Origin of the sequence: Dolomitihabitans soli, assembly GCF_022213955.1 — a bacterium.
In the GTDB taxonomy this organism is placed as follows: Bacteria; Actinomycetota; Actinomycetes; order Streptosporangiales; family Streptosporangiaceae; genus Streptosporangium_A; species Streptosporangium_A soli.
In genome coordinates, this window is sequence record NZ_JAKNTW010000027.1 from 56,520 (window position 1) to 167,842 (window position 111,323).

General features: G+C 68.6%; 78 protein-coding genes, 2 pseudogenes and 1 riboswitch (1 of these 81 only partly in view). Of the genes and pseudogenes, 50 read left to right on the forward strand and 30 right to left on the reverse strand.

What is annotated here, in order from left to right:
* The 5 genes in view from MBA17_RS37225 to MBA17_RS37245 are tightly spaced (at most 42 nt apart) and all read left to right on the forward strand, a layout consistent with a single transcriptional unit that may run on beyond the window.
* Nucleotides 1-1,131, forward strand: partial view of an ABC transporter substrate-binding protein gene (locus tag MBA17_RS37225; RefSeq protein WP_238502259.1) — the 3' portion only. The gene continues 123 nt to the left of window position 1, outside the view; only the last 1,131 of its 1,254 coding nucleotides appear in the window; the start codon falls outside the window, past its left edge; its stop codon occupies nt 1,129-1,131.
* A 42-nt stretch (nt 1,132-1,173) separates the two neighbouring features.
* Nucleotides 1,174-2,364, forward strand: a complete 1,191-nt coding sequence (locus MBA17_RS37230; protein ID WP_238502260.1) for a glycoside hydrolase family 15 protein — start codon at nt 1,174-1,176, stop codon at nt 2,362-2,364.
* Entirely contained in the window at nt 2,361-4,565 is a 2,205-nt protein-coding gene (locus MBA17_RS37235) for a glycoside hydrolase family 31 protein (protein WP_238502261.1), read from the forward strand. The genes MBA17_RS37230 and MBA17_RS37235 overlap by 4 nt, the downstream gene beginning before the upstream one ends.
* Before the next feature lie 17 nt (nt 4,566-4,582).
* Nucleotides 4,583-7,834 carry a TIM-barrel domain-containing protein gene (locus MBA17_RS37240; protein ID WP_238502262.1) on the forward strand — a complete coding sequence of 1,084 codons (3,252 nt, stop codon included), beginning with the start codon at nt 4,583-4,585 and terminating at the stop codon, nt 7,832-7,834.
* Nucleotides 7,831-10,656 (forward strand): TIM-barrel domain-containing protein, encoded by a 2,826-nt coding sequence (locus MBA17_RS37245; protein WP_238502263.1) that lies wholly within the window; start codon nt 7,831-7,833, stop codon nt 10,654-10,656. The genes MBA17_RS37240 and MBA17_RS37245 overlap by 4 nt, the downstream gene beginning before the upstream one ends.
* Nucleotides 10,657-10,894: 238 nt before the next feature.
* On the opposite strand, the gene MBA17_RS37250 is transcribed toward MBA17_RS37245, so the two are convergent.
* The 3 genes from MBA17_RS37250 to MBA17_RS37260 all read right to left on the reverse strand — a co-directional run bounded on the left by MBA17_RS37250 (nt 10,895) and on the right by MBA17_RS37260 (nt 15,887).
* Nucleotides 10,895-13,693: an AfsR/SARP family transcriptional regulator gene (locus MBA17_RS37250; RefSeq protein ID WP_238502264.1), complete on the reverse strand. Its 2,799-nt coding sequence runs from the start codon at nt 13,691-13,693 to the stop codon at nt 10,895-10,897.
* Between the two features lie 419 nt (nt 13,694-14,112).
* Nucleotides 14,113-15,228: a sensor histidine kinase gene (locus MBA17_RS37255; RefSeq protein WP_238502265.1), complete on the reverse strand. Its 1,116-nt coding sequence runs from the start codon at nt 15,226-15,228 to the stop codon at nt 14,113-14,115.
* Complete coding sequence (locus MBA17_RS37260) at nt 15,225-15,887, reverse strand: response regulator transcription factor (protein WP_238502267.1); 663 nt, start codon at nt 15,885-15,887, stop codon at nt 15,225-15,227. The genes MBA17_RS37255 and MBA17_RS37260 overlap by 4 nt, the downstream gene beginning before the upstream one ends.
* A gap of 151 nt (nt 15,888-16,038) precedes the next feature.
* On the opposite strand from MBA17_RS37260, the gene MBA17_RS37265 reads away from it, so the two are divergent.
* On the forward strand, nt 16,039-17,595 hold the full coding sequence (locus MBA17_RS37265; protein WP_238502269.1) for a DUF1349 domain-containing protein: 1,557 nt from the start codon (nt 16,039-16,041) through the stop codon (nt 17,593-17,595).
* Nucleotides 17,596-17,617: 22 nt separating this feature from the next.
* Here MBA17_RS37265 and MBA17_RS37270 read toward each other — a convergent pair whose 3' ends face one another.
* The 4 genes from MBA17_RS37270 to MBA17_RS37285 form a co-directional block, all read right to left on the reverse strand.
* Nucleotides 17,618-18,448, reverse strand: a complete 831-nt coding sequence (locus MBA17_RS37270; protein ID WP_238502271.1) for a ferritin-like domain-containing protein — start codon at nt 18,446-18,448, stop codon at nt 17,618-17,620.
* Nucleotides 18,449-18,824: 376 nt separating this feature from the next.
* Nucleotides 18,825-19,676 (reverse strand): phosphate/phosphite/phosphonate ABC transporter substrate-binding protein, encoded by an 852-nt coding sequence (locus MBA17_RS37275; protein ID WP_238502272.1) that lies wholly within the window; start codon nt 19,674-19,676, stop codon nt 18,825-18,827.
* Between the two features lie 13 nt (nt 19,677-19,689).
* Nucleotides 19,690-20,811 carry an acyl-CoA dehydrogenase family protein gene (locus tag MBA17_RS37280; RefSeq protein WP_238502273.1) on the reverse strand — a complete coding sequence of 374 codons (1,122 nt, stop codon included), beginning with the start codon at nt 20,809-20,811 and terminating at the stop codon, nt 19,690-19,692.
* Nucleotides 20,812-21,194: 383 nt separating this feature from the next.
* Nucleotides 21,195-22,034 carry a (2Fe-2S)-binding protein gene (locus tag MBA17_RS37285; RefSeq protein WP_238502274.1) on the reverse strand — a complete coding sequence of 280 codons (840 nt, stop codon included), beginning with the start codon at nt 22,032-22,034 and terminating at the stop codon, nt 21,195-21,197.
* A 167-nt stretch (nt 22,035-22,201) separates the two neighbouring features.
* A riboswitch (cobalamin riboswitch) is annotated at nt 22,202-22,407 on the reverse strand.
* Between the two features lie 1,025 nt (nt 22,408-23,432).
* On the opposite strand from MBA17_RS37285, the gene MBA17_RS37290 reads away from it, so the two are divergent.
* From MBA17_RS37290 to MBA17_RS37305, 4 genes are all read left to right on the forward strand, one after another.
* Complete coding sequence (locus tag MBA17_RS37290) at nt 23,433-23,657, forward strand: hypothetical protein (RefSeq protein ID WP_238502275.1); 225 nt, start codon at nt 23,433-23,435, stop codon at nt 23,655-23,657.
* Nucleotides 23,654-23,884: a hypothetical protein gene (locus MBA17_RS37295; protein WP_238502276.1), complete on the forward strand. Its 231-nt coding sequence runs from the start codon at nt 23,654-23,656 to the stop codon at nt 23,882-23,884. The genes MBA17_RS37290 and MBA17_RS37295 overlap by 4 nt, the downstream gene beginning before the upstream one ends.
* On the forward strand, nt 23,881-25,038 hold the full coding sequence (locus tag MBA17_RS37300) for an MFS transporter (protein ID WP_238502277.1): 1,158 nt from the start codon (nt 23,881-23,883) through the stop codon (nt 25,036-25,038). Before MBA17_RS37295 ends, MBA17_RS37300 begins: the two co-directional genes overlap by 4 nt.
* 123 nt (nt 25,039-25,161) lie before the next feature.
* Nucleotides 25,162-35,907: a non-ribosomal peptide synthetase/type I polyketide synthase gene (locus MBA17_RS37305; RefSeq protein WP_238502278.1), complete on the forward strand. Its 10,746-nt coding sequence runs from the start codon at nt 25,162-25,164 to the stop codon at nt 35,905-35,907.
* 81 nt (nt 35,908-35,988) lie between these two features.
* Here MBA17_RS37305 and MBA17_RS37310 read toward each other — a convergent pair whose 3' ends face one another.
* Complete coding sequence (locus MBA17_RS37310; RefSeq protein WP_238502279.1) at nt 35,989-37,017, reverse strand: AraC family transcriptional regulator; 1,029 nt, start codon at nt 37,015-37,017, stop codon at nt 35,989-35,991.
* 130 nt (nt 37,018-37,147) lie between these two features.
* Between MBA17_RS37310 and MBA17_RS37315 the strand changes: the two genes are divergently transcribed.
* From MBA17_RS37315 to MBA17_RS37345, 7 genes are all read left to right on the forward strand, one after another.
* On the forward strand, nt 37,148-38,902 hold the full coding sequence (locus MBA17_RS37315) for an NAD(P)H-binding protein (protein ID WP_238502280.1): 1,755 nt from the start codon (nt 37,148-37,150) through the stop codon (nt 38,900-38,902).
* 51 nt (nt 38,903-38,953) lie between these two features.
* On the forward strand, nt 38,954-39,511 hold the full coding sequence (locus MBA17_RS37320) for an NADPH-dependent FMN reductase (protein ID WP_238502281.1): 558 nt from the start codon (nt 38,954-38,956) through the stop codon (nt 39,509-39,511).
* A gap of 151 nt (nt 39,512-39,662) precedes the next feature.
* Nucleotides 39,663-40,481 (forward strand): MurR/RpiR family transcriptional regulator, encoded by an 819-nt coding sequence (locus tag MBA17_RS37325; protein WP_238502283.1) that lies wholly within the window; start codon nt 39,663-39,665, stop codon nt 40,479-40,481.
* Between the two features lie 78 nt (nt 40,482-40,559).
* Nucleotides 40,560-41,333: an aldo/keto reductase gene (locus MBA17_RS37330; protein ID WP_238502348.1), complete on the forward strand. Its 774-nt coding sequence runs from the start codon at nt 40,560-40,562 to the stop codon at nt 41,331-41,333.
* 183 nt (nt 41,334-41,516) lie between these two features.
* The gene (locus MBA17_RS37335; RefSeq protein WP_238502285.1) at nt 41,517-42,362 is read left to right on the forward strand and encodes a hypothetical protein; all 846 of its coding nucleotides are present in this window, start codon (nt 41,517-41,519) and stop codon (nt 42,360-42,362) included.
* A 294-nt stretch (nt 42,363-42,656) separates the two neighbouring features.
* Entirely contained in the window at nt 42,657-43,652 is a 996-nt protein-coding gene (locus tag MBA17_RS37340) for an Acg family FMN-binding oxidoreductase (protein ID WP_238502287.1), read from the forward strand.
* A 76-nt stretch (nt 43,653-43,728) separates the two neighbouring features.
* A complete protein-coding gene (locus MBA17_RS37345; RefSeq protein WP_238502289.1) occupies nt 43,729-45,432 on the forward strand; it encodes a sensor histidine kinase in 1,704 nt (567 codons plus the stop codon).
* On the opposite strand, the gene MBA17_RS37350 is transcribed toward MBA17_RS37345, so the two are convergent.
* Both MBA17_RS37350 and MBA17_RS37355 read right to left on the reverse strand, forming a co-directional pair.
* The gene (locus MBA17_RS37350) at nt 45,426-45,833 is read right to left on the reverse strand and encodes a pyridoxamine 5'-phosphate oxidase family protein (protein ID WP_238502290.1); all 408 of its coding nucleotides are present in this window, start codon (nt 45,831-45,833) and stop codon (nt 45,426-45,428) included. The two genes, MBA17_RS37345 and MBA17_RS37350, sit on opposite strands and share 7 nt — an antisense overlap.
* Before the next feature lie 53 nt (nt 45,834-45,886).
* The gene (locus MBA17_RS37355) at nt 45,887-46,528 is read right to left on the reverse strand and encodes a response regulator (RefSeq protein ID WP_238502291.1); all 642 of its coding nucleotides are present in this window, start codon (nt 46,526-46,528) and stop codon (nt 45,887-45,889) included.
* 450 nt (nt 46,529-46,978) lie between these two features.
* Between MBA17_RS37355 and MBA17_RS37360 the strand changes: the two genes are divergently transcribed.
* Nucleotides 46,979-47,572 carry an Rv1733c family protein gene (locus tag MBA17_RS37360; protein WP_238502292.1) on the forward strand — a complete coding sequence of 198 codons (594 nt, stop codon included), beginning with the start codon at nt 46,979-46,981 and terminating at the stop codon, nt 47,570-47,572.
* A 619-nt stretch (nt 47,573-48,191) separates the two neighbouring features.
* Here the strand turns inward: MBA17_RS37360 and MBA17_RS50700 are convergent.
* Nucleotides 48,192-48,767 (reverse strand): annotated as a pseudogene (locus MBA17_RS50700) (site-2 protease family protein); the annotation flags it as partial.
* Between the two features lie 116 nt (nt 48,768-48,883).
* Nucleotides 48,884-49,525, reverse strand: a complete 642-nt coding sequence (locus tag MBA17_RS37365; RefSeq protein WP_238502293.1) for a CBS domain-containing protein — start codon at nt 49,523-49,525, stop codon at nt 48,884-48,886.
* A gap of 294 nt (nt 49,526-49,819) precedes the next feature.
* Here MBA17_RS37365 and MBA17_RS37370 point away from each other — a divergent pair, with 294 nt between their 5' ends.
* Together MBA17_RS37370 and eccB are read left to right on the forward strand one after the other, a co-directional pair.
* Nucleotides 49,820-51,175 carry a phosphoribosyltransferase family protein gene (locus tag MBA17_RS37370; RefSeq protein ID WP_238502294.1) on the forward strand — a complete coding sequence of 452 codons (1,356 nt, stop codon included), beginning with the start codon at nt 49,820-49,822 and terminating at the stop codon, nt 51,173-51,175.
* Nucleotides 51,176-51,466: 291 nt separating this feature from the next.
* On the forward strand, nt 51,467-52,879 hold the full coding sequence (gene eccB / locus MBA17_RS37375; RefSeq protein WP_238502295.1) for a type VII secretion protein EccB: 1,413 nt from the start codon (nt 51,467-51,469) through the stop codon (nt 52,877-52,879).
* Between the two features lie 83 nt (nt 52,880-52,962).
* Here eccB and MBA17_RS37380 read toward each other — a convergent pair whose 3' ends face one another.
* The 8 genes from MBA17_RS37380 to MBA17_RS37415 form a co-directional block, all read right to left on the reverse strand.
* On the reverse strand, nt 52,963-53,115 hold the full coding sequence (locus tag MBA17_RS37380) for a hypothetical protein (RefSeq protein WP_238502296.1): 153 nt from the start codon (nt 53,113-53,115) through the stop codon (nt 52,963-52,965).
* Nucleotides 53,116-53,281: 166 nt separating this feature from the next.
* The gene (locus MBA17_RS37385; RefSeq protein ID WP_238502297.1) at nt 53,282-63,223 is read right to left on the reverse strand and encodes a WXG100-like domain-containing protein; all 9,942 of its coding nucleotides are present in this window, start codon (nt 63,221-63,223) and stop codon (nt 53,282-53,284) included.
* 1 nt (nt 63,224) lies between these two features.
* Nucleotides 63,225-63,575, reverse strand: coding sequence for a hypothetical protein (locus MBA17_RS37390; protein ID WP_238502298.1), 351 nt, complete (start codon nt 63,573-63,575; stop codon nt 63,225-63,227).
* On the reverse strand, nt 63,572-63,973 hold the full coding sequence (locus MBA17_RS37395; RefSeq protein WP_238502299.1) for a YbaB/EbfC family nucleoid-associated protein: 402 nt from the start codon (nt 63,971-63,973) through the stop codon (nt 63,572-63,574). Before MBA17_RS37395 ends, MBA17_RS37390 begins: the two co-directional genes overlap by 4 nt.
* 111 nt (nt 63,974-64,084) lie before the next feature.
* On the reverse strand, nt 64,085-64,468 hold the full coding sequence (locus MBA17_RS37400; RefSeq protein ID WP_238502300.1) for a hypothetical protein: 384 nt from the start codon (nt 64,466-64,468) through the stop codon (nt 64,085-64,087).
* Entirely contained in the window at nt 64,465-65,340 is an 876-nt protein-coding gene (locus MBA17_RS37405; protein WP_238502302.1) for an SseB family protein, read from the reverse strand. Before MBA17_RS37405 ends, MBA17_RS37400 begins: the two co-directional genes overlap by 4 nt.
* Before the next feature lie 8 nt (nt 65,341-65,348).
* Nucleotides 65,349-66,056, reverse strand: a complete 708-nt coding sequence (locus MBA17_RS37410; RefSeq protein WP_238502303.1) for a WXG100 family type VII secretion target — start codon at nt 66,054-66,056, stop codon at nt 65,349-65,351.
* Nucleotides 66,057-66,100: 44 nt separating this feature from the next.
* Nucleotides 66,101-67,132: a hypothetical protein gene (locus tag MBA17_RS37415; RefSeq protein ID WP_238502304.1), complete on the reverse strand. Its 1,032-nt coding sequence runs from the start codon at nt 67,130-67,132 to the stop codon at nt 66,101-66,103.
* Nucleotides 67,133-67,371: 239 nt separating this feature from the next.
* On the opposite strand from MBA17_RS37415, the gene MBA17_RS37420 reads away from it, so the two are divergent.
* The 6 genes from MBA17_RS37420 (at nt 67,372) to MBA17_RS37445 (ending at nt 71,567) form a co-directional block, all read left to right on the forward strand.
* Nucleotides 67,372-67,710, forward strand: a complete 339-nt coding sequence (locus MBA17_RS37420) for a WXG100 family type VII secretion target (RefSeq protein WP_238502305.1) — start codon at nt 67,372-67,374, stop codon at nt 67,708-67,710.
* Nucleotides 67,711-67,765: 55 nt separating this feature from the next.
* Nucleotides 67,766-68,065 carry a WXG100 family type VII secretion target gene (locus tag MBA17_RS37425; protein WP_238502306.1) on the forward strand — a complete coding sequence of 100 codons (300 nt, stop codon included), beginning with the start codon at nt 67,766-67,768 and terminating at the stop codon, nt 68,063-68,065.
* Nucleotides 68,066-68,127: 62 nt separating this feature from the next.
* The gene (locus MBA17_RS37430; RefSeq protein WP_238502307.1) at nt 68,128-68,484 is read left to right on the forward strand and encodes a hypothetical protein; all 357 of its coding nucleotides are present in this window, start codon (nt 68,128-68,130) and stop codon (nt 68,482-68,484) included.
* 30 nt (nt 68,485-68,514) lie between these two features.
* Entirely contained in the window at nt 68,515-69,954 is a 1,440-nt protein-coding gene (locus tag MBA17_RS37435; RefSeq protein ID WP_238502308.1) for a WXG100 family type VII secretion target, read from the forward strand.
* Nucleotides 69,951-70,337, forward strand: coding sequence for a hypothetical protein (locus MBA17_RS37440; protein WP_238502309.1), 387 nt, complete (start codon nt 69,951-69,953; stop codon nt 70,335-70,337). Before MBA17_RS37435 ends, MBA17_RS37440 begins: the two co-directional genes overlap by 4 nt.
* A gap of 21 nt (nt 70,338-70,358) precedes the next feature.
* On the forward strand, nt 70,359-71,567 hold the full coding sequence (locus tag MBA17_RS37445) for a WXG100 family type VII secretion target (protein WP_238502310.1): 1,209 nt from the start codon (nt 70,359-70,361) through the stop codon (nt 71,565-71,567).
* 27 nt (nt 71,568-71,594) lie between these two features.
* Here the strand turns inward: MBA17_RS37445 and MBA17_RS37450 are convergent, their stop codons facing one another.
* A complete protein-coding gene (locus tag MBA17_RS37450; RefSeq protein ID WP_238502311.1) occupies nt 71,595-72,071 on the reverse strand; it encodes a YbaB/EbfC family nucleoid-associated protein in 477 nt (158 codons plus the stop codon).
* A 247-nt stretch (nt 72,072-72,318) separates the two neighbouring features.
* On the opposite strand from MBA17_RS37450, the gene MBA17_RS37455 reads away from it, so the two are divergent.
* Genes MBA17_RS37455 through MBA17_RS37470 form a run of 4 tightly spaced genes read left to right on the forward strand, consistent with a single transcriptional unit; the run spans nt 72,319 to nt 74,339 of the window.
* Nucleotides 72,319-72,672: a hypothetical protein gene (locus MBA17_RS37455; protein WP_238502312.1), complete on the forward strand. Its 354-nt coding sequence runs from the start codon at nt 72,319-72,321 to the stop codon at nt 72,670-72,672.
* A gap of 11 nt (nt 72,673-72,683) precedes the next feature.
* A complete protein-coding gene (locus tag MBA17_RS37460) occupies nt 72,684-73,544 on the forward strand; it encodes a hypothetical protein (protein ID WP_238502313.1) in 861 nt (286 codons plus the stop codon).
* Nucleotides 73,545-73,575: 31 nt separating this feature from the next.
* On the forward strand, nt 73,576-73,965 hold the full coding sequence (locus tag MBA17_RS37465) for a YbaB/EbfC family nucleoid-associated protein (RefSeq protein ID WP_238502315.1): 390 nt from the start codon (nt 73,576-73,578) through the stop codon (nt 73,963-73,965).
* A 2-nt stretch (nt 73,966-73,967) separates the two neighbouring features.
* A complete protein-coding gene (locus MBA17_RS37470; protein WP_238502317.1) occupies nt 73,968-74,339 on the forward strand; it encodes a YbaB/EbfC family nucleoid-associated protein in 372 nt (123 codons plus the stop codon).
* A gap of 10 nt (nt 74,340-74,349) precedes the next feature.
* On the opposite strand, the gene eccD is transcribed toward MBA17_RS37470, so the two are convergent.
* Nucleotides 74,350-75,780 (reverse strand): type VII secretion integral membrane protein EccD, encoded by a 1,431-nt coding sequence (gene eccD / locus MBA17_RS37475; RefSeq protein ID WP_238502319.1) that lies wholly within the window; start codon nt 75,778-75,780, stop codon nt 74,350-74,352.
* A 72-nt stretch (nt 75,781-75,852) separates the two neighbouring features.
* Between eccD and eccCa the strand changes: the two genes are divergently transcribed.
* Together eccCa and MBA17_RS37485 are read left to right on the forward strand one after the other, a co-directional pair.
* On the forward strand, nt 75,853-79,857 hold the full coding sequence (gene eccCa, locus MBA17_RS37480; protein WP_238502321.1) for a type VII secretion protein EccCa: 4,005 nt from the start codon (nt 75,853-75,855) through the stop codon (nt 79,855-79,857).
* Nucleotides 79,858-79,903: 46 nt separating this feature from the next.
* Nucleotides 79,904-80,206: a hypothetical protein gene (locus tag MBA17_RS37485; RefSeq protein WP_238502323.1), complete on the forward strand. Its 303-nt coding sequence runs from the start codon at nt 79,904-79,906 to the stop codon at nt 80,204-80,206.
* Between the two features lie 267 nt (nt 80,207-80,473).
* On the opposite strand, the gene MBA17_RS37490 is transcribed toward MBA17_RS37485, so the two are convergent.
* Nucleotides 80,474-82,594 carry a serine/threonine protein kinase gene (locus MBA17_RS37490; protein WP_455432926.1) on the reverse strand — a complete coding sequence of 707 codons (2,121 nt, stop codon included), beginning with the start codon at nt 82,592-82,594 and terminating at the stop codon, nt 80,474-80,476.
* A 634-nt stretch (nt 82,595-83,228) separates the two neighbouring features.
* On the opposite strand from MBA17_RS37490, the gene MBA17_RS49885 reads away from it, so the two are divergent.
* The 3 genes from MBA17_RS49885 (at nt 83,229) to MBA17_RS37500 (ending at nt 85,715) form a co-directional block, all read left to right on the forward strand.
* The gene (locus tag MBA17_RS49885) at nt 83,229-83,357 is read left to right on the forward strand and encodes a hypothetical protein (RefSeq protein ID WP_274386555.1); all 129 of its coding nucleotides are present in this window, start codon (nt 83,229-83,231) and stop codon (nt 83,355-83,357) included.
* A complete protein-coding gene (locus MBA17_RS37495) occupies nt 83,354-84,454 on the forward strand; it encodes a bifunctional WXG100 family type VII secretion target/C40 family peptidase (RefSeq protein WP_274386556.1) in 1,101 nt (366 codons plus the stop codon). Before MBA17_RS49885 ends, MBA17_RS37495 begins: the two co-directional genes overlap by 4 nt.
* 76 nt (nt 84,455-84,530) lie before the next feature.
* Nucleotides 84,531-85,715, forward strand: a complete 1,185-nt coding sequence (locus MBA17_RS37500; RefSeq protein ID WP_238502326.1) for a S8 family serine peptidase — start codon at nt 84,531-84,533, stop codon at nt 85,713-85,715.
* Nucleotides 85,716-85,751: 36 nt separating this feature from the next.
* Here the strand turns inward: MBA17_RS37500 and MBA17_RS37505 are convergent, their stop codons facing one another.
* Entirely contained in the window at nt 85,752-86,975 is a 1,224-nt protein-coding gene (locus tag MBA17_RS37505; protein WP_238502327.1) for a class I SAM-dependent methyltransferase, read from the reverse strand.
* Between the two features lie 125 nt (nt 86,976-87,100).
* Between MBA17_RS37505 and MBA17_RS37510 the strand changes: the two genes are divergently transcribed.
* The 3 genes from MBA17_RS37510 (at nt 87,101) to MBA17_RS37520 (ending at nt 91,488) form a co-directional block, all read left to right on the forward strand.
* A complete protein-coding gene (locus MBA17_RS37510; protein ID WP_238502328.1) occupies nt 87,101-87,907 on the forward strand; it encodes a class I SAM-dependent methyltransferase in 807 nt (268 codons plus the stop codon).
* Between the two features lie 25 nt (nt 87,908-87,932).
* On the forward strand, nt 87,933-89,081 hold the full coding sequence (locus tag MBA17_RS37515) for a DegT/DnrJ/EryC1/StrS family aminotransferase (RefSeq protein ID WP_238502329.1): 1,149 nt from the start codon (nt 87,933-87,935) through the stop codon (nt 89,079-89,081).
* 862 nt (nt 89,082-89,943) lie between these two features.
* Nucleotides 89,944-91,488: a pectate lyase family protein gene (locus tag MBA17_RS37520; protein ID WP_238502330.1), complete on the forward strand. Its 1,545-nt coding sequence runs from the start codon at nt 89,944-89,946 to the stop codon at nt 91,486-91,488.
* A 249-nt stretch (nt 91,489-91,737) separates the two neighbouring features.
* On the opposite strand, the gene MBA17_RS37525 is transcribed toward MBA17_RS37520, so the two are convergent.
* On the reverse strand, nt 91,738-92,421 hold the full coding sequence (locus MBA17_RS37525) for a TetR/AcrR family transcriptional regulator (protein WP_238502331.1): 684 nt from the start codon (nt 92,419-92,421) through the stop codon (nt 91,738-91,740).
* 87 nt (nt 92,422-92,508) lie between these two features.
* On the opposite strand from MBA17_RS37525, the gene MBA17_RS37530 reads away from it, so the two are divergent.
* Genes MBA17_RS37530 through MBA17_RS37540 form a run of 3 tightly spaced genes read left to right on the forward strand, consistent with a single transcriptional unit; the run spans nt 92,509 to nt 95,701 of the window.
* Nucleotides 92,509-93,492 (forward strand): zinc-binding dehydrogenase, encoded by a 984-nt coding sequence (locus MBA17_RS37530; RefSeq protein WP_238502332.1) that lies wholly within the window; start codon nt 92,509-92,511, stop codon nt 93,490-93,492.
* A 13-nt stretch (nt 93,493-93,505) separates the two neighbouring features.
* A complete protein-coding gene (locus MBA17_RS37535; protein WP_238502333.1) occupies nt 93,506-95,065 on the forward strand; it encodes an MFS transporter in 1,560 nt (519 codons plus the stop codon).
* A gap of 15 nt (nt 95,066-95,080) precedes the next feature.
* Complete coding sequence (locus MBA17_RS37540) at nt 95,081-95,701, forward strand: DsbA family oxidoreductase (RefSeq protein WP_238502334.1); 621 nt, start codon at nt 95,081-95,083, stop codon at nt 95,699-95,701.
* 81 nt (nt 95,702-95,782) lie between these two features.
* Here the strand turns inward: MBA17_RS37540 and MBA17_RS37545 are convergent, their stop codons facing one another.
* On the reverse strand, nt 95,783-96,574 hold the full coding sequence (locus MBA17_RS37545) for an arginase family protein (protein WP_238502335.1): 792 nt from the start codon (nt 96,572-96,574) through the stop codon (nt 95,783-95,785).
* Between MBA17_RS37545 and MBA17_RS37550 the strand changes: the two genes are divergently transcribed.
* The 8 genes from MBA17_RS37550 (at nt 96,573) to MBA17_RS37585 (ending at nt 103,183) form a co-directional block, all read left to right on the forward strand.
* On the forward strand, nt 96,573-96,851 hold the full coding sequence (locus tag MBA17_RS37550; RefSeq protein ID WP_238502337.1) for a hypothetical protein: 279 nt from the start codon (nt 96,573-96,575) through the stop codon (nt 96,849-96,851). The two genes, MBA17_RS37545 and MBA17_RS37550, sit on opposite strands and share 2 nt — an antisense overlap.
* A 238-nt stretch (nt 96,852-97,089) precedes the next feature.
* A complete protein-coding gene (locus tag MBA17_RS37555; RefSeq protein WP_238502338.1) occupies nt 97,090-97,881 on the forward strand; it encodes an FCD domain-containing protein in 792 nt (263 codons plus the stop codon).
* The gene (locus MBA17_RS37560) at nt 97,868-98,602 is read left to right on the forward strand and encodes an amino acid ABC transporter ATP-binding protein (RefSeq protein WP_238502339.1); all 735 of its coding nucleotides are present in this window, start codon (nt 97,868-97,870) and stop codon (nt 98,600-98,602) included. The genes MBA17_RS37555 and MBA17_RS37560 overlap by 14 nt, the downstream gene beginning before the upstream one ends.
* An 84-nt stretch (nt 98,603-98,686) precedes the next feature.
* Complete coding sequence (locus tag MBA17_RS37565; RefSeq protein ID WP_238502340.1) at nt 98,687-99,556, forward strand: transporter substrate-binding domain-containing protein; 870 nt, start codon at nt 98,687-98,689, stop codon at nt 99,554-99,556.
* Between the two features lie 4 nt (nt 99,557-99,560).
* The gene (locus MBA17_RS37570; RefSeq protein WP_238502341.1) at nt 99,561-100,316 is read left to right on the forward strand and encodes an amino acid ABC transporter permease; all 756 of its coding nucleotides are present in this window, start codon (nt 99,561-99,563) and stop codon (nt 100,314-100,316) included.
* 2 nt (nt 100,317-100,318) lie between these two features.
* Complete coding sequence (locus MBA17_RS37575) at nt 100,319-100,960, forward strand: amino acid ABC transporter permease (protein ID WP_238502342.1); 642 nt, start codon at nt 100,319-100,321, stop codon at nt 100,958-100,960.
* Nucleotides 100,961-100,989: 29 nt separating this feature from the next.
* Nucleotides 100,990-101,970: an arginase family protein gene (locus MBA17_RS37580; protein ID WP_238502352.1), complete on the forward strand. Its 981-nt coding sequence runs from the start codon at nt 100,990-100,992 to the stop codon at nt 101,968-101,970.
* Between the two features lie 148 nt (nt 101,971-102,118).
* The gene (locus tag MBA17_RS37585; RefSeq protein WP_238502343.1) at nt 102,119-103,183 is read left to right on the forward strand and encodes a cobalamin-independent methionine synthase II family protein; all 1,065 of its coding nucleotides are present in this window, start codon (nt 102,119-102,121) and stop codon (nt 103,181-103,183) included.
* Between the two features lie 250 nt (nt 103,184-103,433).
* On the opposite strand, the gene MBA17_RS37590 is transcribed toward MBA17_RS37585, so the two are convergent.
* Nucleotides 103,434-106,178 carry an outer membrane protein assembly factor BamB family protein gene (locus tag MBA17_RS37590; RefSeq protein ID WP_238502344.1) on the reverse strand — a complete coding sequence of 915 codons (2,745 nt, stop codon included), beginning with the start codon at nt 106,176-106,178 and terminating at the stop codon, nt 103,434-103,436.
* Nucleotides 106,172-107,035: a hypothetical protein gene (locus MBA17_RS37595; protein WP_238502345.1), complete on the reverse strand. Its 864-nt coding sequence runs from the start codon at nt 107,033-107,035 to the stop codon at nt 106,172-106,174. Before MBA17_RS37595 ends, MBA17_RS37590 begins: the two co-directional genes overlap by 7 nt.
* Before the next feature lie 515 nt (nt 107,036-107,550).
* On the opposite strand from MBA17_RS37595, the gene MBA17_RS37600 reads away from it, so the two are divergent.
* Entirely contained in the window at nt 107,551-109,335 is a 1,785-nt protein-coding gene (locus tag MBA17_RS37600; protein WP_238502346.1) for an ABC transporter ATP-binding protein, read from the forward strand.
* 148 nt (nt 109,336-109,483) lie between these two features.
* On the opposite strand, the gene argG is transcribed toward MBA17_RS37600, so the two are convergent.
* On the reverse strand, nt 109,484-110,926 hold the full coding sequence (argG, locus tag MBA17_RS37605) for an argininosuccinate synthase (protein ID WP_238502347.1): 1,443 nt from the start codon (nt 110,924-110,926) through the stop codon (nt 109,484-109,486).
* Between the two features lie 270 nt (nt 110,927-111,196).
* Nucleotides 111,197-111,323, reverse strand: a pseudogene (locus MBA17_RS37610) (IS630 family transposase); the annotation flags it as partial.

The following is a 111,323-nucleotide window of genomic DNA, read 5'->3' on the forward strand; positions in this document are numbered from 1 at the left end:
TCCGCGGCTCCCGATCACGTGAAGGACCTCGACAAGATCGTCCTGGCGTTCGAGAAGGAGAACCCGACGATCGACGTGGTCGTCGAGACCGCGCCGTACGACCAGTACTTCACCAAGCTGCAGACCAGCATCGCCGGTGGCACCGCGCCCGACACCTTCGAGCTCAACTACGAGAACTTCGTCACCTACGCCAGCGCCGGCTCGCTGCTGGACCTCGGAACGGTCGCCGGTGACACCGCCCCGACCGGGTTCGCCGAGGAGTCGCTCAACGCCTTCAAGCACGACTCCAAGCAGTTCGCGCTGCCCGCCTCGTTCTCGACCGTGGTGCTCTTCTACAACAAGGAGCTGTTCGAGAAGGCCGGCGTCGCGCTGCCCACCGCCGACTGGACCTGGGCCGACGAGCAGGCCGCCGCCGAGAAGCTGACAGACAAGGGCGCCAAGGTTTACGGCGACTTCCAGCCGGTGCAGTTCTTCGAGTTCTACAAGGCGCTCAAGCAGGCCGGCGGCGAGTTCATGTCGCCCGACGGCAAGAAGTCGACCTTCAACAGCGCCGCAGGCGTCAAGGCCGCCACCTGGCTGGTGTCCAAGGTCGGCAAGACCATGCCTACGGAGGCGGAGATCGGCGGCACCGCCGACTACGACACCAACCTGTTCAAGTCGGGCAAGCTCGCCATGTGGCACAACGGCATCTGGCAGTTCGCCGGGCTGAAGGACGTGCCGTTCGAGTGGGACGTGGTCGCCGAGCCCGGTGACGTGACCAAGGCCAGCGCGGTCTTCCACAACTCGGTGGCCGCCTCGCCCGGCACCAAGCACGGCAAGGAGGCGTACGCCTGGGCGAAGTTCCTGTCCTCCTCGAACGTCGCGGCCACCACCCGCATCGAGTCGTCGTGGGAGCTGCCGCCGATCTCCGACCAGGCGGTGCTGGCCGGCTACCTGAAGGACCCCAAGCCGGCCAACCGGCAGGCGGTCTTCGACTCCCTCAAGTCGATCGCGCTGCCGCCCGTGATCAAGCGTCAGCAGGAGATGCAGGACGCGGTGACCCAGGAGCTCGGCAACGCGGCCGCCGGCCGGGTCTCCGTGGAGGAGGCGCTGACCGCGGCCGCGTCCAAAGTCGACGGCCTGCTCGGCTGACCCCCCGTCCACCAGGAGATATCAACCAGGAGAACTGACCCAGTGATCGTAGGAAGCGACCTGGCGCGGGCGCAGCTCGTGTCGCGCAGCATCGATGTGATCAGCATGCATCAGTCGCCGTCGGGGGCCTACCCAGCCAGTCCCACCTTCTCCGCCTACCGCGGCTACGCCTGGCTGCGCGACGGCGCGTTCATCGCCGAGGGCATGAGCCGGGCCGGGCAGGTCGCCGGCGCGAGCGCCTTCCACGCCTGGTGCGCCGAGGTGATCGGCGCCCGGCACGCCCGGGTGGAGGACCTGGTGCGCCGGGCCCGCGCCGGGCTGCCCGTGTCGGCGGCCGAGATGCTGCCCACCAGGTTCACTCTGGAGGGCGGCGACGGCGCCGACGAGTGGTGGGATCACCAGCTCGACGGCTACGGCACGTGGCTGTGGGCGCTGGCCGAGCACACCGCGCGGCACGGCGTGCGGGTGCCGGGAGCGGACGAGGCGGTGCGGGTCGCCGCCCTCTACCTGACGTGGTTCTGGAACCAGCCCTGCTACGACTGGTGGGAGGAGCACGTCGACCAGCGGCACGTCTCGACGCTCGGGGCCGTGCACGCGGGCCTGCGTGCGGCCGTGACCGGCGGCACCCTCCCCGGCGGCGAGGCCGCGGCCGCCTCGGAAGCAGTGGCCGAGATCGCCGCGCTGGTGGCCGAACAGGGCGTCGCCCCCGCGGGTCACCTGCGCAAGTGGCTGCCGAGCGCGCAGGGCGCCATGCCGGCGGAACCGGACGGGCCCGTCGCGCCGCTGCATGATCTGCACGCCGAGGGGCTTGGCGGTGACGCCGTCGACGCCTCCCTGCTGGCCTGCGTGGCGCCCTTCGGGCTCTATCCCGTCGACCACCCGGTGGCGGTGGCGACGGTTGCCGAGGTGGAGCGGCAGCTCGCCCGCGACGGCGGCGTGCACCGCTTCCGGGCCGACACCTTCTACGGCGGCGGCCGCTGGCTGCTGCTGGCGGGCTTCCTCGGCCTCAACCACGCGGCCGCGGGCCGCCGTGCCGAGGCGCTGCGCTACCTGGACTGGATGGCCGCCCAGGCCGACGAGGCGGGCGAACTGCCGGAGCAGGTGTCGGACGTGCTGCTCGCGCCGCGCCGACGCGAGGAGTGGCTGGAGCGGTGGGGGCCGGTGGCGCGTCCCCTGCTGTGGTCGCACGGAATGTATCTGATGCTCGCCGATGCGCTGGAGGTCCGCGCGTGATCACCCACCGCCCGTACGGCTCGGGCCACCCGTACGCCGAGACCCAGGATCAGCGAATCCCCGTCATTCCCATGGACGGTCAGGCGGTCGAGCTGCGGGTGCGCGCCGCCATGTCGGTGACCGAGCTGGCGTGCCAGTGGCGCGTCGACGGGCAGGACGTCGCCGAGCTCACCCTGGCCAGGGCCGGGCTCGCGGCCGCGGAGGCGGGGGAGGGGGAGGGTGACCAGGTCGACGGTGGTCACCTGGCCGCCGCGCAGGCCCGCGCGGCCCGAGCCGCGTCCGGCTCCTGGAGCGTCACCACGCCGTCGCTGCGGGCCGGCCACCACTACTCCTACAGGTTCGTCGCCACCACCGAAGGCGGCGCCCGCCGTACCAGCCGCTGGTTCGACGTCACCGCGGCGAGCTGGCAGGACTCCGGCGGCAAGCTGACTGTGCGCGGGTCCGACCGGACCCGGTCAGGCAGCGTGCGCTGGCTGATCGACGGCGACGGCGCTCTGCGCGGCCGCTTCGAGATCGCGTCGGCGCCGGGCGAGCACGTGGTCGGCTTCGGTGAGCGCTTCGACAGCGTCGACCAGCGCGGCAGGTCGCTTGACGCGGTCGTGTTCGAACAGTACAAGGCGCAGGGCGCGCACGGGCGCACCTACCTGCCGATGCCGTTCGCCATCGTGGTCGGTGGCGGCCGGAGCTGGGGCTTCCACGTGGCGACCTCACGTCGGACCTGGTACGACGTGGGCGACACGCTCGCCGTCGAGGCTGAGGGCGACGACCTGACCGTGACCTTCTACGAGGGCAGCCCGGCCGAGATCCTCGACGCCTTCCTCGGCGACGTGGGCCGGCCGACCGAGCTGCCCGACTGGGTCTTCCGCCTGTGGGCCAGCGGCAACGAGTGGAACACCCGGGCCCGGGTCATGGCCGAGATGGACGCCCACCGCGAGCACGACATCCCGGTCGGCGCGCTCGTCATCGAGGCGTGGAGCGACGAGAGCACCTTCACCGCCTTCCGGGGTGCGCAGTACGAGCCGGGGGAGGAGGCGCACACCCTCGCCGACTACACCTTTCCCGCCGACGGGCCGTGGCCCGACCCCAAGGGCATGGTGGACGAGCTGCACGAGCGCGGCATCAAGGTGCTGCTGTGGCAGATCCCGCTGCAGAAGATGCGCCCCCACCCCGGGCACCAGGCCGCCGTGGACGCGCGCCAGCTCGTCGAGTACGGATACGGCGTCAGGGAGGCCGACGGCCGGCCGTACCGCAACCGGGGCTGGTGGTTCCCGCTGGCGCTCATGCCCGACCTGTCCTCGCAGGAGGTGCGCGACTGGTGGACGGCCAAGCGCGCCTACCTCGTCGGGGAGGTCGGGATCGACGGGTTCAAGACCGACGGCGGCGAGCACGCCTGGGGCCACGACCTGCGCTACGCCGACGGCCGCTGCGGCGCCGACGGCAACGGACTGTTCCCGGTGCACTACGCCCGCGCCTTCGGCGACCTGCTCAGCAGGTACGGCAAGGCGCCGGTGACCTTCAGCCGTGCCGGATTCGCCGGATCCCAGTCACACGGAGCCTTCTGGGCGGGTGACGAGGACTCCACCTGGGAGGCCTTCCGCTCCTCGATCCGGGCGGGCATCACCGCCGGCGCCTGCGGCATCGTCTACTGGGGCTGGGACCTGGCCGGATTCTCCGGTGACGTTCCCGGCGCCGAGCTGTACCTGCGGGCGGCCGGTACGAGCACGTTCATGCCGATCATGCAGTACCACTCGGAGTTCAACCACCACCGCAGGCCGCTGCGCGACCGCACCCCGTGGAACGTCGCCGAGCAGACCGGCGACGAGAGGGTGATCCCGCTCTTCCGTGCCTTCGCCAAGCTGCGCGAGCGGCTGGTTCCCTACCTGGCGGGCGAGGCGGCCAAGGCCGTGCGCGGCGGCCCGCCACTGATGCGTGGCCTGTTCTTCGACCACCCCGGCGACGAGGCCGTCTGGGCGTACCCGCTGCAGTACAAGCTCGGCGACGCCCTGCTCGTCGTCCCCGTCACCGAGCCCGGCGCCGACCGGATCGAGGCCTACCTGCCCGAGGGCGCGTGGGTCGACGTCTGGACCGGCCACACCCACCGCGGCGGTGGCGTCCGCACGCTCGCCGCGCCCCTCGACCGGCCGCCGGTGCTCTGCCTCGCGGAGCGCTGGCCCGAGCTCTCAGCCGTCTTCTCCGTCTGAAGAGGAGCACCCCCCACGTGAAACGGTTACGGTCCGGCGCCGTCGTCGCGATCATCGTCCTGCTCGCCTCTCTCATTCATGCCCCGGCGTACGCGCTGGACGGCATCGCCCACAATCCCACCGGCATCGACGAGCTCTACTCCACCGAGCCCACCGAGCGCTCGCCGCGTGACCCGATGGCCGGCGAGAACGTCCAGATCAAGGCCACCACCTGGCCGATCGAGCCGGGCCAGAGCGTCTGGGTGACCTGGACCAAGAACGGGGTCGGCCAGACCCCGATCGGCGCCGCCTTCGACTACAACAACGGGAACAACTCCTACTGGAAGCTCAACCTGGGCGGCTTCGTCCGCGGCGACAAGATCTCCTACACGGTCAACGCGGACGTGAACGGAGCCGGGCAGCGCAGCACCGGCCCGTTCTCGTTCACCGTGACGTCGTGGAGCACCGTCACCAACGTGACCGGCTACACCGACAACGGCACCTCGGTGGACGTCACCACGGGCGACAGCGCGGGCAGCTTCACGCCGAAGATCCGCTTCGCCTTCCCCGCGCCGGACCGCTTCCGCACCCAGATCGCGCCGAGCGGCAGTGGGCTGAACATCTCCGGCGTGTCCGGCTACACGGTGACCAACTCGACCGGCACGCTGACCATCTCGACCAGCTCGCTGGTGCTGAAGATCCAGAAGACGCCCTACCGCCTGTCGGTCTACAAAGGCGACGGCACCACGCTCATCACCCGCCAGTACGACCCGGCGGTCTTCCGCAACATCGGCTGGGCCAGCGACGGCGCGACCACGATCACCAAGATCGAGGACCACTTCCTGTCGCCCGCGGGGGAGCGGTTCGAGGGCTTCGGCGAGCGCTACGACCGGCTGGACCAGCGCGGCACGGACGTGCACAACTACGTCTACAACCAGTACCGCGACCAGGGCGCCACCCGCAGGACCTACCTGAGCGTGCCGTTCTTCCTGAACTCGGCCGGCTACGGCGTCTATCTCCCCAGCACCCGCTACTCGATCTTCAACCTCAACACCCACCTCAGCGACCTGGCCGGATTCAGCGTCGACACCGGCGGAGCGCTGAACTCCACCCTCGACTACCACTTCTTCGCCGGCAGCCCGGCGGACATCGTCGACGACTACACGGCCGTCACCGGACGCCCGCAACTGCCGCCGAAGTGGGCCTTCGGCGTGTGGATGTCGGCCAACGAGTGGAACACGCAGGCCGAGGTCACCGCCGAGCTCGGCAACACCACCACCCACGACATCCCGCACACCGCCCTGGTACTGGAACAGTGGAGCGACGAGGCCACGTTCTACGTCTGGCACGGCGCGACCTACACCGCCAAACCGGGCAGCGGCAAACTCGCCTACTCCGACCTGACCTTTCCCGCCGGCACGGCCTGGCAGAACCCCCAGGCCATGATCACCGACGCGCACACTAAGGGGATCAAGGTGATCCTCTGGCAGATCCCGGTGCTGAAGGAGAACTTCGACACCAACCCCTCCACCCCGCCGCAGCAGCACCTCAACGACAAGGCCTACGCTCAGGCGCAGAACTACGTCGTGCCCGGCTACCGGATCCCGACCGGGCAGTGGTTCGGCGACTCGCTGGTACCCGACTTCACCGGCACCGCGGCCACCAACTGGTGGATGAGCAAGCGCGACCACCTCTTCGACATCGGCATCGACGGCTTCAAGACCGACGGCAGCGAGGCCATCTTCGGCCGCGGCGTAACCTTCGCCGACGGCCGCAAGGGCGACGAGATGCACAACGCCTACCCCAACAGCTACACCAGCGCCTACAACACCTACGTCAAGAGCAAGAACGCGCAGAACACGATCTTCAGCCGGGCGGGCACCTCGGGCGCGCAGAAGTACTCGATCTTCTGGGCGGGTGACCAGAACTCCAGCTTCTCCGCCTTCCAGGAGGCCGTGCGGGCGCAGCTCAGCGCCGGGCAGTCGGGCGTGCCGTACACCGCCTGGGACCTTGCCGGATTCACCGGCACCTTCCCCAGCGCCGAGCTCTATCTGCGCTCCACCGCGCAGGCGGCGTTCTCGCCGATCATGCAGTACCACTCCGAGAAGGCCAACCCGTCCGTCTCCGAGGCACGCACGCCCTGGAACGTGCAGGCGCGCACCGGCGACACCAGCGTGCTGCCGACCTTCCGCAAGTTCGCCAACGTGCGGATGAACCTGATCCCCTACCTCTACACCGAGGCCAAGGCCTCCTCGGCGACCGGCGTGCCGATGATGCGCGCGATGAGCTTCGCCTTCCCCGGCGACGCCACCGCCGCCCCGCTGGACCAGCAGTACATGTTCGGCTCGCAACTGCTGGTCGCTCCGATCACCGCGCAGGGCGCCACGTCCAAAAGCGTCTACCTGCCCGCGGGGGAGTGGTACGACCTTTGGAACGGCGGGCGCGCCACCGGCCCGGCGACCAAGACCTACCACGCCGGCCTGGACGGCATCCCGGTCTACGCCAAGCCCGGCGCGATCATCCCGCTCAACCTCAACGCCGACTACCAGCTCGGCGCGACGATCGGCAACAGCGTCACCAGTTACACCAACCTCGTCTTCCGCATCTACCCGGCCGGATCCACCTCCTACTCCTACTTCGAGGACTCGGCGGGCGTGAACCGCACCATCAGCTCGGCGGAGAACTGGGCCGCGCACACCGCGACGGTGACCGTACCGGCCCTGACCACGACCAGTACGCTGCAGGTCGCCTCCACCAAGCCGACCGGCGTCACCGGCGCCACCGCCCGCGCCAGCCTGGCCGCGCTCAAGACGGCCGCCGAAGGCTGGTGGTGGGACCCGGTGCAGCAGCTCACCCACGTCAAGCTCGCCTCCTCCGCCGCCAACCGGACGATCACGCTGAACGGCGTCGACAAGGCCGGCTACGAGGCCGAGTTCGCCACCGGCACCGGCACGTCCGTCAACACCGACCATCCCGGCTACACCGGCACCGGCTTCGTCGACGGCTTCAGCGCCTCCGGCGACACGCTCACCTTCCAGGCCAAGGCCGACGCGGGGGGCAGCCACTCGCTGAAGTTCCGCTACGCCAACGGCGTCGCCGCCACCGCCACGGCCACCGTGCAGGTCGACGGCGTCACCGTCGGCACCCTGTCCATGCCGTCGACCGGCAACTGGGACACCTGGGGCACCGCCACCATTCCGGTGACCCTGACCGCGGGCGCCCGCTCAGTCAAGATCCAGTACGGCAGCGGCGGCGTCAATCTCGACCATCTGGTGGTGGCACGCCCATGAGACGCGCCCTCCTCCTGCTGGCCGCCGTCCTGTTGCCGCTGCTGGTCGCGCCGCCCGCGCTGGCGGCCGTGCAGCGGGTCCAGTTCACCAGCGGCTCCACCTACCTGATCGTGGAGTTCCTCGACGACGATCTGGTGCACTTCGAGCTGGCCGACGGCACCAGCCCCGGCACCTCGTCGCCGCTGTTCACCACCCCGCAGGTCGCCAAGACCGACTACACCGGGCCGACGAGCTTCAACCAGAGCGGCAACACGCTGACCACGGCCTCGATGAAGGTCGAGGTCACCGCCGGCACGCTCTGCGTGAAGGTCTCCGACCCCACCCGGCTGCTGTACCAGGCCTGCCCGCGCAACCTGGCCGCGGCGTGGAAGGGCCTGTCGATCACGAAAGGCTCGATCCAGAACGCCTACGGCCTGGGCGAGCAGTTCTTCATGGGCGGCAGCGCCGACGGCGACTGGGTCGGCCGCACCCGCACCCCCGGCGGCACGTACGGCAACGCCATGGCCTACGACACCGACAACGGGCCCGTCGGCAACGCGCAGATCCCCGTGCTGTTCGCGGTCGGCGCTGCCAACCTCAACTACGGCCTCTTCCTCGACCAGGTCTACAAACAGGAGTGGAACCTCACCGGCGACCCGTGGACCGTCGACACCTGGGGCGACCAGGTGCGCTGGTACACCATGACCGGGGCCGACCTGCCCGACCTGCGCAAGGACTACATGGAGCTGACCGGCCGGCCGCCGGTGCCGCCGAAGAAGGCGTTCGGCATGTGGGTCTCGGAGTTCGGCTACGACAACTGGACCGAGATCGACAACCGGCTGAGCGGGCTGCGCACCGCCAAGTTCCCCGTCGACGGCTTCGTGCTCGACCTGCAGTGGTTCGGCGGTGTCGCGGCCGGCTCCGACAACACCCGGATGGGCACCCTCGCCTGGGACACCGCGAACTTCCCCAACCCGGCGACCAAGATCTCCTCACTGGCCTCGGCCGACGGGGTCGGGCTGATGACGATCGAGGAGTCCTACATCGGCAAGAACAACTCCGAACACGCCGACCTCGCCTCGCGCGGCTACCTGGTCCGCGCCGGGTGCGCGACGTGCGCGCCGACGTACCTGACCACCAACGACTGGTGGGGACGCGGCGGCATGATCGACTGGACGCAGGACGCGGCGGGCGACCACTGGCACACCACCAAACGCCAGCCGCTGGTCAACCAGGGCATCCTCGGTCACTGGCTCGACCTGGGCGAGCCCGAGATGTACGACCCGGCCGACTGGACCGCCGGCGTGCTGCCGGGCAAGCACGCCCACGCCGACTACCACAACGTCTACAACCTCAAGTGGGCGCAGAGCATCGCGCGCGGATACGCCACCGGCACCAAGCGGCCGTTCATGCTGGCCCGTTCGGGCGCGGGCGGTATGCAGCGGCACGGCGTGGCCATGTGGTCGGCCGACATCGGCTCCAAGCTGACCGCCCTGGCCCAGCAGCAGAACGTGCAGATGCACATGTCGATGTCCGGAATCGACTACTTCGGCTCCGACATCGGCGGGTTCCGCCGCGAGATGCTCGACTCGGATCTGAACGAGCTCTACACCCAGTGGTTCGCCGACGGCGCCTGGTTCGAGGTGCCGATCAGGCCGCACACCGAGAACCTGTGCAACTGCGCCCAGACCTCGCCCGACCAAGTCGGCCACACCGCCAGCAACCTGGCCAACCTGCGGCAACGCTACGAGCTGACGCCGTACTACTACTCGCTCGCCCACCGCGCCCACAGCACGGGCGAGCCGGTGGTGCCGCCGCTGGCGTACTACTACCAGAACGACGCGAACGTGCGGGAGATGGGCCACCAGAAGCTCATCGGCAAGGACCTGCTGGTCGGCGTCGCCGCCGGGCAGGGGGAGCGCGAGCGCGACATCTACCTGCCCGCGGGCATCTGGTACGACTACGCCACCGGGGAGAAACTGACCAGCACCGGGCAGTGGTTCCCCGACCGGCCGCTGTGGGTCAACGGCACCTTCCGGCTGCCGGCCTTCGCCCGCGCCGGGGCGATCATCCCGAAGATGTTCGTCGACGACAAGACGATGAACGTCATCGGCAGGCGCACCGACGCCACCACCCGCAACGAGCTCATGGCCAGGGTCCACACCGGCCCCTCCAGCAGCTTCACCCTCTACGAGGACGACGGCGCCACCACCGCCTACCAGGGCGGAGCCGTCCGAACCACGGCCCTCAGCCAGCAGCTCAGCGGCGCGGTTGCCACCGTCACCGTGGCCGCCTCCAGCGGCACCTACACCGGGGCGCCGTCGTCGCGGCAGAACGTCATCGAGTTGGTGGCCGACACCCAGGCGTCCGCCGTCACGCTCAATGGCACCGCGCTCACCCAGCACGCCACCAAGGCGGCCTTCGACGCAGCGGCCAGCGGCTGGTACAACGCGGGTGGCAACCTGATCGTCGCCAAGTCGGCGTCGCTGTCCGTCACGGCCGCCAAGACCTTCGCCTTCACCCTCGGGCAGGCGCCGGTCTCGGTCACCCTTTCTTGCGCCAACGGCACCACCACCAGCGGCCAGGCTGTGTACGCCGTCGGAAACCTGCCCCAACTCGGCAACTGGTCGGTGGCCAGTGCGGTGAAGCTGTCGCCGACGGCTTACCCGACGTGGACGGGCACGGTGTCCAAGCTGCCGCCGAACACCGCAGCCGAGTGGAAGTGCGTCAAGCGCCAGGAAGCCAACTTCCCGGACACGGCCGACTTGTGGGAGCCGGGAGGCAACAACACATTCACCACGCCGTCGGTGGGCTCAGCAGGCACCAGCACGGGCGCCTTCTGACCAGAACCCTCCACTTGCCGGCGCCTCCCCCTCGGTGGCGGGGCGCCGGCAAGCCACACCGCCGGCAGACCGGCCCGGCCGATGCCGGAGGGCTTCCAGCAAAATCCTTGGCCTGCTGGAAGCAGCCGAGGACGAAGAGCAGCCGACCTTCGGCACACAGGCGATCTCCGGCGCGAAGAGGGTCGCCTGCAAGACGGTGGCGGATGAGTTCTACGGCGCGGTCAAGCTGTACGCACCGTCACAACTGGTTCCTGATCGGTTCCGGTGTGTCCGGGACCGGCTGTGCGAGGTAGTCCGCCACCTCGGCGGGGGTGAGGAGGCGGGCTTCGCGCAGGATTTCCAGCGACTCCCGCCAGGACTCCCTGGCTTCCTCATGCCGCCCCAGGTCGTACAGGGTGTGGCCGAGCCACCAGCAGGACACGGCGGCACCCATGGCGTATCCGACCTCGCGCTGGAGTTTGATCGCATGCTGGTACATCTCGACGGCCTCAAGGAGCATTCCGTGGGCCCGGTAGGCGTCGGCCAGGGTGTCGTGGGCGATGCCGAGGCCACCGATGTTGTCCAGTTCCTCCATCATCGCCAGGGCATGCCGCGCCTCGCCCACGGCTTCCCCGTATCTCCCCTGGCGGTAGTAGACGTGCACCTGATTGTTACGAACGTAGGCCTCATGATCCCTGCGCTTCGTCCGTTCGGTGATGACGAGGGCGCTCCCCAGCGCGGCGAGCGCGTCGTCGTAGCGGTCCATCATGGTGTAGCTGATGCCGAGGTCGTTGAGAACCCCTGCCTTCCGGTCCGGCAGCCCGGCCCGGTCCCAGCAGACCAGGGCGTCCTCTAGGCGGGATACGCACTCCTGAAAGCGCCCGAGCTGCTGGTGGACGGAGCCGAGCCCCTGCAACAGGGACGCCTGGGCCGCCCAGTCCTCCTCTTCCCTGGCCAGCCGCAGCGCCTCCTCGCTCACCTCGATGAGCTCCGAGAACCAGCCCCGACAGTCGAACAACCATTGAGCGATGTTCGCGAGCCCCGCCGTTGAAGAATCGGCGTCACGCGCCGCCAGCCGTACCGCGGCCAGCAGGTTGTCCCGCTCGCGCTCGACCCAGTCGTTGGCGGCCGCCAGGGTGGCGAGTTCCTCCCCGGGCCGCTCGGCGGGGAACCGATCCGCGTCCACGCGGCCGTTGTCCAGCAGCGCGGAGGCCCGTTGCGCGGTGGCCAGATAGTGGTGCAGCACGCGACCGACCGCGCTCGCCCCTTCCTCGTCGGGGACGTTCTGCTCCCGCGCGTACAGACCGACGAGGTCGTGGAACTGGTAGCGACCCGGCCCGGCAGGTTCGAGCAGGCGGGCATCCGTCAGGTGCTCCAGAGCGGCCTCGGCGCGATGCTCGGACCAGTCGGCCAGTGCGGACGTGGTGGCCGGGGTGTGCGTGGGCAGATCCAGCAGCCCGAGCAGGGCGAGCAGCCGCGCCGCGTCCCGTCCGGCTGGTTCCTCGTGCAACTGCTGGTGGCTGAATGCGATGCTGGCGCGTACGGCCAGATCGGCGTACTCCAGCAGGTCGAGCCGCCGGGTGGCGTCGGCCAGCCGTACCGCGAGATCGGAGAGCGACCAGTCGGGTCGGGCTGCCAGGCGGGCTCCCGCGATGCGCAGGGCGAGCGGGAAACCGCCACAAAGCCGTACGATCTCCTCCGCCGCCCGCGGTTCAGCCTCTACGCGATCGGATCCGACGACCCGGGCGAGCAGCGTGACGGCGGCGGTGTCGTCGAGCCTGCCGAGGTGCAGGTGCCGGGCGTTGTCCAGGGTGGCCAGCGGATCGCGGCTGGTGACCAGGACGCGGCAGCCCTGCCCGGCGGGCAGGAGTGGGCGGACCTGACGCACATCGCGGGCGTTGTCGAGGATCACCAGCAGGTTGCCTGTGGCGGTGAGCGAGCGGTATCGGGCGGCTGCCTCCTCGGTGTCCGCGGGTACGGCGGCGCCGTCCAGTCTCAGGGAGCGCAGCAGGTGGCGGAGCGCTTCGATGGGCGCCAGTGGGGTGAGCCCGGCGGTGGAACCGTGCAGGTTCACGTAGATGACGCCGTCGGTGAAGCGCCCGGCCACGGCATGAGCGACATGTACGGCAAGCGCGGACTTGCCGATGCCGCCGGGCCCGTTGATCACGGTGACCGCGGCGCCGTTCACCAGGTCGGCGTGGAGCCGCTCGATCTCGGCCGCCCGCGCGGTGAACGCCCGGGTGTCGGCGGGCAACTCGGCCGGGGTGAGGTGTCGGGCCGGCGTGGCCTGCTGCGCGGGGGCCAGGTCGAGCACCGGATCCTTGACGAGCACGGCCTGGTGGAGGCGGCGCAGTTCGGCGCCGGGCTCGATGCCCAGTTCCTCGACCATGATCTGGCGCAGGCGCTGGTAGACCTCGAGCGCCTCGGGCACCCGCGCGTCGCGGTACTGGGCGAGCATGAGCTGGGCCGCGGGCCGCTCCCGCAGCGGGTGCGCTCTGACGTGCGCGGTGAGCACGCCGGCCACGGCGCGATGGTCACCGGCGGCCAGGCGCAGCTCGATATGGTCCTCCAGTACGGTCAGCCGCTCCGCCTCCAGCCGGTCGGTCTCGATCTTCGCCCAGGGCGCGTCCAGCTCGGCCAGCGCCGGGCCCCGCCACAGCCCGAGCGCCTGGCGGAACAGCGCGTCAGCGGTCGCCGTCGCACCTTCCGCGCGGGCGGAGCGCGCCCGCGCGGACAGGCGAGTGAAGGCGTGGGCGTCCACATGGTCGCGGTCGACCGCGAGCAGATAACCTCCGGGCACGGTCTGGATGATCTCCGCACCGCCGTAGGGGGCGAACGTCTCCCGGAGCTTCGACACCACGATGTGCAGCTGCTTGGCCGCGGTCATGGCGGAACTGTGCGCCCACACGTCGGCGAGAAGCCGATCAGTGGGTACGGCCTGCCCCGCGGCCAGGGCGAGCCGGGCGAGTACCCCGATCCGTCGTAGCCCGGCGATCTTCACCGGGATACCGTCGGCCTCGACCTCCCAGGGGCCAAGGCACCTGATCTCCAGCCTCAAGGGAGTGCTCCCGTCGTCAACGAAGAGTCGGAAGTCTAATGATTTGGGCTGCTATGACGCTGGCATGTTCCACGCTCTACCGCTCCCGGTCGGTACGGCGGCCGGCGCTGCGCCGGGTCAGAGGGCGTCACCCTGGAGGCCATCCGGCCTGCCCGGTGCTCCCTTGTGAGGGTTGACCGCACGTTATAGCGGTCTACGCCCTAATGTCCAGATCGAAGAGGTGTACGGCGTTGCGCCACGGACGACCGCGAGGCCGATCTGGACCGGATCGAGGAGGTCACCCGTGCCGCTCGAAACTCGAACCTGAGGTGTGAACTGGGACGACCAATCGGCCAGTGGCGATAGTGAACCGCGTTACCGCCAGCCAGCGCTCCGACGCGGGTGGCCGGTGCCGCCCTCGCGCAGTCGTCCCCCTGACGTCAGGGAAGGTTCGGATGAGATCCGTGCGCGAACTGCACGGTGATGGACAAGCCGCCTTGGGGGCGTGCGCCGGCGGTGAGGGTGGCGTGGTGAGCTTGCGTGACGGCATTGACGATGGCGAGGCCGAGGCCGTAGCCGTCGCGGCGGCCGTGACGATCGGGCGCCAGTTTCTGGAAGGGTTGGAAGAGGCGCTGGATCTGGTCGTCGGGGATGGCCGGCCCGCTGTTGGTGACCGTAAGGGCCACCTGCGTGCCGGAGGTCTGCGTGGTGACCTTTACGTGCCCGTCCGCGTGGTTGTGGTGGATGGCGTTGTCGATGAGGTTGGCGACGAGGCTTTCGATCAGTCTCGGATCCCCGGCCGTCACTGCGGGCGTCAGGTGTTCGGCTAGGTCGATGCCGTTCCGCGTTGCTTGGTCGCGGCGGGAGGCGAGCACTCCTTCGACGACGTGGGCGAGGTCGAGGGTGTCCCAGCGGGTGACGCCGCGCTCGCTGGTGGCCAGAGCGAGCAGTGCTCCGACGAGCCGCTCCTGGTGTTCGCCAAGAGCGAGGGCGTCCTGGCAGGCCGAGCGCAGGGTGTCGGTGTCGGCATCGGGGTCGGCGAGAGCGACTTCAAGAAGGGTGCGCAGGCCGGCGAGAGGGGTGCGCAGCTCGTGGGAGGCGTTGGCGACGAAGTGGCGTTGGGCGTCGAAGGAGGCTTGCAGGCGGGCGAACAGGTCGTCGAGGGTGTGGCCGAGTTCGGTCAGCTCGTCCGTGGGCTCGCCGAGGTCAAGGCGCTGGTGGAGGTTTCCGGCGGAGATGATCTTGGCGGTTGCGGTGATGGCGCGCAGCGGGTGCAGGAACCGGCCGGCGACGTACCAGCCGAGAGTCAGGGCGATGGGAATCAGGAGGACCAGGGCGACGGCGGATCCCGTGAGGAGTTGGGGCAGGCTGATCCCGGGCCCGGCTCCGGTGATCGTGCTCGATGAGGGGTGGTCTTTGGGGGTGGTCGCCTGGATGCCGGCGAGCGGGACGGCGACGAATACGACCACGAAGACCCCCGCGGCGTAGATGCCCGCCGCGTAGGCCAGCGCGAGCCGCGTCTGCAGCGACCTGCCGGCGAGCGTCTGGGTGGTCATGACGGTCCGATGCGGTAGCCGCCTTCGCGGATGGTCTCGATCACGGGCGGGCCGCCGAGCTTGGCCCGCAACCGGTGCATGGTGTGCTTGACGGCGCTGCTGAAGGGGTCGGCGGCCTCGTCCCAGACGCGCTCCAGCAGCTCCTCGGCGGAGATGACCAGGCCGGGTACGGCGAGCAGGCATTCGAGCAGGGCGAACTCCCTGGGGCTCAGGTCAAGGCGCCGACCGGCCCGGGACGCGGTACGGCGGGCCGGATCGAGGGTGATGTCCCCGCATGCCAGGGTGGGCGGCAGCGGCGGAGTGGCGCGGCGGGCCAGGGCACGGACGCGGGCGACCAGTTCGGCGAACGCGAACGGCTTGGGCAGGTAGTCGTCGGCGCCGAGCCTGAGCCCGTCGACGCGGTCCTCGATCGTGCCGGAGGCGGTGAGCATCAGTACGCGGGTCGCGCAGCGGCCGTGGGCGAGTCGCCGGCAGATCTCGTCTCCGTGGACGCCGGGCAGGTCGCGGTCGAGGATCACCACGTCGTAGCGGGTGGCGGCCAGGCGGTCGAGGGCGTCGGTTCCATCCAGGACGACGTCGACGGCCATGCCCTCGCGGCGCAGCCCGGTTCCGATGGAGCGGGCGAGGACCTCGAAGTCCTCGACGACGAGGACCCTCACCGCCATTCACCGCCGGTCGTCGTGCGGGCGTGGCGGTCGAACCGGCCGCCGGGTCGGGGTGCCATGGGCCAACGATGCCAGATCCCCGGTCGCAGCCCGGTCGCAGCGGCTGCGACCGGGCTGGAACCGGGTGCCGCGTACAACCGTCGGCATGAGTCCATTCACGACCTACCGATCCAGTCAACGGGCCGGGCAGGACCGTTTCCCTCAGTTGCTGCGCACGGAGTGGACCAGGTTCCGCTCCGTGCGGGGCTGGATGCTCGCCATGGCGGCCTCCGTGCTGGTCACCGTGTCGCTCGGACTGCTGGTCGCCGGGGGCGCCCGCAGCACCTGCGTGACCTGGAAGGGCGACGGCCCCTGCCCCGCGCCTTTGGTGGGTCCCGATGGCACGGCGGTGACGGACAAGTACTACTTCGTGCATCAGCCACTCAAGGGGAACGGCAGCATCACCGCCCGTGTGTCGGACATGACCGGGCAGATGCGGATGCCGGACGCCGTACCCGGGGTGCGCAACGTCAAGGGAGGGGTGGTGCCGTGGGCGAAGGCCGGGCTCCTCGTCAGGGAGAGCCTCACGCAGGGCACGCCGTACGCCGCTGTCATGATCACCGGCAGTCACGGCGTGAGGATGCAGCACAACTTCACCCACGATGTGGCCGGCGGTCCGGTGCAGGGGCCACGGTGGCTGCGGCTGACCAGGTCGGGCGACACTCTCACCGGCTATGAGTCAGGCGACGGCAAGACGTGGACCGAGGTCAGCACGGTCAAGCTGACCGGGCTGCCGGAGACGGTCGAGATCGGGCTGTTCGCCGCCTCGCCAGGCGCGTTGTGGCAGATGGCGCAAGCCTTCGCCCAGGCCACCGCCACCTTCGACCAGATCAAGCTGCAGGGCGCGAACGGTTCGTGGCGGCGTGACGACGTCGGCGTCTCCTTGGGGCCCGACGGCAAGACCCCGCATCACCCGGGCGGGGTCGTCGAGTCCGGCGACAAGCTCCTCGTGACCGGGGTCGGGGACATCGGGCCCGCCACGGCGGGGGGCGGTCTGCGCGCTGACCTCATGCTGATCGGCGGGGCCGTGGGGCTGATCCTGGTGCTCGTGGTGGCGGTCTCGTTCTGCACGGCGGAACGCCGGCGGGGGCTGATCGGGACCGGTCTGCCGGCCGAGCCGCATCCAGCGCGGCTGCTGGCGGCCAAGGCCGTGGTGGTCGGCGCGGTCGCGTTCGTGGCGGGGCTGGTGACCTCGGGGGTCGTGGTCCCTGTCGGCCTGGCGATGTTGCGTGCCAATCAGAACCCGATTCAGCCGATCACCCTGGGTACCGAGCTGCGGGTGATCGTCGGCTACGCGGCGCTGACGGCGGCCGTCGCCGTGCTGGCTCTGGGCCTGGCCGCGCTGGTCAAGCGGGGCATCGTCGCCATCGGGCTGGCCATCGCGCTGGTCGTCGTGCCCTACCTGCTGGCGACCGCGGGCCTGGCGCCATGGCTGCTGATGATCACCCCTGCCGCCGGGTTCGCGATCACGCAGAGCGTCCCCGCGTTCGCGCATGTGGACGTGGACCAGTCACTACTCGGGGGCTATTACCCGCTCCCGCCATGGGCGGGGTTGACCGTGACCTGCGGATATGCCGCCCTCGCCCTCGGGGCGGCGATAGCCGTACACCGATTGCCTATGCGCAATCGGCGGCCAGGTGTGCGGTTTCGCCTGCGGGGGTGAGCTGCTCACCGTCTTCAGACGCCTACATGAAGTTCCGTGTGTGCAGCGCGGACAGTTCAGCCGCTTCGTCACCCGGGAATCCGAGGCGGACGAGCCGATGCCGCCTTCCCTCATCCATCTCGATCTGGAGTTCCTGGACGGCGGCGTAACCTCGCCGGATTCCCCCAGGAGTCCATTCCCCTGCGGCGAGCACGACGAGGGCGTCGAACACGTCCTGGTTCAGCCCCGCGCTCGAGATGAGGGTTTGATGCCGCTGCTCGACCGCGCCACGGAGCCGACCGAGGAGCGATGTGTCGACCTTCCCCTGGTGCTGAAGGTGTGCGACGCCGAATGCCACATGCCGGGCCTCGTCCTGGCGGGCAAGCCGTGCGACCTCCCGAGTGACAGGGTCGGGCGCATGCCTGTCAATGAAGGTCAGCAGGTTGAGGAAGCTTCCCTCCCCCAGCACTGAGAGCAGGAACGACGCGAGAGAGAAGTCGGGCTCGGTCAGCAGCGTGGCCAGTGACTCCCTGCCGCTGACCGATGAGGTGCCCATCTCCCCTCCGGTGAGGAGAGCACGGCGGGTGAAGATCTCGACATGCCGAGCCTCATCGGCCGCCTGAGCGGCGAGAAGCTGAATGACCTCCCGGAAGTGCGGGTGAATGCGAGCGAGCAGCCGGGCTGGAACCACCAGCGCCGCCTGCTCGTTCTCCACTAGGAATGTCATGATCTGTACGACCGCGCGTTCGATGTCGGGCGCGAGTCGCACCTCCGCGTCCCATCGCACTGCTTGGGCAGGATCCCATTGCGCCGAGGCGGCGTGCGCGTACAGGCTTGGGGCAAGCTCGGCCCAGACGAGATCCCGGTCGATCAAGTCGGCGGCGATCTCAGGCCCGCCAGGCTCGATCAGGGCTCCTCGGGCCGCCAGACCCCAGTGGAGACGGGGTCTGGCGACGATGCCATCAGGACCTGGCCGGCCGGCTCGCTCCGCGAGGGCCCACCTGTCGAGGTCTGTCCGTCCTCGAGTGATCCAGGCCCGCACTCCGTCGTCGTTCTCGTCGGCCCGCTGCGTTCGGTGCCCCTTGGAACGGCACCATGCCTCCAGATGAACGACGAGGGCCGGATCGAGCCCTGCCACAGCCAGTTCCGTACCGGGCGGCAGATCTTGCAGGGCTCGCTGCACCAGCAGGTGCGCCCCTTGCTCGAAACCGAGGTCGCGCCGAGGTCGAGCCCATGGTCAGCAGGCGTGCTCACGGCTGGTAACCGACCGCTGCGACGGCGCCTTCCTCGCTGTAGAAGGACGTCTCGTCGACGGCGGTCTCCAACGCCCTGTAGCCGCTGGTCCGTCCGGCCTGCCAGCTGGTGAGACCCTCCAGGTCGAATAGCGGGCGTACCTGCGGGTCGGCATACGACATCGTGAGAAGGAGATCGCGGAACCCGTTCATGACCTCGGTCGACACGGTGTCGCCGAGGGTCATGTTGCAGTGATCGAACGGAGGCGTCTGGGCCAGCACCCGGGTGCTTCCTGCTGCCAGCGTCCCTTCCCGGCCGAACAGCAGATGGTTCGAGTCGATCATGCAGGCCGCGGCCACAGTGCCGGCCGCGAGTGCTCGGGCGGCGTCCCGCTCGCCACCGATGTGGTCGCCGTGCAGCCCCACGCCGACGTCGAATCGGCGAACTGCGACGTCCACCCCCGGCTGCAACCCCTTTGCGGCGAGGAACGAGCACGGCAGCAGCGTGGCCTGCGGCGAGTCGATCGCGCCCACGGCGACGGTCTCGCCCTTGAGGTCGGCCAGATCCTTGTACGGCGAGCCGGCGCGAACCACGATGACCGAGGTGAGATCACGATCGGTATCCCGCATGACGACAGGCGTCAACCGCCGGCGGTTCGCCTCGGCGAGGCGTCGGCTGCGTATCCATGCGAGCGGCGAGTTCCACGCCGCGTCGATCCGGCCGTTGGCCAGGTCCTCCGCCTGTCGTTCGTAGTTGGAGTAGAGAACGAAGTCGAACGGGAAGCCGTGCTCGTTGAACCACGAGCGGAATCCACCCCAGATGGTGACGACCTTGGGGTCGTAGGCTACGGCGCCCATGAGCAGAGCCATTGCGATGGTCCTCCTAGAACAGCGGCAGACCGAGCGTCGCCCGGCCGACGAAGTCCTGCAGCGCCTCCGTGGTCGGTGCCATCACCCGAGCCGCGAGCGCGTCGCGGAACAGCCTCTCGACGCCTGTCGACCTGCGGAAGGCGGATCCGCCGCAGAGCCGCATCACGCCATCGGCGACCTCGGCGGCCGACTCGCCTGCCACGGCCTTGACCTGGAGCACGCGAAGTGTGGCATCCGCCCGCCCGCTCTCGAGGGCAGCCAGGGTGTCGTCCCGGAACGTCCGAGCCGTGTCGGTCTCAGTGCGCAGTCGAGCGAAGCTCGCGCGCTGCAACGGCTGCTCGGCGAGCGTCTGCCCCAGATGGTCGAGCCGGGTACCGACAAGGTGGTTGTGGGCCGCCGCGACCAGCGCCTCCATCAGACCGATCGAGAAGGAGGCGCTCAGCACGAGGAAATGCGGCAGAGCCGTCTGGAGTGCGATGTCGAGCCCAGAGCCATCCGCGCCGAGTATCGCGTCGCGGCCGACCGTGACCCCGTCCCCCTTGATCGGATTGGATGCGTTGCCTCGCAGTCCGAAACCGTCGAAGGGCCCGCGAACGTCCAATCCAGCCGACCGGCTCGGGACGTTCCAGATGCTCATCGGGCCATCCGCGGCCAACGGCTTGCTTGACCATACGTAACTGTTCGCTTCGCCCGCAGCAGTCACCCAACTCTTGTCGGAGTCGAGGCGCACCCGCTCGCCATCAGCTGTGGCCGTGCCGAGCGGGGCCCAGAAGTGGCTGCGCGATCCGGCTTCGGAGAAGGCAAGCGTGGTCAAATGCTCGTTATTCGCGATCGCCTGCCGCACATCCTGCGCGCCGTGACTCTCGATCAGCGCCGTCGCCGAGTAGTGCATCAGAAGAACCATCGCCGTCGAGCCGCACGAGCCCGCAAGACGTTCGATGACCTGGGCGGCAGCGGCCATCCCCGCGCCTTGACCGCCGACGTCCCTCGCACTGATGAGTCCGAGCAGGCCGGCTTTCGCAAGGGCGTCGATACCGGCCCGCGGGAACGTGCCGGTCCGGTCCGTCTCGGAAGCTTGCGGAGTAATCGTGGATTCGATGACGGATTCGAGGGCGGCGAGATGCTCTGAAGGCATGACTCATCTCCACTTTCGGATCAGATGTGTCGTCGGTTTATCCACGACATAGACTGACGAACAACAAGCCTAAATGTCACGTATCCAACACCGAAACGCGGCGACCTAAACGGTTATCCCTTTGGGGAGCGTACGCAAGGCTTCCGTTAGCGTCAACTGTCAGATGAGATAGAAGTCCTCGCCGCTCAAGTGAGAAGCGTTAACCTTTTAATTCCCTTAAAGCGGAATCGCCCCGAATTTGGCGGAGATCTTCATGAGCGCTTTTCGTGTTTCCTTTCCGGCTGGGCGATGATGTGCCGGGCGAGGAGGCCGATCGGTTCGGCCAGACCGGGGCCGCAGGCGCGGATCCGGGTTGCCGTGTTCGTCGACGACGGTGCGGCCCGTCAGGTCCCTCGGCTCTCTCGTACGGCTCGCGCCCACTGCTCGTGGCGGGCTTCGGGGGTGATCAGGGCGCAGTCGCCGCACTTGCCGCCGGTGGGCAGGCGGTAGTACAGGCAGCAGCTGCGGCGGGTGAAGAAGGGCTGGCCGGGGTCGGGTTCGGCCAGCTCACCCGTGCCGTGCAACAGCCCCACCCGCAGCAGTTCGCGGCCCAGTTCCACCGCCCGGGGGGCGAGCTCGGGCCGGGTGCGGGCCAGGGCGCGGACGGCTCCGGCGAGTGCGGACGCGGCGTTGCCCCACAACAGGCCGGGCGCGATCTTCACGATGGTCTGGACGGTCCCGGCCATCGGTTCCAGCAGTTCGGAGACGACGGTGCGGTACAGCCCCTCGGTGATCCGGGCGGGGTCGCGGACGTGCCAGCCGGTCAGCTGGGCGGCCCGTAGGGGGAGAGGGCCGCTGGGAGCCGTCTTCCAGTACACCTCCGCGGGTGTCAGGTCGATTAGCAGGTCGTGAACCACGGCGGCGCCGAGGACGGGTGACCACAGGCGGGCGGCCAGGCCCTGGAAGAGGATGGAGGCGGCCACCCGGGTCTCGGTGGTGCCGAGCCGTTCGGCGACGTCGGCGATCCTGGCCTCCAGGGCGTCCGGGGTGGTGAACAGGTCGGTGAGCGGCCGCCAACCGGCCTCGGCCGGCCCGGTGCCGAGGTCGAAGTAGCCACCGATCGCCGAGATGTCGGCGGCGGCCGCCGACACGGCGGGAAGGCCGGCGGGCAGCAGGCCCGGCGGTGCGGCGGCGAGCCCGGCCGCCGTCTCACGGGTCGAGGCGGTCAGGCGGTCAAAGCCCATCGTTGATCTCCTGGGAACGAGCCGTGACCGCCATTCCTCGATGACGTCCGCGGCAGGCGAAGGGCCGGATCACCAGGAGAGGCCCGTGACACGGACAGCCGGGATGCGCACGCCGGCCGTACGGCATGGCGGTCACCGTCCTCTCTTGGGGAGATCCGCCCCAATTCCTGCGAGGAGGCGACCGCGTGAGTCTCCTGGCTCTCGGGTCAACGCTCGTCCCGGCCTTCCCGTCCGTCATCCGGGCAGTGGCTTGTTCGGGATCCGCTCGCCGATCACAGTGGCGGGACCGCGCCGGATTCACACCGGCTTCCTCGTCCGCCGTCGCCTACGATCATCATCTTCCCATACGTCAACACGACGTCCAGAAGCCTGACGAAAGAGCGCCTGGCGGTCGGCGATGATCTCGCTGGCTCGACCGCTCGGCATGGGGGAGCGGACAGGCCCTTCTCCCCCGATGGGGAACGGACCCGGTAGTCCGATGGGGTCGTGGAGCTCACAGCAGCGTGACGCCGTCCAGGATCGACGCCGTCGACCTGGGATGTCGCGGGCGTGACCTGAATGAGATTGTGGAAATGATCAGGCGTTCATGATCCCAAGCGGCAAGACGCCCTACCAGTCACCCTTCACCAGCGAGATCGCATTCCGAGCGGCACACACTCCGCTACGAGCTTTCCCTACCCGGTCGAGGCCGATATCAAGGCCCTCCGACGTGATCGCCCCGGCGGGCCGGTCTACGAATATGCGCAGGTCACGTAGGGTGGCCGAGTTTCCGGCATCCATCAAGTACCTCAATACCGCAATATATGCTTATGTATTGACAGTTTTCGGCCGACTCGGGTACGGTCAAAACCATTGATCTTCGCTCTGCGAGCCCTGCTCCTGGATGGTGGGCGCTCATCAGATTTTCCTGCACAGAAGCTCGAGGCAGCCAGTGAAAGTCAATTTATTGAATGGCTGGAATTTCCTTTCCCATGTGATTCTTTGGCGAGCTGACGGCACAGCGGTGCCTATATCTTCCCCCCAGAACAGCCGATTTCAGGATGGGGCGCGAGCCGACACGCAGTGGAATCGCTCGAACAGCAGTGACCTTCCGCTCGACGCGAACGAACGCCGTCCTCTCCGGCGCCCTGCACGCGCCAAAAATTGATCGCTCCCACACCGAACGTAGAACCTCGGCTGCGCCGGCGTCATCGGCACTGCCGTCGGGACCACAACGTGGACGATGCTCATCGGCGTTACCAACGAAACCAGGTCGTCTCGCCCCCGCCTCAAATGTGCTGCGCTAAACGGTCGGCCTGGACAGTGCCCCCTACGCCACGGTGCGGCCAGGGCATTCTCCTCCGGAACCCGTCGGTCCAAGGGCGGCGGTCTCCGCGAGCACTCCGCAGTGAGCTGCGGTTGGACGGTCACGCCGCCCCACGCTTCGTCCGGCACGCGCCGGCGGACAACGACGCGAAAGCGGGCAACGGCCTTGCGGTTCGCGCCAAAATCCTGCACGACGACGGTATGGCCATGAGCCGCATCTCCACCAGAACGGCGCGCAAACCAGCGCGAACAGGGGAGCTGTGGTCCAGTATTACGCCGCATACGCTGAACACGCTTTCTAGAAAGAAAGTCACATGAGCGATGTCACTCGTATCGCCGAACTTGTGCAGTGGCGCCGAAGTGGTGCAGCCAGGCACATCCGCCGGGCATCCGGGCTGAACGCCTCGCGGATCGCGCGAGCCATCGGCGTCGCTCAGTCCGCTGTCAGCCAACGGGAGCGCGCCCTCCCCGCACCGCAAAGCCCATATGCCCTGCGTTATTACCGGGCGGCGGCCGAACTCTGTTTCATGGTGTCCGACTCATGACCCTCGCGGTTCTCGTCGGCGGGTATTCGGCCTCGATGTTCGGCAATTTTCTCAATCTTATCGCTTTGAATCTCTTTGTCTTTCAGTTGACCATGAGCACGTTGCAGACCGGGATTTTCATGGCGCTCCGCCTGAGCGCAGGATTTCTCGTCGGCCTGGTCGCTGGACGTCTGGTGAGTCGTTACAACCAGAAGACGCTCATGATCTGCTGTGATCTCAGCAGGGCGACGGCGATCATAATAATGGTCTGCGTTCCCGACGACATAAAACTGAGAATGCTCCTGGCAGTGGCAGTGGTGTTGGGCGTCGGAAACACGTTGTTCAGCGTCACGCTGCGCAGCAGCGTTCCAGATATCGTCGGGCAGGATCAGCGGATACGCGCCAACGGCTTGCTGGTCACTGGTAAAGCGCTGGCCACCGTACTCGGCTTCGCCTCCGCTGGAATCGTGGTGGCCGCCGCTGGTTTCACGGCTGCGTTCGTCATCAACGCGGCCTGTTTCTGTCTCTCTGCGGTATCGGTCGCGTGCCTGCCGTACCGCCGATCCGGTGGATCGAAAGAGCAGCATGCGGGCGCGTCGCCGAGGCGAATGGCGATATTCCTCTGGGGGAGCAGGCTACTGCTCGGAATGGTCTTACTGCGTGCCCTGGACGCGTTCGCCTCCGCCTCTCACAACGTCGCGCTACCCATGCATGCGAGCCTTATGAATCCAGACGACCCCGCAGCGTTTCTCAGCTGGTTCTGGACGCCGTGGGCCGTTGGCAACCTTCTCGCCTATCGAGTGCTGGTGCGTGGTCGTTCCACCGGGGTCGGTCGATTCATCGGAGGGACACTCCTGATGTCGGTGTTCTTCATTCTGGCCTTCACAGGATTACCGGTTCCATTGTTGGCGGTCGTCGCGTTGGGTGCCGGTCTGGCGGACGGGTTCACCGAGATCACCTATACGTCGCGTCTGCAGGAAGCACCGGATCACATGCGCGGCGCCCTTTTCGGATTGTCCGCGACCGCGGAAAACGCTGGTTTCGCGGTCGGCATGCTGGCTTGCTCATTCCTGCTGGAGAGCATTCCCGCCCTGCAGGTGGTGGGCGCTTACCACGGTCTGGCCATCGTCGCATCGGGCGCGTTTCTCATGGTAAGAGCTCGGAAGGCTCTCTGAGGTCACAGGAGGACGATTATGCAGTCAATCTGTCAGGGCGCGCCGCTGGCGAACGACCTCGATGCGGCTACCTTGACGCAGGCTCTGTACCATGCGGCCGAGCGTTCTTCCGGTGCAGGAGTAATGACGATCGATGACTCAGGGGAGACCTCCTTCCTGAGTTATCCGGCGCTGTTGGATCGCGCGCGCCGGGTTCTCGGCGGTTTACGACGCCGTGGCCTGAGGCCCGGTGACATCGCAATTGTCCAGAGCGCCGCGCAGCTGGACTTCTTCGTGGCATTCTGGGCCTGCGTGCTCGGCGGGATCCAGCCGCTCTGCGTTGCGCGACCCTCTGGCTTCGAAGCGGCGGACCCATCACTGGCGCGGATGTTCCACAGCTGGACGTTCCTCCGGCAGCCGCCGATCTTGTGCAGCACCATCGACGTGCCACTCCTCACGGCAGTCTTTCCTGCGGCCGACGTTCAGGTGATAGACCTCATGGAATGCGAGCGCTCGGCTTCCGCCGAGCGGGATCATGAGGCGCAGGGCGTCGATCATGCGCTGCTGCTGCTGTCGTCCGGCAGCACCGGAGTGCCGAAGATCATCCCGTTGACGCACCGGGGACTCGCGGAATTCGGCGCTGGAACCCCTGAACTGCTGCCGATCACTCCCAGCGATGTGACCTTCAACTGGCTCCCCTTGGACCATAGTGGCGCATTTCTGCTTTACCACGTGCTGGAGGTCTTCGTCGGCTGCACGAACATCCACGCTTCCACCGATCTGATTCTCAGCGATCCGTTGCGCTGGCTGGATCTGCTGGAGAAGCACCGGGTCAACCACAGTTGGTCGCCGAATTTCGGCTACCAGTTGGTCAACAAGGAACTGGCGGACCATCCTGAACGCCGATGGGACTTTTCCCCGATCAAGACTTTGGTCAGCGGCGGCGAGCAGATCACCCTGCCGGTGATGTCGGCCTTCTTCGCCGCTACTGAGCCGTTCGGGATCCGGCCTGATCATTTCGTTCCCGTGTGGGGAATGGCCGAGACGTGCACCGCGATCACCTTCAGTCGCTTCGGCTCCGGTCAGGGTGTCCATCGCGTCCGAAACTCCAGTCTGCACGGGGATCTGGAGTGGGCGGACGAGACGGATACAGACGCCTGCACCACTTTCATCAGCGTTGGCGAGCCTGCTCCGGGAACCACGCTGAGGATCGTCGACCAGCAGGGCCGGCTGCTGCCCGAAGGGCGGATCGGCCGGCTGCAGGTGCGCTCGGCACGGACAACCCCCGGCTATCTCAACGATCCCCAGGCCAACGCCGAGGCTTTTCCCGACGGAACCTGGCTCAACACAGGAGACCTGGCGTTCGCCAAGGACAACGAGATCACCATTACCGGCCGGGAGAAGAACCTGATCATTCTGAACGGCGCCAACTACTACTGCCACGAGATCGAGAGCATCGTCGCATCAGTCGACGGCGTGCAGGACGATCTGATCGCCGCGTGCGGGATTCCCGATGCGCAGACCGGCAGTGAGGTACTGGCGGTGTTCTTCTCCACCGATGCCGTGACCGATGCCGTGACCGATGCCGTGACCGATGCCGTGACCGATGCCGTGACCGATGCCGTGACTGATGCCGTGACTGATGCCGTGCCGGCGAAGTTGGCCAGAGACATTCGCAACGCGCTCTTCAGCCGTCTGCAGCTGAGCCCCGCGTACGTGGTGCCGGTTCCGCAGGGTCATTTCCCGAAGACGACCAGCGGTAAGATCCAGCGCGCGGAACTCAGGCGCCGGCTGCTGAACGGGGAACTCTCACCCGCCGACAGCCCAGCTACCAGTGCGGTAACCGGTCCCGCCGCAACGGCCGTTCCCGGGGCACGCCGAGCCGAGATGCGTCAGATCGTGCTGAAGGTGTTTCGGCAATTGGTCGACCCGGGCATCGATGAACGGATGCCGTTCTACGAGACGGGCATCACCTCGGTGACGATCACGCGAATCCGTGCCCGCCTGGAGCAGGAACTCGGCTTCAGGATCCCGCAGACGGCAATGTTCGAATATCCGTCCATCGCCGAACTGGTCGGCCATCTGACCAGCAGCCGAGCGCGCGACACGCCGGCTGCACCGTCGACCACGCCGGTTGCACCGTCGACCACGCCGGCCGACCAGCGCATCGCGATCGTCGGGATGGCGGCCCGATTCCCCGGTGCCGCCTCGCTGAAGGAGTTCTGGGCGAATCTGAGTGCCGGTGTCGAGAGCATCCGCATGTTCAGCCGCGACGAGCTGGCTGGGAGCGGGTTCTCCGCCGACGAGATCGACCATCCTGATTTCGTCCCTGCCAGCGGCGCGCTGGACGATGTCGAAGGCTTCGACGCGGAGTTCTTCCGGATGAGCGCGCGGGAGGCCGAGCTGACCGACCCGGCCCAGCGGCTGTTCCTGGAGTGCTGCCATCACGCTCTCGAGGACGGCGGGTACGCGGCCGCCGCCCCCTCGACACGGATCGGCGTGTTCGCCGGCAGCGGCATGAATCTCTATGCCCACCAGAGCTACCTGCTCAATAACCTGACCGTCGGCCGAGACGATCCAGTGGCAGCGCTACAGGCCGCGATCGGTAACCAGCCTGACTTCCTGGCCACCCGGGTGGCCTACCGACTGGGGCTGACCGGGCCCGCCATCGGGGTTCAGACGGCGTGCTCGACCTCGTTGGTCGCGCTGCACCTGGCCTGTCAGGCGCTGCTGAACGGGGACGCTGACCTCGCACTGGCCGGGGCGGCGGCGGTGCACGTGCCGCAGGCGATCGGCTATCGGCACTACACGGGATCGATCTTGTCGGCCGGGGGGCGGTGCCGCGCTTTCGACGCCGACGCCGACGGCACGGTCGGCGGCAACGGAGTCGCCGCGGTCCTGCTCAAGCCGCTTGACCGTGCCTTGGCTGACGGGGACACCGTACACGCGGTGATCCTCGGTACGGCCGTCAACAACGACGGCAACAGCAAAGTGGGCTTCACCGCCCCCAGCGTGCGCGGTCAGGCCGCGGTCATCGAGCAGGCGATTGACCGGGCGCGCGTGCCGGCCGAGACCATCACCTATGTGGAGGCGCACGGAACCGGCACGGCGCTTGGTGACCCGGTGGAGGTCCGGGCGCTGACCGAGGCGTTCAGCCGACGCACAGACCGTAGGTCCTTCTGCACGCTCGGCTCGGTCAAGCCCAACATCGGGCACCTGGACAGCTGTGCCGGTATGGCCGGTTTGATCAAGACCGTTCTCATGCTCCAGCACCGGCAGATCGTTCCGTTGGCGAACCTGCGCCGCCCCAACCCGGCGCTGGACCTGGACGGCAGCCCATTCGTGCTCAGCACCGAGCTCAAGCCGTGGACGGTTGTCGGGTCTCCCCTCCGGGCGGGAGTCAGCGCCCTTGGTGTGGGCGGCACCAACGCCCATGTCATCCTCGAGGAGGCTCCGGCACGCGAAGCATCGGGACGGTCGTCGGACACCCGTTCCGGTGGGCTGCTCCCACTGTCGGCGGTGACATCCCAAGCGCTGACCCAACTGGCGGAGAGCCTGCGCGACGCGCTTCGAGCGGAACCCGAGCCGGCCATGGCCGACATTCTGATGAGTACGGCGGTCGCCCGACCTCACCATCGCCACAGGTTGGCGGTGACCGGTTCGTCAGCGTTGGAACTGGCCGACGCGCTCGACGTGGTGCTACGCGCGTCGGCCTCGCCCGCATCATCGGACTCCGTGGTCGAAGGGGTGTGCCGTCGTGAGGTGCCTCCGGAAGGGTTCGGGCCGCTGGCCTTCCAGTTCACCGGGCAGGGCAGCGCGTACCGAGGGATGGCCGACGATCTTTACCAGAACTTCCCAGCGTTCCGTGTCGCCCTGGATCGATGCGCTGAGGCATACGACGGTGATCTGCGCGACTCGCTGCTGGGCGATCACTCTGCTGACGCGGCCTGGTCGACGGACGTCGCCCAGCCCGCGCTGTTCGCGTTCCAGGTGGCACTGGCCGAACTGTGGACATCGGTCGGCGTCCGGCCCGACTTCGTGGTGGGCCACAGCGTAGGTGAGTACGCCGCGCTGTGCGTCGCGGGCGCGCTCTCGATGGAGGACGGCCTGCGGCTGACCGGCCTGCGCGGTCGTCTCATGCAGGCAACCGAACCAGGCAAAATGATCGCTTTACGGGCCGACCTTCCGACTGTCGAACAGATCATGACCACCACCGCGGTGGAACTGGCGGCCATCAACGCACCACGCGACCATGTCCTCTCCGGCTCTGTGGCGGCGATCGAGGAAGTGACGACACTGCTGGATCGCCGCGGGATCGCCTGGCGGGAGCTCCCGGTCACCCGCGCCTTCCATTCCGCGCTGCTCGATCCGATGCTCGACGGATTCACCGAGCACCTTCGCCAGGTGCGGTTCTCACCCCTGCGCATCCCGCTGGCCAGCACTCTGACCGGCCAGTTGCTGCCCGAAGGCAGCCGGATCGATGCCGACTACCTGCGGCGGCAACTGCGGCGACCGGTCCGGTTCGACCAGGCCCTGACCGTGCTGGACCACGTGAGATGTCAGACATATCTCGAGGTGGGCCCCGATGCCGTACTCACCGGTCTCGGCCGCCGATCTCGTGCCCACCACCGCTGGGTCGCCACCCAGCGGCACGGCGACGACCCGGTGCGCAGCTTCCTGTCGGCGATGGGCGAGCTGTACTGCCACGGCGCGAGCCTCGACTGGGCGGCGCTCGCCGCCGGCGGGCGCCGCATCCCTCTGCCCGGCTATCCGTTCCAGCACCGCCCCCACTGGCTGACTCGTGAGGTGCCGCAAAGCATGGACCGAAACACCGTAGATCATCCCGAATCCGCCGACAGGGTGCTCACAACGGTATGCGAGCTGGCCGCCCAACAGCTGGGCCTCGATCCCTCGGCGATACGGCCGGATGTGTCGTTCATCGACCTGGGAGCGGATTCGCTGTCGATGATGGCCATGGTCAGGGAGATCGAGCAGCGGTTCGGGGTGCGGGTACCCATTCGGGTGTTGTTCGAAGGCGCGGACACCCCCGGCCGGCTGACTCAGCGGATCACAGCAGAGCTGCCCGCCACCTTCTCAGGAACAGTCCCCGATTCCCCAGCACGACCAGCCCAGCAAACCTCGGCGACACTGCCGGCCAATTCCCCCCCGCCGGCCGTCAGCTCATCGGACCACGCCATCCAGGGTGTGATCGACCAACAACTACGGCTGGCCGAACGTCTCGTCGATCGCGTCACCGGCCTCATGGCCGACCAACTGGCCCTACTGGGCAACCCCGCTGTTTCCCCAAACGGCCCCGGCGCCCCGACCAGCGTCGTTGCCACGGCCGTGACGCCCTCGGCTCCCGAGCCGGCTGCCCCGCGGCTGGTCCTACCTCCGCCTTCCGATGCCGGTGTCCCCATCGAGCAGAAGGTGTGCGACTTCAGCCTGTACTTCTTCGGCGACTACCCGCAGCAGAACCATCAGGACCAGTACACGGCCATCATCGACGTCGCTCGTTTCGCCGACGAACATGGCTTCCACACCATCTGGATACCCGAAAGACACTTCCACTCCTTCGGCGCCCTGTTCCCCAATCCGTCGGTGCTGGCCGCCGCGCTTGCCAGAGAGACCCGACGGATCCGGCTGCACGCGGGGTCGGTCGTGCTCCCACTTCACCACCCCGCGCGGGTGGCCGAGGAATGGGCGGTCGTGGACAATCTCTCCGGCGGTAGAGCCGGAATATGCATCGCCAGCGGCTGGCACGCCAACGACTTCGTGCTCGCCCCCGACAACTTCGGGCGGCACAGGCAGCTGGCCATGACCCAACTGGAGACGGTCCGCCGGCTATGGAGCGGCGAGTCGATCACCGCCAAGTCCGGCAGCGGCGACGAGGTCGAGGTACGTACCTACCCGACCCCCGTCCAGCCGATGCCACCACTGTTCCTGGCCGTCGCCTCCAACCCCGACAGCTACCGGCTGGCCGCCGAACAGGACATCGGCGTCGTCACCAACCTCATGTCGCAGACCATCGAGCAGTTGGCCGACAACATCGCGTTGTACCGGCGGACCCGGGCAGAGTGCGGGTACGACCCCCAAGCCGGTCGCATCGTGGTCCTGCTGCACACCTACCTCGGCGCCGACGCCGAACAGGCCCAAGCGGAGGCCTTTGAGCCGTTCTGCGATTACCTGCGCTCATCGCTCTCGCTGTTCGGACAGGTCACCAACAGCCTCGGATTCAACATCGACCTGGACAACACGCCGCAGGACGATCTGCGCTTCCTGCTGGAGCAGGCCTACCGGCGTTACTGTCAGTCACGCGCCCTCATCGGTTCTCCAGACGACCGCGCACCGATCGTGGACCGGCTGCTGGCCGCCGGCGTCGACGAGATCGCCTGCTTCATAGACTTCGGGGTGTCGAGCGCCCTGGTCCGCGACAGCCTTCCCCTCCTCGACGATCTGCGTCGGCGCTACCTCCAGGGCGACCGGCCCGACACGAAGACCCCGTCCTCGGTATCCTCCACGGCCGCCGTGGAGAGGCCGTTATCGGCGGCGCAACGCCGACTCTGGGTTCTCGATCAGCTCCACCCGGGACAGGGAACCTACCTCGAGCCCAAGGCGATCCGACTGGACGGCGCACTGGACGTGGAGCGGTTGCGCTGGGCACTGGGCCAGGTGATCGAACGGCAACCGGAGCTTCGCACGGTGTTCCGCGACAGGCACGGTGAGCCCTACCGGGTGGTGCTTTCCCACGTGGACGTGGATCTCCCGGTGATCGACCACGCGGGCCACGCCGAGGACGCGGCCCTGCGGCTGACCCTGCGGTCGGTCTCCGACCACCGGTTCGACCTGGGCACAGGCCCGCTGCTACTGGCCCGGCTGCTACGTCTGTCGGCCGACCGGCATCTGCTGTTCCTGCTCGCCCACCACATCGTCTTCGACTCGCTGTCCACCCACGTGTTCATCCAAGACCTGGCCGCCTACTACCGGTCCGGCCCGGGGACGACACCCGCGCTCGCGGAGCTGCCAAGAGATCATCCAACCCCCGGCTTCGATCAGGCGACCAAGGCGACGAACCTTGAGTACTGGCGCCGGCAACTGATCGACGCCCCCGTGCTGATGTTGCCCGTAGATCGCGCACGCCCGGCCATCGCCTCTGGTGATGGCGCCAGCCTGACCTATGAGTTCGATGGAACGCTGATCGAACAGGTCCGCCGATTCAGCAAGGATCGGCGAGTCACCGTGTTCATGACCATGCTCGGTGCCGTCGCGGCGATGCTGGAGCGGTTCACCGGGCAGGACGACATCGTGTTGGGCACCCCGGTGACCAACCGGCCGGCGGGAACCGAGAATATGGTCGGATTCTTTCTGGACACTCTCGCCCTGCGGGTGGACCTGTCCGGTGATCCCAGCTTCACCGAGCTGGCCCGGCGGGTCAGGGACATCTGCACCCTGGCCTACGAACACCAGGGACTGCCCTTCGACGAGCTGGTCGCAGAGCTCAATCCGGAACGAGACCTCGCCCGCAATCCGCTCTTCCAAGTCATGGTGGAGTTCGAGAACGCCGTGCCCGTGGACTTCGACCCGCCGGAACTCGCCGCTACCCTCCTGGACGTGCCCCGTCATCGGGCGCCCTTCGATCTGACCTTGTATCTGTCCCACCACGCCGAGGGCTTGCGCTGCATGGTGGAGTACAACAGTGACCTGTTCGAGGAGAGCAGCGTCCGCCGATTCCTCGGCTATGTCGAGGAGATCCTCCACCGCGCGACGCAGGATCCCGACCGGCCGCTGTCCGGACTCGGGACGCTCATCGCGTCCGACCAAGCTGACCTCGCGAGATGGCAAGGGGAACCCGCCACCGCGCGTCCCGACTGCCTGCACCAACTTGTCGAACGGCAGGCCGAGCGCACCCCGGACGGCATCGCGCTGATCAGCGAGCAGGGCCGGCTGACCTATCAGGAGCTCGACCAGCGTGCCAACCAGATGGCCTGGCGACTGCGCGGCCAGGGTGTCGACCGTGGCGCCATCGTCGCCCTGTTGCTGCCACGCGGCCCGGAACTGATAATCGCGATGCTTGCCGTGCTCAAAGCCGGCGCGGCCTATCTGCCGCTGGATTCCTCCCTGCCGGAGACGCGGTGGCGCTTTGTCATCCAGGACACCGACGCCGTCCTGCTGGTCACCAACCGGGGGTACGGCGAGGGCCTGGCAGCCGAGATGGCGACGTTGTACGCGGACGAGGCCGACTCGGGTGCCCAGACGCCAGTGGGAGCTCCGCCTCCTTCGGCTACCGCCGATGACCTGGCCTACTGCATCCATACCTCCGGCTCGTCCGGCCGGCCCAAGGGCGTGGCCATGCCGCACCGCGGTCCGGTCAACTTGATCGAATGGTATGCCCGGCACCGATCACCACGGCGTACCCTGCAGTGGACGTCCCCCGGTTTCGACGTCAGCGTGCAAGAAATCTTCACCACGCTGGCGACCGGCGCGAGCCTGGTGCTGATCTCCGACGCCGACCGTTACAACCCGAGCACGGTCACGAAGATCATCAGAGAGCAGCGGGTCGAGCGCCTTTTCATGCCGTTCACACCACTGAAGTACCTCATGGAGACCGAACCGCTGCTGCCGACCCTGCGCGAAGTCGTCTCCGCGGGAGAAAGTCTCATCCTCACCGCGGCGATCCGCCGGTTTCTTGCCCGGCATCCCGACTGCCGTCTGTTCAACGAGTACGGTCCCACCGAAGCCGCCATCATCGCCACCACGCACGCCGTCGATCCGCGAGCCGGCGACCATCCGCCTATCGGCCGTCCCATCGACGGAGTGATCGTCCGGGTGCTCGACGCCCACCGGTCTCCTGCTCCGGTCGGCGCGGTAGGAGAGATCTTCCTCGGCGGCGGCGGGTTGGCACACAGCTATGTGAACCAGCCGGAGGAGACGGCCCGAGCATTCGTTCCCGATCCGGTCGACGCCGGGAGCCGTCTCTACCGCACACGCGATCTCGGCCGGTGGCGGCCCGACGGCACCCTGGAATTCCTCGGCCGTTCCGACGAACAGCTGAAGATCCGCGGCTATCGGGTGGAACCGGGCGAGGCAGAGCAGGCTTTGCGTGAGGTGGACACGGTCCACGACGCCGCGGTGCTTGCCCACCACGACCATGACGAGCCCTACCTCGCCGGATACGTGATCTTCGAGGAGGGTGCCGCCGAGGACTGGACAAGGGTGATCGACGCCTTGGCCGAAAAGATGCCGAACTATCTGATTCCCACGGCGTGGGCCAGGGTGACCGAATTGCCGGTCAATGCCAGCGGCAAGCTGGATGGCACTCGACTGCCCAAACCCGCCCGTGTCCCCGAGGTGGTTTCGGGCATCGAACCGTCCACCCCTCTGGAGCGGGAACTGCATCGATTGTGGTGCACCGAACTCCAACTGCCTCGAGTTCCCGTCGATCGCTCGTTCTTCGAACTGGGCGGGCATTCGCTGAGCGCGATCCGGCTGCTGAACCGGATCCGGGAACAGATCGGTGTCGAGTACTCCATGACCGATTTCTTCCACTCCCCGACCATCCACGCGATGGCCCAGCGCCTCCACGCGCCGGATACCGTCGAGGTAGAGGACACCTGGCCGCTGACCGCGACCCAGCAACGGCTCTGGCGACGCCACACCAGCAACCCCCAGCCTGCCGTGTACAACGTGACGCACCGGATCACCCTGGACGGCGACCTCATCGTGCAGGCGCTGCAACGTGCGCTCACCGCACTCGTACAACGCCACGCCGCGCTGCGCACCAGGGTGATGTCGCCTGACCACGAACTCGTCGGAGAGACCATCGCCACGCGCCCCGTCGAACTACCGGTCACCGACCTGATCGGGGCGGAAAAGGCTCGGGTACGACAATGGTGCCAGCAGGCGGCGCAACAACCCTTTCACCTGGACCAGCCCTGGCTGTTCCGAGTCCGCCTGGCCACCGTGTCCGACAATAAATGGGTGCTGGTCCTGGTGATGCACCACATGATCTGCGATGGGTGGTCGCTCGGCCTGCTCTGGGCAGAGCTCACGGCTCTGTACAACGCCGAGCTTTCCGGGAGTGAGTCCACGCTCGCACCTCCTGGCGCCCAGTACCCGGACTATGCGCGCTGGCACCAGGCCCGACCGGCCCAGCCCGAACACGACCGGCTGGTGGAGTTCTGGCGCGCCAGGCTGACCGACGCCCCGCTACGTCTGGCTCTTCCGTACGATCGGCCGCGGCCCGAACGGCTGTCAGGCCGTGGCGGCCTCCTCGAATTCACCCTGCCCGCGACGCTGGCCGACGCGGTCGACGCCACCGCACGTCAAACCGCCGTCACATCCTCCATGGTCCTGACAGCCGCGTTCGCGACCTGGATGTCGCGCCTGTGCGGTCAGAACGACATGGTGCTGGCTCTGTCGAGTGCGAACCGCACCCTTCGCGAACACGAGGCGATGGTCGGTCTGGTCGGTGACGCGATGCCGCTACGCGTGCGCACAGGCGAAACTCCGTTCACTGAGCTCTGTAGGCAACTCGGCAGTTCATTGTTCGCCATGGCCGACCATCCGCTTCCGCTGAGCGAAATCCTGGACTTCATCCTGCCCGACCATCGAGACCACGCATTCACCAACGTCCTGTTCACCGTGGTGACCATCCCACCGACGAAGCTGGACCTGCGCGGGCTCTCGGCCACCGTGAACTCTCTGCCGGTCGCAGGAAAGGCCAGGACGGAACTCTATGTCGTACTCACCCCTACCGGAGGCGGCATCGATGTCTGCTTTGAATACTCCACAGACCTTTTCCAGCATTCCACTATGGCCGAGTGGGCACATGACTTCCGGGGCGTGCTGGACGAACTGACACGTCAGGTGCTGTCACCTATCCATCCATGAAGCTCTGACGGTTGGTCGCGGCGGGCAGCAGATGGATAAGGCGCCGAAGGATCGTCGCGAAGCTGCTGATAACCAGTTTGATCATCGTTCGGCGCTTCTCACCGACGAAGTGATCACTGGTTGTGGTGCCATTACGTCGAGTTCACTGTTATGGGTTTCCGCTCGGCTCTGTCGTCGGTATCTGCCGGGTGCGGTGCCGTACTCCCGCTTGAAGGCGTTGGCGAAGGCGAACTCCGAGGTGTAGCCGATCCGGGTGGCCACCTCGCCGAGCGGGGCGTCGGACTCGCGGAGAAGCCGGGCTGCGGTGGTCATGCGCCACCAGGTCAGGTAGGTGAGGGGCGGCTGGCCGATCAGGGTGGTGAAGCGCCGGGAGAAGGCCGCCCTGGACAGTCCCGCCCGGGTGCCGAGTGTCTCGACCGTCCAGGGGAGCGCGGGGTCATGGTGGAGGGCGTGCAGTGCGGAGCTGATCGCCGGGTCGCCCAGTGCCGCGGCCCAGCCGGCGGTCGTGCCGCGTTCGGACTGTTCGTCGAACCAGGCGCGCAGGATGTAGAGCAGCAGCATGTCGAGCAGCGCGGGCACGATGGTGTCGGCGCCGAGGCGGGGGTTGTCGAGTTCGCCGCCGAGGAGGTCGACGGCGGCGCGCAGTTCGGGGAGGTGCCCGAGGCGGGCGGGCAGGTGGACGATCTCGGGCAGGTCGCCCAGGAGCGGATGGGCTCGGCTGGGGTCGAGCCGGTATCCACCGCAGAGGGTCACGGTGACCGCCTGCGCGCTGTCCTGTCCGGTCTTCCCCACGGTCGCGGAGGCGTAGCGGTCTTCGAATCGAGGGTCGTTCAGTGGGTCGCAGACGGGTTCGGTCAGCGGGGTGGTAGGGCTGTCGGCGAGCGCGTAGCCGCTTCCGTGGGGCAGGAACACCACGTCGCCGACGTTCAGGGCGATGGGGGCTCCGTCGTCCGGGGGGATCAGCCGGCACGATCCCTGCAGGACCACCTGAAAACCGGCGGAGCCGCGCACGGTGGGGAACCGCTGCCCCCAGGGGGCGTGCCACTCAACGCGCGCCGAGCGGGGTTCTCCGGCGCGCATCGCGGCGATCACATCGCTGAGTACGTCCACGGGAAGAGTCTATCTCGACGGCCTAAAGAAGACGTACACGTATAAATACGAGATTTTCACGCATTGGATGTCTCACGTCATCCCCATACGGTTGAGTGCATACGAATTGATCAACCTTTGGGGGTCTTTCATGCCGGGGCAACGCAGGATTCTGGTGATCGGGGCGACCGGCACGGTCGGCCGGCAGGTCGTGGCGCAACTGCTGGAGGCGGGGGCCGAGGTTCGCGCGCTGGCCCGCGATCCCGAAGCCGCCGGCCTTCCGGACGGCGTCGAGACCGTGCGCGGCGACCTGGCCGATCCGGACAGCCTGCACTCGCCCCTGGACGGGGTCGAGGCCGTGTTTCTCCTCTGGCCGTTCGCCACGGCCGAGGGGATGCCCGCGGTTCTGGATGTGGTCGCCGCGCATGCCCGCCGCATCGTCTACCTGTCTTCGGCGGCCGTACGCGGCTACGAACAACAGGTCGAGCAGCTGATCGAGCGGTCCGGACTGGAATGGACGTTCCTGCGACCGCACGCCTTCGCGGCCAACACCCTGCGATGGGCCGGGCAGATCCGCGCCGAGGCAGTCGTGCGCGGGCCGTACGGCGCGGCCGCCATGCCCCCGCTGCACGAGCGGGACCTGGCCGCGGTCGCGGTGCGCACACTCGCCGACGACGGGCACAACGGCGCGATCTACGAGCTGACCGGGCCCGAGATACTGACCCAGGCCGAACAGGCGCGCGTCATCGGCGAGGTGATCGGCCGCCCGGTGCACTGGGAGGAGACCTCGCCGCAGACCGCGCGGCAGCAGATGCTCACCCGAGGCTGGCCACCCGCGGCCGTGGACGGCATCCTCCAGGCCCAGGCCGAGATGGTGACCGAGCCGAGAGCGGCCACGGCCACGGTGGCAGAGGTCACCGGAGTCCCGGCCCGCACGTTCCGCACCTGGGTGACCGACCACGCGGGCGAGTTCCGCGGCAGCATGAAGGCCGCCCGCATCCATGAGTACGGCGATGCCTCCGTCATCCGATACGAAGAAGTACCGCGGCCCGCCCCCGGGCCGGGCGAGGTCCTGATCCAGGTCGCTGCCACCTCGTTCAATCCTTCGGAGGCGGCGCTGCGCTCCGGGATGCTGCGAGCCGTGCTGCCGGTGGACCTGCCCTACATCCTCGGCTGGGACGTCTCCGGCACGATCACCGAGGTCAGCGACGACGTGGCGGAATTGGCCGTGGGCGACCGGGTCATCGGCCGTCTCGACGCGGGCGGCGCCGCGGCCGAGTACGTCGCCGCTCCGGCCGGCGTGCTGGCCAAGGCGCCTGCCACCGTTCCCCTGGCCGACGCGGCCGCGATCCCCGTCGCCGCGCTCACCGCCTGGCAGGTGCTGTTCGAGCACGCTCACATCACCGCGGGCCAGCGCGTGCTCATCAACGGCGCCGGTGGCGGCGTGGGAGTGTTCGCCGTCCAGCTCGCCAGGCACGCCGGTGCGACAGTGGTCGCCACGGCCGGCGGCCGCAGCGCCGCGGCGGTCCGCGCGTACGGCGCCGACCAGATCATCGACTACACGACCACCGCTCTCGCAGATGCGCTGGACGGCCCGGTCGATGCCGTCGTCAACCTCGCTCCGATCTCCCCCGAGGCCGCGGCGAGCCTGGTCTCCCTCCTGCGGCCGGGCGGCGTCATCGCCTCCGTCGCCACCCCCGTCGAGCCGCCCGCCGACGCCGATGTCACCGCCCTCCACATGATCGCCCGCAACGACGCCAAGCAACTGAGCGAGATCGTCGAACTCCTCGACGCCGGCGCGCTCATCGTCGACGTCGCCGAATCGCACCCGCTGTCTGACCTCGCGCTGGTCCACCGCAGGAGCGAGGCGGGCCAGACCCGCGGCAAGATCACCATCTTCCCCTGAACGCAAGATCTCGGACCCGGGTACCACGGCGTCCGAAGAAGGAGACTCGTCATGACCAAGATTGCGATCATCATCGGGAGCACGCGGCCAGGGCGCAACGGGGAGGCCGTGGCCCGCTGGGTGCACGACATCGCCATCAAGCGCCAGGACGCCGAGTTCGAGCTGGTGGACCTCAAGGACTTCGACCTGCCGCATCTGGATGAGGTGATGCCGGCGGCGATGGGCCGATACGGCCTGCCGCACACCAGGAAGTGGGCCGCGACGATCGATTCCTTCGATGCGTATGTGTTCGTAACCCCGGAGTACAACCACTCGACGTCGGGCGCGTTGAAGAACGCCATCGACTTCCTGTACGCCGAATGGAACAACAAGGCTGCCGGGTTCGTCAGCTACGGCAGCGCCGGAGGCACTCGCGCGGTGGAGCACCTGCGGCTGGTGATGGGCGAACTCCAGATCGCCGACGTGCGTGCCCAGGTCGCGCTGTCGCTGTTCACCGACTTCGAGAACTACAGCGTCCTCAATCCGGCCGCCCAGCAGGAGGATGCGCTCACCGCCATGCTGGACCAGGTCGTCGCCTGGGGCGCGGCCTTGCGGCCACTTCGTCAGTGATCGTTTCGGATACCCCACAACGTCCCAGGCGCCCTGATCCGTGATGACCGGTATCTCTGCTCGGCGCGTGGACCAGATCGGCAGTGGACGTTTTCGGCCACGCCGTGAACCTACCAGTAGAGGGAATACCATTCCCTGATAGGGTCCGCAGATGGAACATGGTTCTCTCGGTGCCACCGTGCGGGCGAGACTTTCCGGGCTGCACGACGCGGAGGCGCGGGTCGCGCACGTGGTGCTCGACCAGGGCGCCCGGCTCGTCCACCTGAGCGTGAGCGACGTGGCCGGGCTGGCCGGCACGTCGGCGTCCACGGTCGTACGGTCGTGCCGGAGGCTGGGATTCGGCGGCTACCAGGAGTTGAAGATCGCCGCCGCCCGCGAGGCGCCGCCGGAGCCCCGAGACGAGCTCGACCCGCTGACCGCGACCGTCCGGGCGGCGCGGGAGGCGCTCGGCGGGCTGTCGGCCACGCTGTCGCGCGCCGACCTGATCTCGGCCGCCGAAGCGCTCAGCGGCGCCGGCCGGGTGCTGCTGGCGGCCACCGGCCTGTCCGGGGCGATCGCCGTCGACGCCGCCTACCGGCTGCGGGCCCTGGGCCTGCCGGTAGACCTGCCGCCCGACCCGCTCACCGCACACCTGGCCGCCGACCTGCTGCCAGAGCGGTCCGTCTGCCTGGCGATCAGCCACAGCGGGGCCACCCGCTCCACCGTCGAGACGGCCCGCCGCGCCCGCGCCGCGGGGGCGAAGGTCGTGACGATCACCAGCTACGCCAGTTCGCCGCTGACGGAGGAGAGCACATGGGCGCTGGTCGGCGGCGGGCAGGACCTCGTCTTCGGGATGGAAGCGGTGGCCAGCCGCCTCGCCCACCTCACCATCATCGACACGCTGTCCATGATCCTGCTCGGGCTGGGCGGCGACCGGGCCCAGCGGGCGGTGTCGGCCTCCGCGGAAATCACCGCCGACCACAGCTACTGAGAGGACGCCCCATTGATCAACCAGAGCTTCGACATCGCGGGCGAGCTACGCGTGCGGCGGCTGGGATACGGCACCGGCATGCTCACCGGTCCCGGCTACTGGGGGCCACGCCTGCGACCCGAGCAGGCCGTCACCGTGCTCCGCCGTGCCGTGGAACGCGGAGTGACGCTCATCGACACGGCCGACAACTACGGGCCGGACATCGCCGAGGAACTGGTGGCGCGGGCGTTGCACCCGTACCCGGACCATCTGGTGGTGGCGACGAAGGGCGGCGTCGTCCGTACCGGGCCCAACCTCTGGCACACCGACGGGCGGCCGGAGCGGCTACGGGCCATGTGCGAGACGAGCCTGCGCCGACTCAAGGCCGACACCATCGACCTCTACCAACTCCACCGCATCGACCCCGACGTACCGCTGCCCGACCAACTCGGCACCCTGGCCGACCTGCGCACCGAGGGCAAGATCCGGCACATCGGCCTCGACACGATCACCGTGGAGGAGCTGGAGCGCGCCCTGCGGATCACCCCGATCGCCTCGGTGCAGAACCGCTTCAACCTTCTGGATCGCGAGTCCGCCGCGGTGCTGAAGGCGTGCGAGGAGCAGGGGCTGGCGTTCCTGCCGTGGTTCCCACTGGGCAACGGCTCACTGGCCCGCGCGCAGGTGCCGGAGGTGGCACGCCGCCACGGGGCGAGCGCGGGCCAGGTGGCGTTGGCGTGGCTGCTGCACCACTCGCCGGTCATCCTGCCCACGCCGGGCACCGGATCGCTCGCCCACCTGGAGGAGAACCTGGACGCGGCCGTCCTCGACCTCACCCCCGACGACCTCGCCACCCTGAACCGGCTGACCGCCTAAACAGGGTCGGTGCTCACGTGCGGTGCGCCGCGAGGGCCCGGCGATTCATGGGCGTAACCACATCGCCGCACAGGCCCTGCGCGAAGATGCGATGGTACGAGTAATTTTACGTTGATCCTCAAGTATGGCTCAGCTCATACTCCGCGCAGGAACGTGTTTCCCGCTTTTGGAGGAGCTCAAATTATGGCCAGGACGACAACCTCAATGGTGGCCGTGTCCCTTTTGGCGCTGGCCGGTCTGGCCGCGCCGGCGCCTGCGAGTTTCGCGCAGTCGACGGTGCGGCCCGCGCCCGCCGGCATCGACAGGTCGGCAGCGGACCCGGTGGAGCCGGAGGATACGCTCGCCGAACTCACCTTTGTGAACGGCGTGCGGGTCGTGTTCTCACACAGCGAGTCCTCGCGGGAATACGGGCTCCTCCAAGAGGGAGCCGAAGACGAGAACGCGCCGGTCGTGGCTCTTCCGGTCGGAAGCATGCTCAAGGCCTACCTCGACGCGACGCCCGGACATCTGCCGGTTCCCCGGTTACTGCTGGACGAACCCCGGGAGGATTCGACTCCGCCACCGGACCTCGAAGGACGGACGATCACCGCCTCTCCCGTCGTGGCCCGTGGCCTCGCCGTACCCCGGTCCGCGGACCACGCCTCCACGGTTTCCGGCCAGGGCTGCTACTCGACGCTCTTCGCGTATTTCGATTGGCACGATAACGCGATAGCCGGGATGGCGCCCAAGACGTACTACTCCTCAGATTTCGACGGAAAGACTCGCTACAGCAACAGCTACGTAGCAAATTGCACCCCTGTGGGATCGCCAAGCTACCTGTACGCGAGGCATCGCATTTACTACCAGAACGTCTCGGGTAACTACGTGAAGCAATTCGACGGCCAGGTGCCGCCCGGACACTGGCAGGCGAAGTCCAAGGGGTCCGTCAAGCGTTATCGCGCGGTGGCCTACAGCGACGGCTGGAACGCCGACCCTTCGTGCGGCGGCGGCTCGTGCAAGTACACCAGAGAGGGCGTCTTCACCTCCTGACCGACCTGCCGGACTAATCGCCGGGCCGGCCGGACGCGAGTGGTGACGTGGGCCTACTCGCTGTGCGGCGCCTTGGCGCTCGTCAGGCGGGCCGCCGACCAAGCCGGGACGGCCGGCACAGGTGCTTCTGCCGTGGCGTCCGACCGAGAGCCCGGCCCTCGGGAAAGCGTCCGAAGTCCCTTGTGGCGATGGGGTGGGCAGGGCCTTTCGGCCCGGGGGAGAAGGTCCTTACGCCCTGCCCCCGGAGGACGGCCACATGGTGATAGTGGGGATGAAGCCCTTGGAGGTGAAGGCATGCGTCCCCAGGAAGAAGTGAAGAACGTCGTCCGTACCGCGGTCGAGGAGGCCGCGTGGGCGCCCTCGACCCACAACACCCAGCCGTGGTCGTTCGTCGTCTCCGGCGAGGAGATCAGCCTGCGGGCCGACGCCGACAGGAAGCTCACCGTCAGCGATCCTGCGGGCCGGGAGATGCTGGTCAGCTGCGGAGCGGCCCTGTTCACCATCAGGGCCGCGCTGCGCGGGCTCGGTTGTGAGCCGGTCGTGCGCGTGCTTCCCGATCCGGACCGGCCCGCGCTGGTGGCCATCGTACGGCTGGGCGGAGCGGTGGTCGCCGACGACCACGACCGGCGACTGCGGGCCGAGATCGGCAGGCGGCGCACCCACCGGGGGGACTTCAGCACCCTGCCGGTGCCCCGAAGCCTCATGGACGCGCTGTGCCGCGAAGCCGAGACGGAGGGGGTACGGCTGACGCCGATGCCGTCGGAGTCAGCGGTGCACACGATCGCCGCACTGACCCAGGCCGCGCAGGAGGTGCAGTCGCAGGACGAGGCGTTCTCGCGGGAACTGATGCGCTGGTCGCGGGCTCCTGGAAGCGCGCGGCGTGACGGGGTGCCCGCTGACGCCTACCCGCGCGGGCCGGGGGAGGCCTATCCCGCGTTCGCCCAGCGTGACTACAGGAGGGGGCAGGAGTGGGGTTATGACCGGCCGTTGAGCCAGGTCATGCCCGCCTCTCCCGGCGAGGTCGCGGTGCTCACCACCTCCGGCGACTCCCGCGAGGACTGGGTGGCGGCCGGGCAGGCGTTGCAGCGGGTGCTGCTGTTCGCCTCGGCGTACGGTGTCAGCGCGGCCTTTCACACACAGGCGCTGGAGAAGGAGCACCTGAGGGAGTTCCTGCGCCAGGAGGTCTGCGCGGGCGAGTACCCGCAAATGGTCATGAGGTTGGGGATCACCTTCGACGAGGCCAGGGCCATGCGCCGGCCGCTTGAGGAGATCTTCGAGAAGCGCCCCTGAACAGCACGCCGCCGCCCAGGGGGATGCATATATCCGAAGGTGGGCGGTGGGGTGGGGGAGTGGCAGACTCTCGTATATGGCCGACGATGAGGCTCGTTCGCTGATGCCGCAGATGCGGCTGGACGAACTGCTGTCTGAGCTTCAGGTACGCCTGGAGGCCGTGCTCGCGACGCGTGACCGGGTGCACGCGCTGCTGGACGCGGTGGTCTCGGTTGGTGGCGACCTCGATCTGGAGACGGTGCTGCGACGCATCGTGGAGACGGCCACCAGACTGGTGGACGCCAGTTACGGGGCGCTCGGGGTGGTGGGACAGGAGAGCACGCTGGTGCAGTTCGTGCCGGTGGGGCTGAGCGAGGCGGAGATCGCCCGGATCGAGCACTGGCCGCACGGGCTGGGCCTGCTGGGACTGCTCATCAAGGAGCCGAAGCCGCTTCGCCTGGCGCACATCTCGGATCATCCGGAGTCCTACGGCTTCCCGCCGGGGCATCCGCCGATGGGGTCGTTCCTGGGTGTGCCGGTGCGGGTGCGTGATGAGGTCTTCGGGAATCTTTACCTGACGGAGAAACGCGGCGGCGGGGAGTTCGACGAGGAGGATCAGGCGATCGTCATCGCACTGGCCACTGCCGCCGGTGTCGCGATCGAGAACGCGCGGTTGTACGAGGAGACACGGCGCAGGGAGACGTGGCTGACCGCCTCCTCGCAGATCAGCACCAGCCTGCTGTCCGGAGCGGGTTCCGACGAGGTGCTCACGTTGATGGCGCGGCGAGCCCGGGGGATGGCCGACGCCGACGTGGTGGCGATGCTGCTGCCGGATGAGGCGGGGGCACGCTTGCGCGTGGTGATCGCGGACGGCCTGGCCGCCGACCAGATCACGCACGCCGAGGTGGAGATCGCCGGTTCCCTGGGCGGGCGGGCGTTCGCCGCGGGGGAGCCGTGCATGGTGGACAACCTCGATGAGAGCGATCTTCCCTCGGTTCTGGCGGGGCCCTGCTCCGCCGGACCGGCGGCGGCCATTCCGCTCGGCGCAGTGGGAGCGGTGCGTGGTGTGCTGATACTGGCCAAGCGTTCGGGAAGGGTCCCCTTCAGCCAGGCCGAACTACGCATGTTGCACGCGTTCGCCGGACAGGCGGCGGTGGCGCTGGAACTGGCCGAGCGGCGTGCCGACGCGGAACGGCTGAGTCTTCTGGAAGACCGTGACCGGATCGCGAAGGACCTGCACGACGTGGTGATCCAGCGGCTCTTCGCGATCGCGATGACGCTGATGAGCGTGGTGCGGCTGGTCGATCGCCCGGAGGCGTCCTCTCGGTTGCAGGGGGCGATCGACGAACTGGACGAGACCATCCGGCAGATCCGCTCCACGATCTTCGCTCTGCAGACTCCCCGCGATACCGCATCACCGAGCCTGCGCACCCGGATCGTCGAACTGGTGGAGGACGCCCGCGGCCATCTCGGCTTCATGCCCGGCCTGAAACTGGAGGGCCAGCTCGACAACCAGGTGCCCCCGGAGATCGCCGAGCATCTGCTGGCGGTGCTGCGCGAGGCGCTGTCGAATGCCGTACGGCATGCGAAGGCGTTCCGGGTGGAGGTGACCGCCATCACTCACGACGGCGTGTTGTCCCTGATCGTCGAGGACGACGGGGTCGGCCCTGCCAAGGACGGTCGCCGGAGCGGACTGCGCAACCTGGAGGAGCGGGCCACCAGTCTGGGCGGCACGTTCGAGTTGTCGGCACGGGAGGCGGGCGGAACCCGGTTGTGCTGGAGCGTCCCGCTCCGTCAGTGATCGAGGCGGCGACCGGAGAGCTGCTCGGGCTGGATCACGATGTAGTGGTCCGGACCACCGGGCGTCCAGGAGATGAGCGGCAGCCTGGCCAGGCGCTCGATCTCCGCTGGGTCGTGTACCGCCCGCGCGTGTCCGACGGTGGTGACCGACCAGCCGGTGCGTGTCTCCGGATTGAAGTCATCGGCCTCGAACGCCACGATCGCGTCGTGTGCGGCGCCGGCGAGAGTGGAGCGGGCCGCGGCGCGGACCACGATGGTGTCGCCGTCAAGGGCGAACCCGACCGGTTGCACGGCGGGGAGCGCACGTTCGGTGAACACGATCCGCCCGATCCTGGCCGAAGCCAGGAGCCGGATGCACTCTTGCTGGGAGAGCACGTGCAAACCTGCAGAATCGAGCATCATGTCATCCAGGATGCCGTCTCACCGAGCCGGCGAGTTAGGGGCGAAGGTCCCACTCATTCACGACGATCTGCCTTCAACCGGGCGGCGAGCGCGGCGACCTGGGTACGGCGCTGCATGTCGAGCTTGCTCAGCAGATTGGAGACGTAGTTCTTGACCGTCTTCTCCGCCAGGTAGAGCCGCTCGCCGATCTGCCGGTTGGTCAGACCTTCGCCGATCAGCTCAAGGATGTGCCGCTCCTGCTCCGACAGAGCGGCGAGCGGGTGGGCCTTGGCAGCGTGATCGCGCAAGCGGGCCAGCATGGCGGCGGTGGTCTGGGGATCGAGCAGCGACTGCCCGGAGGCGACCGTGCGAACCGCCCCCACCAGGTCCGAGCCGTGGATCTGCTTGAGCACGTAGCCCGAAGCCCCGGCCAGCACCGCGTCGAACAGCGCATCGTCGTCGGCATAGGAGGTCAGCATCAGGCAAGCCAGCTCCGGCAACCGGGAGCGCACTTCACGGCACACGTCCACCCCGTTGCCGTCGGGCAGGCGGACATCCAGCACCGCCACGTCGGGTTTGAGCGCCGGGATACGCGCGACAGCGGACTCGGCGGTGCCCGCCTCGCCGATCACCTCGATGTCGTCCTCGGAGCTGAGCAGCGCGATTACGCCTCGCCGTACCACTTCGTGGTCGTCCACGAGGAACACGCGAATCATGTTTCCGATGCTAACCACCGGCCATCCCCAGGAGTAGGGACCAAGGTCACATGCACCTCCGCCAGGCGACCCCGGGTTCGCCTGCGTGAGGGCACCGGACACTCGGTTCGTCGCGGGCCTGGGCGACGTCGGAGCCGGCCGGGTGTCCCACCCCGGACAGTGACTGGACGACGTCGTCGTCTTTCCAGGCCGGGGTTTGCGTGTACGGCGACCACGCCATCGAGGCTCTCCGCGATCTGGACGATGGCGGGTGACATGGCAGGCAGGGCCCGTTGGCCTGGGGATCGGGTGCCGAAGGTCCCTGTCGCGGTGTCGCCACGCGGCGGATCGTGGAGGGTATGACGACTTTGTCGCGGATCAAGACGAAGCAGTTGAGGGAGCTGGTTCCGGCACAAGACAGAATCGCGGCGGACCTCGTACCACCGGTCATTCTGGGAGGAGGCGATTCCGATGAAGGGTCGGAATCGATGGGTGGCGCGCCAGGTGCGCCTGTACCGGCTTGACCGCAACCCACTCCGCCGGCGCTGGGACAGGATCGAGGCATTCGTCGTGGCGATCGTCCTGGTCCTGAGCATGGCCGGGGTGCCCTTCGCGGTGAGGCTCGGGCTGACGGTCTACGAGCAGGGGGTGACCTCGGAAAGGTCAGGGCGATGGGTGAGCGGGCGACTGGTCTCCAATGCCCCGGCGGCGAGGTGGGCGGACCCCGAGGGTGGACTGAACACGGTCAAGGCGCCGGCGCGCTGGCCGCTGGCCGACGGCGGGAGCGGCACCGGCATGGTGGACGTCCCCGAGGGAAGCAAGGCGGGCAGTCCAGTCCGTATCTGGCTCGACGCCTCAGGGAAACCGGTCACGAAGCCGCCGGAGCGCGCCACCACCGTGGCGAAGGCCGTGGTCGCGGGATCGGGGGTGATGCTCCTCGGCTTCGGCACACTGCTGCTCGCCTACGGCGCGACCCGGTGTCTGCTCGACCGGCGTCGCCATACCGCCTGGGAAGAGGAGTGGGCCGCGGCGGACCGCCGCTGGCACAAGGGCCCGTCCATTTAGGACGGCCCCACCGGATCTCATGCTCGCTCAGTCGTTCGATTCGCAAGCTTCGAAACCCGAGCCCCCCTCCGCCTTGGCGGCGCCACGGAGACGGGGACTGCTGCAGAATCCTGCCCAGGTCCGACGCGGTGACCATGCCGATCACGCGGTCGGACTCGACGACCACGACGACCTGATCATTGAGTGTCGCAGGCAGGTCCAGGACGCGCGCCGCAGGCTCGTCGGGGGTGAGAATGCGGCTGGGAGGCAGCGGACGAGCGACCTCCGAAACACGGGTCGCGCGACGTCGTTCCGGCGTGAGCCCCGCGATGGTCTCGAGGGACAGGACGCCGACGGGGCCGCCGGAGTAGTCCACGACGGGGAACACGGTCTGCCGTGAGCAGAGCACCACACCGGTCGTGCAGTGCTCCAGATCGAGCCAGGCGGGAGCGAGGTCGGGATCAGGGGTCATGATGTCGCGCATCCGGAGGTCGGCCAATCCCTCTCGGGCCTCCCGGTTGATCACTTCGCCGCGAGCCGCGCTGCTGAGGAACCAGCCGATGAGAATCGTCCACAGTCCGCCCACCGGCGACCAGAGGACGAGTTGCACGACACCGATGGCGACCATGATCATCCCCAGTGCCTGTCCTGCCCGGGCAGCGGACCTGTCGGCGCGAGCCCGGTCCCGGTAGCGCCACCACAGGAAGGCGTGCAACACCCTGCCACCGTCCAGCGGTGCGCCCGGTAGCAGGTTGAATACGCCGAGCATGGCGTTGATGAGCGCCAGCCAGATCAGTGCGGCCCACACGAGCGGGGGACCGTCGAAGAGGGCCACCACCAAGCCCAGCACCGCTGCCAGACCGAGGCTCGTGAGCGGGCCCGAGCCGCTGATCTCCAGCTCCGACCTCGGTGTCTTCGCCTCACCGTCGAGTTCCGTGACACCGCCGAGCAACCACAGCGTGACGGCCTTCACCCGGATGCCTCGCCGGTGGGCGACCAGTGCGTGCGCGAGCTCGTGCGCCAGCAACGACGCGAACAGGAGCGCTGCCGTGACCACGGCGAAGCCCCAGTAGAGTCCGGCAGGAAGCCCCCGGGCGGTACTCGGCAGGACGGTGCTTCCCAGAACCCCCGCCACCAGGGCGACGATCACGAGCGCCGACCAGTGGATCCCCAGCGGAATCCCCGCCACATGGCCCAGACGTAGGCTCGACTTCATACTTCCAAGGTCTGCTGAACCGGTGACGGGGGACAGTACCTTTCGGTCCGCGCAGGCAGGACCTTGGTCCTCGGTCAGCTGTCCGCGAGACGGCAGGCGGCCTCCCCGGGTTGGCCTCAGGACCGGTGGGCCATGCCGATGTCCTCCGTGGCGAAGGTCAGCTCGGTCTGCACGTCGATGACCCCGTCGACACCTCTGATCGCCTCGACGAGGCGGGAACCCTGCGAACGCCTGGGCAGCCGTCCCCCCAGGGTGACCACGCAATCCCGCACGGTGACGGTCAACTCATCCGCGTCGATGTACAACCTCTGCAGCAACTCATCGATCTGACGCCGGATGTCGGTCGCGGGGCGGTTGAAGATCTTGAGTAGATCCCGCTGGCAGATGGTGCCGACGAGCAGGCCCGTCATCAGCTCGACCACGGGCACCTGCTTGATCAGGTTGTCGTGCATCAACCGGGCCGCCTCGCGAACCGTCGTGCCCGGTGTCACCGTGATCGCCGGAACGCTCATCAGCTCCCGGGCGGTGTTCCCCCGGGCGCGTAGGTGTTCCCGATGGAGCCGGTGACCCTCGAAGAGGTCTTCCTCATGGAGGTACGGGTCTGTTTCCCTGAGCAGCAGGTCGTCCTCCGACACCATCCCGACGGGCCGCCGGTTGGCGTCGACCACGGTCACCGCACCCACGTCGAGCCGCCGCATCGCGGTCACGAGCTCGGTGAACGTCGCCTCCGGCTGAACGGCCACGGCTACACCGCTCATGACATCCCTTACCTTCATCATCGTCATTACCCTCCCCTTTCTCCTTCCAGCATCCCCCTCAACGGCCGACCTGGTCAGCGGCGAAGGTCACTCGGTCCCCGGGACCTACGGGAACCATCTGCCTGTCGTGCCGGGGACTTTGGTCCCATGATCCGCAGGTCCTTGCGCACTCCTCACCACCCCGTAGGTCAGCCCACTCTGGAAGTAGAGAGGCTCCGCATGAGGAGGCGGAAATGAAGGCTCTGGTGTACGGCGGGCCGGGTGAGAAGTCCTGGACCGAGCGAGGTGAGGGAGATGTTCGCTGATCGCCATGATGCGGGCGTGCGCCTGGCCGAACGGTTGCACGGGCTGATCCATGCTGAGAACGTGCTCGTCCTGGGGCTGCCCAGAGGAGGAGTGGCGGTGGCGTTCGAGGTGGCCAGGGCTCTGGCCGCCCCCTTGGATGTGATCGTGGTCCGCAAGCTGGGGGTGCCGTTCCAGCCGGAGTTGGGGTTCGGCGCGATCGGGGAGGGCGGGGCACGTGTCCTCAATCACGAGATCGTGCGACTGACGGGACTGACATCGGCGGAGACGGCGGCGGTGGAGGAACATGAGCGGGCCGAACTCCTGCGCCGGGCGCGCTGTTTTCGAAATGACCGCGCTCCGCTGGACCTGACGAATCGTACGGTGATCGTGGTGGACGACGGGGTCGCCACCGGCGGAACGGCCCGCGCCGCCTGCCAGGTCGCTCGGGCGCGGGGGGCCTCACGGGTGGTGCTGGCGATTCCCGTAGGGGCGCCCGACACGATCGCGAGCCTGCGCGAGGTCGCCGACGAGGTGGTCTGTCTGCAGACCCCCCGTCACCTTCGCGGGATCGGGGCGTGTTACGTCGACTTCACGCAGGCCACCGACGAGCAGGTGATCGAGTTGCTCGGGCGGGCCGCGTCCTTCGCGGGCAGGCGCGGCGAGAACGTGGCAGGGACCGATCCACCCGGTTTCGCCGGGGAACTCCAGGTGGACGCCGGAGAGGTCCGGCTGCCAGGCCGGCTCGTCATACCGAGGCAGTGCCAGGGGGTGGTGGTGTTCGTGCACGGCAGCGGAAGTGGGCGGCACAGTCCGCGTAACCGATACGTGGCCTCCGCGCTCAATCAGGCCGGTCTGGGAACATTGCTGTTCGACCAGCTCACCCCCGAGGAGGAGGACGACCGGCGCAACGTGTTCGACATCGGGTTGCTGACCGAAAGACTCGTCCGGGTGACCGGCCGGCTGAGTGATCACTCGCAGGTGGCGGGGCTGCCGATCGGCTACTTCGGGGCCAGCACCGGAGCCGCGGCCGCGCTGTGCGCGGCGGCGGAGCCCGAGAACGAGATCGCCGCCGTCGTCTCCCGGGGTGGCCGGCCGGATCTGGCCGCACCGAGCCTCGCCTCAGTACGGGCGGCTACCCTGCTGATCGTAGGAGGTCACGACGAGGAGGTGCTGGGCCTCAATCGCAGCGCGCAGCAGCGGTTGCGCTGTGAGAACCTGCTCCACATCGTTCCCGGCGCCACTCACCTGTTCCAGGAGCCCGGAGCGCTGGAGACCGTCGCGGCTCTCGCACGCGACTGGTTCATCGGCCACTTCGGACCGGACCGTATACAGCCGGGGGCAGCGAAGACGTTCCCATGGTCGTGACGAGAGGGAGTCGCGGCGACGACGATCTCGGCGCCGGTCATCGGATGCCGACCACTGGAACGCCCGCCCGGGGGAACGCCCGGGCCGCCGGCGAAGGCCGATGACGCCAGCCCGCAGGGCCAAGCGGCCGCGTACGGACCCGAGGCACACAGAGGTGCAACATACCCCCGACATACCGGGACGTGCTTAGATCTAGTCTCGGAGCGGCAGGTCGTCGAGGGCGGCCACGAGTTCAGCGTGGATTTCTTATGGCGCATATGCTGATCTTCGCGCGTGAACACGGGGAGATACATGCAGACCAGGAAGGATCTCTACCAGGCGCATCGAATGATGCAGCAGCGTCTGGGGATGGCCTTGCTGCAGGGGGAGCCGGACCTCCCCGAGTCGCCGATGCGCCGGCACAACGTGGGCACCTTCTGCGCTGTCCTGCTGGCGGTGCTCGTGCTCGCGATCTTCGGCATCTGGGGCCTGCTCAGCCCTGGTAACGCGACCAAACTCACCGACGCGGGTCAACTCCTCGTGGAAGAGGAAAGCGGTGCGACGTACGTCTACAGCCAGCAGGACAGGCGCCTGCTACCCGTGGCCAACTACGCCTCCGCCCGCCTGCTGCTCGACAGCCAGGAGATCACGGTACGCAGTGTGTCGGCCGCGTCGCTGGCCGACTTCGCCCGGGGCCCGGCCGTCGGCATCGTGGGGGCGCCCGACTCCCTGCCCACCAAGGACAAACTGGTGCACGGTCCGTGGTCGGTCTGCGTGGTCGAGGGGCCGGACGCCTCCGGCGGGCGCAAGCCGTACGTCTCGCTGATCGCAGGCACCGCGGTCGGCGGCACGGCGGTGGGGGAGTCCGCGATGGTCGTCGACGATGGACGGCAGACCTGGGTCCTGTGGGCCGACCGGCGGATGAGGGTGAACGCCAACGGCGTGCGCGCCCTGAACGCCCAGCCTCGGCAGGTCCCTCCGGCCTGGCTGAACGCCATCCCGGCGGGCCCCGACTTCGCCGCCCCCACGGTGCCGAACAGAGGCAGGAAGGTACGCGCCCCCAGCGGGCAGGTCACCGCTGTGGTCGGCCAGGTCTTCACCGTGCCAGGCGTGGCAGGCGCCGCCGCCCGCTGGTACGTGCTGCTCTCCGACGGCCTCGCGCCGATCACGGTCACCCAGGCCACGCTGCTGCTGGAGGAGCCCGCGAGCAGGAGGGCGTACGGCAGGCAGGCGGTGCGCCCCATCCAGATCGACGCCGCCACCGCGAACGCCTCCCCTTCACGACGCGCGATAGCGGGCGGCGGCCTGCCGGCCACCATGCCCAACGTCGTCACCCCTGCCATGTCGGCGCCGCACTGTGCGGTGTACGCCAACACGCGCAGCGGCTCGGCCCGCGCGACGCTGACGTACGGGAGCAGGGTGGGGATTCCCGCGCCGAACGGCACCGGCAGCCCTGAGCACTTCGACCAGGTGCTGCTCCCGCCGGGCGGTGGGGCGGTGGTGGGCCTGCTTCCGGCAGAGGGCCAGCAGACGGCGATCAGCAACTACTTCCTGCTCAGCGACCAGGGACGCAGGCACGCCATCCCCTCGCTGGAACAGGTGCAGAAGCTCGGCTACGAGGCCGCCGACGTCGCCCCGGTTCCCGCGCACATCCTGAACCTGATCCCCGAGGGACCGGCGCTCGACCCCGTCGCCGCGCGGTCACCACTGCGGATCGGCCAGTGAGTCAGGCGTTGCACCTCGCCTCCTCAGCCTCACGGTCAGCGAGGCCCGGCCGCGGCGAGGTGACGGGGTGACCGCCCGCCGGCTCACGTGGCGAGGTCGCGATACGTGCCACGGACGACCATCAAGCGGTCGAGCTGGAACCTGGACGGCTCGGCGTCACGCACCCGCTGCCCTCGGTCGGACCAGAACGCCTCCGCCGGAACCTCGTCCCTGCTCCTAGCCACCGTGAAGGGCATGCCTCTCCTCTTGTCCGCCAGGCCCTCCGGCCGTCCCGTGGCGACGAACCCCGTTCCGGCGATCTCCCGCCCGGTCACCGAGGTCCCGCCACCCGACGTGCCCTGGTATGAGCGGTCACGGCCTTACGCGGCTCTCGTGATCAAGGACGGCCCGGCCATGGGACGATCACGCGGGCTCCAGTTCGGGGATGCGCAGTTCCAAGCCGGTCGGCAGGTTGTTGGGGTCCGTGCCGATCAGTTCGCGGTTGTGCTCGTAGATGACCTCCCAGTAGCGGCCGTTGCCGTAGACCTGCTGAGAGATGGCCCAAAGTGTGTCGCCGGGGACGACGGTGTGGTTCTCGGGCGTCGTCGGCTCCGGCTCTGGCTCTGGCTCCGGCTCTGGCTCCGGCTCCGGCTCCGGCTCCGGCTCTGGCTCTGGCTCCGGCTCCGGCTCGGGCTCCGGCTTCGGCTCCGGCTTCTCCTCAGGGTTGAGGTTCTGCGGTCGGCGTCCACAGGTGCAGGGCTTGTCCGGCGGGCACTCGCAGGGCTCCTCCTCTTCCGGCGGGTCCCAGCCGGTGGGGTTGCTGATCCGGCGCATCCGTTCCCAGAGCTCCTGCTTCGTCTCGGGCTGCGTGGCCGGCCTGCCCGGCTGACCGGTGGGGGGCGGCTGGTTGATGAGGCTGTCGAGGTCACCCGTCGGAGCCGTCGGCTGTTCGATCTCCCAGGGCGGCACCGGGGGGGTGTGGCCGCGTCTCCGGAGGGCCTCCGCCAGTTCGTTGATCTGCTGCTCGTAGGCGTGCCGCTCATCGGCCGTGCGGGCCGCGTTCCACTTGTTCGCCAGCTGCCGGTGCTCGCCGTACCGGGCTGACAGGTACTCGTCTCGCTTGTCCGCTCGGGTCGCCCGCGACAGGGAGCGGCGGATGATGCCCTGGGCGGGGCGCTGCGCGACCGTGCTCGTGCCGCCTTGGCGTGGCTGCACCGCGCCCTGTTGCGGGGTGCCGGTGCTGGAAGGGGTCGCCGGTGAGCCGATCGGCACGCCGGACAACTCGTCGGCGATGTGCTGGGCGAAGTCGCCCTTGTCCGGTGCGGAGTTGTTCAACCAGCGCTGGTACATCGCGCGCAGGTCGGCCTGAGCCTGGTCCGCCTGGGCCAGCACGTCGGGTGCCAACCGGCTGAACGCCGAGGCGAACCCGCCGTCGGGCACCGTGCTGCGCAGCTTGCCGTCCGGGGTGGCGACGTAGGAACGTACGGTGCCGTCGGGGTCAAGCGCGTCGAGGCGGACGTCGGTGTCCAGTTCGCGTGCCAGCAGCCGGGCCCGGGTCACCGGGGTCGTCTGGCCGGTCCAGCCCGACTTCGCGGTGACCCGGACCTCCGTGTCCGGCCTCCGGCCGGCGGGCAGCTGCTTTCGCGCGGCTTCGGCCACGTCCTGGTAGAGGGTGGCCGGGTCGGCGTCCTCGGTGAAGAGGTCGTCGAGATCGATCGTGCTCACCGGCGTGCGCCTCCATCGCGCTCGCCAGCCGGAACGCTCGGACTCGCGGGTGAACTCCATGTCGAGGTTCCAGCCGTGATCGCGCCGGCCTTCGGTGCCGCGCTGGGTGTCCATCTCTCTCAGGCCGGACTCGAACACCGTCAGTTCGGCCTGACCGGTCGTGGCGTTCGACACCTCGATCCGCTTCTTGGACGTGGTGGACCGGTCGCGCTTCACGACCTTCCGCTCGGCCGCGACGTCGAACGTGACGGGCACCTTGATGCTGGCGGCGGTGCTCTTCTCGAAACGGCTGGTCTCGTTGCGGTTGCCGCTGCTGACCGCGGTGCGCATGGACGCCTTCCAGCCGGCGGAGCGGGTGCGCTTCAGGCCGAAGAAGCTCTCGAACTTGCTGAAGGAGTAGCTCCAGCTCTGATCGACGACGATCTCGATGGTGCGCTGGATCCGGCGCACCCTGCCGATCTCGGTGTCCTTGCGGCCCGAAACCATGACGTGCCGGTCCTTCGGCCTGGCCTTGATTGTCACCTCCACCACCACGCCCGGCTTGTTCGCGTGGGTGATCCGGAGGGTCGTGGATCCCTCGGTTTCGAGCATGTTGCGGAAGTTGGCGGCCGTCTGCATCTCCGTCAGGTGGTGTTCCAGCATCGCCTGGACGTTGCGGGCGTCCTTCGGGCCGAGCATGCTCTTGTCGGCCAGCAGGTCGTAGACCGCCTGGTACAGGCCGTCGGCCTCCAGGCCGTCCACCATGAAGGCGTCCGGCAACGCGATCGGCCGGGGGTCGGGGGTCGGGGACACCTTCTTCGGGTTGTCCGTGTCGGCCTTCGGGGTGACCATGGCGGCGTCGACGACCCGGGTCATGAATCCGTCGACCTTGACCACGACGGGCTCGCGCTTCGCCTCGCCCTTCGTGTCCTTCTGCGCGTCGGGGCCCTTCGTGTCCTGTTGCGCGTCGAGCGTCTCGCCGACGGTGACGGTGACCTTGATCGGGTGGCGGACCTTCACCGTGTTGAACGTGGCGACTCGTTCCAGCTCGGTCCACTGCTCGGCCTTGGTCGTCGAACTGGAGCTGCCCTGGCCGCCCGCTCCCGACACGCCGGCGCCCAAGCTGAACCCGGAGTCGACGCCGTCGACTCCCGCACCCACCTCGTCGCGTTCAGCGTCGTCCAGTCCGCCACCGGCCAGATCGCCGGGGTCCATCGACCCTTCGACGTTGACGTTGTAGGTGGACGACTTGCTGGACGACGTGGTCTCGCTGGAGTTGACGTACCGGTAGCGCTGCATGATGATTCCGCCCTTGAAGGTGCCGATCAGCTCGACCTCCTTGTCGTCGAACGTCATCACCAACCGGATGGGAATGTCTCCCGGCAGCACGGGCAGATTCCCCCGCGGGTGGGTTCCGTTGCGGGCCATCATCGCCCACCAGCGATCGCCCGCGTACTCCTTGAACAGGCTCTCCCGCAGCGCCGGATTCGCGGCCAGCTGTCCCTCCATGTACTCGTCGACGGCATCCGCCACGATCTTGTGCATGTCGACGGTCTGGTCCGGCTCGCCCTCCCTGCGCAAGTCGATCTTCGTGGGCCAGGACGGCCCCGTCGCTGCGAGCTCCCCCTTCTCCGGGTCCATCTCCTGGTCGATCTTCGCCAGCCGCTCCTCGACGTTGCGCACCTGTTCGATTTGCTGCCGGGTGTCCGCTTCGAGATGGTCCGACAGCTCCAGGAGTTTGTCGGTCAGCGCCTTCGCCGTGTGCTCGCCGGACAGCTCGGGCTCGGGAGTCCCGTCCTTTCTGGCGGCTGCCAGTTCCTGGAGGTAACGCTGGACCAGCTGGATCCGGGTGCCGCGGTCGATCTCCAGCTGGCCGTGCAGGAACCGCTCCACCGCGTCGGCCACCATATCCAGCGGCAGCTGCTGCTTGCCCTGGGCGTACATCTCCAGGACATCCTGTTCGGGCTTCGCGAACTGGTACCCGCCGTTCTTCGTCTCGATCGTCTCAGTCGTGTCCGAGCCCACCTTGCTGATCACGATGGTGGTCGCCAGCTCCGCCGCGAAGACATAGGCATCTTCAAGGCCGATGACCAGGGGTTCCATCCCCCAGGTCGGCCCCTCCCGTACCGAACTGCTGGTGCCCTTCGAACCGGATCTGCCGCCTCCGCCGCCGAACTTCGGCTCCTCGGCCTGGCTGAAACCTCTGCTGAGCGAGACGTTCGTGTCCCGGCCGCCGGACCGGCCGGAGGACGTGCCCTGGTCGCCGAGCGCGAGGTGGATGTCGCCGACCACCATCGGAGAGCGCAGGGGACGTCCCGAGTCGCCGACCTTACCCTTGATCGAGATCGACCAGCGACCGATCACCTTCGGGCACTCGGTCTGCAGGAACTCGGGGTGGGACATCAGGTTGGGGTTGCTCAGGAATTCGACGAGGGCGTGGTATTCCGCGGTGCCCGGCTTTATGCCGGTCCGTCTGACGATCTCGTCGAGGACGCTCACCGGCTTGGTCCGCTCGGCGTCCGCGGTGGCCTCGGCCACCGCGTCGGCCTGCTCCTCGGCCTGGCGCTCCAGCTCACGGGCGGCGTCCTGCTCGGCCACCACAGCGCTGCCGAGGTCCAGGGCCAGTTGGCGGGTTCCCGTGAGCAGTTCGTCGGACGTGGGGATCTTGACGTCGGGATGCGCAGGTCCGTCCTCGGGCAGCAGCGACGCGGGCATCGACTGGTGCATCCGCACCTTCGCCGCCCCGATCGGGTGCGACACCCCGTCGCTCGTCACCTCCTCGACACTGATCACGTCCAGCTCGGTGGTCTTCGCCGCGGGGCCCATCTGTTCCACGAGGTTCACCGTGTTGTCGGTGTCGTTGTTGTTCTCGCCGGAACTGCGGCCCAGGCCGCCCTTGAGACCTCCGCCCAGGGAGCCCTTGTTCTCGTCATCGAACTGCGCCTCGGCGCCGACCCCGACACCGCCTCGCCAGGAGGTCGACGCGCCGCGCGAGTTTCCGAGGGTCTGGGATGCGATGTGCAGCATCACATCGGTTTCCGCGTCGGTGTATTTGACGTACTCCCCGCCGTTGCGGGTGATCTTGATGCGGAGCGTGGTGTACTCCGGCTCCTGGTTGGCCCGCCGGTGCACGAGGAACACGTGGACGCCTTCCCCGGTGCACTGGTTGTAGGAGGCCTGCGACCGCAGGGCGGCGAGCTGCTTTTCCAGCTCCTTTTGGTTCTTGTCCTGGCTCTCCCGTTCCACCTTGTCCGATGGCACCTTGCCGTCCGGATCGGGCAGCAGACCGGGCTTCTGCGTACGCAGGTATGTCTCGACGTTGCTCCGGAGGGAGGCGAAGCTGGTGTCGTTCGCCGGGTCGGTGTCGTCCTCCAACGTCACCTGCGCGATCCCGACCCCGCGCACCTTGCCGGGACCGGTCCCCTGCCAGTCCGGCATCTCACCCTTACGGCCAGGCGGCGGCTCGGGCACGCCGTCGTCCCGCATGCGCTGCGCGCCGGACTCGTCCTGGACGAGCGCGGCCTTGTCGACCGGGAGCTTTCCGGGGTATGCGAGGTGCTCCGCCACCTGTGCCGTCACCGTGATCGGATCGTCGATGACCACCTCACGCGGTTTGCTCTCGCCGCGGACGTGCATGACGATCTTGACCTTCAGGGGGATGCCGTAGGTCTGGTTGTGACCGGACTTGCGTTTCACGACCGGGACGATCGACATGTCGTTCACGGCCACCCCGCTCGACTGCGAGGAGGAGGAGGCGGCGTTGAGACTCGCCTTCCCTGTCACGTTGTCCGGCTGCGGGCCCTGGTCGCCGGCGAGTTTGCCTTCCACGCCGCCGTTCACGTTCCCCGACTGGCCGGTCCCCTCCGACCTCATCGTCCCGGAGAACTCGACCTCCACATCCTCCCCGAGTTGCTCCGCACTCGGCGTTCCCACCGGCCTCGCGTCGATTCTCGACGTCCCGGGCACGACTACGGGCTCGGCCGTCATCTGAATATCCGCGATCGGGCGTCCATCGGGGGTGGTGAGGGGTTCCTGCACGCCGTCCGGGTTGTTGACCAGCTGGGGGATCCGGCTCCACAACCCTTCGACCATGCTGATGATCTGGTTGCGTGCCGTGGTGCCCACGTCGGCGACCCCGGGTCCCAGCGCCGCCACCGTCCGGTCGATCAACGCCTGCTGCCCGGTCACGCCGACGACCGCGAGGTTCGGCAGCTCCGGCACCTCATCCGGGTCCAGTTCGAGCTGAATCGTCTCTTCGGGGGCGTGCTCCACGAGGGCGTGTGAGATGTACATGTCCACCGTGTTCGCGTCGTCGACGGTGCCCTCGGAGACGACGGCGGTACGCGGGGCGCTCTCTCCCGCGACGCGGAGTTCCAGCGTGAAGTGACCGCCGCACACGTTGTACCGCGACGACGCTCCCCGGTTGTCCGTGACCGCGCCGGGCGTCACGAAACCGGTGGAGGCCACGGATTTCGAGCTGTTCGTGCCACTGCCGCGCGCGACGTTGGCACCGAAGAACTTCCCCACGGCTTCGATGGCGGCGTGAATGGCGCCGCCATCGATACCGCGGGCTTCGAGGGCGGCGTGAAAGGCGCCGCCGGGAGCCACCAGCTTCGCTAACTGCTCGGCCAGCCCGAACACGCTGAGCTCGCCCGACCGGCCGGCGTTGCGGCCGGTGGTGACCGTTTCCACGCGGTTTCCCTGCGCGAAGGAGCCGTGCATCACCTCCGACGCCGTCACCTCCGGATTGACGACCTCGACGAAATCGCCGGGCACCCATCGGACCCGCAGTTCACCGGCCTTCGTCTGCCCGAGCGAGAGCGTCGCGCCATCGCCCACCAGCCGGCGGGCCTCCGCCTGGAGCATCGCGTCCAGCTGGCTGGGAGTGAGGGTCTCGTCGACGCCGCCGGCTTTCAGCAGCGCGTTCGCCTCCTCGGCGATCTTGTTCCGGTACGGCAGGCGGCCGGTCAGCGATCCTGCGGGCAGCGCGGCATCCGGAGGCAGCGCCTCCTTCATCGCCTTGTGGAAGTCGGCGAGCCTGGCCTGGGCCTCCGCCGCCAGCCGGGCGACCTCGGCGGTCTGCGCGGCCGTCGGTCCCGGCTGCGATCGGGCGGCCAGATCCAGCGCCTGCGCCATGGCCTCGAACGCCGCGGCCGCGTTCTCAGCCTGATCGCGGGCCGTGCCGTACCTGCCGGCGATCCGCTGGTCACGAGCCGCCCTCTCCAGGTCCTTCTTCGCCCCCGCGCGCGCCACGTGACGCCGCGCCGGCGCCCCGCTGTCCCGCTCACCCTTGAGCTTCCGACCCGCCCGCTCCGCGTCCTCCGCCTTCTGCGCGGCCTCCAGGACGGCTGTCGCGCTCTTCTCGGTCTCCTGCGCACTTTCCGATCTGGTCGTCGCGCGTTCGTCCAGCAGGGCCCGGGCATCGCCCAGGTCGGCGGCCAGGGCCCGGGCCTGCGTGGCCAGGTCCGCGGCGGACGTGTTCGAGGTCAACGAGGCGAGGCCCTGGGACTGCTGGACGATCGTGTCCGCCGCTTCGGCCTGCGGCGTGGTCCGGAGCGCGGCGAACTCGTCCTGCGGTGTCCGCGCCGGCTTGTTCGCCTCCTCCCTCGCCTCGCGAGCGAGGTCACGCGCGCCGTCGCTCAGCAGGGCCGGGTCCATGCCGGCGTCCGGGTTGTCCATCAGGATCTCGACGACCACCTGCATGGCCGCTTCGGTGAACTCGGGAGACGATTCGGCCAGCAGGTGAAGGGCCGAGATCACGCCTTCCAGCGACGGCCTGCCGACGGCCCGGGCGATCTCGATGCCCAGCCAGGCCGCGGCCTCGGCAGCCAGCCGGGCCTGATCGGCGGCGTCACGGGTCCGCACCGTCAGGCGTTGTGCGATGAGGCTCATCGCGTCGGCGGAGAGATAGACGGCCTTGCCGTCCGGCCTGGCCAGCCGGGTGCGACCGTCCTGCAACAGCAACGCGTCCGGGGCCACGGCGGCCATGGCCTCGGCCAGCGCCGACTGGGCCAACGGCGACGGGGGCGGCGTATGCCCGCGAGCCCGCAGGTCACGCGCCACCCCTTCGAGTTCGAGTGTGTAGTGGTGCCGGTCGGCGGGGAGGACGGCGGCCTTCCATTTGCGGGTCAGGTACTGGTACTCGTTGAGCCGTGCCGAGACACAGGCGTCGTGGTTCCCGACAGTCCTGTCGGCAACCGCGACGCCTGCGTCTCGGTTCCCGGCAGAACTGCCGATGCCGACCGCCGCGAGGGCCCTGCGGATCACTCCCTGCCCGCCATTGCGGCGTGTCGCATCGACTTCCTGCAGGGTGTCGCTGATCTCGTGGATCAACACCCGCGGCACCACCGCCGTGTCCACCCGCGGCGCGATCCGCATCACATGGGGATCGGCCGCCGTCCCCTCGTGAACCTCCGTCCGTGCCACCAGATCGGAGGGCAGGCTCCCGACCTCCGCCCGGAAGTGCTGCACGCCCTGCCCTGGCGTCTCCACCATCAGCGTCATGCCGTCGGCTGACCACGCCCAACCGGTCACCCCTCTGCTCGCCCCGTTGCCGAAGTCCGTCGCCGCGACGTCCGTCATCGCGGTCGTGACCTCGTCAAGACTCAGATCCGCGCTCCCCGGCGGGCGTCCCGTGGCGACGAACGCGGTCCCGGGGATCTCCCGTCCGGTGACATGCCTGGGAGGGGTCTCGGAGGGTGGCGGCTGGTCGCCATCCGCTGGGCGGTCGTGTCGACGTAGCCGGGACCAAGCCCCACGAATTCCGCGTCTGCGAGACGGCTGTGCATGCGGGTGTGCATGCGGGTGTGCCTGGTCGCCTTCGGCTCGTGATCGGTCCCCAGGCGCGACCTGCCCGTGTGTGGCGTTGCCGGTGGTCTGCGTCTGCTCGGGTGTGGTGTCGCCGGAGACCTGCGTCCGCTCGGGGCCGGGACGCCCGTTCGTGTCGGCGTCGTGGGCCTGCTCGGTGTCTTGGGTGACGTTCGGGTCGGCGGCGATCTCCGGGGTGGCGGCGAGAGAGTCCGGGGCGGACTGCTGGCTCGGGTCCGGCGCGGCGTGCTGATTCGGGTCGCCCGCCGGGTCCGGCGCAGCCTGCTGGCTCGGGTCCAGCGCAGGATCCGGGGCGGACAGCTGGCTCGGGTCCTGCGTGGTGTGCTGATTCGGGTCACCCGCCGGGTCCGGCGCAGCCTGCTGGCTCGGATCGGGGCCGAGTTGGTTTGTCCGCGGTGTGGGCCGCTGGCCATCGGCGGTCTCCTCGAGGCGGGGAACCGTCCGCGAGTCCTGCGCAGGTGCGGACGGCGAAGTCGGCGTGAGGACATGGGTCTGGCCGCCGGTCTGGCCGCCGGTCTGGCCGCCGGGCCGGCCGCCGGGCTGGCCGCCCGGTTGCGGCGGGCCGGACGGGGTGGTGCCGTTGCCTGAGGAGTTCGACTCGCCGCCTTGGCCGGTGTTGCGCTGAGCACGCACCCCAGCGTCGGCCCTCTCACTTATCTCCTGCGCGTGGGTGAGCGCCGACCGCGGGTCGACGACCGCGCCTATGACATCGGTGCTGAACGGGCTGATCGTGTTCGTACGGCCCACCCCGCCCGTGAACGCGCCGAGAAGGGAGTCCTTTGTCGGCAGCGCGAACTCCCCGTACACCAGTCCGTTGGCGGCGAAGCCGGCCACCGGCGAGGTGACCACGTTGCTGAGACCCGTGTTGAGCATCCTGCCCGGGAAGCGCCTGAAAGCGTTGCCGATGCCGGCCCTGTCGCCCGCGGTGTTGTTCAGCCGTCTGATCAGCGGCAGCCGGTTCACCAGGCTGGAGACAGGCCGGGCGGCCCGCATGCCGAGCGCTGCCCCGGTCATGGCGCCCACTACTGCGGCCATGGTCCGCCGCCAATCCCAGCCCGCACGGGTGCCGCGGCGGTTCTGGTCGAGCTGGGTGTAGCCGTCGATGAAGACCTCTTCCCCGACCTCCTCGACCACCTCCCGGCCGGTGGGGGTGCTCAGCAGCCGCCCGACCGGGCCTTTGATCGAGGCGAGCCGCGTCAGGGGTCTGATGCCGCGGGTCGCCGCGGGAAGGCCCGCCACGCCGACCAGCCTCCGCAGGATGGCGTCGATGAAGGCGCGGCCGCGGGCGGCGATGGGGCCCATGAAGCTGGTGGTGGCGCCGGCGGAGAAGAACGCCACCACCAGGGCGATGAACGCCGCGATCACCGCGATCCAGAAGGCGACATTGATCGATATCTTGGAGTACTGCGTCTCCCGGGCGAAGCTGTCGTTCTGCGCGGCGTAGGCGTAGTGGTTGTTCGCCACCGCGAGCAGGCCGTCCTCCGCGGAGTAGTCGATCTCCAACCGGGCGATGAACGACTGCGTCGAGGGCCCGGCCCAGCCCTCCATGATCGACACGGCGGCGTTGTCCACGGGGTCGAGGGAGTCGAGCACGGCCTCGCAGGCCGCCCGATGAGCCCTGGCCAGTTCCCATGTCTTGCTCTCGCTGGCCTCCGGCCACGGCTGGCCCGCGGTCAGCATCGCGATCAGGTCGCTCGCCCAGGCGGGCAGCGACTCGCCCCACGCGGGCGTGATGTCGACGACGGACCCGCCGCCGTCGGCGAACTCCTCTTCCTGCGGCGGGGGAGGTGTGGGAGTGGTGGTCGTCCCGCCTGGGGAGCCGGGTCCCGCCACGTCAGATTCGTTCCAGGAGGCTACTTACCGACCTGGCCTGTTCCGCGTCCATTCCGGTGGCGTTCTCGACAGCGTGGCGGACCTGGGAACCGAGCTCGCCCACATCGCTGACGAACTCGCTGCCGCTGTTGATCGCGATGTTGGGCCCGTCACCCAGCATGTACGCGTTCTTGAACGCGATCCCCGCCGCGTCGCCTCCCCACGGCGCGGCGGCGCTGAGCCTCTGGACCTCCGCCACGGCGGCCTGCCACGCCCCGTCGAGGTCGGAACTCGCGGTCGTCCACCTGGATAATCCCCTGACCAGCGCCTGCGGGCGGATATCGACGTAGTCGATCTCGAACACAACGATCATCTCTCCTTCGGCAGTTGCCCGGACATCTGATCGAGCACCGCCTCAAGGTCACCTTCGAGATACAGCTTCATCTGTTCGGGAGCGACGAGCGGCTCGAAGTGTTCGACGACCTTCGCCTGGGCTTTGTCCGCGGCCCGCTGGATGGTCTCGGCGATGGAGTCCGCCAGCGCGCGTGCGTGCTGGCGGCGGTAGATGCGCGGATCGAGGTCCAGCCTGATGAGGTCGCCGCGCGCGCCGACCGTCGCCGTCACCAGCCCGTCCGGTGATCTCTCCGTCACCTGGACGGAACGAGCCTTCGCGTGTACGGCCGGCGCTTCCTGCTGCAGACGCAGGAAGTTGCTCCGAAGTTCGTCGGCATATGCCCGCAGGCCCCCCGCCTCCGCGTCATCCCCACGCAACGTGCATACTCCTGTCACATGATGTTCACATGGCTGTGATCACACACAACTTTTGGCATTGTGACAGTTAGACCAGTTGATCGGCTAGTGCCCTTGATGTCTGAAATTCCGTCAGGCTTCGAGGGGTACGGCGTGCTCGCGAAGATCGCGGACTTCCTCGCGGGCGACCCAGCGCCGGTGTACGCCCCGCTCGACGCGTTCCATCCCCAGTGCCCGCGCCACGGGCAGCAGCCCACCGGTGTACTCCACGAGCAGTTCACCCGCCCGCTCCTCGTGCACGCGGCACGGCGCGCCGCGCCACTCGCACACCGTCGTGACGTGAAAGATCGCCTCGCACTCCGCCGCCGGCACCGGACGCACGTAGCGACCGGCCGCCACCTCCGCGAAACCCTCCGCGGGCTCGGCACGGCACAGCCGTATCCACAGCCCGTCGTGGCGCGGATCGGGATTCGCGGGATAGTCGGTCCCGCGCCACCGCGCCCGGTAGGCGCTCATGACGTGGGCACCCGCGTGACCAGCAGCCAGCGCCCGGTGTCACCGTCGTAGATCGCGCGTCTGCGCTCGGTTCCCGCGTCGGTGAGTTCCACGATCTCGGAGGCGTGCGGCAGCCGTACGCCGTCGAGCTTGTACTCGCGGATGAGCTGGTCGACGTTCGGGACGAGCCCCATGCCGATGAACGGAGGTTCCTCGATCAGCCACCCCGCCACCGCGTTCATGCCCTCCTCATCGACCCCGCCGTACGGCGTGCGGTAGAGGTTCAGCCCGACCGCTCGCCAGCGCAGCAGGTGGACCGAGCCCTCATCGCTGAGCAGGCCGTCCTCGCCCGATCGTGCGAGGGAGTCCAGCAGCACGGTGGGGGTGGCGATGTGCTCGACGTCCAGCGCGTGGTGACAGTAGCCGGAGACCCTGGACTCCCCGTCGGCGAGGTAGGTGTACAGGTCCTCAACCGTCAGCGGCTTCTGCACCACGGGAAGCTCCGGCTCGGGGTGGGCGAGGCGGTCCTGGGCCAGCGAGGGAACGGCGAGCCTGGCCACGGTCCCCGGTTCCAGGAGGAAGTGGGCGGGCAGGCCGGGATTGACCGCCAGCCCCCAGCGGAGGTCGGGCCAGCCCGCGGCCAGTTCGGTCAGCGAGGTCACGCGCAGATGGGACACGGCGCCAGCGGTGGCCGCCCGCATGGCCTCGGCGGACGTGTAGGCGACCAGCCAGGTGCGATCGGCGCCCGTGACGGTCGGCCAGGCGAACGGAGGGTCATCGGCCGCGGGCAGGGCCAGCTCGCTGTCCCTGAGCATGCGCAGGCACAACGTGAGGTCACCGGCGTCGAAGGCCGCGGCCAGACGTCTCTCGAACGGGTTCGCCCACTCCTGCACGCGAGGGCTCAGATCGTGAAGTTCGGCATCATCGACGGCGGTTTCAAGGCGTTGGGGTCGAGCACCGTGGACTGCGTCAGACCGCCCGAAGCCGGGTCGTAGACGAGTGCCGCGCTGGTGAACTGCGGCGCTTCCAGTTTGATCGCCTCCATGGAGGGGAACTTGGCGGCGGTCGCGCTGTAGAGGTAGCTGACGCCGGTCAAGAGCAGGGAAGCCTTGAACACGAACTTCATCTGAAGATTGGCCACGGCGCCCACGCCCCTGGCGATGAGCATGCCTATTTTTATGAACCCCGGCCGCGAAGCGAACCAGGCGGGAGGATTGGCCAGGAGGAGCTTGCTGGCAAACGACAGGACGCTGACGGCGCCACCGGCGACGAAGCACGCCGCCCCCGCGATGTTGTAGAGGTCCGCCGCGCCGTCCAGGCTGTCCGCCACTCCTCTCCGCCGCTCGTCGAGCTGCGTCAGATAGCCCTGGAACTCATCCACCCTGGTCTCGAAGGCGGCGTGCGACGCGCCCTTCCAATTTCCGTCGTCCTTGATCAGCCGGGCCTGCTCGGCGAGATCGGCTCCGAGGTCCACGAGGCTCCCCGAGGACTGCTCGCTGCGCCACTGGCCGGCCGCGGACCGCATCGCGCTGGGGTCGCCGGCCATCATGAGCATCTGCCCGGCCATGGGCAGTGCCGAGGGAATGAGCAGAGCGGAGGCTGCCGACATGGCTGCTCCAGCCAGGAATCCAGACCGACCGTCCACTTCCATGCCTACTCCTCCTCCATGCCGATGACGGGCGGTGCGACTTCCTCGTCACCGAGCCAGGTGCTCTCGTCCTCGTTGAGTGCCGCGCCGCGGTCACGGTCCTGGCCGTCCTGGTTGCCGCTGCCGCCCATCATCGGGGCGAAGGGCATCATCGGCATCCCGGAGGCGGCGGTTCCCAGGCCACGGGCGGCGTTGCCCAGTCCGCTCGCCGCGCCTGGACCGACTCCCCCCGTGGACGACGACCCGCCGAGGCCGTTGCGGACGCCCGGGCCGACGTTTCGCTGGTCGACGGGCACCGAGTCGGGGGTGGGGGTTCGCAGGTCGGGGATGACGGGCTGCCGCAGCGCGTTCGGGTCGGTGGCGGCGAGCCTGGTGCCGGTCGGGTCGTCCGGATTCAGCCCGCTGGTGTTGGGCGCGTTGGGGTTGGGCGCGTTCGGGTCGGGCACGTTGGGATCGGGCACGTTGGGATCGGGCGCGTTCGGGTCGGGCACGTTGGGATCGGGCACGTTGGGATCGGGCGCGTTCGGGTCGGGCACGTTGGGATCGGGCAGGTTCGGGTCGGGCAGGTTCGGGTCGGGCAGGTTGGGGTCCGTGCCGCCCAGAGCCGACGGGTCGAATCCCGGTATCGTGCCGCCGCCGCCCGGGAACTCTTCCAGCGGATCCTCGGGGGCGGTGCTGGCCAGTTCGGCGTCCTCGGAGTTGTCGGCCACGTCCTGGAGCGCCTTCTTCCAGGACTCCAGGACGTCCTTACCGCTCGTGAGGGCATCGGCGGCGGTGTCCCTGACCGAGCCGTGCGCCCCGTTCAGACCGCCCCCGATGAGACCGAAGGTGTAGGGCGCCAGGTCGATGCCCTTCAAGGTGTCGCGCAGTTCGCTCAGGTTCTGCCCTCGGCCGGCCATGTCGTCCCCCAGAGTGCGGACCGCGCCGTGCTCCATGTGGAATTCCGGGTCCATGAGCCGGGGATCCACGGCCGCACCCGTCAGTCCAGGGGTGAGACCGGGAAAGACGCTGCCGCTTTCCTCATTCGATCCGGCCACAGTTACCCTCCATGACGAGGAAGCTGATCACTCAGATCTGCACACTATCGGGTGCACGGGACGTTGGGAGCGCTGCGGACACGCTCCTCGCAAATGAGATGATCCACTTCAATAACTATGAAAGTAACCAAAACTTAACGTAACCAGACACCAGTCGAGTTACCTGTGATCATTATTGTTAAATACGGCATCGCCCGATCGCCATGCGTCGGGTGCGTTTACAGCAACAGGAGGTGACCGTGGCACAGGTCAGCGAACAAGATCTCAGGGATGCCTTCGACTGGATCACCCAGTCCGCGGATCGAATCCGCGGCATCCAGCGGACTCTCGACACGGCGGGCGCCGATCTGAGCGTCGACTGGCAGGGCCGGTCGCAGCAAGCGTTCAGCCAGGTTCACTTGCTGTGGCACCAGCGCATCGACGTCATCCTGGGCAGCCTCCAGGGGCTCGCGGAGAGCATCCAGGCGAACAACGCGAACTATGCGGCGTTCAACGAAGACGCGGTCCAAGAGATCAACCAGATCGAAGCACTCATCAGCCAGGGCCCGCCGCAGTTCGGCCAGGGCCCGCCGCGGTAGTTGAGGTAGCCGCAGTACGCGACGCTGACTGGTCTGAGTGAACGGAGAGACAACGATGGACTTCGACATAACGAAGGTCAACTTCACCGGGCTCGACACCGGCGAGACGGCCTTCCAGACGGCCTTCAACAGCCTCGTCGGCGAGCTGGAAGACCTGGAGAACAAGCTCAACGCCAAGACCGCGATCTGGGAGGGCGGGGCCAAGGACGCCTATGAGGCCACCCGTCGGACATGGCAGACAGAGGCGAAGGGCCTGGCCGACATCGTCTCGATCATGGCCAAGAACATCAAGGTCACCAACATGAACATGCAGGACGTCGAGCGCATCAACACCGCGATGTTCGACGGCAAGTGAGCGGGCGGGTGTCCCACCCGGTGGAAGGGCACGGATTCCGGTCATCGACGGAGGAATGACAGATGGGCGCCGACGGTGGTCTCGATGTCAACCACAGGGCGATCAAGGACGCACGGGACGCGCTTGAGGACGTGCTTGACGACCTCGTGCCCGGCTCATCCGAGAACGATGTGACGGCCGTCGCCTTCCCCGTGGGCGGGGCGGTGTCACAGCTCGCGGCGGACCCGGCGGCGCTGGGCGGCCAATGGGCCGCGGCGACGGGTTTCCGCATGAGCTTCACCAATGCTCAGATGGCGATCGAAGCCTCGTACGCGGAGATCGCGATGATGCTCGACGCCGCGGTCGTCCGGTTGGATCAGGCGTACAAGAACTACGGCACCGCCGAGGAAGCGGGGACCGGGCCCACGCTCGAGGTCTAGCCGAACGGCGGAAGCGCTGGAGGAGGGGTTGTGGTCCAGAGGACGGCGGCCATCAGGGCGACGATCGACGCATCGTCGTCCGAAGGCATCATGCTCGAGATGTTGCGGACGGCGTTGCAGAGCAGCAAGCCGGAGCTGATCACGCAGGCGGCGGCCGAGTTCACGGGGGTCCGCGACAAGCTGGAGCGCCTGCTTGACGTACTGGAACAGCATCAGGCCGCCCTGGACGAGCACTGGACGGCGGGCGACGACGCCACGCAGGTGAAGGAACAACTGCGCAAGCTCAAGCTGTCGACCGTGGAGGTGGTGCAGTCCATCCGCGCCACGGACCAGGGCAGGGGCGCGCCGTCGGGCGTCGAACTGGACACGGAGGATGCCGTGCCGCTGGGCATGGTGCCCGCCATGGACAACTACGCCTCGATCCTGGCCTCCTCCCGAGACGACGTGCCCGATGACACCGAACAGGAAGTGGACATGGGGGAGGCGGCCTTGCAGGGTGCCGGCGCCGGCGCCCTCGCCGGTGCGGGCATAGGCGTATGGTTCGCCGGTGTCGGAGCCGCGCCCGGCGCGATCATCGGCGGCGTCGTCGGCGGCATCGGGGGCGCGGTCGGCAGCAGCCTCGGGGGAGACGGGCCCTTGTTCAACCTGTGGGGGGAGACCAAGGCGGAGGAAGACCTCAGGAAGGCCGAGGAGCACCTCGCAGCGCTGACCACCGCGACCGCCCTGGCCAACGACAACTTCCCCGTGTTGCTGCGGACCGACATCCCGCAGTTCGACGATCCGGGAACGCCGTTCGATCCGGGGGACAGTACCTGGCCCGGAGAGATACCCGGCGGCACGATCCCGGCGGGGTTCACCCCGCCGTACGATCCGGCCCTGTCGGGCGACCTCAACGACCCGAACCCGTACGCGCCCGGCCTGGGCGACGACGGGACATGGCCCGACCCACCCGGCCAGGACGGGACAGGACCGGACGGGACAGGACCGGACGGGACAGGGCCGGACGGGACAGGGCCGGACGGTGCCGATCCGAACCATCCCGGCACGAGTACCCTGCCCACCGCCGCCGTCCCCACGACCAGCGGCACCGGGCTGCCGGAAGGATCGACCCTCGACACCTCACTGGCCACGCACAACGGGCAGGGCCTCGACTCGGCGACGAACCTCGGCACCTCGGGCAACGGGCAGAACGGCCTCGGCACCGTCATCGGCAACGGCTCCACAGGCGGTGGTGGCACCGGCTACGGCTCAGGCGGCGGTGTGCCCATGACGGCCGCGGGCGCCGGCGCCCGCCTTCCCGGTAGTGGGATGAACGGCATGATGCCCTTCATGCCGCACGCCGGCGGCGGCGGCCAGGGCGAGGAGGACCGGGAGCGATCCACCTGGCTGCTGGAGGACGACGACATCTTCACCAGCGACCAGGCGGTGATCCCGCACCGCCTCGACCATTCGGCGCGGGACGGGAAGTGAGCGCGGCGGCCGGCGGTCTTGAGCTTCCGGAGGACTGGCCAGGGCTCGGCGATGAGAACGCCGAGGTCTACCTGGACCACCTGCGGGTCGAGGAGGTCCTCAAGACGCTGCGGGCCGCTCTGCGCTCCCTGGAGGGTGAGCCCGCGAACGGAGCGCTGAGCGGCCAGGGGACGGTCGGCGAGGTCCGGAACGCCGGTCGTGTCGGCCCCGCGGAGACGGGGAGCTGGGCGAACGCCGACCACTTCGGCCGGAACGCCACGCAGGCCTCCGAGGTGTTGGGCGACGGCTACCGGCGACTCGCCGAGCAGATAGCAGCGATGATCACCATGGTCGAGAAGGCCGTCACGAACTATGAGAAGGGGCACGCGCGCAGCAGCGTGTGAGCCCGGGGCAGGGGAATCACCATGGGGTCCGGTTCCGGCTGGGAGCCGATCAAGCGGTCTTCCTCCCTCCAGGGTGACAGTGTCGGCGAGCTCACGAGGGAGGGGGTCACGTCGGCGCTGGCCGGCGCCGACCCCGCCGCGGTCGAGCGGGCGGGACGGGTGTTCCTGCACGCGTCGGACCTGCTCGGCCGGCCCGGATACGACGAGGCCGGGGTCCGCGGCACCCTACGCCGGGTGGCCGCCGAACTGGCGGAGGCGTGGACCGGCGAGGCGGCCGTCTCGGCGCAGCACGCACTGCGCAAGCTGTACGCCACGGCGGGCTCGCTGGGCGAGGCGATGCACTCGACCGGCGACCCGCTCCTCGCGTACGGCGAGCGGCTACGCCACTATCGCGACACCGTGCCCGGCGACCCCTCCCAACCGCCGCCGGACCGCGACGAGGCGGCGCGGGAGCATCTCCGCGCGCTCAACACCGAGATCGCGGGGCTCGACGACGCCCTCCCCGATGGCGTCGCCTACGATCTGCCCCTGTTCGAGCCCGGCGACGTCGACCCCTGGCAGGCCACGCCGATCGGCGTCTGGTCCGATCCGTCGCCGGGCATCGACGACGGCACAGACGGGAGCACAGACGGGGGGAGCACAACCGGGAGCACAATCGGGAGCACAGCCGGGAGTACAGCCGGGAGCACGGCGTTCACCGTGGGGCCCGCCGAGGTCCTGCCGGGGACGGCCGATCCGGGCGTCGGGCCGCGGCCGGGCGGCGACGGAGAGGCTCCCGCCGTCATCGGCGGGACCGGTTCCAACCTGCGGACCGAATTCGCGGGCGCTGATCCGATGCCGCCGAACGTCCAGCCGCCGAGCCCGCCGACCGCTCCGCCGGTGCTGACCACCACCTCCTACGGCGACAGGGTCACGGCCATGCCCGTCACCCCGGTCGCCATGCTTCATTCGCCCGGCGGGGTGATCGGCACCGGCAACGGGGCCAACAGCGCCACCACCACCAGCGAAAGCGGCCCGCGAGGCGAATCCGGGGAGGGCGCGGTGGCACCCGCCCTGATCGGCACCGCGAGGGAAGGGCACGAGGAGACGAGGCACTCCATGCCCTTCATGCCCATGATGGGCGGCGGCGGCGGAGCGGACGGTGGCGACGAGCGGGACCGTACGTTCTACGACGCGGAACCCGAGGCGTGGCGGATCAGCACCGGTGCCGGTCCCGACCGCATCGGCTGAGCGGCCACAGCGGTCGGATGCCCGCGGTCAGAGATCGAGACGGCGGCTGATGCGGTCCAGTTCGCCCATCACGTCATTGAACGTGCGGTTGTACGCGGCTTCCGCTTCGCGCACCTGTGCGGTCGCGGCCTCGGGGTCGGTGAGGAACCGCATCGGGTTGTTCTCCGCACCGAGAACCTCGCTCATCCCCTCGTCGATCTGGCGCTGCAGGTCGGCCGTGGCCGCACGCACCACCTCTTTGACGCGCTCGGCCAGCTCGCCCGAGCTCAGGCGCATCGCCTTGGGGTGGATCAGCAACTCGCTCAGACCGTCGGCGCCGTACTCCGCGGTGACGAGGTTGTCCTCGTCCTGCGCGCGGCCCACGACCGACGCGAGGGTCTTCTCCAGCTCCTCGAGCTTCTCCGTATGGGCGTTGGCCTTGTTCATGAACGCCTCTACATCGAAGTCGTTGCCGAAGCTCTCGCTCACGAACCCCCCCATGACCACAGGCACCATCAGCACCATAACCCACCAGTCGTGCGGTAGGTGGCCCTACTTCTGACCAGGAACGACCGTGTTGTGAATTTGTCGTAAACAAATGCCGCTCACCTGCGAAGACGCCGTTCGCGACGCGGCGAGACGGTGATAATGGTATCTCGTGTCAGATTTAACTCCTGCCCCCGGGACACCGGCCACACCACTGATGCTGAGCCCGTGCTCGCATACGCCGGCGTGCCCCCCACCGGGCCCCTGCCCGCCACAGACGTCGGCGGTGGACGCCTCGGCGGTACACGCGCAGTACGGCGAATCCGCCCAGCCCGGCTACGAGGTCGCCGCGGGCTACATCACGAAGCTCGCCGACACGATGGACGGCTCAGCCGCCACGGCCGAAGATCTGCTTAACGGCACCCCTCGGTTCGAGGGGTGGAACCTCGTCCCGCTCGCCGGCATTCCGCTCGTCGGGCTCCCGTTCGTCCAGCGGATCAACGTCATCGCCGACGAATGGGCGTTCGGCGCGGGAATTCTCAGGGATGTCCTCTGGGACGACAGCAACCGGCTGTACAGGGCCGCGGGAAACTACATCGCCGTGGAGCAGGCGAGCGCCATGCACGACGAGCCCAGCTGAGGAAGGCTTAGATGACAATCCCCCCGAACACGCCGAACACGCCGCGGCTGATACTCCCCACTAATCCGCCTAGTCTCCTGGTCCTCCCCGATGGTTCCATCCACAAGGTCCCCCCCGATGGTTCCACCCACAAGGTCCCCCCCAAAATCTCCACCCGGACCGACCCCGGCTTCTTCAAACAGCTGGTCACCGAGCTCAATCCGCTCCGCCAGACGACCCGGACCGGGATGGTCATGTCGGGACTGGGATTGGCCGCGCTGGCCCTGGAAGCGGTGGCCACGCTGAACCTCGGCAACCCGTTCCTGTTCGCCGACCGCAGGCAGACGTGGAAAGACATGTCGGGCCGGCTCGAAGGCGGCAGGTCGGACGTGTGGCGCTGCTACTTCGACGAAGTCACGCCGAACTGGAAGGGCGACGCGGTGGACGCGCTCCAGCGGCACATCCGTTTCAACATCAACGGCCTGTACGGCCAGCTCGGCAAGGTTTCAGACCAGTCGAGCACCACCATGCAGGGCCTCTACAAAGAGGTCCTGGAATACGACCTGTCGCTATTCGCCCTCTACGCTGCCAGCGCGCCGGTGCTCGGGGCGGTGATGAAGATGAGCGCCCACCCCATGGGAAAGGCCGCCCTGATCGCGGCGGTGACGGGTTTCGCGGGGCTGGTGCACAACCTCGTCTCCCAGTTCGCCGACGTCTACAACACCTACGAGGGCGAGCTGAACAAGCAGGAGCTCCTGCTCAACAACCTGCGCGGCGCCTTCTACAACGGAGGTGACCCGGCACAGGGCCCACGCGACCTCAACCTGCACCCCTCGATCTCGGACCCCGAGATGATGGGCGATAACTGGCAGCGCCCACAGGACAGCGAGTGAAGCACATCAGGACGCTCAGCGAGGACGGCGAGTGAAGCACATCGGCACGTTCAACGAAGACGGCAAGGGCGACGTCGGCAGCCTGCTGGGCGAGGTCGGCGGGTGGATGGCGGGCCTCACGGAGACCCTGCGCGAGGCCGGCGAACAGCGGATGGAAGGCGCCGACCCCACAGGGCAGGTGGTCGCGAAGGTGTCCGGCTCGGGACAACTGCTGGGCCTGTCCATCGATCCACGTGCGATGCGCGATCTCGACCACCTGGCCATGGCGGAGACCGTAGTGCAGGCCATAGGCGCGGCGCGGCTGGCGTCGGCGGAGCACCTGACGCAGGCGCTCGAGGACATGGCCGGGGCGCAGTCGGCCGTGGGCGCGCCGTCCGATCCACTGAAGCCGTACATCGACGCTGTGCTGCGGGAGGGATGATCGTGGAGGAAGCGGATGAGCTGCGGGCGCTCATGGCGGCGCTCCCGGAGATCGCGGCACGGAACGAGGCGATCGTGGCCGAGTGGAGCGAACGGACGTTCACCGGCAGCGCGGCGAAGGGCGCCGTGGTGGCCACGGTCGATCCCGCCGGTTCGCTCCTGGGGCTCGACATCAGTCCGCTCGGTATGCGGCGGCTCGGCCGCGCCGAGCTGGCCGAGGCCGTCGTCTCCGCCGTCCACGGCGCGGAGGCCGCCGCGGCGGCGGCGAAGGACGAGATGCTCGGCAGCCTGCGGGTTGGGAACGGTCCCAGCCTCGGCGCGCTGATGGCGGAGTCCCGGCGCGACCTCGCGGACCGCACCGGATTCGCGACCTGACCCGCGGATCTCAGCCTGACAACCCTCGCACCCACACGTACAGGTCCAGCACCCCGATCGCGAGCGGGGTGAGGGCGATGATCAACAGGAGGTCGACGATATCCGCCGCCCTGCCCCAGAACGGCGAGGGCCTGCCCGTGGGCAGCCAGAGGCCCAGTCCGAGCAGGACCATCGCGGCCCACAGCAGGCCGAGGACCACCGCGACGAGCGCGACCGTACCGGCGCCGATGTTGTGCGTCACCACGAGCGCGGTCACTCCGCCCAGGCCGGTGAGGATCAGCCAGAGGCGCTGCGCGGGCCCGACGAAGATCCTCGCCCGCAGCAGGAGCGTGAGCGACAGGACGACGGCCATCGTGGTGGCGATCCAGCCGTCCTCGGTGATGAGCAGCAGTTGAGTGCTGAGCGCGACGAGGGCGATCCCGATGACCAGGCCGGTCGCGTATCGGCGGGCCTGGCGGGTCCGCTCCAGCACCATGGCGCTGTCCACCTGCTCGTTGTCGCCGCGCAGTTCGTCGGCGTTGGTGGCCAGCGGGGGGAGTGGGACCTTGGCCATGCGGAACGACAGCGAGGGGATGAGCGGGCTCAGCGTCAGCATGATCGTAACGGCGATCGCAGCCGCTCCGGCCGGTGGCCCGCCGAACACCATGACGCAGGCGGAGGTCACCGCGCCGACGACGGACGCGACCGCGGCGCCGAGGAACCCGGCCACGCCGTCGGAGATCAGCACGCCGCCCAGGGTGGCGACGAGCGCCGTGGTGGCCAGCGCCGACAGCAGGTTGGGCGCGCCCAGCGTGGCCAGACCGCCGTCGGCGCCCGGCGTGAGCAATCCGGCGAGGAACGCGTACGGCAGGGCCGCGTAGCCGACCAGGGCGCCGGCCGAGGAGTCGCCGACGGCCCTGGACAGCGCCGCGCCGGCCACCACCAGCAGCAGGGCGACCAACCCCGCTATCACGATCGGCAACGGCTGCGGAGCGCCGGAGAGGGCCAGTACGACCACGCCGAGCACGAGCAACACCGAGGCCGCGCCGCTACCCACGGCACGGGTCTGCCGCGGGCCCCAGGCGCCGCCGTCCTTGACTCCGGCGGCCACCACGTCGGCCACGTCGTCGTACAGGGCGGGCGGCAGCGTCTGCTCGCGCGGCTTGAGGTAGAGCACCTCCCCGTTGAGGACTCGCAGCCCGCCCAGGCTCAGTCCGAGGTCGAGCGGCGGCCCGCCGGGTCGTTGCAGGACCCAGCCGGGGCCGGTCGCGAACTCACCCCCCGCCTCGCCCACGGCCCGCAGCAGGGCGGGCAGGACGTGCGGCAACGGGATGTCCGCCGGCAGCGCCAGGTCTGCCTTCCTGCGCGGGGCGATGATCGTGATGTGGCACATCGGCGGGAGCGGCGCCGCCACTTGTGGCAGAGCGCCCTGCTGGGAGGGAGCCTCCAGCGAATTCACCATCTTCGTCACTTCCCCAGCTGCCACAGGAACATCAGCGACCATATAGGAACTTCTGATAAAAAGGTCAGCCAGATGAGCATAGTTATCGTCCAGCGCCCCGAGCGTCGCCCCAGCCCCAAACCGCCCCGAGGCGAGATCCTGCTGGAGTCGCCCCCGGAGATCCCGGAGGTTCAGCCGCAGGGCCTCATGGCGGTGCTGACCTATGTCCCGATGGTGGCCGGCGGCGCGGCGATGGGCCTGATGTTCACCGCGGGCGGCAACACCAATCCGATCATGTACGTCGCCAGTGGCCTGTTCGCGTTCTCCATGCTGGGGATGACCGTGGGACAGCTCGGCCGCAACGCGGGAGAACGCAAGAACCGGCTGAACGGCCTGCGACGCGACTACTTCCGCTACCTGTCACAGGTGCGCAAGAAGGTGCGGAAGGCGGGACACCAGCAGCGGGAGGCCCTGGAGTGGAGCAGCCCGGCGCCCGACACCCTGTGGTGGGTGGCCATGGGCCCGCGACTGTGGGAGCGCAGGCCGCGCGACGAGGACTTCCCCACCGTACGGCTGGGCACGGGCGTGCAGAAGCTCGCCATCCAGCTCATCCCGCCGGACTCGAAGCCGGTCGAAGACCTGGACCCGCTCTCGGCGGGCGCCCTGCGCAGGTTCGTCAGAGCGCACTCCACCGTCTCGAACCTGCCGGTGGCCGTCGCCCTGCACTCCTTCGCCCGGATCCACCTCACGGGAGACCCGCTCGCCGTACGGGAGCTGGTGACGGCGATGATCGCGCAGCTCACCGTCTTCCACTCGCCCGACGATCTGCGGATCATGGTGTGCGCCGGCAAGGAATGGATGCCGCACTGGCAGTGGGTCAAGTGGCTGCCGCACGCCCTGCACCCCGAGCAGTCCGACGCCGCCGGTCAGACCAGGCTCATGGCCGACAACCTGGCCCACCTCGACCGCATGGTCGGCGAGGATCTCAAGGAGCGGGCCAGGTTCCGGCCGGGCGGGTCGTCCGACGCCCTGCCGTACCACGTCTTGATCGTCGACGGCGGGCACGTCCCGCACGAGAGCCAGCTCGGCGCCGATGCCATCCAGGGTGTCACCGTGATCGACCTGTCCGAGTCGACGGGACCGGTGGAGGAGGCCCTCACGCTGCGGATGGACGTCCAGCCCGACGGATTCCACATGGTGAAGATCGACCATGCCGGGAAGCGCTCGACCACCCGCCTCGGCGATCCCGACAGGCTCGACTATCTGCGGGCCGAAGGGCTGGCCAGGCAACTCTCACCGCTGCGCGTCTCGCTCACCTCGATCGGCGACACCCAGGACGCGCTCGGCGTCAACACCTCGCTGACCGAACTGCTCGGCGTGGGCGATCCCACCCTGCTGGACGCGAAGCTCATCTGGCAGCCCAGAGCGGGCCGTAACCGGCTGCGGGTGCCCATCGGACTGGGCTCCGACGGGCGCGTGGTGGAACTGGACATCAAGGAGTCGGCACAGGGCGGCATGGGGCCGCACGGTCTGGTCATCGGCGCCACCGGCTCCGGCAAGAGCGAACTGCTGCGCACGCTGGTGCTGGGCCTGGCCATCACGCACTCGTCGGAGATCCTGAATTTCGTCCTGGTCGACTTCAAGGGCGGCGCCACGTTCCTCGGCCTCGACAACCTCTCGCACGTCTCGGCGGTCATCACCAACCTGGAGGACGAGCTGCCCCTCGTGGACCGCATGTACGACGCGCTGCACGGGGAGATGATCCGCCGGCAGGAGCTGCTGCGCGCGGCCGGCAACTACGCCTCGCTGCGCGACTACGAGCGGGCCCGTGAGCAGGGGGCCGACCTGCTGCCGATGCCCACGCTGTTCGTCGTCCTCGACGAGTTCAGCGAGTTGCTGAGCGCCAAGCCGGAGTTCATCGACCTGTTCGTGATGATCGGGCGGCTCGGCCGTTCGCTCGGCGTGCACCTCCTGCTCGCCTCCCAGCGCCTTGAAGAAGGTCGGCTGCGCGGCCTGGACACCCACTTGTCCTACCGGATCGGCCTGCGCACGTTCTCGGCGATGGAGAGCCGCGTGGTGCTCGGCGTCCCCGACGCCTACGAGCTGCCGTCCGCGCCGGGCAACGGCTACCTGAAGTTCGACACCACCGGGATGATCCGCTTCAAGGCCGCCTACGTGTCCGGCGCCTACCATGCCGACCCGCTCCAGGGGGTTTCGCACGACGGCAAGAAGACGGTGCGCGAAGTCGTGGAGTACGGCCCCGACTTCGTCCCCGTCGTCGAGGTCGAGGAGCCTCCGGCGCCGGCGGAGACCGGCGAGCAGATCAGCCACGCGGAGGAGCGCGGGGGCGCGCAGAGCAGCCTGCTCGACGTCGTGGTGGCCCGCCTGTCGGGCCAGGGTCCCCCCGCCCACCGGATCTGGCTGCCGCCGCTCACCGCGCCGCCGACGCTCGCCGATCTGCTGCCGCCGCTCTCGGCCACTCCCGAGCACGGCCTCACCACCGCGGGGTGGCGCGGCAGGGGCACGATGCACGCGCTGGTCGGCATCATCGACCGGCCCTTCGAGCAACGCAGGGACCCCTTCTGGCTCGACCTGTCCAGCAGCACGGGAAACGTGGGCGTCGCGGGAGGCACGCAGAGCGGCAAGAGCACGGTCCTGCGCACCTTGATCACCAGCATGGCGCTCATGCACACGGCTAAAGAGGCGCAGTTCTACTGCCTGGACTTCGGCGGCGGCTCGCTCGCCTCTCTGGAGGGACTGCCGCACGTCGGCGGCGTCGCCAGCCGGCTCGACCCCGACCGCGTACGCCGTACGGTCGCGGAGATCTCCACGATCCTGGCGCAGCGCGAACGCGACTTCGGCGAGCACGGCATCGACTCGATGGCCACCTACCGGAAGCAGTGCGCCGCGGGAACGATCGAGGGCGACGGCTGGGGCGACGTGTTCCTGGTCATCGACGGCTGGCTGACCGTCCGGCAGGAGTTCGAGTCGCTGGAGCCCGTCATCACGGATCTCGCCGGGCGCGGGCTCGGCTACGGCATCCACATCGTGGCCGCCACCAACAAGTGGTCGGAGTTCCGGCCGAGCATCCGTGACCTGTTCGGCACCAAGATCGAGCTGAAGCTGGGCGACGCCTACGAGTCCGAGGTGAACAGGAAGAAGTCGGTCACCGTGCCCAGTGGGGTGCCGGGGCGCGGCCTCACCAGGGAAGGGCTGCACTTCCTGTCCGCGCTGCCCAGGATCGACGGGGTGCAGGGCTCCGAGGACCTCGCGGCGGGCGTTCGCGGGCTCGTGGAGGCGATCAACGACTCCTGGAAGGGCCCCCGGGCCCCCAGAGTGCGGCTGCTGCCCGCCGTGCTGCCCGCCGACTCACTGCCGCGGCCGGAGCAGACGGGGCCGGGCAAGATTCCGATCGGGATCGACGAGGCGACGTTGTCGCCCGTGCTGCTCGACTTCGACGCCGACCCGCACTTCGTCGTGATAGGCGACACGGAGAGCGGAAAGTCCAACCTGCTCCGGCTCATCGCCGAGGGACTGGTGGCCAGGCGGGAGACGTACGAGGCGATGATGATCGTCATCGACTACCGCCGGGCGCTGCTCGACTCCGCCGCGACCGAGCACCGGATCGGCTACGCCGCGTCCAGCACCGCCGCCCAGGAGCTGATCAAGAACGTGCGGAACGCGCTGCTCAAGCGGCTTCCCCCGGCGGACCTCGCTCCCGAGCAGTTGCGGACGAGGAGCTGGTGGGAGGGGGCGGACGTCTACGTGTTCGTCGACGACTACGATCTCGTCGCCACCACGGGGAACCCGCTGCTGGGGCTGGTCGAACTGCTGCCGCAGGCCCGCGACATCGGCCTGCACCTCGTCCTGGCCCGTCAGATGGGCGGGGCGGGCCGTGCCATGTTCGACCCGGTGATCCAGCGGTTGAAGGACATGGCCACCCCCGCGGTGATCCTGTCGGGCAACAAGGACGAGGGCTTCCTGTTCGGCAACGTACGGCCGCAGCCGCTTCCGCCCGGCCGGGGTATGCACATCGACCGGAGGTACGGCCCGCGGCTCTCGCAGACCGCCTACCTGCCGCCGCACGACGAGACATGATCCAACCTGATCGGACGGCCGGCTCCGCGGAAGGAAACGCTCCCCCTTGGAAATCCACTTCGAGGCACTTGACCGGTGCCGTACAGCGGCACGGACGGCGTCAGGCGACTTCGAGACGCTCGACGGGGACATGCCGAACACGGCCTCGAAGCCGACCGAGTCCGCGATCTTCGGAACCGTGGACGGCGCCTCGGGGCTGGCGTCGGCGATCGACAGCGGATGGGGAACCCTGTCCGACGAACTGGGTGACGCCAAGGTCAAGCTCGACGGGGTGGAGCGCGCCCTCAGCGACGTGGAGGAGAATGTGCGGGAGGCCAACCGGGCCACGGCCGACCCGATGAACACATGAGCATCGCCCCGCGCCCCGGAACTTCACGGCATAGGTACCGAGGTCATCCGCCTCGAGGACACCCGGCAGCGACCCGCCCTCGCGGAGCCGACCTCCCCATAGGGGACGACCTACTCGCCATACGCGACGAAGTCGACGGCGATCCCGAAACCGGCTCGGTCTCCGAGGTGCCCGGGGTGATCGATAAGAAGAACGGCACCGGTTACCGGGGCTGCTGACGTGCGAAGCCGGGCGGGCACCCGGAGGTCCCCGCCCGGCCTGGACACATCAGCTGCAGTTGCCCCAGGCGCCGCCGCCGTTTATACCGTTGACGGCGCCGCCGTACCTCACACACCTGCCGGTGGCCTTGAGCTTCACCGGGCCCGCATAGGACTCGTCGCTGCGGCTCACGGTCCTGGTCGCTCCGCCCCGCATCGTCAGAGTGGCCCGGACCGGGGTCTTCTTACCGACATCTGTGCTCTTGATGGTGACCACGCAGTACTCCGAAGTGGAGGCCTTGTAGAGCAGATGGGTCGTACCGCTGGCGAACGTGCTGGACTGCCGAAGCACGAAACTCGCGCCGCACACCGCCTGGGGGACCGTCCGGTTCGGCTGGGACGTGCCAGGAGGCGGCTCCATCGGGTAGGGCCTCGGCGTGGTCGTCTTGGTCGGGATGGGCCACGGCACGGTCGTCTTGGTCGGGGTAGGCCTCGACGTGGTCGTCTTGGTGGGGATGGGCCTCGGCACGGTCGTCTTGGTCGGGGTAGGCCTCGACGTGGTCGTCTTGGTGGGGATGGGCCTCGGCACGGTCGTCTTGGTCGGCGTCGGCTCCACGGTCACTGTCACCGTCGGCGTCGGGGTCTCGGATGGCGCGGGCTCAATCGAGGAGATCGACGGCGTGGGCGTGGGCGTGGGTGGGGGCGTAGGGGTCGTCGTCACCGTGGTGGTCGGCTGGGGCACGGACGGCAGGCCCGTCGGCACGCCCGGCTGGGTGGGGACCGGCAACGGTGTCGGGATCGTCGTGAGCTCGGGTACGGCCGGCCGTTCGGAAGGCCAGTCGGTCGGGAGGACCAGCGGTTGCACAGCGCCGTCGCTCTGGCTGGGCGAGACCGCCCAGGGCACGGTCACCGGGGGCGGTGGTTGCTGCGGCTGCAGTGGGGCGGCCGCGGTGTCGTCGGCCGACTGGGGGCGCGGGTCCGTGACCGACTGCTCGGCCGCCGCGTTCTGAACCGGAGTCGGTTGGATGGCGGCGTAGCGACCTGCGCCCCACAGGCCGATCGCGGACAGCAGCGCGACCGCGCCGACGGCCGCGACGAGTGCCACCGGGAACGGCTTGCGGGGAGGGGGCTCGTTCATCCGCTCCTGGCGGGGGACATTCCACATCTGCGCCGGCTGCTGCTGCCCCGGAATGGGCGGACGCCCCCACCCGGCCTCCTGCTGCGGGGCGGCGGGATCGGAACCCCAGCCCTGCTGCGGTGCCCGGGCGGCCTCCAACGGGAGCGCCACTCCTTCGATGGGTGCGCCCTCGTGCATCCGCTGAGGCAGCGTGAGCGGGATCCCCTCGGGAGGCAGCGGCGGCTGTGCGACACCCGCGACCAGTTTGTCGGCGTTCTTGTCACCGAGGAGCTGAAGGAGCGCGGTCTGTGCGGTCGGACGCTGGGCGGCCTCCTTCGACAGCGCGGACAGCACCACTCGCCGCAGGGGGTGTTCCAGGTCGCCGACATCCGGCTTGCCGCTCGTCACCGCAGCGGCGTCGTGGCCGAACGGAGCATGGCCCGTCGCGGCGAAGACGATCGTCGCGGCCCACGAGAACATGTCGGCGCTCGGGCCGTGCCGCAGCCCGTTGAGCTGCTCGGGAGAGCGGTAGCCCACCTCTCCTACGGCGTCGCCGAGGTCGATGTCGGTCACCCGGGGACCATCAGCGGCGAGGATCACGTTATGCGGGGTGATACCGCGATGCGTCACGCCCGCCAGGTGAATCGCGATCATCGTGGTGAGCATGCCCACCGCGACACGTTCGAGCGCGTCGCCGGAGAGCGGGCCCTCGGCTTCCACCGTCTCGGCGAGGTCGTGTCCCTCGATATGCTCCCGTACGATGTACGGCTGATCGCCGTGCATGCCCGTGTCGACCACACGGGCGACGTTGGGGCTCGACACCAGCCGGGCACGCGTCAGCGTGTCGGCGATATCAGGATCCGTGCCAGGCCGGGCGGGCAGCAGCTTGATCACGCAGGTCGGGGCGTCGTCAGAGCGCCGACCCATGTAGACATCGCCTCGCGGCCCTGTCCTGAGGCGCCCGAGAAGGGCGTACTCGCCGATCTGCTCGGGATCACCTGGAGTCAATGGGCCCATCGCATTCCCTTCATGATTCCTATGGAGAGCTCTCATAGTGAACCAAATCCGCCCCATACATATCAGTAGTTCGGATCAGTCACTATCCAGGAGTCATCAGGGCGACGGGGGGAGCGCATGCTTGGTGTGCTGGACATCAGCGCTGACACAGCCGCCCACCACCACCGCACCTGACCGCACGGGATGAACAACTTGCCCATGCGGAGCTGGAGCCGCGCGCCGCCGGCTGCCACGTACTCCTTGAACGTGCGCAGGTCGGTGGCCTTGTTGGGCGCGGAGTAGGTGAAGCTCGCATCAGCGGCCGCCGCGCCGGGGTTGTGCGACGACGCAGGTGGCCGCGATCAGCGCGCCGACCGCGGCCGTACCGAACGCCTTGGGCAGGCTCTTGAGCTTCACGAGACGGATCCTCGATGTGATCGACTTCTGTACTGTCGCCGGCAGCCGACCAGGCCGGTGACAGCTCCAGCCAGGCTAGAGGCCGCCGGTATGTCTTCGGTATGTCGCGCGATCCCGCCCAGCGGCGAGACGGCCCGGCGACGCGTCTTCCACTTCCACCTCCTTTGGCGCATCGCCTGCTCGCCTACACTGACCTGCTGTTTCCTTGATCTTCTGGCACTTCTCCCGCAGAGATCACTGTCCCGTACAATGCATTTTCATCCGCCTTGCGTCATTGCTCCCAGGAGACGGTCACATGACAGATGTCGATCCCCGCTTCGAGGCACCCGATCGCTGCCGTGCGACGGCGGCCGGCAGGCTCGGCGACGTGGAGGGCATTGTGCGGGAGGCCGACCGGGCCACGGCCGACCCGATGAACACATGAGCATCGCCGACCTCCCCAAAGGCGACGACCTACTCGCCATGCGCGACAAAGTCGACGGCGACCCCGGCAAAATCCGCAACATCACCGCCGACTGGCGCCAAGCCGCCGGCGACATGACCGACCACACCACCACCCTGGCCACCACCGTCCGCGACGTCGACGCCGCCTGGCAGGGCACCTCAGCCGACGCCTTCCACACCTACATGGGCGCCTACACCACCGCCGCCGACGGACTCTCCGACGCCCTCACCACCTGCGCCACCTCGCTCGACGCCGCCGCCGACGCCCTCGAAGACGCCAAAACCCGCATCCAGGAAATCATCGACGACGTCGAAGGCGAAGCCCGCACCTACACCACCAGCTACCACCGCGAAAACCCCGACTCCGACCAGGAAGATCTCGACGCCGGACTCCAGCGCATCGTCGAACAAGGCATCACCGACGCCCAGCCCCACCTCGACACCGCCACCACCGCCGTCGCCGACGCCACCACCACCCTCGCCGACCTCGGCGCCGACTACACCACCGGCCGCGGCACCTTCGCAGCCATCGAAGCCGCCTCCGGCCAGCCCTTCGTCCCCGAATCCGGCCGCACCCTCGACTGGCAGCCCACACCCGATTACCAGGGCTCGCCCACCGACACCCACAACAGCTCCTACAACGGCACACCCGGCGCCACCTCAGACGGCGGCGGCTACGGAACGAGCGGCGCCGGCGGTACGGCGTTGCCGTACGTCACGGGAACCGGCACCGGAGCCGACATCGTGGAGGCCGCGAAGCAACACTTCGATAAGCCGTACATCTGGGGTGCCAACGGGCCGTCGGCATTCGACTGCAGCGGGCTCGTCTACTACGCCCTGAACCAGGCCGGGATCGAGATCGGCGACACCACCGCCGCCGGCTACCAGGCGAGTGGGCAGCCGATCAGCGGTCCTCCGCAGCCGGGGGACATCGTGTTCTTCGGGGACCCTCCGACCCACTGCGGAATCTACGTGGGGGACGGAAAAATGATCAACGCGCCACACTCGGGAGCGGTGGTCCGGGTGGATGAGGTGGCGGGTGGCAGCCAACCCATCACCTACCGTCGTTTCGCCTGACGACCGTCAGCGGGCGGCACTCTGTTCGGGAGTGTTGCGGCTCCCCTGTGATCCGGACAAGTTAAGCTTTCCGCTCATGATCGGTCGGGGTGTTGCGGTAGTCGGGCTGATCATGATGCTCACGGCCGCTCCGGCGGTCGCCGAGCGGGAGCCGGTGAGATGTGATCCGCCCAGGGGCAGCGTGCAGGTCAGCGAGTCGTGGGCGCAGCGACGACTCGACCTGACGCGGGTGTGGACCCTGAGCAGGGGCGAAGGCGTCACCGTCGCCATGGTGGACAGCGGGGTCGACCTCACGCACCCGCAGCTCGAGGTATCCAAGTTCTACGACTACACGGGAACGGGATACCGGGACTGCCTGGGGCACGGGACCGCGGTCGCGGGGATCATCGCTGGGAGGTATCTCAAAGGCGTCCCGTACCACGGAGTCGCCCCCGACGTGCGGCTGATCTCGCTCAAGCAGACCAACGACGACTCCGGCGGCGACGTCCGCACACTGGCCAAGGCCATCAAGCGTGCCGCCGATCTCGACGTCGGCGTGATCAATGTCTCCGTGCAGGCGCATGACCACCCAGACCTCCAGATGGCCGTGCGGTACGCACTGGACCGCGACATCGTGATCGTCGCCGCGGCGGGCAACGTGGAGAAGGACGACGGCACCCCGGCGCCCGCGTACCCGGCGGCCTACGACGGAGTGCTCGGAGTCGGATCGGCCACGAGCACCGGCACGCTCGCGGAATCGTCCAACGTCACCACGCCGGTCGCCGTGCTCGGCCCGGGGAAGGACATCGTCTCCACCTGGACCGGCAGGGCCTACATGAGCGGCCTGGAGGGCACGAGTTTCGCCGCGCCGTACGTCACGGGTGTCGCCGCGCTGGTGCGTGCCCGATTTCCCAGCCTGTCGGAGGCGCAGGTACGGCAGCGCATCGTCGCCACGGCCGACGGCCCGGCGGGCCGGGGCACCGGGGCCGGCATGGTGAACCCCCTGCTGGCCGTCACGGCGATCCTGCCTTTCGAACCGGCGAACGCACCGGTGATCGCCCCTCCGCCGCCCTCGCCGTTGCCCGCGGACGCGGTCGACAGGGTTCCGCCGGTGGATCACCTGGCGGTGGACATCGCGGCGGGGGTGGCGATGGCCTTCTTCTGCATGGCCATGCTGATCATCGCCGGACGCGTGCTGATCCCGATGGGCAGGCGGAGAGGGTGGCGTCCGGGGCGAACCGGCGTTTCCTCAGGCCGGCTTGAGGAAGATCGAAGTGACTGATCACGGCATGGCGGCCCGGCGGCGGGCCGCGACGTCTCACACGATGTGCACGTCGGGCACGTAGAGGATCCAGCGTCCGCCCCGTTCGCGGAACGCCTGCTCCTTCGCCATGATCTCCTCGGCGTGGTTCCACGCGAACAGCACCGCGTAGTCGGGGTGGTCCGCGGCGAACGCCCCGGGCTCCAGCACCGGGATGTGCGAGCCCGCGACCAGCCGTCCCTGCTTGGACGGGGTCGAGTCGACCACGAACGGGATCAGTTCGGTCCCGATGCCGCAGTAGTTCGTCACCGTCGTGACCTTGGCGGGCGCGCCGTAGCCGACCACCCGCTTGCCCTGCGCGTGGAGGTCGCCCAGCAGCCCGGTGAGGTCCTCCCGGATCTTCCGGACCGAGGCGGCGAACTTCTCGATCGTGTCGTGCTCCGCCAGCCGCTGCTCGTGTTCCCGGGCCAGGAACTCCGCCACCGCGGGAGCCGGGACGCGCCGGGACGGCCGCGCGATCGTGTAGCGCATCGTGCCGCCGTGCAGCGACACGGGCTCGGCGTTGACGAGCTCGAACCCGGCGAGTTCCGCCATGGCCTTGATCGACCGCACCGAGAAGACGAAGACGTGCTCGTCGTAGATCATGTCGAAGGCGTTCTGCGCGATGACCGACCCGAGGTAGGGCTCCTCGAAGACGAACACCCCGTCGGGCTTCAGGAGCGTGTCGATGCCCTGGAGCAACCGCCGGAGAAAGACGATGTGGGCGATGCAGTTGGCCCCGAACACCATGTCCGCGGGGCCGTGCTCCGCGCGGATGGCGGCCGCGGAGTTCTCGTCGAAGAACTCGCCGAGCACCCGGATCCCCCGCCCCCGCGCGACGTCGGCGACCTCCCGGCACGGCTCGACGCCCAGGTGCCGGACGCCGGCCTGCGCGATCGTGGCGAGCATGACGCCGTCATTGCTGCCGATCTCGACGATGAACGCGTCCGGTCCGGTCAGCTCGGTCTCCAGGAAACGGCGGGCGTTCCCCTCGAAATGCGCGCGGTGCACCGCAGAACCCGACGCGTGATACGGATATTCGTCGCGGTATTTCGCCTCTTGGGGAAGATCCTCGAGCAGCTGGAACATCGTGCAGGAGTCGCAGGTCCCCGCGCTGAGCGAGAAAGACCTCTCGTGCTCGATCTCATGAGGCAACGGAAATCCGTTACCCGACGGCTGCCGCCCCAGGTTGACGGTTTCCTTCACCGTGCCGCCGCAAATTCTACAGCTACCATTCGACATGAGCCGAGGCTAGCTGCGGGCCCTTGCAGGGAACATCTCGAAGATTGCGCAGTTCAGCGGCGTCGGCGGCGCCGCTGCGCAATCGGGAAGATGCCCGGCGACGCGGCGGATGTGAGACTCGCCGTGTGATCGAATCCACTGCGGAGGCGCTGATGACCACGGACATGTCGGCCACGGCCACCCGGGACGACGAGGGCGCCCGGAAAGCCAACGTCTACAGCGCCGAGGTGAGCGAGCTCTACGACCTCGTCTACAAGGGGCGGGGCAAGAACTACGCGCACGAGTCCGCCGTCGTCACCGAGCTGGTGCGCGCCCGCCGCCCCGGGGCGGCCTCGCTGCTGGACGTGGCCTGCGGGACGGGGGAGCACCTGCGGACGTTCCGGCTCATGTTCGACGAGGTCGAGGGCGTCGAGCTGTCCCCGACGATGCGCGCGGGGGCCAGCGTGAAGGTGCCCGGCGTGGCGGTCCACGACGGGGACATCCGGCTGTTCGACACCGGCCGGACCTATGACGCGGTGTGCAGCCTCTTCGGCACGGTCGGCTACATGACCGACACGGCGGAGCTGGAGGCGGCGGTGGGCCGCATGGCCGCTCATCTGCCGACCGGCGGGGTGCTGATCGTCGAGCCGTGGTACTTCCCCGACAGGTTCATCGACGGCCACATCGCCGGCGACTTGGTACGCGGCGCGGACCGTACGGTGACGCGGGTGATGCGGGTGGCGCGGACCACGGGCTCCACTGTCCGGCAGGAGTCGCACTGGTCCGTGGCGGACGCGACGGGCGTACGCCACTTCGACCAGGTCCAGATCTTCACCCTGTTCGAGCCCGACGACTACACGGCCGCGTTCCGGCGAGCGGGCTGCGACGTAGAGTACATCGAGAGCGGGGACATCGGGGACGGCCGTGGGCTCTTCGTCGGCGTCCGGCAGTGAACGGACCGGACGGAGCACGCCGCCGATGATCCCGCTGCTCAAGGCCGCGATCGGGCCGAACACCCTGGACCGGATCGCCGCCGTGCTGCGCACCGGCATGATCGCGCACGGGCCGGCGGTCGAGGAGTTCGAGGCGGCGCTGAGCGCGCGCGTCGGGAACCCGTACGTGGCCACGGTCAACAACGGCACCTCGGGCCTGCATCTCGCGCTCCGGCTGGCGGGCGCGTCCGGCACCGGCGACGGACGGGAGGCCGGACTGGACGCCGCCCGGGACGAGGTGCTGAGCACGCCGCTGACCTTCGAGGCCACCAACTGGGCCGTGCTGGCCAACGGGCTGCGCCTGCGCTGGGTCGACGTGGACCCGGCCACGCTCAACCTCGACCTCGACGATCTCGCGAAGAAGATCTCACCGGCCACCCGTGCCATCGTCATCGTCCACTGGGCCGGGTATCCGGTGGACCTGGACCGGCTGCGGGAGATCCTCGACGCGGCCGAGGCCGCGCACGGCTACCGGCCGGTGGTCGTCGAGGACTGCGCGCACGCCTGGGGGAGCACCCTTCGCGGCCGACCGGTGGGCGGTGACGGCGAGAACATCTGCGTGTTCAGCTTCCACGCGACCAAGCACCTCGGCACCGGCTGCGGGGGCATGCTCACCCTGCCCGACGAGCGGTCGTACGAGCGCGTCCGCAGGCTCCGCTTCTTCGGCATCGACCGGCGGGCCGACCGGGTCAACGGCGACTACGACGTGCCCGAGTGGGGCTACAACTTCTACCTGGACCAGATCAGCGCCTCCATCGGGCTGGCGAACCTGGAGACGGTCGACGAGCGGGTGGAACAGCACCGCCGGAACGCCGCGTTCTACGACGCGGAGCTGGCCGGCGTACCGGGACTGGAACTGACCGCGCGGGAGCCGGACCGGGAGTCGTCCTGCTGGCTGTACCCGGTCAAGGCCGAGGACCGGCCCTCGTTCATGCGGAAGATGAACGACGCGGGGATCATGGTGAGCATGCTGGTCCGGCGCAACGACACGCACGGCGCCGTGCGGGACGTCGCGGATCCGGCGCTGCCCGGCCTGGACGCCGTGCACGACCGCATCGTCCACATCCCCGTGGGCTGGTGGCTTTCCGAGGCCGATCGCGCGCATATAGCGGACACGATCAAATCCGGCTGGTAATTCCCTTCTCTTTGCGTACGCACTCGGCGAGTATTGTTGCACAGCATTCATCGGGCCTTGAATTCGACGTGGCATTTGGCTGAGAGCGGCGAGCGCGCGAGCATTTACCCGCGCGGGTTCTCGGGCCGCCCGAGCATGTCATAGCTGGAAATCTGATCGGTGTAATCGCCGTTCATGCCGTGCCGGGTGGAGACGGCAAGCAGGCCTTTGTTCCGAGTGGCGGTGTCGTAGGTCCACGAAGTCGGCAGGCGCCCGGTGACGGAGCCTTCATGCGTCCCGGTCTGAAAACGCCCTCCGCGCGGCGGCCGACGGGATCGCGGTGTTCGGTCCCGGCTGGGCGCTGGAGGAGTGCGCAGCGCTGATGCCGCACTCAGGGATGGGCCGAAGTGCCGAGCGCCGCCGATCAGGGTGCTGGTACGCATTTGACCTGGCCGGATGATCGATCGCCCGCACAGCACGCTGCGCTCACGTGCGTGTGCAGGTTTATTGCAGCTTTCGCCCTCACCATTGACACCTTTTGACAGCCGCATCTATGGTCCGAATGACTGGGAAGCGCTTTCCAGCGGTTGTCGCCAGAGAAGAGCCTTCGGCGTACGGGCTCTCGACGTCCCCTTTGCCGTGGTGGCAGCACGCCGGTCTCCGCGCCGCCCCGCGTGGGACGTTTGTGCCTTTACCCGGTCCAAGAGAGGTCCGATATGGACAGACCTAATTTTCGCGCGCCCGCCACCCCGCGTCCCGTTCGGCAAAGCGGAACCCCAGCGCTGGCGTGATCCCGTGACAAGGTCGCTGCTGCGGCCCCCACGGCATCGAACCGCACAGAGAAAGAACGCACCCGGCATTCGAAGACGAAGGTGAGACGAGGATGAGACGAGCAGTCGCATTGCGACTCCAGGCGGCGCTGGCCATGGCGGCCATTGCGGCCGTGATCGGTGTGGCTTTACCGGTGTTCCAGGCGTCGGCGGTGTCCGGCAGCGCCACCGGCTACGCCACCGGCAACGGGGGGACCACCGGCGGTGCGGGCGGGCAGACGGTGAAGGCGTCCACGGGGACCGGGATCCATACGGCCCTGTGCACTCGGGCCAGCAGTAGCACCCCGATCACCATCGAGGTTGAGGGGACCATCAATCACGGCAACACCAGCAAGGTGTCGGGCGAAAGCTGCAACACCGCCGCCGGTGTGATCGAACTCAAGCAGATCAGCAACGTCACGATCATCGGGGTCGGCAACGGGGCCGTCTTCGACCAGCTGGGGATCCACATCCGCGAGTCCAGCAACATCATCATCCAGAACGTGACCGTCCGGAACGTCAAGAAGTCGGGCTCGCCCACGTCCAACGGTGGTGACGCCATCTCCATGGAGAGCAGCGTCCGCAACGTCTGGGTCGATCACGTCACCCTGGAAGCCTCGGGTGGGGAGTCGGAGGGGTTCGACGGCCTCTTCGACATGAAGGACGACACCCAGTACGTGACCCTGTCCTACAGCATCCTGCGCAACTCCGGCCGCGGCGGGCTCATCGGGTCCAGTGAGAGCGACCGCTCGAACGGCTTCATCACGTTCCACCACAACCTGTACGAGAACATCGACTCCCGCACGCCCCTGCTGCGTGGCGGCATAGCTCACATCTACAACAACTCCTACGTGAGCCTTCACGAGTCCGGCATCAACTCCCGGGCCGGGGCTCGGGCCAAGGTGGAGAACAACTACTTCAAGGACGCCAAGGACGTCCTGGGCACCTTCTACACCGACGAGGCCGGCTACTGGCAGGTCAGCGGCAACGTCTTCGACAACGTGACCTGGTCCAGCCCCGGCAGTGAGAACAACCCCGCCGGCCCCAACCCGCAGTCCAACACCACCGTCAGCATCCCGTACCCCTACAGCCTCGACGGGGCCGGCTGCGTGCCGGACATCGTCCGCCAGACGGCAGGCGCCAACAAGGGTATGCAGGTGTCGAACGGCAACTGCTCGCCACAGACACCGACGGCGACACCAACCGGCCCCACACCGTCAGTCACCCCTACGCCGTCGACCAGCCCCACGCCCGGCGGGACCAACCTCAGCATCGGGGCCGGCTCCGACGGCTCCAGCAAGGCTGACGGGACGAGCTACGGCAACGTGCGGGACGGCGACATGAGCACCTACTGGTCGCCGGCCGGCGCGACCGGTGACATCTCGATCAAGTGGAGTTCCGCCAAGACGGTATCCAGGATCATCATCCGTGAGGCGTCAGGCACCGCAGGCATCGGGTCCTGGCAGGTCGTCAACGGCGGCACCGGCACCGTTCTGAGCTCCGGCAGCGGGGCGGGCGCCATCACCTTCACCCCGACCTCGCTGAGCAAGATCACCTTCAGGATCACCGGCTCGACCGGCACGCCGAAGATCGCCGAGTTCGAGACCTACACCGGTTAGCGGACCGGTCCCGCCTGATCATCCAGAACGGAGCGGGGACCGTCAGACTGACGGTCCCCGCCCTTCGGCCCCGGAGGGCCAGCTTCCCGGAAGGGGTGCCGCGCCACGCCGGCAGGCACCACGGCGTCGAATGCACGACTGTTGCACTTGGCGCTCGACGAGCTGTCCCGCTATGCCCACGGGCTGCCGTTCGCCCATGGCGTGGCTGCCGAGTCACTCGTGCCCATTGCTTCGGCTTGCCTCCTTGGTCTACGACCGTCCTGGCGACCTCGTCGAGTCTGTGGGGGAGTGCTCCCAGCGTTCGGCGAGGAGGGCGGGAGTGGGCGCGGTCCCGGGCAGTCGCGGGTGGCCGGAGCGCAGGCCGTCGAGAGCGATGGCGATCGTACGCTTTCGGGCGTTGTGGGCTGCGTCGATCAGGTCGGTGCGGCCCTGCCGGTCGAGTTGCTCGATCAGGGGGGACTTGCCGACTTGTTCGATCAGGAGCGAGATGTCCATGGCCGTGGCGTCCGATCTGAGCGCTCCGGCGGCGTGCGCGCGGGCCACCAGGTCGTGCATCAACTCGTCGGACCTGGTGAACTTGGCCGCCATCTCGTCGGTGACGGCGATCGTGCCGGCCAGCGGCCCGAGGGAGCCGCCGCTGAACTCGATGCAGGCGCTGATGTAGTGAGCGAGCCCTTCCCAAGGGTCGTCGTGCCGCAGGCCGCGTTCAGCCGCCTGAATCCACTGGTCGAGGGACAGCGCGCACAGGTGCTGGAAGAGCTCGTCCTTGGAACGGTAGCGGCGGTAGAGGCTCGCGATGCCGACTCCGGCGCGTGCGGCGATCGTCGCCACCGATGCATGCGCTCCGTCCACGGCTAGGACCTTCTTGGCGGCCTCCAGGAGGGCCTGGTCGTTGCGTTCGGCTTCTGCGTGCCGGGGAGCTCTGCGGGCCATGCGCTCACTGTAGCCACTTTGCGAAGCGATTCACTCCGTTATAGCGTTCTCCAAACGAAGCGAATTTATCCGTTTGGAGGAAGTGCCATGCGGGCTGTGGTGATGGAAGAGTTCGGAGGGCCGGAGGTCCTGCGGATGCGGCAGGTTGAAGATCCCGTGCCAGGGCCGGGGCAGGTGCTCGTCGCGGTGGCGTACGCGAGTGTCACGTTCGTCGAGACGCAGGTACGTTCGGGCGACGGGCCATTCGGCAGGCCCGCGCTACCCCGCATACCCGGCAATGGCGTGGGCGGTCGCATCGTCGCCGTCGGAGCAGACGTGGACCCGGCCCTGGTGGGGACGGTCATCGTCACCACCACCGGCGGCGAGGGCGGTTACGCCGAACTGGCGCCGGCTCGGGCACAGGACGTGGTTCCGGTTCCCGCGGGCCTGGAGCTCAAGGACGCGGTCGCGCTGCTGGCCGATGGGCGTACGGCGCTGCTGCTGTACAGGCAGGCGGAGATCAAGCCGTCGGAGCGGGTTCTCGTAGAGGCTGCGGGAGGGGGCGTCGGCAGCCTGCTGGTGCAACTCGCCGCCGCGGCGGATGCTCACGTGATCGGCGCCGCCCGAGGCGTCGGCAAGGCCGAGTTGGTCATCTCGCTGGGCGCGGCCGCCTATGTCGACTACTCCCGGCCTGACTGGCTGGATCAGTTGGCGGAGACGACCGGCGGCGCCGGACTCGATCTCGTCTTCGACGGGGTCGGCGGCCGGATCGGCACAGAGGCGATCGGGGCGCTACGCGAAGGCGGACGCGTGAGCATCTACGGAATGGCCAGCGGTGCCGACGCCGAACTCGACGAAGGCGAACTCCGGGCACGCTCCATCGGCGTCATCGGCCTCACCACTGCACCGAACCCCGCCCAGACCCGCGCTCTCATCGTCGACGCGCTGAACCTCGCGGCCGACGGGAAGCTGCGGCCGGTCATCGGCCAGACCTTCCCGCTCGAGGCGGCAGCCGCCGCGCACCGAGCGATCGAGTCCCGGACCACCACCGGCAAGACCCTGCTCGTCCCCGCCGGCCATGTCCGCGGCTGAGGTCAGAGCCCTCATGGCTCACAAGCCCCCTGCCAGAGCCGGAGTCCGGGAGTGGACCGCCTTGGCGGTCCTGGGAGTACCCGCCGTACTGGTCATGATGAACATGTCCGTGCTCTATCTGGCACTGCCGAGCCTGAGCGCCGATCTGGAGCCCGACGGCCGGCAACTGCTGTGGATCACCGATATCTACGGCTTCATGGTCGCCGGAGCACTGGTCACGATGGGTACGCTCGGCGACCGTCTCGGGCACCGCCGGATCCTGCTGATCGGCGCCGTCGCGTTCACCGGCGCATCCGTTATCGCCGCATACGCCCCCAGCGCCGGCCTGCTCATCGCGGCACGGGCCGTCCAGGGAGTCGCCGCCGCCGCGCTGGCGCCGTCCTCGCTGGCGCTGATCCGCGCCCTGTTCCTCGATGTCCGGCAGCGCACCCTGGCCATCACGATCTGGATGATGGCCTTCATGGGTGGAGGCGCGCTCGGCCCGCTGGTCGGCGGTGTGCTGCTGCAGTACTTCTGGTGGGGCTCGGTGTTCCTGCTCGCCGTTCCGACCATGGCCCTGCTGCTGGGCACCGGCCCTTTCCTGATCCCTGAATCCCGCGCTTCGGCTGCCGGGCGGCTGGACGCGGTCAGCGTGGTCCTGTCGCTGCTGACTCCGCCGACGATCGTGTACGGCATCAAGGATCTCGCCGTCCACGGCATTGCCCTGCCGTCCGTCTGCGTCCTGGTCGCGGGCCTGGTGATCGGCGCGGTCTTCGTACGCCGCCAGCGGCGGTTGTCCAACCCGCTCTTGGACCTGGGATTGTTCCGTATCCCCGCCTTCGCCGTATCTGTCACAGGCATGGTGCTGGTCGGGATCGTGCTGTTCGGGACCAGCCTGCTCACCTCGCAATACCTGCAACTGGTGCTCGGCTTCTCGCCGTTGGAGGCCGGCCTGTGGCAGCTGCCCAGCGCGGTCACCGGTACCGTCGTGGCCCTGATGGTCTCCAGCCTCACCGGTCGAATCCGCCCAGTCGTCCTCATGACTGCCGGAGCCGCGTTCGCCGTCATCGGTCCCATCCTGCTCACACAGGTGGACGGCAACCCCGTCATCCTGGTGTCCGGCTCCGTTCTTCTCTTCGCCGGGCTGACCCCGTTCATGGCGCTGGGCACCAACCTGGTCGTCGGCGCGGCACCGCCCGAACGCGCCGGGGCCGCCTCAGCGATCTCCGAGACCGGCGCCGAACTCGGCGGAGCGCTCGGCATCGCCGTGCTCGGCAGCATCGCCACCGGCGTCTACGGCAGCTACATGATCGGCCATACACCCGACGGCGTCCCTGCCCAGGTCGCCGAGGCCGCCCGCGAGACGTTGCCCGCCGCACTCCAGGCGGCCCAGCGACTCCCCGACAGCCTCGGCCTCCCGTTGGCCCAGGCCGCCCGGGACGCGTTCGCCCACAGCCTTCACGTGCACGCGCTCATCACGATCCCCCTGCTCATCGCGCTCGCCCTGCTGACCCTGACCCTGCGGCGCGCAACCCCGCCACCACCACCGAGCCAGCCCGAGCAGGCCACGACGCCCACCCCGGCATTCGACTGAAAGGACCGAACGATCATGCTGGTCGAGGTCTACTTCGACGTCCTGTGCCCCTGGTGCTACATCGGCAAGAGAAGACTGGCCACCGCCCTGAAGAGCCGAGACGATGTGCACGTCATCTGGCGCAGTTTCGAACTCGATCCGGACGGAAGCCCCATCCCCGGCCTGACGGCGGAGCAGGTGATCACCACCTACCAGAACGACCCGGCCCGAGCGAGCGCCCGGGTGGCCCACATCCAAGCGCTTGGCGCAGCCGAGGGACTGGAACTCAACCTGCACCAGGCCCGGCCCGTCAACTCCTTCGATGCTCACCGCCTGATCCACCTGGGCGCCACCTCCGGCCTGGCCGACGCCGTTCTGGAACGTCTCCTTCACGGCTACCACGCGAAAGGCCGCAACATCGCCGACCCGGAGGTTCTCCAAGCGCTCGGCGTCGAGGCCGGACTTGATCTCGCCCAGGTAGGTGAACTCTTGACCGGCGACGCGTTCTCCGCTGAAGTCCGAGCCGACGAGCGCCGCGCCGCCCAGAGGGGAATCCGAGGCGTGCCTGCACTCGTCATTGACGGAGCCCCACCAGTCTCGGCCGTTCAGGAACCTGCCGCCCTGGCAAGCCTCCTCGAACGCGCGACACGCTTCTGAGGCCGCCGCCTGCCGTCTTCGCCTCTTTGACCTGGCCACCTCCATCAGGGTGGGACTGTACGGCTTCGGCGCTGTCGACCGTCAGCGTGTCAGCACGGCCCCCAGCCGACGGATCACCTCGGCCTCGCCGGGGTTGACGTCGTCGCTGGATGGCGCGTGTTCGGTGATGGCGGCCCCGATGATGTCGTTCACCTGGGAGACGAGGTCGATCAGTCGCTGCGGCTGCACGCCGTTCGGCTCCGGGTAGCAGGTCGCGCCGAAAGCGGTGGGTTCCAGGACGTCCAGGTCGATGTGTACGTACACGGGGCCGCGTAGACCGTCCAGCACACGCTCCAGGTCGTCGACGCCGTACCTGCGCAGGCCGGTCTTCGCGAGGTACTCGTGCTCGGACGCGTCGCCCGCCCGCTCTCCGGCGATGATCACTTGCCGTGGTGCCAGCGGCTGCTCCGGCGTGAGGCCTGCCGGCCCGTCTCCGAGCAGCGCGCGCACCACCATCCCGTGGAAGGCGCCCGATGGCAGGGACTGCGGGCTGTAGACGTCCGGGTGCGCGTCGATCCACAACACCGTCAAAGCGTCCCCATAGCGGGCGTGGGCAGCGGCGATAGGCGGGATGTCGACCGCGCAGTCGCCGCCGATGGTGATCACCCGGTCGTCGATGCCGGCCAGTGCCTTCCGCGTCAGCCGCTGGTTCTCCACGAGCGCGTCGAACGCGCGGATCCCGGCGACCTTTTCCGCGCCGGTATCAAGCACCGGCACGGTCACCACGGCGTCGGCCGGAACGAGCTCGGCGGCGCGGCGAGCACCGGCCATCAGCCGCGGCGCCTTGCTCGACGCCGAACCTTGCCATTGTGGTACGCAGAGCACGGTTGTCATGCCGCGACACTACGAGACGCCGGGCAACGCGTGGGCGATCTTCGCCGGCTACCTGAACGCGGTCGCCCAGCAGGCCGCCGACCCGGTCGTCGCCGGCTGTCTCGGCACGCCGGCCGCCGCCGACGTGTTCACCGAGGACAACGCCTTCGGCCCGCTGGAGTCCATTGCGAATCGACACCGGCCTGCTCGGCTCCTTCGGCATCCATCCCTGACCGACACGCTCGACGCCGGCGAAGAGTCAGTAGCCGTGGTCCCGCGAGAACCAACGTCGCAGTGAACGTCTCGCCCCCGCAAGCCCTGCCCGACCACTGATCCCGCGCGATCGGCACCGGTCTGCGACAGGCGTGCCGGATGAGGCTGGAGCCGGCCGGAGTGACGGCGATCAAGCGGCGGAAACATTGCTCTTACCGGATTGATGCACGTCCGTAACCCATGACTGAGGTCTGTCATATTTGACTGCCATACGGCGCAAACAGCCATAAAAGACCCAAAAGCGCAGATGGGAGGGGGTAGGCGTGGAGGAACGCTCGACTGACGCCATCCTCGAAGTCCTCGCGGGTGCACCGGAGCCGCTGGGAGCGAGGCAGATCCTGCAGGCACTGAGCGGCAGCCTCGAACTGGGGATCAGCGAGGCCACGGTGGCCCGGCGGCTGCGCCTGCTCGACCGGCGCGGGCTGACCGTGGCGGCGGGCACGAAGGGCCGGATGCTCACCCCGTCAGGCCGCCATCATGTGGCGTCGGTGCTGCGCGGGCGGGTCACGGCCACCCGGATCCTGCGGGGCACCGAGGTCCGCACGTCCGAGGGGCTCACCCAGCTGCTGCGAGCACGCCGCGCCGTGGAGCCGGAGGCCGCCAGGGAGGCGGCTCTCGCCGAGGACGGCAGCACGTCCGAGGCGCTCACGCTCCTGATCGAACGGCACCGGCGGCACTACACGGGCACGGACGACGTGCCCCGGGACATCGCGCTGAGCTTCCATCGCAGGGTGGCACGGTGCACCCGGAACCCGATCGTCAAGGCGATGCTCGACGTCGTCCTCGATCCCGCGCTCGACCGGCTGGAGGCGGCGCTGGACGTGGTGCTCGTCTCGCACCGATCCGGCGAGGTCGCGGTGACGGAGCACCAGGTGATCGCCGACGCGATCGCCGCGGGCGACGCGGATGCCGCCGAGCAGGCGATGCGTGCCCACCTGGATCGGTTGCTGGACGAGGCCGACCGCTTCCTCACCGAGGAGACCACCCCCATCGTCGAGCGTTTGCTCACCTGGGGCCTGCCGAGATCGAAGGGCGAGTCATATGCCGATCATTGAGTTCACCGGCGTACGGAAGTCGTTCGGCGACCTCGCGGTGCTGAACGGTATCGACCTCTCCGTCGCCAAGGGCGAAGTGGTGGTGCTGCTCGGCCCGTCGGGTTCGGGCAAGAGCACCCTGCTGCGCTGCGTCAACGCCCTGGAAGACGTCTCCGGCGGCACGATCCTGGTCAACGGCCACGACCCGCACCACAAGGCGACGAACCTGAACGCGCTGCGCAGCGAGGTGGGATTCGTCTTCCAGCACTTCAATCTCTACCCGCACATGACGGTGGCGCAGAACATCACGCTCGCCCCCGTACGAGTGAAGAAGATCTCCCGTGACGGCGCCCGGAAGCGGGCCGTCCAGCTACTGGAACGGGTCGGCATCCCGGAGAAGGCGGACAGCCTCCCCGCCCAGCTCTCCGGGGGCCAGCAGCAACGGGTGGCGATCGCCCGGGCGCTGGCCATGGATCCAGCGATCATGCTGTTCGACGAGCCGACGAGCGCCCTGGACCCCGAGATGATCCAGGAGGTCCTCGACGTCATGGTCGACCTGGCCGGCAGCGGCATGACCATGGTCGTCGTCACCCACGAGATGGGCTTCGCGCGGAAGGTCGCCGACCGCGTCGTCTTCATGGACGCCGGGCGGATCGTGGAGACCGGCGCCCCCGCCGACTTCTTCGCCAGCCCTGAGACCGAGCGGGCTCAGAGCTTTCTGCGCCGGGTCGCGCACATCTGACCGCCGCACACCAGACAGCGGCGCGCCAGTCCGACGCCACCAGCAAAGCACCAGACCGATGCCACCAACAAGGAGGTACATGCGATGACCGGCGTGCTGAAGAGCGCCCTCTGCCTTGCGCTCGTCGCGCTGCTCGGCACCGCGTGCGGTGATCGGTCGCAGGCGGGATTGTCCCCCGTGGCCGACACCAAGGGCGGTACGGGCGTCAACTCCATGGAGAAGATCAGGAAGCGGGGCGAGATCGTGTTCGGAGTCAAGTTCGACACCCCGCCCTTCGGGTCGATCAGCGAGGGTGAGACGGAGCCTGAGGGCTTCGAGATCGACCTGGTCACCGAGGTCGCCCGCCGGATCGGCGTCGAGCCGAAGTTCGTCGAGGTCAACCCGAAGAACCGGGTGGCCAACCTGGACAGCGGGAAGATCGACGTGATCACCGCGACCATGATCACGACTCGGGCGCGCGACAAGGCGATCGACTTCTCCGAGTCGTACTTCGAGGACGACCAGCGGTTGCTGGTCCGCGGCGACTCCACGCTGACCAGCGTCGACCAGCTTGACGGCAAGACGGTGGCGCTGGTGCAGGGCTCCACCGAGGAGAGCGTGCTACGCGAGAAGGCGCCGGGTGCCAAGATTCTCAGCTTCCAGTCCTGGCCGACGGCGCTGCAGGCACTCCTGCGCGGTGACGCCGACGCGGTCAGCACCACGGTCGGCATCCTCAGCGGTCTGAAGGCGGCCGCCGACAAGTCCGGCGAGAACGTGAAAATCGTCAGTCCGGGCATCGCGCAGGGCCCGCTCGGCATGGGTGTCCGGCAAGGAGACGCAGCCCTCCGTGACGAGGTCAATGCCGCGCTGATGGGCATGGCGGAGGACGGCACCTATGACCGGATCTACCGTGAATGGTGGAGAGACGTGCTGCCCGAGCCGTACCGCATCCGGGTAGTCCCGGCCGGGTCCTGACGCCATGTTCAACGACCTGAGCTGGACCGTGGTGCTCGACGAGCCGGGCCGGAGCTTCCTGCTGCACGGGCTGTGGGTGACGGTGCAGCTCGCCGTACTCGCCATCATCGGCTCGACCGTGCTCGGGACGCTGGTGGCGCTCGGCCGGGTGTCGACCATGCCCGCGCTGGCGCCGCTGCGCTGGGCGCTCACGGCGTACGTGGAGTTCTTCCGGAACGTGCCGCTGCTCGTACAGCTCGTCTTCTGGAGCTTCGGCATGTTCAGCCTGGACCTCGTACGGGCCATGGCCGCACCGCTGAACGCCGTGTACACGAACCAGTTCCTCGCCGGACTGCTCGGCCTGACCATCTACACCTCGGCATACGTGGCGGAGGCGCTGCGCAGCGGCATCCAGTCGGTGCCCAGAGGGCAGTTGGAGGCGGCTCGCGCCTCCGGCCTCGGTTACTGGCCGGCGATGCGCGCGGTGGTGCTGCCGCAGGCGTTCGCGCTGGCCTTTCCCGCGATCGGCAACCAGTACGTGGGCGCCACCAAGAACACGTCGGTGGTGATGGCGATCGGCGTCACCGACCTGGTGTTCCAGGCACAGCAGATCGAGTCGGCCACGTTCGCCGCGTTCGAGGCCTACACCGCGGTGCTGGTCATCTTCGTGGTCGTCTGCCTGGCCGAGTCGGCGCTGCTCGCGCTGGCCGTACGAGGGCTGGTGACCAGGGTCCGGCCGGGTGCCAAGATCACGGCCCGTGTCCCGGCGCTGGAGGCGTGAGCATGGACGCGATCATCGACAACCTGCCCTTCATGCTGGCCGGGCTGTGGGAGACGGCGAAACTGGCGGCGCTGGCGATCGCGCTCAGCGCGGTCCTCGGCGTACTGGCCGGCGCGACGCGGTCGGCGCGCGCCCGCTACCTGCGGTGGCCGGCCATCGCCTACATCCAGCTCATCCGCAGCACACCACTGATCGTCTTCATTCTCTACAGCTATTTCGTGCTCGCCGATCTGGGTCTGGACCTCAGCCCGTTCTGGGCGGGCGTCATCGCGCTGGGCGTCTTCACCAGCGCCTACCTCGCGCAGATCGTGCACGCGGGCATCAGTTCGGTGCCGCCGGGACAGTGGGAGGCCGCCCGCGCGTCGGGACTCTCCCACGTGAGCACCCTGCGGCACGTGGTGCTGCCACAGGCGCTGCGCCGGATGGCCCCGGCGCTGGTGTCCGAGTTCATCAAGTTGATCAAGGACACCTCGCTGGTCTCCATCATCGGCGTCTTCGAGTTCTTCCACCGGGTCGAGGTGACCAACTCCCGGGTGCTCACCGAACCCTTCGCGGTCCTCGGCTTCGCAGCAGCCTGCTATTTCATCATCAATTACGGACTCAGCCGCGTCGCTCGACGCCTCGAGCTGCGGCTGGACGTCTAACCAGAAAGGATCAACCAAGCGTGTCTGAAATGCGGCTCAACCTGCCCTTCGTCGGCATTCCTTCCTTCCAGCGGTCTCCCATCGTCAGCGACCTCTCCCAGCTGGACGCGGATCTGGCGATCCTCGGGGTGCCCAACGACGAGGGCTCCCCCTGGTATCCGGGCGCGCGGATGGCGCCACGAGCGATCCGCGAGCAGTCGGTGCGATACGCGGGGTACGGCCGGATGCAGGCCTCGTCCGGCTATTTCGACATCGAGGAGGAGCGGCGCTACCTCGAGTACGAGACCGCCAACCAGCGGATCGTGGACTGCGGGGACGTCGACATCATCTACTCCAACCCCGAGCAGACCTTCAAGAACATCACCCGCAGCACCGCGCAGATCCTGGAGGCGGGAGCGGTCCCGATCGTGCTCGGGGGCGAGCACTCGGTCACCTACGGCGTGGTGCGCGCCTATGAGGAGCCGATCTGCGTCGTCCACTTCGACGCGCACCTCGACTACCGGCCGTTCATCCACGGCGCCGAGTACGGCAACGGCAGCCCGATGCTGAAGATCGGGAAGCTGCCGAACGTCGAGAAGATCGTTCAGATCGGCAGCCGGGGCATGCGCGCGGCCCAGAACGACCTCGCCGAGAGCCGGGCCAACGGCAACGACGTCTTCACCATGAAGGGTTACCGGAAGGCCGGCATCGATCAGGTGCTCGCGACCCTGCCGAAGGGCCGCAAGGTGTATGTGAGCGTGGACATCGACGTGCTCGACATGCCGCTGGTGCCGGGGTGCGCCTCAGCCGAGGCGGACGGCATGTCCTACGAGGAACTGCGCCAGACGATCTTCGCGATCGTCCGGGAGCACGAGCTCGTCGGCTTCGACGTCGTGGAGATCAACCCGATGCTCGACGTGGCCTCCAACGTCACCTCCCAGCTCGGCGCCCAACTCGCCATCGAAACGATGGCACGCGCTGTGGAGAACTCCGACTACCTGCGCCGCAAGGACCGCCTGCCCACGCCGTAACCCAGCCCGGAACACCCGGCCCGCCGCGCCGCACAGGCGATCAGCTTTCGTACGGCCCGCGGGCCGGGAGGGTCAGTTCCGGGCCGGCGGCGCAAGCGCTTTCAAAGAGTGATTGCCGATGTACAAATTGTGATCTACGCTCGCGGTCATGGGTATCCCTACTGAATCGATCGGCAGCATCCCCCGACCCCCCGCCTTACTGACCGCGCTGTCTGAGCACGCCTCGGGCGCGATCGGCGACACCGAGCTGGCAGCGGCGCAGTCCGAGGCCGTCGCCGACACGATCACACGACTGACGCGACTCGGTTGCCCGGTCCTGGTCGACGGCGAACAGTCCAAACCCAGCTTCGTCACCTACCCGATCAGCGGACTGGAACATCTTGCGAGCGACGGCGCCGTCATCCCCTTCGCCGACGGGCACACGCGCCAGCTGCCGCGTTTGACCGCCGGTCCCTTCCGTTACCAGGTCCACGCGGAGACCTACCTGCGCCAGGCGCGACAGCACACCGAGCTGCCGCTCAAGCAGGCCGTCATCGCCCCGTCGGCGCTCAGCCTGTTGTATCCGGCTGAGCCCATCCACGACTATCCGCGCAAGGCGTTCTTGGACGACCTGACGGCCGGGGCCGAGAACGACATCCGCGGCTGCCTGGACGCGGGCGCCCACGCGGTGCAGCTGGACTTCACCGAAGGACGGCTGTCGCTCAAACTCGATCCCAGCGGCGGGCTGCTGGACGACTTCATCGCCCTCAACAATCAGGTGCTGGAGCGGTTCGACTCGGCCGAGCGGGCCCGCGTCGGGGTGCACACCTGCCCTGGTGGCGACCAGGACTCGACCCACAGCGCCGACGTCGACTACGCCGGTCTGCTGCCGAAGCTCTTCGCCCTGCAAGCGGGCAACTTCTACATCCAGCTGGCCGGTGAGCCCGATCCGGCCCGGATCCTGGGCATAGTCGCCGAGCACCTACGCCCCGGCATCCGCGTCTTCATCGGTGTCACCGATCCGATCGACCCGCGGGTGGAGACTCCCGAACAGGTCCGGGACCGGGTCCTGCTGGCCGCGCGGCACATTCCGGTCGAGCAGCTGGGCACCTGTGACGACTGCGGCTTCGCCCCGTTCGCCGACGACACCTCCACCTCCCGTGAGACCGCGTTCGCCAAGATCTCCGCCCGCGTGGAGGGCACCAGGATGGCCGCCGAGGCATTGGGAGTCTGAGCCGGAGGATCACAGCGCCGTCACCCGCGGCTCGGCGACGACCGTCCACGTCACTGAACGATCCTCAAGGTCAGGTCGTGGAGCCGGGCCGCGGTCTTCCGGTCGAAGCACGGGTGGTCAGGCCGAACGGCTCGGCCGCGCCGGTCACCACTGACCGTACGATAGGAACCCTCGTAGCCGTCAGGGCTACCGACGTGTCCGCGATCCTGGCGGAGGGGTCGCCGTCTGGAACGGCGCGCGGCGTGAAGAGCTAGCCGCCCGCCGTTCCGTTCGTCACCCGGATCGCGGACACATCGCCGGTCGTGCTCCCGACGTACACCAGGCCGCCCGCCACCACCGGGGTCGTCCCGACCTGGCCGCTGGTCCGGTAGGTCCACCGGGCCGTGCCGGTGGCGGCGTCGAGCGCGTGCACCCGGCCGTCGACGTTCCCGACGTACACGACGCCGTCCGCCACCGCCGGGCGGGACAGGACGCCGTCGCCGGCCGGGAAGCTCCACCGCCCCGTGCCCGAGGCGGCGTCGAGCGCGTACAGCCGGTCGTTGACGTGATGCAGGTACACGGTGCCGCGGGCCACGACGAGGCCGCCGCGAATGCCGTCGCCGCTGCCGGGTGCGAAGCGCCACGACTTCCGGCCGGTGGCGGCGTCCAGCTTGTGCAGCACGCCGTCGCCGCCGACGTACACCGCCCCGCCGCTCACCACGGGGCCGGCGGTGATCCGGACGTCGGACCGGAAGCTCCACCGCGGCCTGCCGGTGGCGCGATCCAGCGCGTGGACGTGGCCGTTCCTGGTCGCGATGTAGACGGTTGCGCCGCTCGTCACCGGATCGATGGCATCGGTTCCCCCAGCCGCCCGGAAGCGCCAGCGCTGCTTCCCCGTGGCGGCGTCCAGCGCGTACACCAGGCCGTCGGCGCTGCCGACATAGACGGTGCCGCCGGCCACCGACGGCGTGGCGAAATCGACGCCCCCGCCGACCCTGGCCCGCCATCGCAGCCGGCCGGTGGCCGCGTCCAGCGCGACGACCGCGGAGTTCTCGCCGCATGTGTACACCGTGCCCGCCGCCAGCACGACACCGCTCGACCTGTCGACCTGGCGGCTCCACCGCACCCGGCCCGAGGCGGTGTCCAGGGACACGATCCGGCCGTCGCTGTTCCCGGCGTACACGGCGCCGCCGGCCACCGCCAGTCCGGGGGAGACGTAGCCGCCGGTCTGGCGACTCCACCGCGCCGCGCCCGAGGCGGCGTCCAGCGCGTACACGTTGCCGTCGCGACTGCCGGCGTACACGGTGCCGCCCGCGAGCACGAGGTCGTCGACGCTCTGGTCGGCCGGGAAGCTCCAACCGGCATGGCGGGCGCGGCGGAGGCCGTCGCCGGGGACGGCGGCTCCCGGCTGGTAGCGGGCCAGCAAATTCCGCTGGAGCAGCGGGGTGAGCAGCCGTACGGCCTGCCGCGAGGTGGACCTCAGGCGGGCGAGGACCGGCCCCGCGATGACGACGGACTCGTCCAGCGATCCGCTCGCCAGGAGGAGCGTGTGCGTGATGGCGTGGGAGCCCTCGTAGGCGGGGTCGTGAACGCCGCTCTCCTTGATGTGGGCGACTTCGGTGGTGAACGCCTTCCGTGCGGCGGCGGGGGAGGGGAACACCCAGTCCACCACGACGGAGACGACGGCCTCTTCGTCCGTCGGCGGTATCCAATCGCAGCCCACGGGTTTCGGCGACGTCACTCCCGCCAGGGTCCTCGTCCCGGGGTTGGGGCGGTAGCCGTCCCCGGCAACGCCCATGTCGCGGCCGGTCAGGAGGGCGCAGGCGTCCGGCCAGGCGGCCAGGGGGACGTCGCCGAACGGGGGCGGCGCGGTGGAGAGCCCATAGGCCGCCTGGTAGGCGACGATCCGGCCGGCGTTGTCGTAGACGAAGGCCATGCCCGGGGCCGTGCCCATGAGGAATGCGCGGGAGGGCGGCGTGTCGATGGGCAACCCGCTGAGGCGGCCGGTGACGGTGTTCAGGGAGAGCAGGAAGGCCGGCAGGGGCCAGTCGCCATGGACCTCTAGAAAACCTCTGTCCGAGATTCTGGGATATCTGCCGATGAGGAGGGGTTGGCTCCAGGGCTCCGGTTCCGTGACCCGGTCGGGCGGGCGGCGCTCGACGGCCTCGCGGGCGGTGGACAGCCGCCGGCCCTCCGGAGAGTAGAACGCCTCGACGTCTCCGGCCTGGACGTACACGAACCCGTCCGCACCGGCGGTGAGCCTGAGCGTGGGCGCGGTCCCCGCCTCCGCCTCCGCCTCCGCCTTCAACGGCAGCGAGCGCGTCCAGCGGGCCCGCAGGGTGTGGGGATCCACCGAGGCGAGCTCGATCCGGTTCCCCGCGCAGGAACTGAGCAGCATGATCGCCCGGGAGGTGGCGACGCCGTGCGGATCGCAGTGCCGCGGACGGGTCGTCCGCACCGTCGGCCTGCCGGTCCGGAGATCGAACGTGGTGAAGGCGACGGGGTCGGCCTGCCGGTCCACGACCGTGACACCTCCTTCGGTCACCATGATGCTCAGACCGAAGTAGCGGCGGTCGGCCGCCGCCGCCGAGCCGCCGGCGGCGGCGGTGACCTTACGCCGCCACAGCAGCGCGCCCGTGGCGAGCTCGTAGCCGGACATGAGGTAGCCGGCCACGCCGGACACCTCTCTCGACACGATGATCGTCGCGGGTGCGACCCACACGCCGGTGATGGGGGCGGAGCCGCCGGGGTCGGCCGGGACGGTGTAGCGCCGCCTGCCGGTGAGCGGGTCGTGGACCGCCACGGCCCCCTGCGGCGTCGCCACGGCGAGTGCCTCGCCGGACAGGCCGTAGCGGAGGTTCTCGACAGCCGCCGGGTCTTCGACGTTGGCGGGCAGGGACCACAAGGCCCGCCATCCGGTCGGCCCCCAGGGGAGGCGCGGCGCGTCCGTCGCTACGGCCGAGCCGGTCACCAGGGCCACGGCCAGCATGAGCGCGAGCCGGCGCACGGTCAGCATCCCTTGGTCTTCGGGAACATGACGCACACCTTGGCGGCGGGCACCGGCGCCCACCCGCCCAGCGGCGCCTCGGCGTAGACGGAGCGGAAGGCGTCGGCCTCGCCGGTCAGCCGGAACGGGGCCCCGTCCGGCCCGTTGATCACGACCTGCTCGGGCCGGTCGTCCGCCAGCACCGTGGCCAGGAGGTCGAACTCGTAGTACGCCTTCTTGCCCTTGATCGATATGCTCAGCGTGATCCGCTCGTCCCGTTTGAGGTCGATCTGCTTCTTCGAGAAGTACGAGACGTCAAGATCCTCGGATGTGGTGAAACGGGGCACCGGCCGATCGAGGTCGGCGAGGAGTTCGACGGTGTCGGTCACTCCGGCGGTGTTGGCCTGTAGGAACGCGCCGTCCGATCGCGGTTTGCGGACGAGGATGCGCGGCTTGAGATCGACGATGCGCAGGCCGTCCCGGTTTCCCACAAGGACGACCGTGGCGTTCATCCAGTCGGTCACGGAGCCGTGGTGGCGGTTCAACAATGCGGCGCGTTTGTCGGCGGCCGCCCTGCCCAGCAGAATTCCCCGTTCTTCCGGATCGGTCACCGGCTCCCGCAGGACGATGTCCCGCTCGTCGTAGTGGATGGCCACGTGGCCGATCGTGACGGGGGGCGCGCCGCTGATCCGGTCGATCGCGTCGGTTCCGCGGGAGGTGAACCAGGTGGTGAACACCACGCCGATGGCCGCGATGAGCACGGCGCTGGCGATGCCCGCCACCCATGCCCGCACCCCTTTCCAGCCGCCGCCCTCGGCCGGCCCTTCCTGGAGCGGCTGTCTCCCGCCGCTGCCTTTTCCGGTCTTGTTCCCGCGACCTTTGCCCATAAGCGATATATCCCTCAGGTGGATATGCGATCAGGGTGAGAGTAGACGGCGATCATAACGCCGCGTCACAGGGTCGCGCGCTCGTGATGCGAATTACGCCATTATCAGCATGTGGGAATTCGGTACATTCAACGCTTTTCAACTTGCTTCGCGGAGTTGCGGCACAAGAATGATTCTTTGACGAGCTGACATGAGATCTAGTGGGCTTGGCCGATCGCTGAGGTGGCCGGCGTGGTCGCTTCTGCGGTGCTGAGCCGTACGGCAGGACACAGGAGCCGCGCCGGGCGTCGATGCGCGGTTCTCGACGCTGTCGAGGTCGCGCCGGGAAAGATCGTTATGGCTGTTCCGGGTTATCGCACAAATGGGCTGACATCCACGCTCCGGTGGCCGGGGTGGCCGGAAAATCGTTCGCTCCCGCCGTACGTCCTGGGGCAGCATGGCCACGGCGGTGTCGGCACTCGGGAGGGCGGATGGCCGTGTTCGGATCACTCGAGGACTCTGGAGACGGTCCGCCTGTGCGGAAAACGGCGGTCTTGCTGGCACTGCGCTACTACTCCAGTGAGCTGAGGCGCCAGTGGCGGGTCGCCGTGCCCACGCTGACGATGCCGGCGATGGGGAACATCTGCCTGTACTATCTGACGCCGCTGGCGGTAGCTGGGCTTGTGGGGCATTTATCCGGTGACGAAGATGCCTCCATCGACGCGCTACTGCCTTATGTTCTCGGCTTCGGCGCGTTGTTGCTGGCGGGCGAGGCGCTGTGGCGGGTGGGATTCCACTTCCTTAATCGTACGGACGCCCGGGGTATCGAGCGGCTCGGCGTGGTGGGCATGGACGAGTTACTGGCCAAGGACGCCGCGTTCTTTCATGACAACTTCGCCGGTTCGCTGACCAAACGGGTGCTGGGATTCGCCGGCAGGTTCGAGGACTTCGTCGACACGCTCACGTTCTCGATCATGGCCAACATCCTCCCGCTGGTGTTCGCTTCGGTGGTGCTCTGGCAGTATCACCCGTTGCTGGTCCTCGTTCTCGTGGGCCTCATGATCGTCACCGGCTTTCTCGTCGCCCCGCTCATTCGCCGTCGCCAATTGCTGGTCGACGAACGTGAGGCCGCCAGGGTCCTGGTGTCGGGCCACGTCGCCGATGTGCTGGCCAATATGGAGACCGTCCGCGCGTTCGCCGCCGAGGATCGCGAAGCCACCGAACATCGGGCCAGGGTCGCCGAGCAGCAGAGGCTGACGCTGCGTTCCTGGGATTACAGCAACCTCCGGGTGGACATCGTCGTCGCCCCTCTATCGGCCCTCACCAGTGCCCTGGGCCTGCTCCTCGCCGTGGCGCTCCGAGGAGGTCTGGGCGTGGAGGCCATCGTGGTGACGTTCACCTACTACACGAACGCGACCAGGATCATGTTCGAGTTCAACCAGATCTACCGGCGTATAGAGAGCGTGCTCACCGAAGCCGCCCAGTTCACCGAACTGCTCCTCGTGCCGCCGACCGTGGTGGACCCGGCTGACCCGCAGCCGCTGCGCCCGGCCGACGCAGGCGTCCGCTTCGAGCGGGTGAGGTTCGCACACACCGATGGCCCGCCCCTGTTCGATGACCTGGACCTGGACATCCCCAGCGGCACCAAGATCGGACTGGTCGGTCGGTCCGGCGGCGGCAAGAGCACCATCACCCGGCTGTTGCTGCGCCTGATGGACATCGACGGAGGCCGAATCCTGATAGGCGGCCAGGACATCACCCGACTGCGCCAAGCCGACCTGCGCAGCCTTATCGCCTATGTCCCGCAGGAACCCGCCATGTTCCACCGGTCGCTGCGTGACAACATCGCGTTCGCCCGGCCGGGCGCCACCGATGACGAGATTCTCCGAGCCGCGAGGGCGGCGCACGTCACGGAGTTCGCCGAATGTCTGCCGGACGGATTCGACACCTTGGTCGGCGAGCGTGGCGTCAAGCTCTCCGGCGGCCAGCGGCAACGTCTCGCCCTCGCGCGCGCCATCCTGCGCGACGCCCCGATCCTGCTGCTGGACGAGGCGACCAGCGCGCTGGACTCCGAAAGCGAACTCCTCGTCCAGGAAGCCTTGTGGCACTTGATGCAGGACCGCACCGCGCTGGTGGTCGCGCACCGCCTGAGCACCGTCGTCCACATGGATCGTCTGGTCGTGCTGAACCAGGGACACATCGTGGAGCAGGGCACCCACAGTGAGTTGCTCCAGGGCGAAGGTCCCTACGCCCGGCTCTGGCACCACCAATCCGGTGGCTTCCTGCTTGACGACGACACCCCGAACGCGCTCCACCGTTGAGTGGTGCCCCACGTGGGGCTCGTCGCGCGCGGGTGGTTTGGCGAGCATGCATTCACCAGTGCTTCTGGAGGGAATCCGGCTTCGCGCGTTGCGTGGCGGGCGTCTGCGCCGAAGCCGGTATGTCCCTCCAGATCGGGAAAGAGTGCCGTCAGTCGGTCCCGAACTCCATCGCGGCGTGGTCGAGCAGTTCGTCGTGGTCGGGGGTCTTCCCGCGGGACGCGATCGCCTCGGCCCCGCCTTCGGGCACCACACCGACCAGGCCGGTCGTCCGGGTGGCACTGATCAGCGCCGGGTGCGGGGTGCCGACCATGCCGAGTCCGGCGTACAGCTCGAGCTTGGCGCGGGAGTCGGCGATGTCGAGATTGCGCATGGTCAGCTGGCCGATGCGGTCGACCGGCCCGAAGGCGGAATCCTCGGTCCGCTCCATGGAGAGCTTGTCCGGGTGGTAGCTGAACGCCGGCCCTGACGTTTCCAGGATGGAGTAGTCCTCGCCGCGGCGCAGCCGGAGGGTCACCTCGCCGGTGACCGCCGTCCCGATCCAGCGTTGCAGCGACTCGCGCAGCATCAGCGCCTGCGGGTCCAGCCAGCGGCCCTCGTACAGGAACCTGCCCAGCCGCCGGCCGTCGCTGTGGTAGATCGAGAGGGTCTCCTCGTTGTGGATCGCGTTGACCAACCGCTCGTAGGCCGCATGCAGCAACGCCATTCCCGGCGCCTCGTAGATGCCCCGGCTCTTGGCCTCGATGACCCGGTTCTCGATCTGGTCGGACATGCCCATGCCGTGCCGGCCGCCGATGGCGTTGGCCTCGAACACCAGGTCGACGTCTGAGGCGAACTCCTTGCCGTTGATCGTCACCGGGCGTCCCTGTTCGAAGCCGATCGTGACGTCCTCGGTGGCGATCGGCGTGGAGTCGTCCCAGAACCGCACGCCCATGATCGGCTCGACGGTCTCGATGCCCGCGTCGAGGTGCTCGAGCGCCTTGGCCTCGTGGGTCGCGCCCCAGATGTTCGCGTCGGTGGAGTATGCCTTCTCCGTGCTGTCCCGATAGGGCAGACCGCGGTCGAGCAGCCACTCGGACATCTCCTTGCGGCCGCCGAGCTCCCTGACGAAGTCCGCGTCCAGCCACGGCTTGTAGATCCGCAGGGACGGGTTGGCCAGCAGGCCGTACCGGTAGAACCGCTCGATGTCGTTGCCCTTGAAGGTGGAGCCGTCGCCCCAGATCTGCACGTCGTCGTTGAGCATCGCGCGCACCAGCAGGGTTCCGGTGACGGCCCGCGCCAGCGGCGTGGTGTTGAAGTACGCACGGCCACCGGACCGGATGTGGAACGCCCCGCACGCCAGGGCGGCCAGCCCTTCCTCCACGAGGGCCGCCCGGCAGTCGACCAGACGGGCGACCTCCGCGCCGTACGCCGTGGCGCGTCCGGGCACCGATGCGATATCCGGTTCGTCGTACTGGCCGATGTCAGCGGTGTAGGTGCACGGCACTGCACCCTTATCTCGCATCCACGCGACCGCTACCGAGGTGTCGAGGCCCCCGGAGAAGGCGATTCCGACACGTGCGCCGACAGGCAGGGAGGTGAGCACTTTGGACATGTGCAGAAGTATGCGCCCTGACGCATGAGTATGCAAGCCTGTCTTTGAATCCGAGAGGGCCGAGGTTGAGGAACCGCGGATCGTCGTCGGCGCCGAGAATGATCACGGTCGTCGGGCAGGCTCCGAAACACCGCACCGATCACGCTCGGTTCAACGCCGCCATCAGGGGAATCCCGCGAAGGCCGGCCATCTCCGCGCCAAGATCCACGCCGCGTACGGCTGGCCGAACACGGCCGCCGCCCGCACGGAATCACCGCGGCTGACATGTCCCTAGTGTCCTGCGTCAGAAATCCGTCGGCAATATCGGGCGAGTGATTCGAGGATCTCTTCGGCGGTCTTTCGCCACACAAACGGGCGCGGGTTGTCGTTCCACTGATCGATCCAGGCCCGGATCTCC

Coding starts and splice junctions, on each gene's coding strand:
- MBA17_RS37245 (WP_238502263.1), top strand. CDS start 7,831: ATGAGACGCGCCCTCCTCCTGCTGGCCGCCGTCCTGTTGCCGCTGCTG.
- MBA17_RS37255 (WP_238502265.1), bottom strand. CDS start 15,228: ATGACCACCCAGACGCTCGCCGGCAGGTCGCTGCAGACGCGGCTCGCG.
- MBA17_RS37265 (WP_238502269.1), top strand. CDS start 16,039: ATGAGTCCATTCACGACCTACCGATCCAGTCAACGGGCCGGGCAGGAC.
- MBA17_RS37275 (WP_238502272.1), bottom strand. CDS start 19,676: ATGGCTCTGCTCATGGGCGCCGTAGCCTACGACCCCAAGGTCGTCACC.
- MBA17_RS37280 (WP_238502273.1), bottom strand. CDS start 20,811: ATGCCTTCAGAGCATCTCGCCGCCCTCGAATCCGTCATCGAATCCACG.
- MBA17_RS37285 (WP_238502274.1), bottom strand. CDS start 22,034: ATGGGCTTTGACCGCCTGACCGCCTCGACCCGTGAGACGGCGGCCGGG.
- MBA17_RS37295 (WP_238502276.1), top strand. CDS start 23,654: ATGAGCGATGTCACTCGTATCGCCGAACTTGTGCAGTGGCGCCGAAGT.
- MBA17_RS37300 (WP_238502277.1), top strand. CDS start 23,881: ATGACCCTCGCGGTTCTCGTCGGCGGGTATTCGGCCTCGATGTTCGGC.
- MBA17_RS37305 (WP_238502278.1), top strand. CDS start 25,162: ATGACGATCGATGACTCAGGGGAGACCTCCTTCCTGAGTTATCCGGCG.
- MBA17_RS37315 (WP_238502280.1), top strand. CDS start 37,148: ATGCCGGGGCAACGCAGGATTCTGGTGATCGGGGCGACCGGCACGGTC.
- MBA17_RS37320 (WP_238502281.1), top strand. CDS start 38,954: ATGACCAAGATTGCGATCATCATCGGGAGCACGCGGCCAGGGCGCAAC.
- MBA17_RS37325 (WP_238502283.1), top strand. CDS start 39,663: ATGGAACATGGTTCTCTCGGTGCCACCGTGCGGGCGAGACTTTCCGGG.
- MBA17_RS37330 (WP_238502348.1), top strand. CDS start 40,560: ATGCTCACCGGTCCCGGCTACTGGGGGCCACGCCTGCGACCCGAGCAG.
- MBA17_RS37335 (WP_238502285.1), top strand. CDS start 41,517: ATGGCCAGGACGACAACCTCAATGGTGGCCGTGTCCCTTTTGGCGCTG.
- MBA17_RS37340 (WP_238502287.1), top strand. CDS start 42,657: ATGCGTCCCCAGGAAGAAGTGAAGAACGTCGTCCGTACCGCGGTCGAG.
- MBA17_RS37345 (WP_238502289.1), top strand. CDS start 43,729: ATGGCCGACGATGAGGCTCGTTCGCTGATGCCGCAGATGCGGCTGGAC.
- MBA17_RS37350 (WP_238502290.1), bottom strand. CDS start 45,833: ATGATGCTCGATTCTGCAGGTTTGCACGTGCTCTCCCAGCAAGAGTGC.
- MBA17_RS37355 (WP_238502291.1), bottom strand. CDS start 46,528: ATGATTCGCGTGTTCCTCGTGGACGACCACGAAGTGGTACGGCGAGGC.
- MBA17_RS37360 (WP_238502292.1), top strand. CDS start 46,979: ATGAAGGGTCGGAATCGATGGGTGGCGCGCCAGGTGCGCCTGTACCGG.
- MBA17_RS37365 (WP_238502293.1), bottom strand. CDS start 49,525: ATGAGCGGTGTAGCCGTGGCCGTTCAGCCGGAGGCGACGTTCACCGAG.
- MBA17_RS37370 (WP_238502294.1), top strand. CDS start 49,820: ATGTTCGCTGATCGCCATGATGCGGGCGTGCGCCTGGCCGAACGGTTG.
- eccB (WP_238502295.1), top strand. CDS start 51,467: ATGCAGACCAGGAAGGATCTCTACCAGGCGCATCGAATGATGCAGCAG.
- MBA17_RS37380 (WP_238502296.1), bottom strand. CDS start 53,115: ATGCCCTTCACGGTGGCTAGGAGCAGGGACGAGGTTCCGGCGGAGGCG.
- MBA17_RS37390 (WP_238502298.1), bottom strand. CDS start 63,575: ATGATCGTTGTGTTCGAGATCGACTACGTCGATATCCGCCCGCAGGCG.
- MBA17_RS37400 (WP_238502300.1), bottom strand. CDS start 64,468: ATGAGCGCCTACCGGGCGCGGTGGCGCGGGACCGACTATCCCGCGAAT.
- MBA17_RS37410 (WP_238502303.1), bottom strand. CDS start 66,056: ATGTCGGCAGCCTCCGCTCTGCTCATTCCCTCGGCACTGCCCATGGCC.
- MBA17_RS37425 (WP_238502306.1), top strand. CDS start 67,766: ATGGACTTCGACATAACGAAGGTCAACTTCACCGGGCTCGACACCGGC.
- MBA17_RS37430 (WP_238502307.1), top strand. CDS start 68,128: ATGGGCGCCGACGGTGGTCTCGATGTCAACCACAGGGCGATCAAGGAC.
- MBA17_RS37445 (WP_238502310.1), top strand. CDS start 70,359: ATGGGGTCCGGTTCCGGCTGGGAGCCGATCAAGCGGTCTTCCTCCCTC.
- MBA17_RS37450 (WP_238502311.1), bottom strand. CDS start 72,071: ATGGTGCTGATGGTGCCTGTGGTCATGGGGGGGTTCGTGAGCGAGAGC.
- MBA17_RS37460 (WP_238502313.1), top strand. CDS start 72,684: ATGACAATCCCCCCGAACACGCCGAACACGCCGCGGCTGATACTCCCC.
- eccD (WP_238502319.1), bottom strand. CDS start 75,780: ATGGTGAATTCGCTGGAGGCTCCCTCCCAGCAGGGCGCTCTGCCACAA.
- eccCa (WP_238502321.1), top strand. CDS start 75,853: ATGAGCATAGTTATCGTCCAGCGCCCCGAGCGTCGCCCCAGCCCCAAA.
- MBA17_RS37490 (WP_455432926.1), bottom strand. CDS start 82,594: ATGGGGCGGATTTGGTTCACTATGAGAGCTCTCCATAGGAATCATGAA.
- MBA17_RS49885 (WP_274386555.1), top strand. CDS start 83,229: ATGACAGATGTCGATCCCCGCTTCGAGGCACCCGATCGCTGCCGTGCG.
- MBA17_RS37495 (WP_274386556.1), top strand. CDS start 83,354: ATGAGCATCGCCGACCTCCCCAAAGGCGACGACCTACTCGCCATGCGC.
- MBA17_RS37500 (WP_238502326.1), top strand. CDS start 84,531: ATGATCGGTCGGGGTGTTGCGGTAGTCGGGCTGATCATGATGCTCACG.
- MBA17_RS37505 (WP_238502327.1), bottom strand. CDS start 86,975: ATGTCGAATGGTAGCTGTAGAATTTGCGGCGGCACGGTGAAGGAAACC.
- MBA17_RS37515 (WP_238502329.1), top strand. CDS start 87,933: ATGATCCCGCTGCTCAAGGCCGCGATCGGGCCGAACACCCTGGACCGG.
- MBA17_RS37520 (WP_238502330.1), top strand. CDS start 89,944: ATGAGACGAGCAGTCGCATTGCGACTCCAGGCGGCGCTGGCCATGGCG.
- MBA17_RS37525 (WP_238502331.1), bottom strand. CDS start 92,421: ATGGCCCGCAGAGCTCCCCGGCACGCAGAAGCCGAACGCAACGACCAG.
- MBA17_RS37530 (WP_238502332.1), top strand. CDS start 92,509: ATGCGGGCTGTGGTGATGGAAGAGTTCGGAGGGCCGGAGGTCCTGCGG.
- MBA17_RS37535 (WP_238502333.1), top strand. CDS start 93,506: ATGGCTCACAAGCCCCCTGCCAGAGCCGGAGTCCGGGAGTGGACCGCC.
- MBA17_RS37540 (WP_238502334.1), top strand. CDS start 95,081: ATGCTGGTCGAGGTCTACTTCGACGTCCTGTGCCCCTGGTGCTACATC.
- MBA17_RS37550 (WP_238502337.1), top strand. CDS start 96,573: ATGCCGCGACACTACGAGACGCCGGGCAACGCGTGGGCGATCTTCGCC.
- MBA17_RS37545 (WP_238502335.1), bottom strand. CDS start 96,574: ATGACAACCGTGCTCTGCGTACCACAATGGCAAGGTTCGGCGTCGAGC.
- MBA17_RS37560 (WP_238502339.1), top strand. CDS start 97,868: ATGCCGATCATTGAGTTCACCGGCGTACGGAAGTCGTTCGGCGACCTC.
- MBA17_RS37565 (WP_238502340.1), top strand. CDS start 98,687: ATGACCGGCGTGCTGAAGAGCGCCCTCTGCCTTGCGCTCGTCGCGCTG.
- MBA17_RS37570 (WP_238502341.1), top strand. CDS start 99,561: ATGTTCAACGACCTGAGCTGGACCGTGGTGCTCGACGAGCCGGGCCGG.
- MBA17_RS37575 (WP_238502342.1), top strand. CDS start 100,319: ATGGACGCGATCATCGACAACCTGCCCTTCATGCTGGCCGGGCTGTGG.
- MBA17_RS37580 (WP_238502352.1), top strand. CDS start 100,990: ATGCGGCTCAACCTGCCCTTCGTCGGCATTCCTTCCTTCCAGCGGTCT.
- MBA17_RS37585 (WP_238502343.1), top strand. CDS start 102,119: ATGGGTATCCCTACTGAATCGATCGGCAGCATCCCCCGACCCCCCGCC.
- MBA17_RS37590 (WP_238502344.1), bottom strand. CDS start 106,178: ATGCTGACCGTGCGCCGGCTCGCGCTCATGCTGGCCGTGGCCCTGGTG.
- MBA17_RS37595 (WP_238502345.1), bottom strand. CDS start 107,035: ATGGGCAAAGGTCGCGGGAACAAGACCGGAAAAGGCAGCGGCGGGAGA.
- argG (WP_238502347.1), bottom strand. CDS start 110,926: ATGTCCAAAGTGCTCACCTCCCTGCCTGTCGGCGCACGTGTCGGAATC.